This window comes from Solibacillus sp. FSL H8-0538 (genome assembly GCF_038003525.1).
GTDB lineage: Bacteria > Bacillota > Bacilli > Bacillales_A > Planococcaceae > JBBOPI01.
On sequence record NZ_JBBOPI010000001.1, the window covers coordinates 1,672,129 to 1,787,471 of the forward strand.

Sequence of the window (115,343 nt, forward strand, 5' to 3'; positions counted from 1 at the left end):
ATTTTATTTCCTTTAGGAATGATGGCCGGGATTAGCTATTTCGTTGATTCTCAAGACTATTTGCCGTTCCTTCTAACTGGGATAATAAGTATGAGTATTTTGTTTTGGAGTATGCAAGGTTTAGCTTTTCAAATTTATCGTCAAAAAAGTAAAGGTGTTTATCAGCTATTAAAAATTACACCGATGAAATTAACTGAATTCATCGCGATTATGATGATTGTTAGAACGCTCGTCGCCTTTGTAATTAACATACTACTTTTAGTAGGAGGATTCTATTTCTTTAATATTAACTTTACGGCTATGTCCGTCATTCAATGTGCAGGGATTATACTTGCGTCATCTCTATGTTTCTCAGCAATCGGCTTCTTCATAAGCAACGTTGCGAAAAATGAAGGTCAAATTAATGCATTTAGTAATATTTTATTTCTACCAATGATTTTCTGCACTGAAGCATTTTATTCTCTCCAATCGGTACCTAACTGGATCAATGCTATTGGAAAGTGCCTCCCATTTCATTACGTTATAACATCATTTCGAGCAGCTATTGGGGTCCAAGATGGTTCAGTATTAATAGCTATTACAATTATTTTAGGCTTTACAATATTGTTTTTTATACTTACTTTATTTACCTCGGTAAACAAAAATCCATTTATTCACAGAGAAAAGTTGCTTTCGAAAAATAACATATGATACAGTAAATAAATAGTCAAACTTATATGTTCAAAGTTGAGGTAAGCACATGACAAGATTAATGGTACTAGGGCTATTGCGTTTAAAACCAATGTCTGGATATGAAATTCAACAAATTCTTCATACGAATCAAAGTGATCAATGGGCGGGTATTCTCCCTGGTTCGATTTATCATGCACTAAAGAAAATGAATACGGAAGGCTTAGTTAAAATTGCTTCAATTGAGTCAACAGGTAATCGTTCAAAGGCCATCTATGAAATAACAGAGAATGGTGATAAAGAGTACTATACATTACTTCTTGAATCTTTTTCTACATCTTCAATTATGCTGCCAACAAGTTTATATACGGGGCTTTCGATGCTTAGCTTGCCAAATCCTGACTTAAAGAAAAAAGATATTTTGAACAATGTTGTTCTTCAAAGAGAAAATTTAGAAAAGCAATTTGCTAATTTAGTAATAGGTTTGGAAGAAAAACAAAAGCATTTAAAGCAAAACAATCCATTTTATAACTTAACGTATAAAAATATTAAGCAACAGTTCACTTTGCAAATGGATTGCTTAAAAGAATTAGAAGAGCTCTTAAATAACGAATTATAATATGCAGTAGGGGGATTTATAATTTAATCCTTCTACTGCATTTTGTTTTATTTTAAATTTATTTACGCCGAACATACAAATTTTGGGTGTTCATTCGTCTAATATAGTAAGAGAGGTGAAGGCAATGGACTTTAATGAGCTATATGAAGCGCATTTTCAAAGGATTTATCAATATATCTATTACATGGTGTCGGATGCAGGCTTGGCTGAGGACTTAACACAGGAAACATTTTTACGGGTGTATAAGGGGAAGTTTAGGCAAGAGGCGGCGATGTCTACATATATTCGGCAAATTGCACGGAATTTAGTGTATGATCATTATCGCAAAAAAGCACTCATTAAATGGTTGCCGTTTCAGAAAAAGCATGAGGGAAAGGCCGAACATTTTGTGCCACATGATTGGATTCTTCAATCTGAGGATCGTCGTCTACTGTATGAAGCGCTGCAATCGTTAAAAACAGAACATCGCGAGGTCCTAATTTACCGGAAAATTGAAGAGCTTTCGTTAGAGGAGACATGTGAAATTTTAGGCTGGTCCGCCATGAAAGTAGCGAACACACAGCGCAGTGCAATGAAGGCATTAGAAAGAATACTGGGAGGTGACGAGTATGGATTTACACAATCGTTTAAAGGATCTAAATAATTTGCCAGAAGAGAAGGCGTTAAAGGCGCGTATTTATGAAGGCATTCACCAACCACAGAAGAAGCCCGGATTTACGATGTGGAAGGAAGCTTGCTTATTGATTGCAGTCGCGGTCATTGCGTTATTTTTAGTCATTGTGCCAGAAAGTGTGCCGAATAACCAGACAGCGAGCGGTCCTTCTGTTCAAGAAATATATCGTTATTTTGGTGGGGAAGAGGGCGAGTTTTCAGCGCGGAGTTCCAGTCTCTATACTTCTATCGATAAAGTAGAGGATCAAATCGTTTATCATTTCTTTAATAATTTGCCGCAGTACGTGCAAGAGGCGGATGGTAAACTTGGACCGTATATTACGGATGTAATTGTCATGCGAGATGGTAAAGAGGAGCGCTACCAAGTGTCAGACGAGGGTATGTTACATGTGGATACGGGGAAATTTTATAGTAGTGATTCTGACATGTATGAAGAAGTCTTTTCTCGACTGTATTCTTCATCGGGAAGCTCTTGGGGTAGTATTTTGCTACCAATCGTTGTAATTGGAGTCGGTCTATATTCTTCAATTTTTTATAAGCGTCGCAAGCTAGAACAAGTCAATCCGTTTAAAGGGAATTGGTGGCTATATATATTCATGATTGTGTTCCTTATTATTATTGTATGGGGAATCTTCGATGATCCTTTGTATAAGCCACTGCTCGTTATTTTTGCATTACTTTACGGTGCGGCCATATGGATTGCCACAAAGCGGAGTGTACAGTCCTACGTTGCTTATAAATTTGAAGCGGTGAAGGTCATTATTATAACGATAACGCTTGTGATTTTCCTTCTGTTTTTATAATGAAGCAGTAGCGTGCAATCAAACTAATATAACAAAATGTAGGAAGAATGAATGGATTGAATTTAATAAATTTGCAACAAAATCAAATAACCTTCCAAACAAATTTAAGTATTTTTTATTTCTTTCTAATTCTTTTGCGAACGCACTAGAACGTAAATAACGCGTGGTAAAATGCCAAAAAAATGAGGGGAATCTTGAATATTTTTGAATTCTCCCTCGTTTTAGATTGTAGACAAGCTAGATGAAATTGGCGATTTCCTGGATGTTTTTAAACTCCCCGGAGATTTTTTTAACAGAAATTAATTCGCATACGATGCTTTCTGACCACTGACAAATTTTATCATACCGATCCCTTTTGCTAAGAAGTAGCTCGTACCATCAAAAGTAGTAGTCACGACAAAAAAATGTGAATTAGAAGGTTGCTACAATTTTTATTTTTGGGAAAATATAAAACAGGTTTCATAATGATGAATGAGATCGACAATTAACATTTAACACGATTACCTTCATTCATTCGTAAAATATTAGAAAATGTGGTATTATTTTAAAAATGTATTTTAAATACATCTTTAAAATTTAGTAAGGGGTGTCATGCTATGCTAACAATTTTTCACAATAAAAAAGAAGAGATCGAGCTTTTTAAATTTAAAATTGATGAATTGAACAAGACGCTGGATGAGAAAGATCATGCGTTCCAAATATTTTTAAATAATTTACATAAAGAACTGATTTCAACAATTGAACAACACGATAAAGTAAACAATCAGCATACTGTACTTGGCAAAATGGTTACGCAAATATTACAAGAGTTTCAACATGTAGAGAAAAGTACGATTGCCTCTAACGATATTTCGCAAAATATGTTATCAGAAGGTCAAATACTTATTGAAGCTACTACGCAAGTTGCGGACGCTGCACTGGACAACCAAGCTTCTGTGTCAAAACTACAGAGTATTATTAATGACCTTGGTGACCAATCAAATGAAACATCACAAAATATGCATGTTTTAAATGAAGGTTCAAAACAAATTGAATCCATTGTTAAAGTTATTCATGATATTTCTAATCAAACGAACTTACTGGCATTGAATGCATCAATTGAAGCGGCAAGAGCAGGGGAACATGGAAAAGGATTTGCTGTCGTTGCAGAAGAAGTACGAAAACTTGCAGAAAATACGAAGACGAGTACAGAGCATATTTCCCGATTAACTACCCAAACACAAGAACAAATTCATAAAGTGTATGATAATATTCAGCACAATCAAACACTAGTTGATAATGGAATTATTGTTGGAAATTTAACAAGCAAAAAAATTGCCTACTTATTATCATTGAGCAAAAATATACAACAAGAAGTAAACCATCTACTCATCAACATTAACAATCAAAAAGTTTCTAGTGAGGATGTCATACACAAATTTACCGCGACAACAAAACTATTCGACGAAACAAATACCATTTTAATGAGTCATATTGAAGAATCTGACTTGGTTACAGAAAAATTACTTGAAGCCGTTGATAAAGTAAAACAATATCCTTTTGGCTAGTAGCTGTATTTTATCTATGAATAGCGTCTCAACTGACTAAAAAGCTTATTGATTATTGAAACCTCCTCTTAATAGTTCGTGGAGGTTTTTTCACGTTTTTTCTTGTAATGATCAGAATGCTAAAGTCCGTAGAAATAGAAAATCCCCGTAAAAAGCTCACGAGGATTTTAATAGCTAGTTTATTTTGTACCAAGTTGTAATGCTGGACCGAAAAATTCGTAATGAATTTGGCTATTAGGAATATTTAACTCACGTAATTCGTTCACTGCTGCTTCCATAAATGGCGTTGGACCACAAATATATACTTGTGTATCGGCAAATACCAATGAACGTAACACCTCAGCGTTTACATATACATTTTGATCAGAGAAAAGTACTTTATGATTCGGGTTTTTATCTTTTTTGAATGAAGATAATAATTTATTAAATCCTTTAGGTGGATTTAACTCGTCCATTTTTTTAGCAATTGCTTCACGGAATGCGAGTACTTTTTCATTACGTGCGCATTGAATAAATGTTACGTTTTCTTTATTTTTTATTGATTGCAGCATTGTGTTAAGTGGTGTAACACCAATACCACCGCTAATGAATAATACTGGCGCTGTTGTTGGTTCATAAGTAAACACACCCGCTGGCGCACTGACTTCGATTAATGTACCTTCTGCTGCATCATGTAAGAAGTTTGATACGGCACCATTTACTACGCTTCCATTTTCGCGTTTCACTGAAATACGGAATTCGTTTGAATTACTTGGTTGAGATAATGTGTATTGACGGTTTAATAAGTATTCAGATTCTGGTGATGAAACGCGAACGGATACATATTGACCAGGTTTGTAGGTTGGTAAATTACTACCATCTACTGGTGTTAAGTAAAATGAAGTAACTAAGTCACTTTCTACTACTTTACGTGAGATTTTAAATGATTTAAATGAGCGCCATCCACCATTTGACTCTGTTGCTTTATATAAATCTTCTTCTACTTGGATGAAGATATCCGCAATGACTCCGTAAGCTTTGCCCCATGCATCAAGAATTTCATCTGTTGCTGCATCGCCTAATACTTCTTTAATTGCTGCTAATAAGTATTGACCTACAATTGGATAGTGCTCAGGTAAAATACCTAGGCTACGGTGTTTGTGTGCAATTTGTACCACAACTGGTACGATTGGTTCTAAGTTGTCAATATGTTTAGCTGCTGCGTATACAGTATTTGCTAAGGCGTTTTGTTGACGTCCTTGTTCTTGGTTTGTGTGGTTAAAAATATTTAATAAGGATGGATTATCTTTGAATAAATTGCTGTAAAAAGTTTTAGTAATTGCTAAGCCATGAACCTCTAATACTGGTACTGTTGATTTAATAACGTCAATTGTATGTTGATCTAACATGCTGAACACGTCCTTTCAAAACACAATATACGCCTCAGAACAATTAAAAGCAATATTAAAAATACATCTTTAATAATTTGGACATAAATATGTATTTTATATACATCTTTTCTAATTGCTATTTAAAAGGTGTATTTGATACACTACTACTATCTAGTTTATACCAATTTTTTCTAAAATAATCGATGGGAGAGTGATGTAAATGAAAGGGGTTATCCAAAACAAGCGTGTAGAAATCACACAGGATGAAGCGTACCAATTTCTTAAAACAGCGAAAGTTGCTCACGTCGCAACAGTTAGTGCAGATGGCTATCCATATGTAATCCCGTTTGTTTACGTTTATGAAGGGGAAGAAAAATTGTATCTTCATATTGGAAATATTCGTGAAAGTCATTTTTGGGAGAATATTAAGCAAAATCCAAAAGTGAGTATTGAAATAAGCGAAATGGGCGATTTACTGCCTGGGAAAAAATATGCCTGTCAATCAGCTCTTGTTTATACAAGTGTTGTTCTATTCGGAACAATTACGCGAATTGAAGGAGATGCGAGGAAAGAATGGTTCTTCGATCGTTTGCTTGAAAAATACGGAAATCCTGATTGGAAATTCGAACGAGAAGGATACCCGGTTCTTCCAAAGATTGAGTTATTCGAAGTCCAAATCGAAAATATTACTGGAAAATTAAATGACGGCATGATGCACTAAAAATAAGTGGCTGCTTTTCTGAAATTACTACGAAAATAGAACGAAGGAACAACTTTGCAACTGACACAAGTTTCACCCCTAATTAACGATAAATAAAAATCGATTGATAAATTATTGACAGGGACTAATGTAGAAATTCTAGGTATTCATTTAAATGCACAAGAGACGGTTCTAGAGCATATCACACCATTTGAAGCAGTGGTAATTTGTCGTAAAGGGACAGTTAAATTCTAGGTAGAAGGGGTAGAACAACTAGTAAATGAACAGTCGATTTTAGTCATGGAACCTAGTGAAGCACATAGCTTAGAAGCAGTGACAGATTGTGAATTGGTGTTGTAGAAAAACTCGAATCTGCTTCACCAACTATTAAAGCACTCTGATCAAAAATCAGAGTGCTTTAATAAATTTGTTGAACTTCCGAATAAGTCACTAGAACTTCCAGACAAACAGAGCAGATCTTAGCTCCTATTTTTTATACAAATTCACCCAACCACTAGCTTAACTCTCACTTGATAAAACCAATTCTTCCTTCTTCAAAGCCAAGTAAATCATCATAAGCAAGATCAATCCTGCACCAAACCACTGAAACGTCCCGAACGGCTCTTTTAGCCAAATAACGGTTGCCAAAACAGCTGTTAGCGGCTCAATATTGCCGAGCAGACTTGCTTCTTTAGCAGTTAATGTTTGCAGGCTCTCGATATAAAACCAAAAAGATAGCATTGTCCCGAAAATGACGACAATAACTAAATAGAAAACCGTCATTCCGGTCCAGGTACTTACATCCACATCCCACGGTGCGTGGAAGAAGCTCATCGTAATCCCTGCAACAACCATTGCCCAACCGACAATTACGAGCGAGTCGTAAAGTTTCAAGAGTGGTATTGCATAAATTGTGTAAAACGCGAGCGTCACACCGGATAGGAGACCCCAAATAATGGAGGGCATTGGAACAGCAAGTGCGGATAGCGAGCCATTTGTTAGTAAGAAAAAACTTCCGCTTAGTGCGAGTATGACAGTTACCGCATCTCGCGGTGTAAAGCGTGATTGACCACGAAGTACAACATAAATAATAATCATGACAGGAGCTAAGTATTGCAGTAATGTAGCAACCGCAGCATTTCCAGTCTCAATTGATGCCATATATGTGTATTGAACTGCCAGCATCCCTACCAATGCGAAAATAATTAAACGAGTAGCAGTGAATTTATGCTTCCAAACGTCTAATATTTGTTCCTTATCTTTAAATAAAAACTGTGCCAGTAGCAGCAGTATCCCAGCAATTAATAGGCGAACGGATACGAGCCAACCAACTTCAATCCCTTCATTTTGGAAGAGTTGCTGCGAAACGGTACCGCCAATGCCCCAAAAGAAGCAGCCGGAAATAACAAGTAATAAACCTTTGAAACGATCATTTTTCATATTAGCCCTCTTAAAATATTGTGATAGTATTATTGTAACGAAAGAAACTGTTAAAAACTACCGAATTTTTGCTTAAAAATATAACAATATTGAGGTGAGGTCATGCAAATATATGAAATTTCTCTAACCCCGTCACTCCAAGAGGCGAGGAAACATGGTAGTCCTGAATTCCCACTTGCTTGTTACCGGACGGATGTGCGCAAAAATATTCATGGTCATATCCCACTTCATTGGCATGAGGAAATTCAGTTTATGCTTGTCGTAGAAGGTGAGGTGGCGCTGCAAATTAATGGTCGGCCATGTTTGCTAAAAGAAGGGGACGGGCTTTTTATTAATTCTGGCGCGCTTCATATTACAAGAGCCGTCGAACATAACCGGAGTGTGTATATTTGTATAAATGTTGGCAAGGAATTACTCGCACCCGCACCGTTACAGCTGAAATTTGTAATACCGCTCATTCATTCGGCCACTGCGTATGTCCACTGGGAGAAGTCCGCGGAGCATATGGTGCAATTACAAAGGATTACACAAATCTATACATTGTACGAACAGTGTACAGAGTTACATATGCTCGAAATTGCACAACTTGTTCAGCAGTGCTGGCAGTATGTCGTGCACAGTGAACAGCCGGCTGAAAAAGTGTTACACATACAACCAAATGATCGCATGAAGGCCATGCTCTTGTTTATTCAAGCGCATGCGCACGAAAAAATATTGCTCGAGGAGATTGCGCAGGCAGGCCATATAAGTCGTGCGGAATGCTGTCGTTACTTTAGAAAATGGCTACAGCAAACACCGATTCAGTACGTTACGGCTTATCGTCTAGACCAAAGTATTCGACTGCTCCAGCATAGTGAGTTGTCCGTCACGGAAATCGCACTACAAGTTGGCTTTGGTAGCACGAGTTATTTTATTGAAAAATTTGCGGCTCAGTACGAACAAACCCCGCATCAATTTCGGAAAAATCTTGTTGACCATATTAAGTAAAGCAACTAGAGGCGGGATCGGAGTAGACAGGAATTAACAACTCAAATGCAAAAATAGCTGTTCGCTAAGTGAATTACTCACGTGAGAAGCGGCTTTTTTTGTCGGGAAATTTAATAATGCGATTTCTATTTTGCTTTTCAAAACAATTTTTTGGGATTTTTTAAGAATATTTTTCTCTTTTTACCAAAATAGTGTAACCTTTTTGGGCTTCATACGACTAATTAACGATTTCAACTAGAGAGGAATGGTTTTATGAAGATGTCAAAAATCGCACCATTAGCAATGACAGCACTTTTAATGGGTGGCACTGCTGCTTTTGCAGAAGGCCCAGCAACAATCGTAGCTACAAAAGAAAAGGAAGTACAACCGGTTTTTATTAAAGTAACAGGTACGGTTGAAAATGTAGAAGTGCGTGACAACATCACTTACTATGAAATGAAACAAGAAAACAATCCGCATTTCTTAGTCGTAACGGATGAAACGCTCGTTTTTGACAATACAGGGAAAAAGGTTGAGCTGAAAAAAGGGGATGAAGTAACATCCTATATGTATGCGAATAAACCTATGATCCTCATCTATCCGCCAAGATATAATCCAGAAGTGGTCATAGTACAAACAGATGCAGTGGGTACTGCTGCTGTAGGAACATTTGATGAGGAACTACTAGATGCCTCGTTATCTCTGAAACTTAATCTTTGGGACAAGACTGAGCTTGTAAATGTAGCAGGAGAAACAGTGACAGCGGGAGATCTTGCGGGGAACAATGCAGTTGTTTTCTACACAATTACAACAATGAGTATTCCAGCGCAAACAACACCTTCAAAAGTAGTGCTGCTTCCTCAAGAGCAAAGTGCATCAACAACAGATGAACCGATGATTGACAAAATTATTGGTACAGATTTTAAAGATGTGAATGGTACTAAAATGGTTCCGCTACGTGTAATCGCAGAGGAACTTGGCTATAAAGTCACGACAACAGGGAAAGGTGCAATCCTATCAAAAGGAGCGCTATCTTATACAATTACGCGCGGGGAAAAAACATACGGCTATAATAAAGCACTAGGCCAGTTCGTAGAGGCACCAGCATTATTAGAGACAAATAAAACCTATGTACCGTACGAATTCGCTTTACAACTACTAGAAAACAAATAACATCGAAAGACTTGAGTCCGGTATTGTACGGGGCTCAAGCCTTTTATTTTTGTTAAGGAAATTTTAAAAATACAGAGTTGAGTTCGATTCTGAACCCGGACACTTGCTATATATTGTGAAATTTTAAGGGGAATGATTCGAAGAAATTTGTAGTGATGGCGAGAGTGTGTGCTTCCCCTGGGTTGGCAGGATGACGGTAAGTGAGCTAGCATGGAGAAATTGAATAAATCGGATAATAAACACACATGATATTTAACGAGTATGGATATTCCGTCAAGCGTAACGCTTTGTTACATAGTATTGATGAAAAAATAGGTATTAACAGTAAAAGGAGTGATCCTGATGGCTATTTGTCCTTTATGTAATTCGCTAAAAGAAGTAGAAATCTATTGCCCTAAATGTAGTACACGATTAAATGATTCAGGCAAGGTATCCGATTATTTAGACCCATATGGACATTATAATGACGAAGAAACAGTAAAAATGGGAGATGGCTATCCCTTTACAGCGAAAGATCAAATTTGTCCTCATTTAATGATTTGTAATCAGTGCGGTCATGATGAGGTGAAATTTGTGCAAGAAGAATAGCGGACGAATATGGCTAGTTACTATTCTATAAGGAAAGTAGCGTTAATCCGCATATGATTAGCGCTTTTTATTTGTAGAAAAGAAAGCATAACTTTCTTATCTACATAAGTAAGGACATCATCTCGCCCCATATTGGGCGAGATGTGTCTTTCTAATATTAATTACGATAGGTATGGAATAAATAAAACCCGTCTCCTAAGAAAGAGACGGACTAAATAACGTTAAATTTCAGATACTTCTTGCTTCGTTGGAACCAATGCTTTTGCCAAATGAATGAAACTACTAACAACAGCAATCCAAAATAGCACAATAGCAGCACCATTCCACATTGCTCCGTTGTAAAACAGTATTTCACGCACACCATCAAACAGAAAGCGCATAGGAAGCCAAGGATAAATCCAATCTCTATAAAAATCAGGAAGCATTTCCGGTGCTAACTGAAGTAAAGGCAATCCAAAGAACATTAATAAAACGAATACAGTAATTGATGCAATCCCAATCCATGATAGGAAGGCAGAGATTAATAAGATAAAGCTTATGCAAGCAATGGCTAAGAATATGGCTATTGTAACAAAGCTTGTATATTCATAATCTAGTATGAACGTTGTATACCATGTTAAGCTAAATCCAGCTACAAAACCGAGAGCAATGGCAACTAGTATTTGTACAAGTTTAAATTTTAATTTTTCAGCTAGTGTTGTGAAAACTCGGTTTTTACCTGCAAGCCATAACATAACAGCACTAGCAATACTAGCTATCCATAATGGCTGGAATAATGATAATGGTGCATTGCCTAATGTACCTGTTTCATGCAGCATTGTTGTCGTGCTTTTAATCGGAGCTGCATAAATGCGTGCTTGTTCAACTGTTAATGGTACCTTATTTTGCTCCATCGTCGATAATAGTTGGTTACTGATCACATGATTCATTTGCGTAACTATACTAGATAAAGTTTGACTGACAACAGTTGCAACAGTTGAATTTTTTCCTTGATTAATAGTTACCTGTAATTCAGGAGAAGATGGTGTTGTTGTCTGTAAAGATAAATACTTCTCTGTAAAATCTGCAGGAATGACAATTGCCCCGTATAAATTTTGGTTTGCCATCTCCTTTTTCATCTCTTGTTGACTATTTAATATAATCCATTTAATCATTGGCTCATCGCCGGCTTGCATTGCTTTTGAATTTTCCTGAACAGTTTTAACAAATGAGTTGCTCATTTCTCCATTATCCTCGATTACAAAGGCTATTGGGAGGTTTTTAACTGATTGGTGAGCACCTGGAATTTGAGTGGAAACAAAAATAAATAATAAGACAAGTACAGCAACAAAAGGAATCATTAAAAATTTATTCTTTTTCATTCTATTTCCCCCTTATTAAAATTTGACATCGTGTTGATTTTTGATTCGTTTTTATTATATGTTATAAGAAAAATAGCTTCGATAATCAATATCTTTAATAATGTTGAATTTTCAACAAATTAAAATCGAATGTTCAGTTTTTAACGTAAAGGGGGAATTGAGTGTTGGAAAAAGGCAAATATGAGAGAAAAACAATGCATACAAAAAAAGAGATTAAGGAAGCTTTTACGGAATTATTAGATGAAAAAGGCTTTACTGCCATTACAATTCGGGATATTACAACGCGAGCTAATTTAAATCGAGGTACGTTTTATCTACATTATTTGGATAAATATGATTTACTCGAGAAATGTGAAGAAGAAATATTTCAAAAGCTGCAGGAAATGGCTAAAAATATGAATCCATCAAATTTGACACAGTTATACATAACTGGCCGGCCACATCCATTTATAGTAAATATATTTGAATATTTCAAAGAGAACGCGTCATTTTTAAGAGCTGTATTAGGACCGAATGGGGATCCAGCTTTTGAAGAGAAAGTAAGAAAAGTTCTCATTGAGACTATATTTAAAAATGCATCTAACATCGTACATTTATCTAACCTTACGATACCAATAGAAGTGGTAACTCAATTTATTTCTTCTGCACAAATTGGTGTAGTGCGATATTGGTTAAATTCAAACATGCAACAAACGCCAGAGGAAATCGCAACGATGATGTTTCAAATGTTGACAAAGGGTCCATTTGCAGCGAGTGGGTTGAAAAAGCATTTAATAAACGATGAGGGAAATGTTTAGGAAATCATAATAAAGTTGCAACAACCAAATTAAGATTACAAATTAAAATACGTGATAAAATAGGGAATAGTGAAGAAAACTGAACGGAATTAAAATATATAGTGCAAAAATAAAAAGGAGGGAGCGGGATACATGAATATCAAAGTCAACCATAAAATCATCAAAGAAATGTGTGGTACCGTCTCCTTCAAAAGAGGAGACTCTTTTTTTCGGGCAAATAAAGTAACATTTGAACAGTATGAATCTGATATTTGCGTCGCTACGGTTAACGGAACTGAAGACTTCCATGTCACAATTAAAAAAGATATGGTAGGGCGTATTCAGACGACTTGTAGCTGTTCTGCACTTCTAGATTTCAGTAAGTGTTGCCAACATGTTGCGGCTGTATTAATCGCAGTTTATGAACGCCAACGACTAGACGATTTTCCATCTGAACAATCCAAACAATCGAATGATCGAGAACTATCAGAAGACTTCATGGCACTCTTCCAGGACAGACCGACTCGAACAAGCAGACATCAACTTCATTTTGAAAAAAGACAGGTATTGGATGTTCACTTTACGCTTAAACCGTTTTCAATTGGGGAAGGGCAGTACTTACTTGGAGTAGAAGTAGACATTGATCAAATTAAGCTATCAAATATTCGAGAATTTTTACAAAGTGTAAAGATGGGGAGAGCTAGTAAATTATCTTCTTCATTTTACTTTGATCCGAATTTGCATTGCTTTGTTAACGAAGTAGACGCGATCCTTCATCAACTTATCCGAGTTGCCAGTGATGAGAAGGCATTTATAGAAGCTTTACCACAAGACACTAACTACCCAGTCAGAAATGAAGTATTACTCATTCAACCATCTGCTTGGGGAGTGCTCATGCCTTTACTTGCACAAGTTCCATTCATAACGCTTGCACAGGATAGACATGTATATCAGACCTTACGCATTGTAGAGGGAGCGCCACCTTTACAGTTTACATTAGAAGATATCGAAAACAATTATCAATTGACGATTAAGGGTTTTGAACGAATGCTGCTTTTAAATGCTTATAATTCCGTGTTATGTGACGGAAAAGTATTTCAGTTAGAAGGACAGGACTGTGAACGATTATTTGAACTAAAACAAATGCTTGTCTCGCCAAGTACGAATCTCGTGCCCATTCCAGCTGGGAAAATTGATTTTTTCCTAAAAAACGTAGTACCAGGTTTGAGAAAAATAGGCGATGTTAAGCTGTCTAAAAGATTAACTGAGGAAATGTTGAAAACACCACTTGTAGTCAAGCTTTACTTGGATCGTTTGAAAAATAGACTGCTTGCAGGTCTAGAGTTCCATTATGAACATGTTGTGATTCAACCATTGGAAAGTCGAGATCCGAAAGCAGGCCAGGTGATTATAAGGGATATTGAGAAAGAAGAGGAAATCCTTGAGCTTATGGAGGAGAGCGGATTTACGATAACAGAAGGCGGTTATTTTATGCAAAATGAAGAATTGGAGTATGACTTTTTAACTTATGTCGTTCCTAAGATTCAACAAGTTGCACAAATATATGCGACTACATCTGTTCGAAATCGCATCGTAAGAAATAATGCATTTCCTAAAATTAGAGTGAAGGTTCAAAAAGAACGTACGAATTGGTTGGAATTTAAATTTGAGATGGACGGTATTGCAGATAAACAAATTAAGGGAATTTTAGAAGCACTGGAAGTAAAGCAGAAATATTATCGCCTTCCGAATGGGTCACTGCTATCGTTGGAAACAAAGGAAATGGAAGAAATTCGCCATTTTCTACATGCGGGGCCAGTTCAAGATGATCATTTTGAAGCGACATTAAATATGCCCATCCTGCAAAGCCTGAAATTTCTTGATTTGATTGATGATAGTCTATTGTTTACCCCAGAGGAATCGTTTCGTCAGTTTCTAGATCAATTACTCCATCCCGAGCAGTTGGATTTTGAAGTACCACAAACTTTAGATGGCATATTAAGAGACTACCAAAAGCAAGGATTTAAGTGGTTGAAAGCATTAGCAAGTTACGGATTTGGTGGTGTTTTAGCCGATGATATGGGACTAGGGAAGACAGTGCAAAGTATTACGTTCATTGTTTCGGAACTATCAAACATTCGAGCTAGGAAGCAGCCAGTTCTCATTGTTTGCCCCTCGTCTGTAACCTATAACTGGTTACATGAAATGATGACATTTGCTCCTGAACTTCAAGCAATTGTAATAGATGGGGATAAAGCGGAGCGAAAAGAGCTACATCAGGATCTCCAAAATATAGACGTCATCATTACCTCTTATCCGTTACTTCGCCGTGATATTACGTGGTACGAAAACCAAACATTTCATACGGTTTTCTTTGATGAGGCACAGGCGTTTAAAAATCCAGTGACCCAAACGGCACGGGCTGTTAAAAAGATCAAAGCAGATACCCGTTTTGGACTTACAGGAACACCTGTAGAAAATAGTGTGGAAGAGCTTTGGTCCATATATCATGTTGTTTTCCCGCAACTATTCCAAGGATTACAGGAATACAGCCATTTAACAAGAAAAGCAATTGCTCGCAGGGTTCGTCCATTTTTACTCCGTCGAATAAAAGAAGATGTGCTTTCCGAGTTACCTGATAAAAACGAAACACTTGAATCATCAGAATTACTACCTGAACAAAAACAACTTTATACAGCTTACTTAGCGAAGCTTCGCCATGATACATTTAAGCATCTCGACAAAAAGACCTTTCGGAAAAATCGTATTCGAATTTTAGCGGGCTTGACGAGATTGCGCCAAATTTGTTGCCATCCTGCTTTGTTTGTTGAAGGCTACAAGGGTAGTTCAGCAAAATTTGAGCAGTTGCTCCTGATACTAGAGGAATCAAGACTCTCTGGCAGAAGAGTGTTGATTTTTTCTCAATTCACGAAAATGCTTGATCTAATTGGGCGAGCGATTACAATGCGAGGGCAAACGTATTTCTATCTGGATGGACAAACCCCTTCAGAGGAACGAGTAGATCTATGCAATCGATTTAATGAAGGCGAGCGAGAGGTGTTTTTGATTTCATTAAAAGCAGGTGGAACAGGGCTAAACTTAACAGGTGCAGACACGGTCATCTTATACGATCTTTGGTGGAATCCGGCGGTCGAGGAACAAGCGGCAGGTCGTGCACATCGAATGGGTCAGAAAAACGTTGTACAGATTATTAAGCTCATTTCTCGTGGGACTATAGAGGAGAAAATGAATGAGCTCCAAGAAAAAAAGAGAGATCTCATTGCAGACATTATCCAATCTGAAGATAAAGTTTCGACTACTTTATCGGAAGAAGATATACGTGAAATATTGATGATTTAAAGAATGCATATGTACGATATTTTGAGGGTTGTCCTCTAAAAGTAAAGAACAGATAGCGAATAAAATACCTAATCATTTATTCAAAAACACCCGGATAAGCGCACAAAGCAACGGGTATCTTCATGTGAAAAGCAATGTGAGAATGAAATTTACTCATATTGCTTTTTTTATTGAAGCAGATAGATAATACTCTATAATAATACGGCTTTTTTTTTGTATAACCAATTGTTTAGTTTGTTAGGTAATGGGTTGGAGAGTTACTATGAAGAAGGGGTAGAGTGTTTTTGTTTACATAGACAGAAGGCTCATCATTGTAATAAACTATTAAATATAAATAATAGAATCTGATTGTATTGAACGATCCTTGAAATAATTTGATTCAGGGAGAAAAGAAACTGACTAAAAGGGGTAATCAAAAATTATGAAATTAAATGATTGGTTAAACAATGAAATTCCGAATATTGCAAATTCCCTAAACGAAATTAATCAGCAGCATTTTGATATAGAAAATTCGATTGGCTTTTCAGGGAAAGATACGATTTACAAAATTCTTCATCAATTCCAAGCTATTTTATTTCCTGGTATATATGAAGGCAAGCCGATAGATGATACGCGTTTGAATGTTGAAACGAGCAATGACTTACGCGCTTCTGCGTTAGATTTACGAGACATTATTGAAAAGGTGTTAATTTATCATCAAAATACATCGGATTGTGGCTGTGATGCAGAAGCGTGCCGCGAACAAGCAGATGGCATGGTCATGGCGCTCATTAATCTGTTCCCAACGATTCGTAAAATCATTCAAACAGATATTCAAGCAGCGTATGATGGGGACCCAGCAGCACTTTCAAACGAAGAAATTTTACTAAGCTACCCGTCAATTATAGCAGTATGCATTCATAGAATTGCCCATGAACTCTATAAATTGGATGTGAAAATTATTCCGCGAATTATGTCAGAATATGCGCATCAAATGACAGGCATTGACATTCACCCAGGTGCGTCTATTGGCGAGTCGTTCTTCATCGACCACGGTACGGGCGTAGTAATCGGTGAGACATGTACAATCGGAAAAAACGTAAAAATCTATCAAGGAGTGACATTAGGTGCGTTAAGCTTCCCGTTGGATGAAAATGGGAAACCGATTAAAGGTATTAAACGTCACCCTGATATTGAGGACAATGTAGTCATTTATGCCGGCGCGACCATTTTAGGCGGAAAAACGAAAATTGGGCACGATACCGTACTCGGTAGTAATATCTGGCTAACAGAATCAGTACCACCGTATTCACGCGTCTACAATTCACCACCATCGCCGAAAATTAGTAATAGCCAGCAAAAAAATATGGATTTTCAAATATAAATGACAAACAGCTCGTCTCTATTGTGGAGACGGGTTTTTATTATGTAAATTTCATTGGGGAAAAAGCATGTTCCTGTCATGGTAGAGAAATGTTGGAATTGGAGGAAGTTCGTAATTCGTGAAGTAATTAAAAAGGCTTGGTTTTCAAGTAGTGGGATTATTATTTTTTTGACATCACAGAACATTTGGCCTATATGTTTTTTGTCGTATTTTGTTAAAATATACAAGGTACAGTAAAAGAAAGGGCATGAATACAATGAATCAAAAAATTATTGGCTTCTTTGCCGCTCTCCTGCTAATGTTCACACTCGCAACGGAGCCCGCTTCGGCTAGTGTTACATTTGCAGATGTATCGGCAAAGGACGACACGTACAAAGAAATACAGTACTTAATTAGCCTCGGAGCTATTAAAGGTTACACAGAAAATGGCAAAACATATTACAAACCAAATGCAACGGTCACAAGAGGACAGGCAGCAAAAATGGTCGTTATCTCCTCTGGTAACACACCTTTAAAAGTCAGCACATCTTCATTTACAGATGTAGCGATAAATACCGAATTATCAACGTATGTTGAACGTGCAGTGCAGCTTGGGTTTTTTAAAAAAACATCAAACAAGTTTTCACCGAACACACCGTTATCTCGTGAGGAAATGAGTTATGTAATCACGAAAGCATTTAACTTAAATCCAAGCAAATACAGCAATGCTAAAATGGTTTTCCCGGATGTCTCAAATTCTAATACATATGCCTCTTACATTAAGGCAATTTATTATAACGGCATTACAAAAGGCAACAATGGCAATTTTATGCCGAAAAGTTCAGTAACCCGTGCACAGTTTGCTTCATTCGTAGCGCGTGGGAAAAGTGATACATATCGTCTACCTCTTCCACCAGTTGAAGAAGAAATAGATGAAACGCAAATAATTGGTATCGGGACTGTGACGACAAATGGCTTAAATATACGTTCAACGCCAGATGCATCGAGCAGTAGTAATATTGTTAGTCAAGTAAACAAAGGTGAGAAATTATCTGTTTATGCCGTTGAAGGAAACTGGCTAAAAATTTCGTATCAAGGTGCCTATGCGTATGTCAGTAAATCCTATGTCCAGTTTTCAGATGAGAACGATAATCCAACAACAACAGGGATACTTGCACGCGTAACCGTGGACAACTTAACAATCCGTTCAACAGCAAGTGGTTCTTCTTCATCGCTTGGCTCCTTAAAAATAGGTGCGTCAATTAAAGTGCAGTCCATTTCCGGCTACTGGGTAAAAATGAGCTATAACGGTATTTCTGGTTATGTGCATAAGTCCTATATTAAGCTATTAAATCAAGGTGGCAGCGTTGTAAAAAACCGTGTCATTATTCTTGATCCAGGACACGGGGGGAAAGACCCAGGAGCGATGAGTGAAAGTGCGACTGAAAAAAGTATTACGTTAAAAGTCTCGACGTTGGTAAAGAAAAAACTTGAAGCGGCAGGTGCAACCGTTCATATGACACGTACGGGTGATACGTATCCGACACTTGAGGAGCGCGTAGCTTTTACGAAAAATAATTACGGTGAGATTAATGTCAGTGTCCATGTGAATTCTGCGACATCTTCATCTGCCTCTGGTACAGAGACATATTATAATGTATCGATAGGTGACCAATACTTAGAAGATAAGGATTTAGCCACATTTATTAATACTGAAATCGTGAAAAATGCTTCGATGAAAAACCGTGGCGTAAAAACAGCAAATTATTATGTTATAAAAAATATGATGATTCCTTCAGTTCTTATAGAGCTTGGCTTTATTTCAAACTCAGAGGATCGCAACAAAATGACAGCGGATAAGTACGTGGAAATCTTCGCACAGTCGATCTATAATGGAATAGTAGATTATTATTCAAAACAATAATAGTAACACGAGAAATCATCACGGTTTCTCGTGTTTTTTTTTCGCAAGTAAAGCTGGTCTACAATTTTAAAAAATCATTTTTCCGAATGACATGTAATACGCAGGGGGCCTTTACTTGGTGCTCTAATTTTTTTAGTTCAAGCGGGAACTCATCCTCAACATGTAACGATATGTAAGGGAGCTTTTCTTGAGCTTTTCTTGAGCGAATATTGATATGATTAGCACCGGCGAACACATAGTACATGCCCAGTTCTGTAAAGGCTGTATGTAAAATTTTCACCTTTGCCAGTTCATTATAGCCTAGCCCCCAATAGTTATGACCGATCCATGTCCCGATATGACAAGTTTTATGTGTGTAATTAATGTCCTTCAAAGTAATGACCCCAATTAACTGACCTTCCTCATTTAATATGACACGTGAATAGGACTTTCCTTGCCTTTCTTGAACAATAATAAATTTAATGTAGCTAATTGTTCCTTCTAGTGAGGCTTGTTCATCAGTTAGGGCAATCGCGTCTTTTACTTGAGGGGCAGATGATAGCTGTGACATTCTCTCCGCATATTTTAAGTCGTGTGGAACTAACATAACATGTACCATATGAATCCTCCTTTTTTTCCTTGTAGTTAATTATGCTGTTATAACTAATATAATACATTTAATTCTCAAATATTTACAAATTACATCGACATACGATAGAGAGAAGAGTACTAAAGACGTTTCAGGATAAAGGTTGGATCGCTGTGTTAGACGGTAATGCCCGAAAAAATGAATACCTAACTACGAAGCAAAGTAAAGAAGTAGTCAAATACAAAATTAATGGATTCCACGAGCTTTATGAAAATGGGTGGAATAAATCTTTAAATATTTGGAAATTTTGAAACCTTTTTGGTAAAGCATTCGTAGAAAGAGAGGGTATAGAAATGAAAAAATACTATTTATTATTGGGGTCTTTACCAAAACATGTGCTTTACTTTAAAAGAAAGTGTACTACTTTATAGGCACATGGAACGGAAGGCGGCGACTCCTGCGGGAAGAGCGTGAGCCTTGAGACCCCGCACGAAGCGTTTAGGAACGAAGGCTAAGAACGCCACGTCCTGTGGCAACGCCTTCGTGACCAACATCGTGTTGGCCCGAGGAGGCTCAAGCCACGCCCGCGGAAAGCGTCCGCCTGGAGTGGAATGTGCTGTCAAGTACAGATTTTGGTGTAGAGCCTATTATTGCAGAGATGAAATAAGAGAAATGGATTAATGCTAGGGCAGTAATTTTGAACATAAGCCTCTACTTTGATGATGAATCAGTAAAATTGAAAGGTGTTATTTCAATATTGATTGTCATAGCATGTATATTGCTTGGCTTCATGTTAGTACGCTATCAAAAACGTGGAAAGCGCTAAAACAATAACTTCATATTTTCGGAAATTAGGAGGCAAACGATGACATTAACATTACAAAAAGTAACAAAGCGTTATAAAGATTTTACCGCGGTTCAAGATTTGAATTTCACGATTGATAAGGGTGAAATATTCGGACTCATTGGCCAAAATGGCGCGGGTAAAACGACGACATTCCGCATGATTTTAGATTTGCAGGAAACGACGAGCGGAACAATTACATGGGACGGCATGCCAGTGAATAAGTTAAATCGTGATTTGCTCGGCTATTTACCGGAGGAGCGTGGGATCTTTCCACAAATGAAGGTAGAAGAGCAACTAATTTTTTTCGGCGAATTACGTGGTATGAAGCATGACGTACTAAAACGCGAAATTGATTTTTGGATTGAACGCTTTGACCTAGAGGAAAAGCGCCAACAAAAAGCGGAAACATTATCAAAAGGAAATCAACAAAAAGTTCAGCTTATTGCTAGCTTCCTGCACCTTCCGCAATTTCTTATTTTAGATGAGCCATTTAGCGGGTTGGACCCGGTGAATATGGAATTACTAAAAAATGCGATATTACTATTAAAAGAGCAGGGCATGACAATTTTATTCTCCAGTCACCAAATGGACAATGTGGAGGAGCTTTGTGATCATCTATGTTTATTAAAACGAGGTGTATCTTTATTTTCGGGGTCACTCCTTGATCTAAAAAAACAATACGGTAAAATAAAGCTCACGTTGCGAACTCATTTACCTCTTGAAGTGTTAGAACGCTTGGAAGGGGTGAAGCAAGTGCGTGAGGAGCGCGACCAGTTCGTGTTAACGCTACAAGACGAATCCTACGCACGCAAAATTTTCGAGCGAGTTAGTAATGGCGAGTATATTGAAAAATTTAGCCTTGATTATTTGTCGCTGGATGAAATTTTCAAGGATCAGGTAGGTGGTAGCCATGTCTAAATTTATGATTTTAGTTAAACAATTATATAAACAGAAAATCCGTTCAAAACCTTTCCTATTAATGCTAGGATTATATATTGTAATTATTAGTGCAATTGTTTTCTGGTCAGATATTAAGGAAGTTTTTGTAAATAGTGAACAAACTGAAATTGCGCTTATTAACAAAACAGACTATGACATGCAGTCGGTTTTTGTTTCGGGTGATGAAACGAAATGGGTGTTTTTAGAGGCTGCGGACGAGGAACTGGATCAGAAGCTAGAGGACGGCTCGTATTTAGCGGCCATTACCCTAACGGAAGCCGGCCCGAAGCTTGCGGCTGACATTCAATCGTATGACCCGCTACAGCTAAATGATCAGCAAATGCTGTATCAAGAAATTAATAATGCTGGACAATTTTATGCGATGGGGAAACTGGATTTAACTGATGAACAGGCATCAACTTTACTCGATTCGGAGCCTATCGTAACGACAATGACATTAAATACTGAAGCGAAAGATGGCAAAACAACCGATGAAAAACAAGCGGGAATTTTAATTTCATACGGTGTTGGATTTTTAATTTATCTCTTTATTAATACGTTTTTATCCATGATTACGACGGATGTAGCCTCTGAAAAAGGCTCGCGTGCACTAGAAATGCTTCTTGTTAGTGTAAAGCCAGAAACGCATTTCCGTTCGAAGCTTGTCGGTGTATTATTATTAGCAATTACGCAGTTTACCGTGTTGCTTGGCTTCCTTTTTGTCTTACTAAGATTCACGAAAGGCGGAGAGAAGTGGGAAATGGTGTCAGAAGTTTTCACGACCATTTCGCTTTCTTATTTTTCTTATGTCTTAGCTTTCTTGTTCGGTACATTGTTCTTGTTTTTAATAATTGGGGCATTTTTTGGCTCCCTTGTATCAAAGGTAGAGGAAGCATCGCAAGTAATGATGCCAGCAATCTTAATTACGATTGTCGGCTTCTATGTGTTGGTTACGGGTATGTCCAATCCGGATACGATGCTTATTAAAGTATTCTCCTATATCCCATTTACGTCCGGTATGGTCATGCCACTGCGTATTGGTGCGACGGATATTAGTCCCTTGGAGCCGCTGGTATCATTAGCTATTTTGGTTGCGACAGTACTCATACTATATAAACTGAGCTTATCGTTTTATAAACGAAGTGTGCTAACGTATTCATCTGGCGGCATTATTAGTAAAATCAAAACAGTTTTCAAAGTAACGACTTAAACGGCGAACCGCTAATTTCTATAATTAGCGGTTCGTTTTTTGACTATTTGAGCTTAGCCCACTGAATGTACTTCATTCAATTTTATGGATAAATTTCTATATTTTATTCACTCGATTCCTAAAGTTTGCTAAAATAGGCAGACGTGAATAGAAAAGAAGGTGAACAAATGAAGGTGTTTATTAAACTTGCTTGGTTTTTTAACGAGCGAAAACGTGAATATTTTTTTGGGCTAACAATGCTGACAATGGTTGCCATGCTACAACTTATTCCCCCTAAAATAATTGGCTATACAATTGATGAAATTGGAGCGGGTACATTAACGAAGGGCTCGCTCTTAAAATGGCTCGGTGTAATTGCCGGAGTAGCAATACTGATGTATATTTTACGTTATTTTTGGCGCCAAATGATTTTCGGCTCGTCAAACTATTTAGCACGTGCACTACGTGAAAAATTATTCCGCCATTTTACAAAAATGTCACCTTCCTTTTATCAGCAGCGCCGTGTGGGGGATTTAATGGCGCACGCTACGAATGATGTGAATGCCGTACAGCAAACTGCAGGGTTCGGGGTGCTAACATTATTTGACTCCATTACGACGGGAAGTTTCGTCATGCTCGCAATGGCCATTACCATTGACTGGCGCCTGACACTTATTGCCCTTATTCCGATGCCGATTATGGCACTAATCACGAGTTATTATGGCAAGCTACTGCACCAGCGCTTCGGTCGTGCCCAGGCGGCATTTTCGGATTTAAACGATAAAACGCAGGAAAGCATTACCGGCATGAAAGTCATTAAAACTTTCGGTCAGCAGCAAGATGATGTGGAGGATTTCACAAAGCTTTCTAATCAAGTCGTTGAAAAAAATATGCATGTGGCGAAAGTAGATTCATTATTTGATCCAACGATTAGCTTAGTTATTGGGGTAAGTTTCCTTCTTAGTATGGCATTTGGTGCGAAGTTTATTGTGGAAGGTGCGATGACGATTGGTGATTTAGTTGCCTTTAATACATTTTTGGGACTGCTCATATGGCCAATGCTCGCAATTGGGATGCTCTTTAATATTGTGGAGCGCGGCTCGGCATCCTATGACCGCATAGAAGCCTTGCTCAATGTACCTCTTGAAATTGACGACAAGTTTGGCGCGCTTAATGAACGTCCGGAAGGTGATTTACATGTCAATATCCGTGAATTCAAATTCCCAGGAGATGACAAGGTGGCATTACAAAATGTAGCGTTTCAATTAAAACGTGGCGAGACGCTCGGCATTGTAGGGAAAACAGGTGCTGGAAAAACAGCTATTTTGAAATTATTACTACGTGAGTTTGAAGGCTATGATGGAAAAATTACGTACGGTGGGAAAGCAATTGATCATTTCCAAAAGCTACGTCTACGGGAGGCAATTGGCTATGTACCACAAGACCACTTCCTATTCTCGGCTTCGATTTATTCGAATATTGCTTTTACGAATCCTAGTGCTACGCGAGAGCAAGTGGAGCAAGCTGCTAAATTAGCGCAGATTAATGACGATATTTGTAGATTTACAAATGGGTATCAAACAATTGTAGGCGAACGTGGTGTGTCATTATCGGGTGGACAAAAGCAGAGAATTTCTATTGCGCGTGCACTCATGATGAAGCCCGAGTTGCTTATATTAGATGATTCCTTGTCTGCTGTTGATGCAAAAACGGAGGAAGCCATTTTGCAGTCGTTAAAGGATGCACGCCGTGATGCGACAACGATTATTACGTCACATCGCCTGAGTGCCATTCAGCATGCACACATCATTTTAGTGCTACAGGAAGGAACGATTGTAGAAAAGGGCTCGCATGAGGAGCTTATGGCCTTGCGTGGTCGTTATTATGAAATGTATGAATTGCAGCAATTGGAGCAGCTGGTTGAAAAGGGAGGCGAGACAAATGAGTAAGCAACCCACCTTTTCACAACAACAGCAACGACAAGTACTAAAGCGTCTATTTATGTATTTAGTCCCGCATAAAAGGGCAGTTATCGTTGCACTTTTTCTACTCGTGTTAACCGTCACGGGAGATGTGCTCGGTCCGTATTTAATTAAACTATTTATAGATGATCATTTAGCAGTCGGTAATTTTGACCAGGAGCCAATCATTTTTCTTGCAGTGACGTATATGACAATTCAAGTGCTAAATGTTGTCATTAGCTATTTCCAACAGCTAAAGTTCCAGGAAATCGCACTGAAAATCATTCAGCAGCTACGCATAGATGTATTTTCAAAAATTCATCAGCTTGGCATGCGTTATTTTGATAAAGTACCTGCGGGATCAATCGTCTCACGTGCAACGAATGATACAGAGGCGATTAAGGATATGTTTGTTAGTGTATTAATTAGCTTTGTACAGGCGGCATTCCTAATTCTTGGGGTATATGTGGCGATGTTTTTGCTAAATCCGGTGCTTGCGATGTTTGCGCTCGCATTGCTACCAATTATCATTTACATCATTTATTTATACCGAAAGCTAAGCTCCACTGTTTATATGGAAATGCGTGAGAAATTAAGTGAGCTTAATGCGAAGCTTGCGGAATCTTTATCTGGTATGAGTATTATTCAAGTATTCCGCCAAGAAAAACGTTTTAATGATGAGTTTGATGAGATTAACGAGCAGCATTATAGGGCAATGATGAATAATACGAAGCTTAATAGTTTACTACTACGTCCTGTAATTGATCTAGTATACTTTACTGCTATTATTTTATTACTATTCTATTTTGGGCAAACGTCACTAGAGGCTGCAGTTGAAGTCGGTGTTGTCTATGCATTTATTACGTATATAAACCGCTTCTTTGAGCCAATTAATCAAATGATGGAAAGTCTTGCGCTATTCCAGCAGGCGACTGTTGCGGCTTCTCGCGTATTTGCGCTACTTGATGAGGAAGAGTTAGAGCCAGAGCAGGCGAACCATTCGCTGGAAATTAACGAGGGGCGTATTGAATTTAAAGACGTGTCGTTTAGTTATGACGGAGAAAAGGACGTGCTGAAAAATATTTCGTTTGCCGTGAACCCAGGGGAGACGGTTGCACTTGTTGGGCATACGGGAAGCGGGAAAAGCTCGATTATTAACTTACTTATGCGTTTTTACGAGTTTAAACACGGTGATATTTTCATAGACGCGGAGTCGATTAAAGCTTATAGCCAAACGGAGCTCCGCCGAAAGCTAGGACTCGTGCTACAGGATCCGTTTTTATTCTACGGTACGATTGCATCCAATATTCGTTTAAACAATCAGGAGTTAACGGATGTGGATGTGCGTGAGGCGGCTAAGTTTGTGCAAGCGGACGACTTTATTAATACGTTGCCAGATCAGTATGCGCACAAGGTTTCCGAACGCGGCTCTACGTTTTCTAGTGGCCAGCGCCAGCTTATTGCATTTGCGCGGACTATAGCGACAAATCCTAAAGTGCTCGTTTTAGACGAGGCAACGGCTGCAATTGATACAGAAACGGAAGTGGCGATTCAAGGTTCGCTTGAGAAAATGAGAAAAGGGCGTACCACGATTGCGATAGCTCACCGACTCTCAACAATTCAGGACGCAGAGCTAATTTTAGTACTACACCAGGGGGAAATTATAGAGCGTGGTACACATCAGGCGCTACTTGCACAAAAAGGGCTATATCATAAAATGTATTTACTACAAAATGGTATTGTTGAAGAATGAAATTGGTCTCGCACAATAGCGAGGCCTTTTTTTTGGCACTTCCATGTGAAAATGATGTTCTTTTGCAATAATAAACATGATAAACGACGATAAAATTATATTTAAATAAAATTGTATAATATTACCATTATAATTATAATAGAGTTAGGTTCAAATTTTTTACATATCAACAAAGGGGGCTTGGAAATGGATTCATTCGTAGCAACAAATAGTTTGCAGGTAAATGTTGGGTTGATCGTTCTTATTTTCACAGTGTTTACGCTACTACAGCACCTTATTTTCGGTTTAATTTACAGCAAGCTTGTTGATGGGCTCGGCATGGAAGGAAAGAAACTTTGGGCTTGGCTTCCTGGGCTTAACCTATTGCTATTTTATGTACTCGTAAAAGAGGATAAAGGCTCACAGAATGCAAAAACATTATTGATAGTCGCGTCTCTATTTCTAGCTATTTTACCGGCTGTGCCACTTATTTATTTATATCAGGGAAATGTGGAGTCGGGCATTATTTTCGGAGCAGTCAATATGATTATTTTACAAGTGTTCTTCTACGGTTACGGGGTAACAAGATTTAACCGGGTCTTTGATCGCCGTTTTGGAAGTTATAATTAGTATTTTAGGGATGTGCTATGGCATGTCCCTTTTTCATTTACCGAATTTAGGCTTATAATAAATTGACTAATTTTTTGTTCAGAAAGGGAGAATTATGGATTATTATAATTTATTTGTCGCTCTAGAGAATAGTAGGGACAATGAACAAGCAATGAAAATGAGTGCGTATATGCGTGACCAATTTTCATTTTTGGGAACACCATCACCAAAGCGTAAAGCGATATACAAGGATTTTTTCAAAGAGGCAAAAAAAGAACCACTAGTAGATTGGTCATTTGTCCATGATTGTTGGAAGCAAGAATATAGAGAATATCAATATGTAGCGACAGATTATTTATTGCTTAAGAAAAAGTGTTTAACCGTTTCAGATGTTGCTAAAATTAAGGAATTAGTTATTTCTAAATCATGGTGGGATACGGTTGACGGACTGGACGGGGTTGTTGGAGAAATTGCATTGTCTTATCCAGAAGTAAACGAAATGATGTTAGCATGGAGCACAGACGAGAACTTTTGGGTGAGAAGGATGGCGATTGACCATCAGCTTTCACGAAAAGCAAAAACGAACACAGACTTACTAGAAGCGATTATTAAAAACAATTTAGGGCAAACAGAATTTTTCATCAACAAAGCAATTGGCTGGAGTTTACGAGATTATAGTAAAACCAATCCACAATGGGTGACGGATTTTATAGAAAGATACCGCGAAAAACTTGCTCCTTTAAGTATTAGAGAGGCGAGTAAATATCTATAGTATTAAACAATTAATCTCGTAAAAAGGCTACGTCAAAAGTGAATTTTTCCTTTTGACGTAGCCTTATTTATTAGATAGGAAGTATAACTTTTTGATAATGTCTAGGCATTCGCGCCGCACGCTCGAGGTCGCTTCGATTCCTCTGGCGAAAGTGGTGGAGCGTTTACTTTCGCTTCGGGCTCTCCAGTGCTTGTCGCGTGCAAACGGGCGCGAATGCGCTTTTCTTATCGATTATTCGAATGATGCCCCGGATTGGCAATGGCGCCAATTGTACTCACCCAACGATTTGTGTAGTTGAAAAAGCCAACGACATACGCGGCTTCAAGAATTTCGTGATCATTAAAACCCGCTTCACGGAGTAAATCGACTTCCTTTGTAGAAAGCTCATCAGGTTTTTTCGTTGCGCGGAACGCATACTCACAAAGAGCGAGCTGCTTTAATGATAGTTTTGCCGAGCGGTAATTGTATGTCAGGCGATCCACCCAAACGGGGTCTTTTGTCAGACCACGTAGTACATCACTATGCGTCGTTAAGCAGTAGTTGCACATATTTGTAGAAGAGACGACTAAACCAATCATTTCTTTATCAATGATTGATAAATAAGTATGTTCCTCGTTGAAAAGTGAATTTTTAAAGTCTAAAAAACCTTTATGCTCATGTGGGTTGAGTGGCAGCACATGTAGGAGTGCATTGGAAAAACCTTGCTTAGCTTCTTGTTCGGCAATCATTGTATCAAGCGTAGCCTGGAATTCCACAGGCACTTCATCGCGGTTAGGTGGTTGTAAATACGATAATGCTTGTTTCGAAGCGGTCATTTATAAGTTCCTCCCTTTATTTTTTGTGTTAATTAGTTTTGGGGTATTTTAACAAACTGTCTTTATATTGTTATTTGCGTGTTACATAAGTTATGCGTATTTTGGCTAATAAATGCACCAGTAGCGGTTAAATGAGTAACGGAAAGATCGGAAAAAAGAAAGAAGCAGATGAAATCATACCGGATTTCGCCTGCTTATTTTTAGATGTGAAAATTACAATGTGCCGCCCGAGCCACCATCAATATTGAGTGCTGTACCTGTAATGTAAGAAGCAGCTTCAGATGCTAAGAAGACAATTGCATTAGCGGCTTCTTCTGTTTCACCTATACGACCTAGTGGAATGTTTCTGCCGATTTCTTTAGAATATGTTTCCCATGGTTCGTTTGGCATCGCTGTTTGCCAGCGTGCTTCAATTTGACTGCTTCGGATTAGGCCGATGCATACTGCGTTCACGCGGATATTATATTTGCCTAAATCATTGCTCATCGCTTTTGTAAGTGCAAGCCCTGCAGAGCGGCTAACTGTTGTCGGCAAACTTCCTGCAGGTGGTGTTTTCGCAAGTACAGCTGATAAGTTCACAATCGCGCCTCCACCTTGTGCTTTTAAATGAGGGAGGGCCTGTTTCGAACAGTTAATGGCACCGAATAGTTTTAAATCTAAATCCGATTGCCAAAGTGCGCTATCCACGTCTTCGAACGAATTAGCTGAAGATGTTCCCGCATTATTAATGACAATATTTAATTTTCCGTAATGCGCTACTGTCTCCTCTACGATACGTCTGCATTCGTCCTCTTTTGATACGTCCGCTGCAAGTGTTAGTACTTCAACACCTGTTTGTTCTTTAATAAACACTTTTGCTACAGCTAAGCTTTCCTCACCACGCGCTGCAATGGCAACTTGAGCGCCTTCTTTTACAAATTGTATGGCTGTATATAAGCCGATTCCTTTACTTGCACCTGTAATAAGTGCCACTTTTTGTTGTAATCCTAAATCCATTATTAAGACCTCTTTTTCAAATAGAATAGCTTTATTATAAAGCATAATTAGAGAATTAGTTTGAATTTTTAGAAAAAAATACCGGTCGTCTTTTGTGTGTGGAAATTTGCTTGCTAACTACAACTGGGAGCGAAGTTTCTGAAATCGAAGTATTTTGACAAGTTGTGTATTTACAAGTAAAATTTCGACCTCTATAATTGGTGTAACTTTATACAGCAGGCGTCCAAATATGCCGAGGTGTATTTGGTCTTTACGCAAACTTACTAAGAGGTGGATTCATGAACGAAGAGAAAAAAGGGATACTAAATGCTGTAGGAGCATACGTCATTTGGGGTATCTTCCCGTTGTATTGGAAAATGCTTGAGCATGTAAACAGCATGGAAGTCCTACTGGGCCGTGTTATTTGGTCGTTTGTCTTTACGACAATATTCATTGTACTCATAGGGCAACGCAAAAATTTAATAGCTGATTTAAAATTTTTATGGAGCAATAAATTGCAGTTTTGGTCACTAGCCGGGGCATCTGTAGTTATTACAATGAATTGGTATGTTTATATTTGGGCTGTAATGAATAATCATGTACTGCAGTCAAGCTTAGGCTACTATATTAATCCGTTAATTTCCGTATTATTTGGAATGATGTTTTTTAAAGAAAAGCTATCGCGTGCGACGATTGTATCGGTGTGTATTGCAGCATTCGGTGTAGCTGTACTCACATTTAGTTCTGGCTCGATCCCGTGGGTGGCATTACTACTCGCGCTATCGTTCGCGGTTTATGGCGTATTGAAAAAGAAAATTCAGCTTGATGCAACGAGAGGCTTAGCAATTGAAACATTATTTATTCTTCCTTTTGCACTAAGCTACTATATGTATATACTGACAAAAGGCAATATGTCCTTTCTTCATGTCAGTACAAAAACGGACATGCTCTTAATAGTAAGTGGTATTGTTACAGCAATTCCGCTTGTGTTGTTCGCGAAAGGGGCACAGCGTATTCCGTTATATTTAATGGGCTTTATCCAGTATTTATCGCCAACAATCGTGTTATTCCTAGGCATCTTACTATATAAAGAGCCATTTACACAGGTTGAGTTTATTGCATTTAGCTTCATTTGGATGGCGTTAGTTATTTTCTCCGTATCAAAAGTAGTAGAAACAAGAAGGCGTCATCATATTGCGTCAGTTCAGCATTAGAAATTGGTAAGTTGTACTAGTACAACTTACTTTTTTTTGGCTGTTTGAAGGGATTATCGACATTATAGAGAATATTATACATAGAACGACAAAGGGGGAAACTGAATGTTTGTTACAATCGGGGGAAATCGGTTTGATTTTAGTAAAATTGATGTTGACGTTCAAGAGTCAGGGATTGAAAATGCATTCGCAAAATTTGATAAAATGACACTTGCACAACTTATTACGCAAAAGAAGTACGAGCATTTAAAAATTGATACCGAAACTTTGCACCCGCAGCTACTCGACAAAGCTGCTGGACAAGCTGTACAAATAATGAAGGACATGGGAGATCCATATTACAAACAGTTTTTGAATAACTATGGGGATATGAAGTATTCGAAATTTGTGGTAAGAGGGAATGAAGAGCTTCTTCAGAAAAATGGTGTTTACATTATCATTGTAGGAAATGAACTTGTATTTTCGGGTGTTTGTGCAAGGTCTTTCCGCGAGCGCTTTAATCAGCACATCGGCAATATTTCTGCAAAAGGCTGTTTTAGGGATGGGACAGCTACGCACTGCCATATTAATGCGCAAATTACGAAAAAAATCGATACATGTAAAGTGTATTTTTCTATTTGTCCAATGAATGATAAGAAAGAGATGAATCGCTTAAAAAATGCGATTATTAAGCGGTTTGAGCCGGAATGGAATTTACGTACAAGTAAAGATAAGATGGAATATTTGAGCAACTATTAAACTCTCTTTCAATTAGGCTATGTAAATAACATTGTTGTTTTTGATAAAAACAAAGATTAGTAGCTAATAAAATAACAGTAGCGTTTAACAGCGCCTTCAATTTAATAAAACGATGCGATTTAGGCTTTTTGTTGTTGGTAAAACCTGTCGTATCTTTAGTGGTGTCTCAAAGCTTGATGAGACACCTACTTTTTATTTGAAAAGGTTTTAATTCACCTATTACGGGAATAATCTGAGGTAATACGTAAGTAGGTGAATTGAATGAGAGCAGCGTTTAAATATTACGGACAAATACATCGTGAATATTTGTGGTTACATGCCATTTTTACGACCGTTCTTGCTGTTACATCTGTGTTTTGGTTTATTTTGCCGTTTTTTATTTTTAACTATGGCTATTACACTCCAATCTTTCCATTGCAGCTGTTTTTCGTGTTGGTATTATTTGTATTTCCATCACTTTTTGTTACACTTCATTGCTGGTTTATTAGCTTTCGGGCCGCAAAAAAATGGTTGGAGCAGCACCCACATGAAAGTTTGTGGAAGTGGTTTCTTTGCTTTCAGTCTATGGCGTTTTTTGTCGTCATTATTTTTACATCCATTATCTACACGCTACTACTCATAATTGACTATATTCGATAATGGTTTGTATGCGTGTTTTCGCTACAATATGTAGAGTTCATCTAATTTACGCACTTCACATTTATTACACAGCTTCGCCACGAAATGTTCACAGATGAATTCTGCACATTGTTACCCGAAATTTGGTACGATGGAAACATTAATGTGAAGGAGCGAACAGACATCATGACTAATGATATTAATGTCTTCTTAGCGTTTGGTGCAGGCTTTTTAAGCTTTATCTCGCCTTGTACACTACCGCTATTTCCAGCGTTCCTGTCGTATATTACAGGAATGACGTTAGATGAACTTAAAACAGAAAAGGGAATGTTACAAAAGCGAGCTATTATACATACGTTATGTTTCCTTCTAGGTTTTTCGATTATCTTTATTGCGATTGGCTTTAGCACGTCGCTTGCAAAAGATTTTTTCATACAATACCAAGACCTGCTACGCCAAGTTGGTGCGATTTTAATTGTAGTATTTGGTTTAATGATCGTCGGGTTATTACAAATCGACTTCTTAATGAAGGATCGTAAATTCCAATTTAAAAATCGTCCAAGCGGGTATTTCGGGTCTGTATTGATTGGGATCGCATTTGCAGCAGGTTGGACACCTTGTACAGGGCCAATTTTAATGTCGATTATTGCCTTAGGTGGAACAAATCCAGATTCTGCGATGTTGTATATGTTTGCTTACTTCCTTGGCTTTGCGATTCCGTTCTTTGTGCTGTCCTTCTTTGTTTCCAGAATGGGTTGGATTCGTAGAAACAGCCAAAAAATCGTCAAAATTGGCGGTTATATTATGATTGGTGTCGGTGTTTTATTATTCTTTGACGGTTTAGATTATATTATTCGTTTACTTTCCCCGATTTTTGGTGGATTTACGGGCTTCTAGTAGTTACACTAAATCTATTGCATGCTATAATTTGTGGATAGTGAAGGAGTTTTGTTATGCCAACAGTATTAGTCGTTGATGACGCGCTTTTTATGCGTGTTGCGATAGGAAATATGTTTAAAGAGTGGGGATTTAATGTTGTTGCAGAGGCTGCCAATGGGCGTGAAGCGATAGCTCTATATAAAGAGCATCAACCAGATATCGTTACGATGGATTTAACAATGCCAGTTATGTCAGGCTTAGATGCGGTAAAGAAAATTATTCCCGAATATCCGGCAGCGAAAATCGTAATGATTACAGCCCTAGGACAACAACGTATTATTGTTGATGCGATTGAAAGCGGTGCAAAAGACTTTATTACAAAGCCTTTTCAGCCCTATAAGCTGAAGGAAGTAGTGTATAATGTTTTAGGTATTGAAGTAGAGTAGTCAACGAAGAGGAGGGGTTCGATGTTTGACGCAATACCTTCTCAGTATTTATTAATTGGCTCGACAGTGATGGCCATTGTCATGGGTTCATTTGTCATGGTAATGCGTATGCGTTCGCAAAAAAAGCCTGTTAGTGCAAAGAAGATTATCATTCCTCCTGTGGCGATGTCAACGGGAGCACTGATGTTTATTTTTGAAGAGTTTCGTGTTGCACCGATGCAAATTTTGGAGGCAACCGCTTTAGGTTTATTGTTCTCAACCTTATTAATTGCTACTTCTAAATTTGAGATTCGTGAAAATGATATTTATATGAAAGCCTCAAAAGCATTTCCATTTATTTTAGTTGGCTTGCTTGTGTTTCGTATTATTTTAAAATTAGTATTCTCAAATAGTTTAGATGTTGGTGAACTGGGTGGTATGTTCTGGATTTTAGCATTCTCCATGCTTGGCCCGTGGCGTATTGCAATGCTCATCCAATATCAAAAAATTAAAAAAGCCCATTTAACGAGTTAAAAAAGAAAAGGAATTAGACAAAATATCTAATTCCTTTTCTCTTTTTTATTGTCAAGGAAATTATATAATTTCTCCATAATGTAGCTGTTAAAAATGGATAGATCATTCTCAAATTAGTAGGGGAGGGATAATAAGGTTTATTGTAAAATAACAAGTGAACCGTTTCTTATTACCGATAAAAAAAAGAGAGACTCCATTTTTAATAGAATCTCTCCAAATATAAACTAGTTTAGTCAAACAAATGCTCATATGGTGTTACATCGATTTGCATTTGCTCTAGCTTTTTACGTAAAAATTTATGATCGCGCTTCGGAGTTGCTTGAATATAGCCACGAATAATTAAGTCATTATCAATTGCTGTTGCATGTTCTTCCAAGGCAATTTCGCCAATTTTCCCCGCGATTTTCTCCTTCGCTACTTGACGAAAAAGCTCCGGAACAGGACTCACAAGCTCGCCCAATAATGACTTGGCATCCTCGCCCCACAGATGAATCGTTTTATCTAAATAAATGTTCTGCCAGTCCAAATCCGACTTACCGTCACTTTTCGGAAGGGATTTTAAAAACTTGCGGAACATGAAAAATCCACCAATGCCCATTAATACAACTAAAACTACTACCCAAAATAAAATAAACCATAAAAACCAACCTTCTAAGTCCACTACATTCACCTCTTTACTCTCTCTCTGTCTTATTATAAAAGGTTTTCGAATTTATTTCATTAGGAATGTCCCTTTTTGGTGGCACAAGTTTTGCAGCTAGTCATAAAAGTAAGTGTCGTTAAGGACTGGTAGACGAGTAATAAATTGTGAAGAGTATGTTTCACAAATTTGTCAGAAAGCTTTCATAAAACATGCTATTGTATTCATCCGTTCAATTCGATAAGATGAAGGGAACGTTGTAAAGAGTGGGAGAGAGAAAAATGAGAAAAAAATCTGTGGGGCTCATTGTGCTTATGCTAATGGCCATTGTACTAAGTGCGTGTAGCAATTATCAATTTAAGCCTACTACTTCATATGAAATTCAAGATTTTACGGTTACAGATCATCGTGGTGAGGAAGTTTCCCTGGAGAGTTTAAAGGGCAAACCTTGGCTGGCGATGTTTATTTTCACAAATTGTACAACAATCTGCTCACCGATGACGTACAATATGACGGAAATTCAAAAGGAACTAATCGACCGTGATGTTGAGGACTACAATATTGTTGCGTTCTCAGTTGACCCAGCAAACGATACGCCTGAAGTGTTAACAGAGTATTTAAGCCGCTATACAGTGCCAGATGAGTCAAAATGGCATTTACTAACGGGCTATGACCAAAAATTTATTGAGCAATTCTCTGTTAAATCATTCAAATCCCTTGTCAGAGCGATCGAAGGGGACGACCAAGTGATGCATGCCAATACATTTTTTTTAGTAGATGAGCAAGGCGTCGCTGTGAAAAACTACACAGGCTATTCTCAAACAGATGACGGCGTACCATTTGATACAATTGCTGTTGATATGGAATCATTAATTGAAGAACGTTTAGGTAAATAATATGTAAAGAGCACTCCGGACTGGGGTGCTCTTTTATTTTTGATACGAAAGAATAACTTTCCCGTCCATATAAGTAAAGACATCAACTCGCCCTATTTTGAGCGAGCTGATTCTTTCTTGTGGATGTCCTTAATTAATATTCTGAATTGTGGAACTAATTTTACTTTGAATCGTATAGATTATATGGTGTTTGTTAAAAACCGAATGCTCAAGATAAAAAAGGTCAGATTAAAAAATTCTATTAATATTTGGCTTTTATAAATTTGATTTTGTATTTTTTAAACTCGATTTGTCTCATTTGTCGAAATGGACATACAACTTATTAGAAATTAAGTGCCAATGACACTTATTTGCGGATAAGTTGTATCTTAAAGTCTCTATTTTAGCTTTTCAGAGGGAAATAAAGTAGTACTTTCCCGTCCACATAAGTAACAATATTAACTCGTCCTATTTTTTGTGGGTTGTGTCTTGCTAAACAAAAAATATTCGTCATTAATAAAAAATCTATTAAAAATAAAGGTACTAGTTTTTAAGGGGGATTGTTGAATCGAGAAGTTAAGGGTTCAAACTTTTTAGAAATTAAGTAACGATGAATTTAATACTGATCTATATACTTTTTCAGATGAAGATTAATGAACCTAGGATCATAATATTAAATGGGCAGTAAAATGCCGGGGAGGGAGATTTGAAATGAAATTTGTTCATAGCTTATATGCGAGTATGGTGTTAATCATAGTTATAAATTTAATTAGTGAAACGATTTTGGATGGTGAATACTCTGGGATTGCACTGTGGATTTCATTAGTGATTTTTACATTAGGCACTGCCTTTTATATTAATGCGAAATATTATCTTTCTGGTAAGACATAACATGGCGCGTGATAGTTGAGAAAGAAAAGGGAAATAGTAAAAAAATCTAGGCAGCTTTATACTGTAGATGCGCCTTAACGGATGAGGGGTGAGAATTTTGTTTGACTGGATTATTGAAATAAAAGAACCACAATTCTCTTTAAATGATGAAGATGGGCAATTAAAAATTGAAAGAATCGAGTCGGCAACTGCTTTAAATAAAATGAGTGTAGTTTGCCAATTTTTTGCTTCAATAGATGCGATTACTGGAAATGACGGTCTAACAAGTTTCCCAACGCCAACTGAAGATTCACTTACTACGATTATGAATGAAATCGCACCTCATTACGAAGATGTAAAGAAGATTTTTATCAATGGCGAACTGAAAGAAATTAATGTTAGATGCCTGTAAAAAGACTCTAAAGAAATGGTGGCGGAGATTCTTTTAGACCGTGTTTATCCTGTTATTCCTGATATCTATCGCTCAAAAAATATAAATTTAGCGACTGAACCAAGAGAATTGAAATATTATTTAGTAAATCAAGATTTGGTTAATCCATTACATATAGAAGGGACAGAGGAGATACGACAATTTTTTGAAAGTTCCTTTTTTGCTGACAATGGGTCAATCTTACTCCAACCAACAGGATGGAAGTTAGAAGATGAATTACAAAATTCAATAACAATTCGTACTTTTATAACATTCGCAAAACAAATCATCTTATTTGTTGACGATAAAGATAAAAATGTTGTTTTACTAGGTATTTATGGATAAATCAAAAGGATTGCCGATGTTAGTTTATGTTACTTATTAAATGACAAAAAAGAAACGAGGAGGCCACTGATGAACGCATTGCAGCTTATAACGGACTACCGAGATCAAGATCATTACAGAACGAGTTTTTTCCAACTAGCAAAGGAAACATTTGGACTGCAATTTGAGGAATGGTATGAAAAAGGCTATTGGGGAGACCGCTATAAATGTTTTTCCGTTGTAGATCAAAACAAAATCGTCGCAAATGTAAGTGTAACGGAGCTGGATTTAGTCATTGAAGGGAAGCAATATACTGCACTTCAAATCGGCACAGTGATGACGAATCCTCAGTATCAAGGACGAGGTTTATCCAAGCAGTTGATGAATGAAGTGCTCGCTACTTACGCGGAAACAATTGATATTTATTATTTATTTGCCAATAAATCCGTGCTTTCGTTTTATCCGAAGTTTGGCTTTACAACAGTTTCGCAAAGTGCTTATTCGTTAGCTACAAGTTCAATTGAGCGAAAGCCGTTAGAACAAAGACAGCTGCATATAGATAATGTAGCAGACCGTTTATTAATCGAACAAACGATCAAAAATCGTCATATGCGGCAAACGTTTTCGACGAAGTATGCGGATGATTTGACGTTATTTCATTGCCTCGTCAACTATCGTCAAAATATGTATTTTATTGAGGCATTGCAAACGATAGTTTTTTACCGTATCGAAGGGGAAACAATAGTTATTTATGATGTCATTCATGAGCAGCCATTGCCGTTACAAACGGTTTTAGCTGCAATCATGCCAGAAGAAGTTAAAACCATTTCAATTTGCTTCACACCAGATGATGAATCAAAATACGAGAAATCACCGTTTTATGATGAAGGTGCGTTATTCGTGAAATGCAAAGAGGGTATACACTATCCAGCAAATGTTCTATACCCTTATACATCGCTTGCATAAAAAAAGGAGATGTCTCGAAAGTTTTGAGACATCTCCTTTTAAGTATACCAACTTAATTGGATTTCTTTTAAATCGAAAGTGAAATATTTATAAATTCTTAAAAATAAATGAACGATTAGCCAATGCCGGCAGTCTAATCAATAAAGGGGGGGCATGAATGGTAGAACTCGATTTAGCAAAGCGGGCGATTCAAGGGAATGAAGAGGCGCTATTAGCATTATTAGCTTTTTATGAAGATGCTTATTATCGTACAGCATTTGCCTATATGAAAAATGAACACGATGCAATTGAAGCAATACAAGAAATGACGTATCGCTGTTTGAAAAAAATACATACCGTAAAAGAGCCAGCCTTTATACAAACATGGCTTATGCGTGTTCTACTAAATGTGTGCCATAATATGCGCAAAAAACAGGTAAACATAGAGTTAAAAGAATCAGTTGAAATAGAGTGCACGACTATTCCGCAGCTTGAAATAGCAGACATCATTGCCGAACTGCCACGAGCGCAACAAGAACTCATTTATTTAAAGTTTTTTAAGGACTTAAAAAATAGTGAAATCGCACAAATACAGCAAATACCTGAGGGAACAGTGAAGTCAAGACTACACACTACATTACGGAAGCTACGTGGACTAATGGGCGAAAGGGGTGGCATGTAAATGGAAAAGGAATTATTTGAACAACTAGAACAACTACCTGTACCAAAACAAGCACTTCATGAGGCGCGAATAAAAGCACTCCAGCAAAAACGATTAGAAGAAAAAAAACGTCATCGCAAGATTAAAACCGTAGCCCTTATAGCTATTATGCTCGCGTTATTTGTAACATCTGTTCGCATGTCACCTACAGTTGCTAGCGCGATTGCAAAAATCCCAGGTTTAGCCCCGCTTGTCGATATGATTGCCTATGATAAAGGGGTAGAAGATATTTTACAAAATGACTATTACGAAAAGCTTGGAGTCACTGTGACGGAAAATAACATTACAATTATCATTGACCATGTCATAGCCGACGAATCCGGCATGATTATAGCTTATACAGTCGAGGCACCTTTTGATATATCGAATTTAGAAACAAGGCAAATCGAAATTTTTCAACACGGAGAGCCAGTAGAAGCGAGTTATACGTATAGCTGGTTTTCCACAGAGCCAACAAATCGCGTAGAAGATAAGATTGAAGTAAGGGCATGGAAGGAAATGGATTACACACATTCTGATTTTGAAGTGCGTTTTCATTTTAGCGAGGAGGAAGTCATTGTCGTTCCATTTACTGTTACGCAGGAAATTGTGAAAACGAAAGATTATGTTGTAAATGAAGAAATCGAAATAGACGGGCAAAAATTAACGGTTAAGTCTGTTCATATTTCACCGCTTCGTGTCGAAGTGAGGGTGGCATTTGCCCCGAATAATCCGAAGCGTATTTTAACAATTGGTTCGCTACAGCTACTCGATGAAAACGGTGAGGAATGGAGCCGCATCACGAATGGTATAAGTGGTTTTGGCTCTGAAATTGAAGGAGAGATGTCGTACTTTTTACAAAGTAATTATTTTAGGGAGCCAAAAGCATTAACGTTAGTCATTAGTGAAGTGGAAGCTCTCGAAAAAGGGCAGGATTATATTGAAGTTGATTTTGAAAAAGGCAAAGTGCTCTACATGCCAGACTTACCGAATTTAAAAGTAACGGCAGTTCGAGCGGATGAAGTAGATATTACGTATTTACCGGATACCCCAAATTTTCACCGCCAAGTGCTTGGTGAAGGAATCGATGCAAACGGTAATAAGGTGGAAGGGAACGGTGGGAATTTCTCTGGAGGTGACGGTTATTTTGAAACGAATTCGAAATATGACGTGCAAAGTATTAAGAATCCAGTAAAGTTATATATCAATAGTTTCCCGAACTTTTTAAAGGGGTCAGCGCAAGTAAACATTCAGTTAGATGAATAGGCGAATCTGAAAAGTAAAAGCAATAGTTGAATAAAGGATTTATAACAAAAGACTTGCTCAAATCTGAACAAGTCTTTTGTCTTTCAAATTATGCACCATATTGTTCAAAAAAAGCGCTTAATGCACCAAGCCACTGCTGTTTCGCACGCTTCGAAACGGGAACACTCTGCTCCAGATCAAAGCCATGATAGCAGCCAGCATATAAATGAAACTCTACTGGTACATTTGCGGCAGTAAGGTGAGTTACATAACTAAGTGTCTCATCACGAAATAAATCGAGCGTTCCGACATACGTATACGTCGGTGGCAACTGATGGAAATCCGTAGCAAGCAGTGACGAAGCATACGAAGAAACCGGCTCCATCCCATTTAAATAATATGCCCAACTCGCCACATTTTTCTCTCGGTTCCATACAAAAGGGGAAGTAATCGCGTGAGATGAAGGGGAATCATTCCGATAATCAAGCATGGGATAAAGCGGTGATTGAAATAAAATCGGTGGCCCCCCGTGATCGCGTGTATACAAACTTACTGCTGCACATAATCCTCCTCCAGCACTCGCCCCACCAATGGCAATTAGTTTTTCGTCAATATCAATTTTTCCCGCCTGTTCATAGGCCCAGCACAATGTATCGTAGCAATCATGCATAGCTGCCGGAAAAGGATGCTCTGGTGCCAGACGATATTGTGGCAAAATGACTGAACATCCCGTTTCAAGAACAACATCCGTTAAAAAGGGCAAGCTCGCATCTGGACAACCAAGCACCATCCCGCCCCCGTGATAAAAAATGAAGCAACGTTTGCTGTGCTTTACGACAGGTCGCATAATGACTAAGCGCAGTGCATCATTATGAGGCGTCTTAATGAATTGTTCTTCCACCTGCACGGATGTTGGCAATGAAAGCTCAGAATAGTGAACAAGCTGCCGATTTTTTACAAGCGTTTCGATAGAAGGTGACGGCGTAACATCATCAAATACTTTTACTAAATCTGGATGTAATGCCTGCAAAAAATTCATTCTGTCGCGGCACCTCCTTTTTTTCGTTCAATTCGATTAAAGGCACGGATACTAAGTGCTGTCATTACGTACGCAAAAATACTTCCAGCAAATAAAGGAATCGCTCCCGGGAAGACATTATATACCCCGTACATGCACACCAAGATAACCCCCATAGCAAATAATTCTAGTGGCGATTTCATTCCAATAAAAAATGCCTGTTTAAAATATTGAAGAAATTTTAAATTGAAATGTACATATACCGGAAAGAAAAATGCTATCACAACAGCTGCTGCAATTAAGAGAAACACAAAAACAGGGAATAGCCATTCCAATGGACCACCCACTTGAATAACGAAATAAAAATCTACATACAAAATCAATAAAAACAATACAATTACGGCCGCAAAACGGTTCGCTTTTAAAAATTCAGACTTGTAACTTTGCCAGAATACACGTGAGATTTTAATGTCTTCTCTCAAATGAATTTTGCGAATAACGGTAAACATCGCTGTCGTCGCTGGAAATAAACCGAAAACTCCTAGCCCAACCAATGTGAAAAATAGCCATAAAAAATTTATGTAAATGAGCTGTACCATTTTCGTCGTTAGTTGGTTAAAACCTTCCCAATAATTCACCCGCAACACCACCTTCTTCATTCCATTATAACAATACCAATGAAATATTTTCTTACTATTCTAATTAAAGACAGTTAATAGACTTGAGTAACAATTTGAATTATTATAAGCTGAAAGAACAATAGTTGCAATATTTAGTTAATTTACAACTATTTTACAACTTCTTGATTACAGTCAAGAAGGGGCAATGGGCAGAAAAATGAGCACGTCAATCATTTCATGAAAGGGGTTCGAAAAATGAAGAAAATTAGCTGGTTTATGTTAGTTTTATTAATTAGTGTCATGATGGCAGCGTGTAGCGAAACGGATGATACGACAACTCAAGTTGACAAACCTTCAACAGAAACAACAGATGAGGGGACTGCTGAAGAATCTGGAAGTGAATTATCGGGCGAAATTACTGTGTGGGCACATCCATTTACACAAAATGCTGAAACTGAAAAAGCCATGTGGGATGAAATAATTAAAAATTACGAGGCTGAAACAGGGGTAAAAGTTACGTTTGAGCAAATTCCTTGGGCAAACCGTGACCAAAAAATCTTAACAGCATTAGTTGCAAATAATGGTCCGGACGTATTCTATGTAATTCCTGACCAAATGCCACAATATGCAAACGAAGGAATGCTTCTGGAGCTAAATCAATACGTTGATACTGCCGATCTAGAAGATTTCGTTGATACCGCTTTAGTGTCAACAACTTGGAGAGATAAATTATACGGATTACCAATTTTACAGGAAGCTTACACAATGATTTATAACGTAGATGTCATCAATGCGATTGGTGAGAGTGTAGATAACTTGCCAAAAACATGGGAAGATTTCACAGCTTGGTCTGCTAAAGCAAAAGAAAAGGGCTACACAGCATTTAGCTTTGCAGGTGGCGGTTCAATGAACGGAACATTATATCCATTCATCTGGCAAGCAGGCGGGCAAGTTGTAACAGAGTCAAACGAAGTATTAATTAATAACGAAGCGGGTGTAGAAGCATTTACGTACATTAATGAGATGTACAAAAATGGTTATATTCCACAAGATGCAATTACAGCGCTTGATCATGATGCTTTATGGGATAGTGGTAAAATGCTAGCCGTGTTAGGTTCTGGTATTTCAGTGAGCCGTATGCTAGATGCAGGCCAATTCGAATTCGTATTATCTGAACCATTAAAAAATAAAGAGCAATTAACGTATGGAACAACAGGTATGTTCGTTTCACCAATTAACACAGATAACCCAGCAGGAGCGGCAGAGTTTATCAAATTTGTAACAAATACAGATAGCCAACGTGCGTTCAATGGGCTAACGCAATACGTACCAACACGTGAGTCTGCGAAAGACATTTTCAAAGACCAGCCGTATTTAGCGCAAATCGCTAGCTACACACAATATGCCCTACCTGGTGTTATTCACCCAGAAGGTCGTAACATCATGCCATTAATTCAAGCTGAAATGCAATCAATGCTTGAAGGTAACCAAACGCCACAAGAAGCAGCGGATAAAGCTGCAGAAGCAATTAAGGGCAAGGTTCAATAACAACTGCAAAGAGAGTTTGGTCAATTAGATCAGACTCTCTCTCTATTATCCCGTGATGAAAGGGTGATTAATCTGAGTAACACACTTGCTACAGGCAAAAAGAAATTGCCTTTATCCGAGCGTATGAAGCGTGAATTTAATAAAAACTTTTTAGTATATGTCGTATTAATACCTGTTCTAATTCATTTTATTGTGTTTCAAGTATATCCATTTGTATTAAGCTTTTATTTAACGTTTATGGACTGGAAGATTATTGGGGATCCGGAATTTGTCGGACTGAAACATTGGAAGTATTTTTTCGAGGATAAAGTTGCGTGGAAAGCAATATGGAATACAGTTAAGTTTTCCATCTATTATATAGTGCCGACGATGGCTTTAGGTCTTATTCTTGCCTTAATTATTAATTCGGGCATTAAGTTTGCAGTATTTTTTAAAGGGCTTTTCTTCTTACCGGTTGTGACGTCATTCGTCATTATTGCAGGGATTTGGGGCTGGGTATTCCGTGGTACAGAAGACGGATTAATTAATTATCTTATTGGTTTTGTTGGAATTAATCCGCAACTGTTTTTATCGAGCTCTAGCCAAGCATTACTTGTACTTGCGGGGCTTAGTATTTTCAAGGTAGCGGGTAGTACGATGATTTACTACTATGCGGGACTGCAGTCAGTTGATAAACAGCTTTATGAGGCAGCACGTATTGACGGGGCTTCTTCTTGGAAGATTTTCTGGAAGGTGACGTTCCCGTTACTAAAACCAATTCACTTTTATGTAGCGATTACAACGACGATCGGTTCATTCCAAATTTTCGATTCTGCGTACCTTTTAACAGCCGGTGGACCGAATTACGCCACTACAACAATCGTGTACTACCTATATTATACAGGCTTTACCGGGTTGAATTTAAGCTATGCAGCTGTTTTATCGTATATTTTATTCTTTATTATTTTGGCGATTTCCCTTGTTCAGCGTAAATATATTGGACAAGAGTCAAACCATTACTAGTCGCTGCTTGCGAGGAAGGAGCTCAACTATAGTGAAAAAAATCATCTCGTATTCAGCTTTGATTATTTTAAGTTTTTGCTTCGTCTTACCCTTTACCATTATGATTTTAGGTTCGTTAAAAGTCGTGGAATATGCACAAATCGATCCGTTATTTTGGATTCCAACCGATCCATCGATTCAAAACTTCGTGAAAATCTTTAATAATGGTATTTTCGTACGTTGGATTTTTAACTCTGTCGTCATCACAGTCATTCCGGTTATTACTCAAATGCTCATTTGTGCAGTACTCGGCTATATTTTTGCGAAAAAGCAGTTTCTCGGCAAAGAGGTTATTTTCTGGACATTTATGGCGGTCATTATGGTTCCGCAACAATTATTAATTATTCCAAAATACATTATGTTTGTGGATTTTGGTTGGATTAATACCTACTGGGCGCTTATTGTTCCAGAACTTTGGGGCATTATGGGAGTATTTTTAGTACGTCAGTTTTTACAAGGCATTCCAAATGATCTAGAGGAAGCAGCTTATATTGACGGAGCGAATGATGTACAAATCTTCTTTAAAATCATGTTGCCACTATCTTTCCCAGTTATTGCGACAGTCGGTACATTTTCATTCATTTCGAACTGGAATGATTTGTTCCAGCCGTTAATTTATTTAACGAATGAAAAAATGTACCCGGTAACGCTTGGGTTAGCATCGATGCTCGGCAAGGAGGGGAACTTCGGATTAGAAATGGCCGGTTCCGCAATTTCGTTCGTACCAACATTCTTAATTTTCTTGTTCTTCCAACGTTATTTTACAGAAGGAATTCAAATGTCAGGTATTAAATAAAGAGGTGACAGAAAATTGCTGAAAATTGGAATTATCGGTGTTGATACATCGGACGCATCAGTCATCAATAGAAATAGAAGAAACGCTCGAAATAATCAAGTTCATGGAAGCGATTCAGACAAGTAAAAAACAAGGACGAGCAGTCGCACTTTAATGCGTACTGAACTCCTCCTCACAAAAATTCAAATGAAAAATCCGGCGTGGGCGTCCTTTATAGGAAACTTTTTCTTCGCCCACAATTGTTACAAGACCCGCATCTGTCCATTTCAGGAGAATGCGATTGGCACTTCGTAGTGTAATGTTTAAAGTAGTGGCGAGCTCTTGTGCAGTGTAATCCATTTTATTATGCTTCGCAATCCGTGCCATTAGCTTAGACATATAAGATGCGGACATACCGGCTTTTTCAGCCCGGTGCAAAATGTCGCGATCGGTGACAACGAGCTGGTAACACTCATAATTCGTCTGCATCGCTAAATCAACGGGACCAATGACACTTTGATCTTCACGCACAATATAGCATACATCATCGTTCAGCTCCATCGATTGGTGAAGTGCTTGGATTGCGTGCCCACCAGATTCGGCAGCAGTTCGCCCGAAGCCCACGCCCAGGCTTGTTGTAAGGTGGAAGTTTTCTTTTAGTATTTTTAACAGTGGGATAAATTTATAGCCCCTTGTTTCGCGCTCAAAAATACCACGTGTCGTCATAAAAGCATACTGATTGTTCACTAAATGGATACCATGCCCATCAAGCGACTGTACGTATTGCGCAAAAGCTTGTTCAATTTTTTGCTTTAGTAAATGTGGGGAAGAAGACTTTGCCATAATGTCCTCGATATTATGGCAGTGTAGTAAGCCGTACACAATTTGCGTTTCTTTATTGCGCCGAGAAGTGGTGGACAGCAATGACCGTTCAAATGCGACCGACATATCTTGCTTTGTTGGTGTGACCAGTTCAAAAGGGATAGCACGTGCAACAAGATGGGTTGCCACTTGTGGAATACACGTAATGATGGCAGCACCGTCATAATAGTTGATAGTGTGAAATTCAATAATATCCTCAATCGGCGGCACGGATTTGTTTAACTCGAACAATTGAAGTTCGCAACTATGCTCGAGCTCATTTAATAGTTTGTTTAAATACTTTTCTTCAATTGTATCGACAGACAGTTTAGCGGGTTTTAATGTTTGGCAAACAAGAAAAAGTGATCGATACAAACCTGTTGTCAGCCCCGGCATATGATGAACTGGAATTGTAAACGTACAATGCTGTTGTGCTTGTAAGTAACTGAACGAATCCGTAAACATCATCACTTCAACATGGGTCATTAACGTTTCAATGGCTTCAATGAAATTGTGTTGTTTATCTATTATATGGAAAAACGGTTTGAAATTGGGGAAAGCAAGGATAACTTCTTTTAGTTGTTGCACTACAGATGTGGTCGTAATTATTGCGATATGAATTTCTGGGATGTTTTGATTTAGTTGCTTGCTCATATGAAACCTCCTACAACCGAAAATACGTTAAATCTACTATTATAGTAAACTAGTTATCGAGATAATGTCAAAATATTCAATAAATGTTTGTAAATACAATTCGAGGAGTGGTCGCAATGAATCGCGTGGCGCAATTAGAACAATTCATGACAAAGCCGTCATCAGCATTAATAGAAGATCTAAAACAGATTGACGGTGATATTTTAATATTAGGCATTGGCGGGAAAATGGGGCCGACACTCGCAAAGATGACAAAGCGTGCCATTGATGAAGCAGGGCTACAGAAGCGTGTAATTGGTGTATCGCGTTTTTCAGCTGGTGCATTGCAGCAAGAACTAGAGGATGCCGGTATTGAAACGATCGCAGCAGATTTATTAAATGAAGACCAACTACAGGGGCTACCCGATGTGAAAAACGTTATTTTCATGGCGGGAAATAAATTTGGAACGACGGGTAATGAACATTTCACATGGGCAATGAATGCGTATTTACCTGGCCGTGTTGCAGAGAAATATAAAAATTCGCGTATTGTCGCCTTTTCATCGGGCAATATTTATCCCTTTTCAGAAGTGACAAAGGGCAATTGCTCAGAGGATATCGTGCCTAGTCCGATTGGGGAGTATGCACAGTCTTGCTTAGGGCGTGAGCGCGTGCTTACGAATTTTTCGATTCGCAATCATACACCGCTTGTTTTATTCCGCCTAAATTATGCAATTGATATGCGCTACGGTGTATTACTTGAAGTGGCAAAGGCGGTACACGAAGAACGTGCGATTGATTTAACGACAGGTAGTGTGAACGTTATTTGGCAAGGAGATGCGAATGAATATGCACTGCGCTCACTGCTACTTTGTTCGTCACCACCGAAAATTTTAAATGTGACAGGACCGGAAACGATTTCGGTGCGCTGGTTAGCAAAAGAATTCGGCAACCGCTTCGATAAGCAGCCCGTTTTTGAAGGGAATGAGCAAACAACCGCACTACTCAATACAGCGTCACAGGCACATCAATTATTTGGCTATCCGTCTGTCACATTGCAAGAAATGATTGATCGAACAGTATCTTGGATTCGTGAAGGTGGCGAAACATACAATAAGCCAACCCATTTCCAAGAACGAAAAGGGGCGTTTTAATGTTGCAGCCAACAGTGAAGAAAAGCTTGTTTGACGGCGCATTTATCCCTGCGCACCCATTAGCATTAAACGAGGACCGTACATTAGATGAATTAAGTCAGCGTGCATTAACGCGCTATTATATTGAGGCGGGTGTTGGCGGACTTGCAGTAGGTGTCCATACGACGCAGTTTGAAATTCGCAATCCGCAGTTCAATTTATATGAGCGTGTTCTTACGCTTGCTATGGAAGAAATGAAACGTGCACATGTTGGCGAGGACTTTATAAAAATTGGCGGTGTTTGTGGGCCAACAGAGCAAGCAGTGAAGGAAGCGCAGTTTTTAAAGGACACTGGATATAATCTAGCCCTTTTAAGTATGGGTGGTTTAGATTATTCAGAGGCGCAGCTACTTGAGCGTACGCGTGTAGTAGCTGCCGTTATTCCGGTCGTAGGATTTTACTTACAAACATCCGTCGGCGGTCGCAAGCTATCTTATGAATTTTGGTGTGAGCTAGCTGATATCGAAAATGTTTACGCCATTAAAGTAGCGCCGTTTAATCGTTACCAAACATTCGATGTTGTGCGTGCTGTTTGTCAATCTAGTCGCAATGAGGAAATCGCTATCTATACAGGCAATGATGATAATATTGTCGCGGATTTATTATCCACGTATAAAGTACGTGTTGGTGATAAAACCGTGCACAAGCAAATTATTGGCGGATTACTCGGACACTGGTCTGTTTGGGTGAAAACGGCTGTAGCGTACTTTGAAGATATAAAGCGCGTGCGGAATGGTCGGCTCATCCCGACAGAATTATTAACACGAGGGCTTGAAATTACCGATGCGAATGCGGCATTTTTTGATCCCCAGCATGATTTTAAAGGGAGTATTGCGGGCATTAACGAAGTACTCGCACGTCAAGGGCTGCTTCAGGGCAATTGGTGCTTAATGGATCATGAAAAACTTAGTCCAAATCAAGCAGAGGAAATTACGCGTGTGTATGAAAGCTATCCACATCTTCATGATGATGTATTCGTTGCAGCGAATTTAGGGAAATGGAAGTCGGGTGATCAGTTATGAAATCGTTAATGGCGATTGATGGTATGGCGCAAGTTGTGGAGCTGGAAGTACCTGAATTACTTCCACAACATGTGCGTGTAAAAACACATTTTACGGCTGTTTCACCAGGAACAGAACGCTTACTAATTGGTAGCAGTGCAAGTGGTGACCGCCGATTAGGCTATAGTGCAGTGGGTGAAATTATTGAGCTCGGAGAAGGTGTTAACAACTACTCGGTAGGAGATATCGTGGCGTGCTACGGTGCACCTTATGTGAGCCATTCAAGTGAATTAGTTGTACCAAAAACGCTCATTTCCAAAGTGCCTTCGCATGTTCCAACAATTCATGCGTCGTTTGCAGCGCATGGGGCCATTGCTATACATGCAATTCGCAAGGCACATTTGCAGTTCGGCGAAACCGTCATCATTGTTGGCTTAGGTGTACTTGGCCAAATGATTGCGAAAATTTGTAGTGCGGCAGCGTATGAAGTGATTGCCTATGAGCCTATAGAAGCGCGCGCCAACATGATTAACGGCGAAGGCTCGATTCATGCATTTTCATCTTTATCAAAGATGGCGCATTTTTTAGATCAGATGACAGAGGGACATGGTGCAGATGCTGTACTCCTTTGTACAGGTGGGAAGCATTCTGAAACAACGGCGCAAAGTTTAGATTGGGTTCGTAAGCAGGGGAAAATCGTGATTGTTGGAGACGTGGAGCCTGTTTTTCCGCGTGAGAAAATGTTCGGGAAAGAAGCCGCAATCCTTATTTCACGTGCAGGGGGGCCTGGTCGTTATGACCCACTTTATGAAAAAATGGCGGTGGATTACCCATATGGCTATGTACGCTGGACGGAAGGACGGAATGTGAAGGAGTTTATCCGTTTACTTGCACAAAATCGCATCGATATCACGCCGTTTATTAAAAGTATTGTGGATATTAAGGATGCGGCAACGATTTATGATGACTTGCTAAAACAACCTGAGGAATTGACGAAAATTATTCGTTTTTAGCTAAAGGAGAGAACAGTGATGTTAAAAGTAGGGGTAATTGGTGGGGGCTCGATTTCGGAATTTCATATTAAACCATATTTGGCAAATGATCAGGTGCAACTTATTGCGTTATGCGACCGAAACGAGGTACGTCTAGCAAAAATGGGCGAGGAGTACGGGGTGACGAATTTATATACAGCGTACAAGGATCTTCTTGCTAATCCGGACGTGGATGCCGTCAGTATTTGTACGTGGAATAATACGCATGCAGAGATTGCGATTCAGGCGCTCAATGCGGGCAAGCATGTGTTACTTGAGAAGCCACTTAGCATGACAGTTGAGGAAGCGCTTGCGGTGGAACAAGCAGTACAGCGTTCAGGCAAGCTATTACAAGTTGGCTATGTACGTCGCCATGCATCGAATATTCACGTGCTTAAGAAGTTTATTGATGCGGGAGATCTGGGCGAGATTTATTACGCAAAAGCGTCATGTCTCCGTCGCTTGGGAAATCCTGGAGGTTGGTTTAGTGATATCGCAAAATCAGGCGGTGGTCCATTAATGGATTTAGGCGTCCATATGATTGATATTTGCTGGTATTTGATGGGCAAGCCAAAGCCGGTTTCTGTTAGTGGCAATACATATACAAGACTTGGCAATCGCAAGCACATCGAAAAGTTATCCTTTTATAAGGCAGCAGATTATGATGCACAGCACAATGACGTAGAAGATTTAGCGAATGCGTTAATACGTTTTGACAATGGGGCTTCATTATTTGTTGACGTAAGTTTTACATTACAAGCTAAGCAAGATGAGGTTAGTGTGAAACTATACGGTGAAAAAGGAGGTGCCGAAGTGGAACCAGCGCTTGCAATTGTTGGCGAAAAGCATAATACAGTCATCAATATGACGCCGCAAATTGATGACTTAGCTTTTGATTTTGCCGGTGCCTTTGCGAATGAAATTAATCATTTTGTAGCGTGTTGCTTAACAGGTAAAGAAAGCCTAGCACCGGTTGCAGACGGTGTGGCGGTCATGAAAATGTTATGTGCAGTATACGAATCCGCTAATACAGGTAAGGAAATTATCTTATAAAAGGGGTGTCATGGATGCCGAAATTCGTGATCGCAAACATCGATAAAGTAAATAGCGCACAAACATTTCAACCTCATCGGATTGGTGTTGATGAGACGCCAATTGATCCTAATGCAGAGTTAACCTATGTTGCTCAGGTTTTTTTTTCAGCGGGGGATGAATTGGACTTATATGTGCCTGCTGAAATACTTAACGAAGCACGAGCGAAATACGTGTATTTTGATTTAGCGCTATATCCGTTTTTTGCCGGAGTGAAGAATGCTGTGGGAGATCAGGAAAAGAGCGGAGTTGTACGATTCCGTCGCACAGGTTTGGAAAGTAAATTAGTCGGGGACATTTATGTACTTTCGAAATTATTCGGAAAGCCGAGTCAAACACATGTAAAGATACGTGAGATTGAACGAAAAGCACATATCATCGTGTTATTAAAATTTGGGCAATCGATTATGGCACATATCGAATTCACGACAGGTGGTAATGAACGTCTGGAGTTCGAATACAGCAGTCCGCAACAAATTATTGAATTTGATAGTGATGAGATGCGACCAGTGCTACCAACAACAAAAACGAAGCTACCGCTAATGTATACCGTTGATGCAATAACAGAAACAGCTGTGGAAATTACGGACGAGCTAAAGCAAGAATTACAAGCAATTGAACAGTTACTGGGAGGTGTGGTTATATGAACATTGGCATTATGAGTTTTGCACATATTCACGCGACAAGTTATGCAACTGCGATTCGCCGCATCCCAGGGGTGACATTAACAGCTATTTATGATACAGACGTGGAACGGGGAAAAGAGGCGGCTGCTCAGTTTGGTGCGACGTTTTACAATAGTGAAGCTTCCTTTTTACAAACAGATATTGAGGCGGTAGTAATTTGTAGTGAAAATGTGCTACATAAACAGATGGCCGTTGCCGCTGCGAACGCAAAAAAGCATATTTTATGTGAAAAGCCGATTGCGACAACGCTAGCAGATGCGGAAGAAATGATTCGTAGTTGTGAGATAAACGGGGTTATGCTACAAATTGCCTACCCGGTTCGTTATAGCCAGCCGATCATCGAGCTAAAAAAAGCGATAGATAATAGGGAGCTCGGTGAAATTGTTGCCATTCGTACAACAAATCGTGGGCAAAATCCAGGCGGGTGGTTTATTGATGCTAACTTATCTGGAGGTGGTGCAGTCCTTGATCATACCGTGCATATGGTTGATATTATGCGTTGGTATTTAAGTGATGAAGTTGTTGAAGTGACAGCATTTGCAGATCGCTACTTTACGGATATTCATACAGATGATGCGGGAATTATGACACTACAATTTGGGGGTGGGGTGATTGCCTCACATGATGCGAGCTGGTCTCGTTTCCCGCAATTTCCTACTTGGGGCGACGTCATGATTGAAGTAATCGGCACGAAGGACACCCGGAAAGTGGATGTGTTTAAGGAGCAGTTCCGTTTGTATGGCAAAGAAGAGCGTTCGCTAACCCATATGTACTGCGGCAATGATACGGATTTTGATTTAATTATCGATTTTCTAAAAAGCGTGCAGCAAAATAAAGCACCGGCAATTACTGGTTATGATGGCTTGAAATCTTTAGAAGTTGCTTTAGCTGCCTACGAATCTAGCAAAAAGAAACAACCAATACCTTTATAAACGACAGGGTACTCCAATTGAGTGCCCTTTTCATTTCAAGTGAGGGGGGATAAATGATATGAAAACGATTTATTATACTTCGCGCGATCCAGTAGTGGTGTTTGCGGTCAACGAATTGGCAAGTCAGCTGCAACAAGAACGTATTGTGCCACTTGAGCAATGGGGAAAGGTGCAGGAAACAGAACATACAGAAATCTTTTTACTAACGATGAAGGAGTATGTAGCATATTTTGCAGGAGAGCCAATCACGCTTTCAGTTGATGAATATACAATTATTCAAGAAAATCATCGCTATTATATTACCGGCAATACACCGCGCGCGCTACTATACGGGGTGTACGGTTTTTGGCAACATGTGTTAGGGGTTGTGGCACTTTATTATGATGAGCTAGCTATAAAAGTAGGCGACAATACACTTGAAGTAGCTACTCGACGTGTCATTACACAAAAACCTAAATTTCGACGCCGCGGCAACGTACTTGAAACATTAAATGATGTCGAATTTTTACAACATTTAGTTGATTGGGGTGTGAAAAATGGTCATAACGAGTATTTCTTTACCTTTTTCCTATGGGACGAGGTCAAAGATGTTCTGGAGCCGGAACTTGCAAAGCGCGGCGTCAACGTTACATTAGGTGGCCATAGCTTGCGTTATTTGCTTGCGAAACTGGAGAACGAGCAGCGTTTAAGCAGTCAGGCAATTGACGGAGCAGTTGGCGATTTAGTTGGGGAAAAAACTGCGTTTACACAACAGTTTACTATCGAAAATGGTCAATTTTTTACACCGAATAATCCACTGCAACAGCGTGTCATTAAAGATATTGTGGCCATTTGTCAGGATGCACCAATGATCACGCGCATTTCACTTTGGCCGGAAGATATCGGCATTGATGCAGAGCAAAGTGAGCAGTTTTTAACGCAGTATATTGCGTTTACGGATCAGTTGAAACTTGCACTCTTAGATAAGGGATTGTCTGTTGAGGTAGAGCATATCGTCTATAATGCAGGATTGGCGTGGCATATGTTAGAGCGGGCAGACCACAAGCCGTCAGAGCAATCCGATATATTATTTGCCTATTGGGGTCGTGATTATAGTAGGGGTCTTGCGGATAGCGGGAACGCTGGACAACGAGCATTATCAGCGCTGCAACACTGGAAAGCGTCATCTACTAAAGAGGTAACAATTTTTGAATATTACAGCGATCATTTTATGTTGAGTGAATTATTCCCGCCACTGCATAATCGTATTGCACAAGATATCGCACAGTACGAACAGCTACAATGTGAGGGGATTTTAAACTTAATCGTGCCTTTGCATAAACAAACGGCAGCGGAACCACATATGTCGTCTTACAATTATCAATGGAATCAGCACTGGAATAATGCGTTTTATTCGCGCCTGGCATGGGGAGAGGACTTTGCTGTCATTGAGCAGCAAATGTTCGCGCAATTTAACGACGCTGTACGCTATAAACAATTACTAGATACGTTAGAGACGGAGCTAGCGCGTCATACGAACTGGAATTTCCCGCTATTTCCGTCGCGTGTTGTGGATGTTAAAAAGATTGATAGTAGTGAGTATGCAGCAATCATCTCACAGCAACTTCACCGTGCACATGAAGTAGTGAAGGATTTTACAGAAGAACCCCTTCATCCACAAACGGTTCAGGAAAAGATGGATTCCTACTTCTTTATAATGCAAAGGCTGACGAAGCTTTATGCAGAGGCCTGGGCACAAAAGGTAGGTGAAGCGAGTGTTTGAGTCGCTTTATTATTACAAGAAAAGTAAAGCAGTGAATCCGAGGACGGTGCAAGCTGATGCTGTAGTTTATGGTGCTACACCAGCAGGCATTACAGCGGCATTGCAACTGAAAAGCCGGGGATACGCCGTCATTATCGCAGAGTTTAGCCGACATATTGGCGGGATAAGTGCGAGCGGACTTGGTGCAACGGATTTAGGCGCAGAGCCAGCTGTAGGTGGATACGCAAGGCAGTTTTACAAAGAGGTGGCGGGACATTACGGCGTAGAAAAGCAGTTTACTTTTGAACCGCATGTTGCGCAGCGCATTTTCACAAAGTGGTTAACCGAAGCCGATATTCCGGTCTACACCGAGCAACATTTACAACAGGTATATACTAATAGTGGCGTTATTACAGCTATTTCTATGGAAGACGGCACACGTTTCGAAGCGAAAGTATGGTTAGATTGTAGCTATGAAGGCGATTTAATGGCGATGGCGGGCGTTTCGTACAAAGTAGGGCGCGAAGCTAATTCGACGTATAAAGAAATATATAACGGCATTCAGTTTGGTGCCCCACATCATAAGTTTGAAAAGTGGATTGATCCGTATGTAATTGAAGGAGATACGAGCAGTGGTTTACTTCATGGCATTACAGAAGATAGCTCGCAGCAGCTCGGCTTTCAAGGGCAAGGTGATCACCGCATTCAAGCGTATAATTTCCGTATTTGTTTAACGACTGTACCAAATAAGCTAGCATTTCCGAAGCCGCCAAATTACGATGCAACAAAATATGAATTGCTTCTGCGATATATCCAGTCTGGAGTGTGGGATGCATTGAAGCTCCATACGCCATTACCGAATGACAAAACAGATTTAAATAATTACGGAGCGTTTTCAACGGATTACATCGGCATGAATTATGACTGGCCGGACGGAAGCTACCGTCGCCGTGAAGAAATTTTCCAAGCACATTTATCATATGTAATGGGGCTGTTGTACTTTTTAACGAATGATAACCGTGTCCCCCTATTTATTCGCCAACAAGTGAGTAAATACGGGTTACCACTGGATGAATTTAAAGATACGCATCACTGGCCACATCAACTGTATATACGTGAAGCACGTCGCATGATTTCCGATGTTATCATGACGGATCACTACCCATTACAGCAGAAATTTGTTCACGATTCTATTGGGTTAGCTTCATTTCATATGGATTCCCATAATTGCCGCCGCATGGTAGTAGATGGACGTGTGGTAAATGAAGGGGATGTACAAGTAGCAGTAAGTCCATTTGCCATTTCTTATCAAGCGATTCGTCCGAAACGGGAAGAATGCGAAAACTTACTTGTCCCAGTTTGCCTTTCTGCTTCTCATATTGCGTACGGTTCGATTCGCATGGAGCCTGTCTTTATGATTATTGGGCAATCAGCGGGTATGGCGGCAGCACTTGCACTAGACAATAACTGTGCGGTTCAACAAGTTTCGTATGCCCGTTTGCGCGCACTGCTCGAACAGGCAGGGCAAGTGCTTGACTGGGACACGTCCATACAAGATGACCCACTAGCCCGTATGAAAGAAACGTTTGGCAAAGTATAAGGGGGAATGAAGAATATGCAATTTCAACCATGGTCTATTGATTATATTGATGGGCTTGTTACGTTATGGAATGCGGAATTAGATACAGAATTTCCAATGCGCAAGGAATTATTTCTACAAAATAGTTTTTACGACGTCAATGTTTTTGAAGAAGGTAGCTTTATTGCGCTAGATGACAATGGCCAAGTAATCGGGTTTGTTGTGAGTAAAACGTGGCAAGAGAAAATGGACGTCGCAATGGACAAAAGACGCGGCTGGATTCAAACGCTACTTGTATGTAGTGATGCCCGTCACAATGGGCTTGGGACAATGCTTTTAAAAAAGGCAGAGCAGGCGCTAACTAATGTAGGTATTAAAGAAATTCAACTAGGCGGTGATCCATTTCATTATTTATGCGGGATTCCGCTAAATCAGCTGGAAACAATAAAGCTAGCAGAAAAGCATGGCTATGTGAAGCGAATTGATACGTATGACTTAGTGAATGAGCTTGCAAAAGACTATGTAATGCCCGCGCATCCGAATGTTGAATACGTACTATTGAAACAAGAAGAAGCACCGCAGTTAATTGCCTTTTTACAGCGCTGTTTCCCTGGCCGCTGGGAGTACGAGGCGATGAAATATTTTGAAATGGGTGGTACGGGCCGAGAATTCGTTGTGCTGAAAAAAGAAGGGGAAATTATTGGGTTTTGTCGAATTAATGACGACCAATCCCCGATGATTGCCCAAAATATGTACTGGCGCCAGCTAATTGATGGGGAAGTAGGTGGTATTGGTCCGCTCGGGGTTGATCAAAACGAGCAAAAGCAAGGATACGGCCTTGGAATTGTGCAAGCAGGCATGGCGTATTTACAGCAGCGTAGCGTGGAGACAATCATTATTGACTGGACGTTTTTAGTCGAGTTTTATGAAAAGCTCGACTTTAATGTGTGGAAATCATACGGCATTTATTTAAAAACGATGGCTGAAGTAGGTGACTAAATTGGGCTATATTTTAGTAGCGGATATTGGCGGTACAAAGCTTGCAACCGCCATTTTTGAACATGGAAAACCTTTACGGATGATTGCACAACAAGAGCAGCCAAGTAGCCAGGAGGAACAAGCGCTATTTGATCAGCTAATAAATGGGTTTGAGCAGCTATATACAGCCAATCACGTTCAAAAGGAGAAAATTGAAGTCGTTTCGGTTGGATTGCCAGGTGTGTTAAACCTTGCTAAGGGGGTTGTTTTGTATCAAAATAATTTACCATGGTCCGGTTTTCCGTTAGTCGAGCGCCTGTTAGAAAGGTTTCCGAATTCAAAGATCATCATGGATAATGATGTTTATATGGCGGCGTCTGGGGAGTATCAGGCACGTGAATTCACGACCGAAACATTTGTGTATGTCACGTTGAGTACAGGGATTGCCTGTTGTACGATTGCGAATGGCCAATTTTTACGTGGTGTTGGGATGGCTGGGGAAATTGGTTTCAGCTTAACAGATACTTCTCTGATGCTAGAACAATACGTAGCTGGTCCGGCATTAGAAGCCCGTATTAATAAGCAAACAGGCAAACAGGAGCCATTAAGTACCATTATGGAAAAGTATTATCGTAATGATGAAATTGTTTTACCGATTATAGCGGAAGCAGTCGATCATATAGCCCGTCAGCTCCATAACGTGCTCATCTTACTAGATCCACATGTCATTGTACTAGGCGGCGGCGTTTTTAATCATCATCCAAAACTTGTTCAGGTTGTACAACGAAAACTTGGGGATTATTTAACAACACCACTACTACATGGCAAAGAAAACCGCGTTGAAGCAAGTATTTTTAAAGGAAATGCGGGGTTAATTGGAGCGGCAAGTAGGGGAATATAAACGGAAAATTAAGCATCTTCAAACAGGTGGAAAGCGTAACCGCCACTGGTGAAAGATGCTTTTTATTATTGAATGAATTACTATACAGGGCACGGTGCGGTTGAAATAAGTTTTCAATACTAATCTTTACTTACATAATCACAATGATATTTAACACAATCTTTAATTAAATTGAAAAAGGTGAGTCCAAATAGCTCTCACCTTTCATGTACAGTTTTTATTTATTTTTGTTGGATTGTTGATCTTTGTCATGATTGGTTTTATTATCTTTGTTTTTTGCTTTAGCATCCCATTCAGCGGAAAATTCTTCGTTTAAATTGTCATTGGGGTTATTGTTATTGCTATTGGTATCGTCAAGGTCTTTGCTTTGGTAGAGATTAAAAGGGTTATGAGTTCTTACATTCATTGTCTTTTTGTTGTTTTTATTACCCATGGATGTTCACCTCCTAGTGTTTAATGTGCTCACAATAGAAGATTTTATTCTTAATGAACAATTCATCTTTTATTACCAAAATGTGTTTAATTGTCAGTTTGGATAGTTTGCATTTAGTCTCAAATTGGAGCGGGTGTCGAGCGTACAGTTACAAACAGGACGGAATCCAAATCTTTTTGATTAGTATTTATTTAATTAATGAAACGTATATATCTCTATAGAAACGCAGATCGTAGTATTTAAAGAATCCCAAGTTTAAGAGTAAAGGTGTGCTAAATGAAGGTTGACAAAATATGGACAAAGGATTTTTTCGTTATTTGGATCATTCATTTCATTATTACCGTTATTTTTTATTTGCTTCTAGTAACAATCGGTCAATACGCGATTATCCATTATGAAGTTTCGATAAGTGTAGCTGGGCTTGTGTCGGGGATTTTTGTAATTGGCAGTTTAGTTGGGAGGCTCATTGCAGGTCGTTTACTTACATTAATGAGTAGTAAGAAAGTGATGATAATCGGGCTTGTTTTTTTATGTGTGACCACTGCTTTATATTTTATCCAGGTAGCTCTTTTCAGTTTAATGATCATTCGTTTTTGGCAAGGTTTTGCGATGGGGATTACAGGGACAGCAGCAGGTACGCTTGTTTTTGAAACGTTACCTTCTCATCGCAAAGGGGAAGGCATTGGTTATTTTTCATTAGGGGGTATTATTGGGACTGCTATTGGACCGTTTCTAGGAATTTTCCTTACTCAACTTTCGACAGATTTCAACCTAATTTTTAAAGTGAATGTGCTACTCGCATTGATTTGTTTAGGATCATGTTTATTACTAGGGAAAAGTAGAAGTAATAGACCAATCGTTTCTGCTAGTAAACGATTTCGACTGTCTAATTATGTGGAGCTAAATGTTATACCAATGGCTTGTATTGCCTTATTAATTGGCTTTAGTTTTTCAGGTGTTATGTCTTTTTTGACGTTATATACTGAATCTATTAATCTTGTCGTAGCAGGCAGTTATTTCTTTTTGGTGTATGCCCTAGCAGTTATTTTAACAAGGCCATATATAGGGAAGTTATTTGACAGAGCTGGTGCAAGCATTGTCATTTATCCTAGCTTAGTTATTTTTGCGTTCGGGATGTTTTTATTTAGTACAGCACAGTCTTCTTTTATCTTTTTATTGTCTGCTGCTTGTATCGGAGTTGGATTTGGTAATTTTAATTCAGTCTCGCAGGCCTTTGTTATTATGCAAACGCCGCATGCTAGAATAGGTGTTGCCACTTCGACGTATTTAATATTGTGTGATTTGGGGATGGGGGCCGGTCCTTTTTTACTAGGGTTTTTAGAGCCGCTAATTGGATATAGAGGTATTTTTTCGAATATGGTAGTTGTTATACTAATATGTGTTGTCCTGTATTATCTACTGTATAGTAGGCAGGGTAATTTTGGAAAGAAAAAGATGCGAGCTTGAGGATGCACGGATTTAAGACCAACTGTAAAAAAAGTTGGTCTTTTTGTCTGTAGTAAGTCTAGGGAGTCACCTTTTCATAATGCTGCTTTGTTTAAATTTTGTTCTCGGCGTTGTAGTTCTTTCCTTATTTCACTTGTCCAAATACCGTCTTCAAGTTGATTGGCGATTTCGATTAATATTTCAATATCCTCAAAAGAGTACTTTCTTATTCCTGTTTTAGATCTTTCTGGGAACAATAGTTTACGTGTTTCATAATAGCGTATTTGTCTTTCGGATAGTCCTGTTAATTCACTAACGATTCCAATCGTAATTACCTTTTTATCCTTATATGAATAATCACTTCGAGTCATCTTCAAATCACCCAACTTTCCGATAAATCTGATAATGTATTCTTTTCATATATTTTACATTTAATATATTTGTGATGCAACAATATTATGGAATAGTATGTTAATATTCCTTACAAAGAAATCGGTGTAATTCGACATTTATCGACTGGAATAATGTCGAAATAAAAAGTGTGTGAGAACATCTGACAACATTGCTGATTATTTTTAGATTCAAAATTATACTAATTAAATCTAGTTGCTAAACTAGAAAGAGAAAAAATAGGGGGTATACTATGAGACTAAAAAAATCTTTTTCCTTACTTTCAGCTGGCTTACTAAGTATGGGGATATTGGCGGCTTGTTCTTCTGATTCAAGTGGAACTTCAAGCTCAGGAGGTTCGAATGGTAGTGGAGCAACAGAGGATACAAAGGTAATTAAAATTGCTGGACAATTACCATTATCAGGTGGTGTGTCAGTTACTGGCGAATCTTTACGACTTGGTGCGCAATTGAAGTTAGATGAAGAAATTGAGAAGTTCAAAGAGTTAGGCTATACACTCCAATTTGAAACATATGATGATCAATCGGATCCTAAAAAAGGTGTATCCAATGCGAACATAATTGGCGCAGATGAATCAATCTTAGCCATTGTCGGTCATTACAACTCAGGTGTTGCGATTCCATCTTCTGAAGTATATGACAAATACAACCTTGCGATGTTGACGCCAGGTGCCACGGCGACTGATGTAACCGATCGTGGATTGAAAACTGTTAACCGAATTGTCGGTCGTGATGATGCCCAAGGACCTGCTGCTGCGAAATATGCTATAGAAACTTTAGGGGCTAAGAAAATCTTTATTATTCAGGATAAAACAGCATTTGGTACGGGTGTTGCAGAGGCATTCAAAGGTGCTGCGGAACAATTAGGTGCTGAAATTTTAGCATTTGAAGGAATTACAGTTGGAGAGAAAGATTTTAACGGGGTAATAAACCAAGTGCTTTCTAAAAAACCTGATTTAATTTATTTCGGTGGGTTATATTCTGAAGCTGGAATTATTTTAAAACAAGCACGTGAAAAAGGGATTACTATACCGTTTATGGGGGCAGACGCACTAGATTCTTCTGGTTTAGTAGATATTGCGGGTGATGCCGTCGTAAATACATTTATTACATCAGTTGCCGGTTCGACTGCATCATCAGAATCTGGTCTAAAATTTGTTGAAAAGTATGAATCTACTTACAACAAAAAGGTAGAAGCGTTCTCAGTATATGGGTATGACACAATGGGTGTTATTTTAAATGCCGTTGAACAAGCTATTGAAGAAAATGATGGCGGACTTCCTACAAGAGAACAGGTAGCTGAAAAAATTCGTGCAACAAAGGATTACCAAGGTGCACTTGCAAATGTTACGTTTGATGAAAAAGGGGACAACGTAAACGCGAAAATTTATTTATTTAAATTTGATGAGCCTGTGTATCCAGGTGTGTTAGAAGGGGAAGTTAGTTTCTAATTAATAATCCTCAAAGGTGTTGGGAGGCTGTCTTATCTCAACACCTTTATTTTTACTAGATAGAAAGTATAGGATTTCTTTCGATTTTGAGAACTACGCATTATTTCTATCAGATGAGTCAGGAGGGGTATTATGTTTCTAGAAATGGTACAAAGTCTACCTCAAGTACTAATTGACGGACTGACATTGGGTGCTGTGTATGCTGTTGTAGCCCTTGGTTATACGATGGTATATGGTATTTTACAGTTAATAAATTTTGCGCATGGGGAAATTTTTATGTCAGGTGCCTTTATTGGTACGGCGTTATTTATTTTAATAATGGGCATGAGCTGGGCATCGGCAATTCCTCAGATTATCGTTCTGATTTTAGTACTAGTTGTGACAGCGTGTATAACAGGTGTTCTTGGAATGGGAATTGAGCGAGTTGCGTACCGCCCACTTCGAAGTGCGCCGAGGTTAATTCCTCTGATTACAGCAATTGGTATTTCGTTTGTTTTACAAGATGTTGTTCGTTTTATTGCTGAATTATCATATGGAAATTATATTGTGACAGGTCCATCAATGTTTAGAGATCAAATCACATTTAAAGCATCTTCTATTTCAAGTGTATTTAATGATGCTAGTTTTAAGACTTCATTTTTAATTGTACTTGTGATTGCCGTTATCTTAATGCTTTCTCTTGATTACTTTGTAAACAAAACAAAATGGGGAACTGCGATGCGAGCAGTCGCTTTAGATCGGGACACAGCGGCATTGATGTCTATTAATGTAAATAAAGTAATTTCTATTACGTTCTTTATTGGTTCCGCTTTAGGTGGAGCGACAGGTGTATTATTTGCGGTTCAATACGGAACAATTGACCCATTTATCGGCTTTATTTTAGGGATGAAAGCATTTATTGCGGCTGTTTTAGGCGGTATTGGAAACATTCGCGGTGCGATGTTTGGTGGTCTGTTATTGGGGGTTCTAGAAATGTTTGCTTCTTCTAACTTATCCCTATTAACAGGTGGTGTATTTGGGGCTGAATATAAAGATGTTTTCGCCTTCTCGATATTAATATTAGTACTTATTTTCAAGCCAGAAGGTTTATTAGGTAAACCTGTGGCCGAGAAAGTGTAGGTGGCTGTTATGAAGGGGAAATGGACATTATTTTTACAGCAAAAATGGTCACAATTAATATTATTTACTTTATTTATTGTCGTGACATCATCCGCTTTGTATTTTTCTAAAAAATCGGTAATTGCATTTTTATTATTATTATCTTCGTTATTGATCCTTCATTATATGAATTTAAAAAACTTAACGAAATGGATAATGGCTGCAGCATTACTGTTTATCTTGATTCCATTCGCGTCTAGTGGTGGTCCAGCTTTCCACTCCTATATGGAAGTTGCAACGATGGTTGGTATCTATGTATCGATGGCATTGGGACTGAATATCGTTGTCGGGATGGCAGGGTTGCTTGATTTAGGATTTGTTGCTTTCTTCGCAGTTGGCGCTTATTCATATAGTATTTTTGCAACATCCCAAGCTTCAAATTTCATGCCTTTTGGAACCTACCCTCTCGGTGGAGAAAGTTTTTGGATGTTCTTAATCATCGGTGGTATCGTTGCTGCCATAGCCGGCGTGTTGATTGGTATTCCCGTACTTCGAGTAAAAGGGGATTATTTAGCGATTGTAACATTAGGATTCGGTGAGATTATTCGGATTTTATTTAACAATGCGGATAGACCAGTCAATTTTACAGGAGGTGCAATGGGGATTTCATCTATTGCTCCACCGAAAATTTTTGGATTTGAACTTGTTTTTCCGAATCATTTTTATTTTGTGACGCTCGTTATTTTATTATTTACTCTTTTTGCGGTCAATCGATTAGAGCAGTCGAAGTTAGGGCGTTCATGGAAGGCTGTTCGTGAAAATGAAATTGCCGCGCAAGCAATGGGGATTCCACTCGTTAAAACGAAGTTAATGGCCTTTGCGCTAGGTGCTTCTTTCTCGGGTGTAATGGGCGTAGTATTCGCTGCGAAACAAGCATTCATTGACCCAACAAGTTTCACATTAATGGAGTCGTTTACGATTTTGGTTATGGTTGTACTTGGGGGGATGGGAAGTGTACCTGGAGTAATTCTAGGTGCAGCTGTAGTTACGATATTAAACTTGCAAGTACTCACAGAATTAACGAACTGGGTAAATCAGTTGACGAATACCGGTATCATCTCCATTCCTCAAGCATTGTCTCCATCAAAAATGCAAAAATTCATTTTCGGAGCTATACTTGTAGCGTTTGCGTTGTATCGACCTAAGGGGTTAATTCCCGCGAAAAATAAAATCTTTGATGCAAGTAAATTGAAAAGTGAAACACCTCAAAAGAACTCAGTAAGGACTGATTAGAAAAAATCCAATGGTAAGGGTGATGGATATGCCGATTTTAGAGGTAACTAATTTAACGAAAAAATTCGGAGGCCTGACAGCCAATCAAGATGTTACGATGAGTGTTGAAGAAGGCTCTATTACGGCCGTTATTGGACCCAATGGAGCTGGTAAAACGACATTCTTTAATATGATTACAGGTGTTTATCAGCCAACATCTGGTGACATTAAATTAGAGGGAAAGTCAGTGGTCGGACTAAAACCTGACGAAGTATCCAAAAAAGGCATTGCTAGGACATTTCAAAACATACGACTATTTGGGGAGATGTCAGTTCTTGAAAATGTACTTGTAGGGATGCATACACATTTAAAAACGAATTTACTAGGTATTCTATTAAATTTTCCGGGTACGAAAAAAGAAGAATTAGAAGCTGAAAAGGAAGCGTATCGTTTATTGGAGTATTTCGACCTTGCGCATTTATTGAATGAAAAGGCATGTAATTTAAGTTATGGTGCACAACGTAAACTCGAAATTGCACGTGCACTCGCTACAGAGCCGAAATTAATATTATTAGATGAGCCTGCTGCTGGGATGAATCCTAAAGAAACAGTTGAATTAACCACAATCATTAAGCAAATGGGCAAAGAATTTAATGTATCGATTTTGTTAATTGAGCATGATATGAAATTAGTAATGGAAATATCTGAGCATATTATTGTGCTAGATCATGGAGAAAAAATTGCAGAAGGAAACCCAGAAGCGATCAGAACGAATCCGAAAGTAATTGAAGCCTATTTAGGTTCAGGTGCTGTTCAAGCTCAAAGTTCTGCTCAATTGGTCTAAGGGAGTGAATAATAGATGTCGATACTACAAGTGAATAATATAGAAACGTTCTATGGTGGAATACAAGCATTAAGAGGAATCAGTATTAATGTAAACCAAGGCGAGATTGTTACTTTAATAGGGAGTAACGGTGCGGGGAAATCCACAACTTTGAAATCTATTAGTGGTTTGGCAAAAGTCAAATCGGGCTCTATTCTGTATAAAGATAAGGCCATAACAAATAAACCAGCTCATACAACAACATTGTTAGGAATGGCACATGTCCCAGAAGGAAGAAAGATTTTTTCTACCTTGACTGTAAAAGAGAATTTATTAATGGGTGCTTTTTCTGTTAATAAAAAGAATTTAATTGACCAGCGTATGGAAATGGTTTTCGAATATTTTCCTATACTTAAGAGTCGGATTGATCAAAAGGGAGGAACAATGAGCGGCGGTGAACAACAAATGCTCGCCATTGGACGTGCTTTAATGATGAATCCGGAACTATTAATGCTTGACGAACCATCAATGGGATTAGCTCCAATCATTGTTGAACAAATTTTCGACATTATTACGAAGTTAAATAAGGACGGAATGACGATACTATTAGTTGAGCAAAATGCGTACCAAGCATTAAGTATTGCACATAGGGGTTACGTTATTCAAAATGGTGAGATCGTCTTAAGTGGAAAAGGTTCAGATCTCATCGAAAATAGTGAAATAAGAGATGCGTATTTGGCGTAGTTACTACGAAGATCAATTGTAAAAGGTGAGGGTACTGAAAAAGTCGATAAAGTAGTAAAGCCAGTTCTTGAACGATGTATCGTTCAAGAACTGGCTTTTTACTTCGATGTCGGTACCCGGTGCACATGCTATAAGTAAACAGTATATAGACGAGTATTCATAAAGGCGATCTATTGCGGTTCTTCATTAACGATTAATTGAAATACATCTTTGCGATTATAATGTCCCACTACATCAAAATCGAAATGTCCACGTGTGATGTCGTCTAAATTCAACGTGGCATATAGAATGTCTTCTTTTCCAAATACAGGCTCTACTAAAAATTCGCCAAGTGGATTGACAATGCAACTGCCGCCGCGCGTAATTTCAAAAGGCATTTTTTGCATGTCTTCTGTTTCCAATAAATCTTCCTCGTACATTTCTTTCGTACTATACTGGTTGCACGATAATACAAAGCAACGACCTTCAATTGCAATATGGCGCATAGTAGAAAACCAGGTTTCGCGTGCATCAGCAGTTGGTGCGATATAAATTTGAATGCCTTTTTCATACATAGCAGCACGTGCTAGTGGCATATAGTTTTCCCAACAAATGAGAGAACCGATTTTGCCATAAGGTGTGTCAAAAACAGGGAGTGTACTGCCATCCCCTTCACCCCAAATAAGTCGCTCACTACCTGTTGGTTTTAATTTGCGATGCTTACCAAGCAATGTGCCATCTGGTCCAAAGAAAATAGCGGTACAATACAATGTGCCACCACTTGTTTCTTGATCTCGTTCAATGACACCAATGACTGTATAGGCCCCTGCTTTTTTCACTGCTTTTCCTAATTGATCGGTTTCTGGACCTGGAACTAAAATGGAATTCTTTGCGTAACGTAAAAAATCATTGCGACCTTCAGGAGAGCGACTCCCTACCACTGCTCCAAAGCTCATTCCGCGTGGATATGCTGGGATAAAACTTTCAGGAAAAACAATAATATTTGCCCCTTGCTCCCCGGCTTCTTGGATTAAAGAGATTGCTTTCTCGATACATTTTTCTTTATTCATCACGATTGAACCTGCCTGAACTACAGCAACTTTGCATATTGACAACTAAATCCCTCCTTTTCATAAAATTGTAAGTTTAATCATTTATAATGTAAAATATATGATAGCCATATTGAATATGCCAAAAAGGAATAATGGGGGAATACGATGAATTTAAGAGAGTTAGAAGTAATTAAAATAATTGTCGAATGTGGAAGCTTTTCAATGGCAAGTGAGCAGCTATTTATCGCACAACCAGCATTATCGAAAACAATTCAAAGGCTGGAGAAAAAAATTGGCGCAACTCTTTTTGAGCGATCAAATCGGATCGTTCGAATAACTAATGAAGGTCAACTTGTCTATGAAAAAGCGGTCACAATGTTACAACAAATGAAGGAGTTAAAAATCGAGCTTAAAGATATGAATGAACATGTTAAAGGGCATCTAAAAGTCGGCCTTCCTCAAATTATTGGTACCTTTTTCTTTCCACAAGTGGCGAAAGCTTTCTCTTTGAGTTTAAGGAAGTTACTCTTGAAATCGTCGAAGAAGGTGGTTTGCGTGTCGAAAAACTCGTTGAAAAGGGTGAAGTCGATGTAGCTTTTGTCGTAATACCTACACAAAGTAAGGAACTAGAGGAACAGTTGATTTTTGAAGCGCCGTTTGTTGCGTGCTTGCCCAAAAAACACTTCTTAAAAGATGAACACCAAATTACATTAGCACAGCTACAACATGACGAATGGATTTTATTTGATGCTACATTTGCCTTGCGCCAGATCGTTATTGATAGCTGTCGTAGGGAGAACTTTGTACCGAATATTGCATATAGTACGACGCAGTGGGACTTGCTAATGGCATTAGTTCGTGATGAGCTAGGAGTTGCTATTGTACCAAGACCGCTAACTGAAATGTATATACAGCATCTAAGTGTAAAAGAGATTGGTAGTCAGTATATCCCTTGGAAAATTGGCTTAGTTGTAAAGAAAAACAGTTATAAAACTAATACATTACAAGCTTTTTTGAAAATCGTGTCCGAGGTTTTTCAACCAAATATGGAAATAAAAAATACTGATAGGATTCAATATTTTATATAATTAAACAATTAAGGTAATCGCAAAAAATATAGCACTTCATATTCCCCTCAAAAAAAGACTTAGTTCTACTAATTACAGTAGATCCAAGTCTATTGTTCTTTTATCGAATCCGTTTTTCCGTTTCAGGATCAAAGAAATGCGCTTTCGTTAAATCAAACACTAATTGAATATTGTCACCTGGTTTTGCAGTAGAGTCCGCATTGATTTTTGCAACGAAGGATTGGTCATCGAGTGCAGTGTAAATCATAATTTCTGCACCTGTTAATTCGGCAACTTGCACCTTTACATCGACAACTGCCTGTGGAAACAGCGTAAATGCTTCTGCGTCATTTGAGATATTTTCCGGACGGATGCCGAAAATAATCTCTTTCCCGATGTAGTTTTGCTCCTTAAGCAGCGGCAATTTCGCAGGAGGGATTTGAATTTTAGATGAGCCGATTTCAATCGATTCACCTTGGACAATCCCCTTAAAGAAGTTCATGGCAGGGGACCCGATAAAGCCACCAACAAATACATTTTCAGGGAAATCATAAACTTCGCGGGGTGAACCAATTTGTTGAATATAGCCATCTTTCATGACAACAAGGCGTGTTGCCATTGTCATCGCTTCTGTTTGGTCATGCGTCACATAGAGCGTTGTTGTTTTTAATCGTTGATGTAGTTTCGTAATTTCAGAACGCATTTGGACACGTAATTTCGCATCTAAGTTAGATAGAGGCTCGTCCATTAAAAAAAGCTTTGCGTCACGGACAATTGCACGGCCTAAAGCTACACGCTGACGTTGCCCACCAGATAATGATTTTGGCTTTTTCGTCAGTAAATCTTGTAATCCTAAAATGTCTGCTGCGTTCCGAACGCGCTGGTCAATTGCATCTTTTGACAGTTTGCGAAGCTTTAAACCGAATGCCATATTATCATAGACGTTCATATGGGGGTATAAGGCATAGTTTTGAAAAACCATCGCAATATCACGGTCTTTCGGTTGCACATCATTGACACGTATTCCTTCGATCCGGAGTTCGCCTTGAGATATATCTTCGAGGCCTGCAACCATACGCAGTGTAGTAGACTTTCCGCAACCCGAAGGCCCAACAAGAACGATAAATTCCTCCGGTGCTACTTCTAAATGAAAATCCGTTACGGCAACATAACCGTCTGGATACGTTTTATATAAATGGTCAAATTCTAGCATATTCACTTTTACCATCTCCCTTTTAAAAGAGCGTACCATAACTAGTAATTGGGAAAAATGGGCATATTGCATAAAACTTAAGCTTCATCATTGTGCAAATTACTTTGATAGCGAGCTCGCCATATAAACAGCGAGTGCTCCATCAAATTGGCGAATATTAATGCCTGTTAGCTCTTGAAATTTTGCAAGGCGGTATAGCAGTGTATTGCGATGTAAATGAAGTGCTTTAGCAGTTGTACTCGCATTCAAGCCTTGCTCAAAAAATGTTCGAACGGTATGTAATAATGTATCATCCTCCTGAATTTTTTGTAGAATTTCTGACTGTAATAGTTCTTTTGTATCGTCGGTCATTTGAGAGGTTAAATGCGACGCAAGTAAAAATTCCATTGTCACAAGTCGTTTAGCAGTAGAAACGATATTCGCTTCACGATACCAGCGATGCTCGCGTGCAAAACGCTGTGCAAATGTTGCATCACAAGTATGAAATTTGCCGATATAAAGCGTGGCATGGATAAAAAAATCACCCTCTAGGACTAATAGGAAAGCCTCTAACTCTTGGTCGCTTATTTGTGCGCTGTCACGTTCAATAAGTACATTAAAGCTAGGAGATAATGACACAAAGGTAAGTGCATTTTCAAAGAAAGCCGCTGTCGCTTGTTGCAGTTCCGCTACATTGACTGGCTGCTGTGTAAAAATTTGGAGGACGCGGATTTGTTCTGTGATGGCAATAGGCGCCGCTTTCTCACCTAACAAAAATGCTTCCCAAGGCGAATAGTTCTTTTTCGATTGCACGTCCCAAACAGACGATAAAAGCTGGAAATCTCGTTCAGTCACTTCTTGTTTCGATATGGTAATCCATACATGTTGTGCGGCATTGAAAAAGATATAGCAAGCTTCATGTTCAGTCGGAAAGTTTGGAAATATACGTAAGGATGGAAATAGGGATTGCAATGCATACATATTTATTCACAACCTAACTTAGAAATAGTTTACAATTATTTGTAAATTCACTATAACAAAAAATGGAGTGGAGGGCACATCGATGTCAACCTTATTGCTAAAAAATATCGTTGTAGGTAATGCATTTCAGGCAGCGTTGCGACAAGATGTATATATAGAAGACGGGAAAATCAGTGAATGTGGGCATCAATTACAACGATTAGCGCATATGGAAATTGACTTTTCGGATAAAGAACTGCTAGCTGTGCCAGGCTTTATTGATATTCATATACATGGAGCGAACGGACATGATGTCATGGATTCGACGCAAGAAGCACTACACGGAATGGCGAAGGTGTTACCGCAGGAAGGAACGACAAGCTTTCTTGCCACGACGATGACACACTCACCTAATGCAATTGGTGAAGCGCTAAAAGCAGTAGCAAAATTCGAACAAGAAATCGGTGAGGCAAGTTTACTCGGTGTGCACCTAGAGGGACCATTTGTGTCACCAAAAAGAGCAGGCGCCCAGCCAATTGAACATATTCAGCTACCGTCCATTCAATTAATGGAGGCGTGGCAACACCAAAGTGGCAATAAAATCCTTGTTACAACAATAGCGCCGGAACAAGAGGGAGGCTTAGAATTTACTAAGCACTTTTCAAAGCAGGGAGTCATTATCTCGCTCGGGCACACGGATGCGACTTATGAACAAATGAACGTGGCAATTAAAGCGGGCGCCAAGCAAGTCACTCATTTATATAATCAAATGAGCCCTCTCCATCACCGCGACGTACATGCAATTGGTGCTGCTCTCATTGAAGATGCTCTGACAACAGAACTTATTGTCGACCGCATTCATTCAAGCGAGCAGGCCGTACAGTTGGCTTATCGCTGTAAGGGGGCAAGTCGCATCATCCTTATTACAGATGCGATCCGCGCAAAAGGATTACTGGCTGGGGATTATGAATTAGTTGGACAAAAGGTGATTGTTAAGGATAATGCTGCACGGCTGGAAACAGGGGTACTTGCAGGAAGTATTGTCACAATGGAACAGGCTGCGAAAAATATGCGGACAATTACGAACTGTAGCGAGCAAGAGTTAATTCAAATGACCTCGTATAATGCCGCAAAGCAATTAAACTTTGCATCAAAGGGCGTACTTGCGCAGGGCTATGATGCGGACATGACGATTGTAAATGAAGCATGGGATGTGGTAATGACAATCTGTGGCGGCGTCATTGCTTATAACCGGATGCCTTAACTAGGTTATTTCTACGTTTACTTTCTCATACCTTGAATTGGAGGTGTGCGATTGATAAAAGGGAAACTAATCAGTTTAACAGTTGTCCTGTTATTACTAACGACAGTTTTTATATATGTGCAGGGTGTAGAAAAAGCTAGTGTACCTCAAATCTCTCAAGAGCAACAAAGAGAAATAGATGATTTTCTATCACTTCTTCAAGAAGAAGACGGTTTCTTTGACCAAGTCGGGGAAGAGTTGAAAAAAGTAGGCTACAACAACTTTCAAACTGTTGGAATGATCTATTCGAAAGAGGATATTCGAATTCAAATGATTATTCCACGTACCGAAGAAGTGACGGAACAAAAACAAGAGGAAGTAAATCAGATTTATCACGAGATGATTAGCAAATTCAATTTGGATCCGAACACTTTTAAAGTTGAAGTGAGTCATCCCGAGAAATGAAATTGTTAAAATATGCTATTATCCGTAAATTATATTAAATATATATCGTTCGTGATATGATTGTGCCATTGTCAAAGTAGAAGAGGTATTGAAAGAATGAAGAGTAAGATTGTACTAGTATTAATGGCACTTTTTGTATCAAATATTGTAGCGACAACTGCGCATGCACAGAAGTTTGCTGATATACAAGGCTATGCAACAGATACACAAGCGCAAGTATTCAATTTAGCTGCGCGTAATATTATTAAAGGAACGTCTGCCACAACCTTTTCACCGAACGCCAATATCACGCGTGGTCAAGTAGTGAAGATGATGGGGCGTTATGTAGAAGCAAGTGGTCTCATGCAAGTACCGACAAACTGGGAACAGGGCGACCGATTTAATGACGTGCTAAGAGAAACACCAGATCGTGAGCTCCGTAAATACTCTGCGCTATTACATGATATGGGTGTATTCGAAGGGCAACGTGGCAAATTAAAGCCAAATGAACTGATGACGCGTGAAAATATGGCGCTCGTACTGGAACGACTTGTATCCAGCTTACGTGAATATTCACTGATTGATTACGCATACGATTTACCTGCTAATGTAACGGACTTAACCAATGCGAAGGTAGAGGCACGTCCTTTTATTGAGGCGCTTAATGCACTGCAAATCTCAACAGTGCCGGAGTTTAAGCCAAAAGATACGGTTAAGCGCGTTCATTTTGCATCCTTTTTAATGAAAACGATCGAGCTCATTGAACTTGATCGTCAAGTGCTGTACTTCGAACGTACCGCGGAGGAGCTTGGATTTTCACGGATCGAGACTGTTAAAACGATAGAAGGTTCACGATATACCGTTACGTTTGATGAGCAAGCATTGTCTTTATATACGAAATTCAATGGTGATGAACAAATTAAAGAAGACATTTTAATTACTGGAACGGATTTATTTGGACGACCTCATGAATCATCAATGAGGCTAGTGAATACGTTCCTTAATAATAGAGAACTAAGTATCATCCCTGAGTATCGTCCGGGTGAGCATGGTTCACTATCGGTTACGCTCTTCCTCATGCATGCCTATACAGAGGAAGTGTGGACGAATACGAAAACCGGACAGCAGTTTAGCTATTCAACGCCGTATTATGATGATAACGGTGTGTTCATTAATTTTAATCAGCGTAGCACCCCGATTTTTGAGCATACGTTTACTGGCTATGTTATGAAGCGTGTGGACGGCAAAATTGTGCGCACACCGAAATCGGAGACATACCGCTATTATTATGACTATGAAGGCGTTATGATTACTGATAATACGGCCACGAATTATATAAATGATAGTCGCTACAGTGTGACCAGTGATGGAGACGTCACATTTAACGGTGAAATTATGACGGACCGAGAATTTTATTATTTACCAACTGTTCGACCAGTTGCATTACACTGGAATAATGTATTCGGAGGCTTCACATATCCGGAAGATGCGACACTTGAGGAGATTTTGGCGTTCCATGCAACGGACGGCAAGAAATCAAGCATCCCAACTACATTTATGCATCCTACCGTCATCATTATGGATCAGGACAAAAATATTTATGCGGAAATGGATTTACGTGACGTGACATTCGGTACATTTACTGAAATGAAATAAATGCTGTTGCTAATCTGTTTTTTGTTAATACTTTTCGTGTTGAGACCTTCGTATGAAGACGAATTTAGTTAAATGAGGTATACTAAGATGAGTGCAAGTGCGATTGTAGCACGCCTACTGGAGGCAATATGTATACAATTAGTGAAAAAAACGAACGAGTGACGATTCTTTTGCACGAAATTTACGGCGTTAATAAGTATATACATCATTTTGCGAATCGACTTTCACAAGATGGTATGGATGTCGTCTGTCCAGACTTATTAGGGGGCAATGTTTTTAGTTATGAACAACAAGCAGAGGCGTATCAATATTTTATGACAGAAGTTGGCTTTGAACGAGCGGCAGCTGAAATGAAAGACCTCATACAGTCTTTGCAAACACAATATAAAGAAGTGTATCTAGTCGGCTTTAGCATTGGGGCTACAGTTGCTTGGCTGTGTAGTGAACAAGAGGGGATTAGTGGTATTGTCGGGTACTCCGGCACGCGTATTCGTGACTACTTAGACATTACACCCGAGTGTCGTACGTTACTCCTTTTCGCGCGCTACGAGGCTTCGGTTAACGTCGATTCAATGATACCCGCGCTTACCCGCAAGCAAGTAGAAGTTGTGCGAATCGCTGGAAGTCACGGCTTCGCGGATGTATACGCACCAACGTATACGATGCACTCAAGCAACCGAGCATACGCATTGGTTACTGAATTTTTCGCAAAAAAAAGTAGAAAAATTATTAGCTGATGGTTGACGAAGTTACCGATTTTCCCGGGAATATTTGCATAATCTTTAAAGGTATGTTTTCCATTATTATATGGGGAAATGCCTTTTTTTAGTTAGGTTCGAATTAAAAGGATACTTGGTATTATTAAAATAAGTACAAATATTTTAAAGTGTAACTTGGAGCAAGGCGTTTAGCATCCTCTTAGGAATAATGGTAAGTCTAATCAAAGCAGAATTAGTTTCGAACAAGTTTGTGTTTTTGCCGCCAGAGAATTTAGAACATCTATTGCGATAAAAGGTTAAAATGAAGGTGATCCTATGTCAAATACAAGTGAAATTAAATTAAAGATGTTACTCAGGGAAAACAAAATAAAACAAGCAAGAATACAACTTATTGAAAAATTATTGAAATGCCATAACACAGATCTTTCGGATAAAGAATTTGCTGATTACCGAGTATGTGAGAAAGAATTTCAGACGATATATGAAAAAATAGAAGTAGAAGACATAAAATGTTTTAAGTTTCCTTATAGTGAAGAAACACTTAATGTGACGATTGATTTCCTATTTGATTACTACAAAAAATACGAGAAAGAAAAGATTTTACTTTACCCAGAAACAAGTAGATTTCCTATTAGTGATTGCAATCACCTTTATCTTGAGTATCCAATTGCATTCACTATGCCTTTGATTGAATGTAAGAGCATTATTATCAAGTTGATGTCTGAAAAGAATGATGATGTAATTGTTATTTCTGAAAAAATCAATATCGGTTTTATTATTTGGGAAGATGAACATTCAGAAGTGACAATTGAATATTGGGGGAGTTAACCTTAATTTGGATAACAGAGGTAAGTGTTTGTTGAACAACGAGAAAGAATTCTTAATAACAGGATTTCCCTAAACTTTTTTGAGTATATCAACCTGAGCATTGAACTAGGGCACTGAAAAAGTTGATTTCTACTGAAAATTCTAATATGTATATGCTAAATAGTGATAGGTCATTGGTGCTCTGGCACTCGCTTTCCGCGGGCGGTGGCGAGCCTCCTCGGGCCAACACGATGTTGGTCACAAAGGCGTTGCCACAGGACGTGGCGTTCTTAGCCTTCGTTCCTAAAAGCTCCTGCGGGGTCTCATCTGTACTGCTTTTCCCGCAGGAGTCTCGCGCCGCCGCACCAATGCTTTCTGAATAAAATAAAGCAGAAGCATAAAATTACTATGAAAAAATACTGTTTCGGGGTTTTTCAGTGCCCTCGCATTGAACAGAGCCTTTATTTGAAAGCAGGCAATCCTAAAAATGAGGTGTAGTGATGAGAAGGGTAAAAATGTTTATCGCAATGAGTTTGGATGGTTTTATCGCGACGGAAGACGAGCAATTGGATTGGCTTTATTCAGTAGAAGGTGAAGGGGATAATGGCTACGGCAAATTTATGGAACAGGTAGATTGTGTGCTAATTGGTCGTAAAACATATGATTGGATTAGGCGAGAATCACCAAACGAATTCCCATACAAAGATCAAACGTGCTACGTGTTTAGCCGTACCCCCCAGGAGCAAACGCAACATGTAACATTTATCCAAGAAGACATAGGATCCTTTATTAAACCACTAAAGACTGAATTAGGTCGTACCATTTGGGTAGTAGGTGGTGGTGAAATACTGCGTGCTTGTCTTGAAGCGAATGTAATCGATGAAATCATTGTCACAATAGCACCTGTAATTTTAGGGAAAGGTGTACCGCTCTTTGTAGGACTTGCCCAACAAAAATCGCTTACTTTAATTGGTACACAACAGTTTAATCAATTTATTGAATTGCATTATAAAGTTAATGTTGCGGAGAGTTGTTGATTTACATATTTTGAGTCCAACTCAAATGATGCCTACTAAATCACAAATGATTTAGCAGGCTATTTTTGTTTTACATGCGCCGTTCGACTGAATTAAACTGTTGCAACCTCAGCGGCAGCTTTTAATGCCTGCGCAAAGTCTTCTAGTAAATCATCTTCATTTTCAAGCCCAACAGAGAAGCGAAGTAGCCCGTCTGTAATGCCACGTTTTGCGCGTTCTTCTGGCTCCATTGCCGCATGACTCATTTTGGCAGGGTAGCTTAAGATTGATTCCACACCACCGAGACTTACCGCAAATACTGGAATTTTCATCGCAGAAACAAACGCTTTTGCAACCGAATAGCTTGGAAGACTAAAGGATAGCACGGCACCATTTGATGTTGATTGTGACGCGTGAATGTCGTGTCCTGGGTGACTTGCAAGGCCAGGATAGTATACTTTTTCAACAAGTGGATGTACTTCAAGGAATTTAGCAATACGTTCTGCTACTCGTGTTTCCTCGTTAAAGCGAACTGCCGTCGTTTTCATGTTTTGGATCAGTGTATAGGAATCTTGTACACCGAGTACCGAGCCAAATGAGTTTTGGACGAAGTAAATTCGGTCGCCAAGCTCGGCATCCTTCGTTACAACAAGACCCGCTACAATATCAGAGTGACCTGATAAAAACTTCGTCGCTGAATGAATGACCACATCTACACCTAATTCGAGTGGGCGCTGATGCAGTGGTGTCATGAATGTATTATCAAGGAATGTTAGGGCGCCAGTTTCACGTGCAATTTCAACAATTGCGCGTATATCAGTAATACCTAATGTTGGATTTGACGGTGTTTCCATGTAGATTAATTTTGTTTCAGGCCGAACAGCCGCACGTACTGCATCTACATCTGTAAAATCGACAAATGTATGTGTAATGCCAAAGCGCGGTAGAACTTTTGTGACAAAACGGTACGAACCACCGTACACATCTTCGGTAATAACAATATGGTCGCCAGCAGATAAAATCATAAAGCAAGCAGACACTGCAGCCATTCCAGTTGCAAACGCGAATCCACGCTCGCCGCCTTCAAGTTCAGCGATTGCTTTTTCAAGTGCTGCACGTGTTGGGTTACCTGAACGTGCATAATCATACTCACCGAACTCATCGATTGATTCTTGGTGGAATGTGGACGATAAATACATTGGCACGTTGACCGCACCTTTTTTATCGGCATAGCCTTCACGAATTGCGCCGTGAATTAGCGCTGTTTCTATGCGTTCTGACATGCGAATTCACCTCGTAAGCTTTCAAATACTTGTTGTAAATCTGCAATAATATCATCGGCTTCTTCAATACCGACAGAGAAGCGAAGTAGGCGATCACATACACCGCGCGCCACACGTTCCTCATACGGCATATCCGCATGTGTTTGTGTCGCAGGGTAGGTAATGAAGCTCTCAACCCCACCAAGACTTTCAGCAAACGTAATTAGTTTCATATTTTGTAGGAAAGGGTTGACCATTTCAGGTTCTTGTATACGGAATGATAGCATACCGCCTTTACCTGTATACAGGACGTTTTTCACAAGTGGCTCGCTCTCTAAATAAGCCGCTACCTTTTTCGCATTTGCATCATGCTGTTTTAAGCGAAGGTGCAGTGTTTTCAAGCCCCGAATAATTAACCAAGAATCCATTGGCGCAAGTACTAAGCCCATACCGTTATGAGCAAATGCTAGTTTTTCTACTAGCTCAGCACCTTTTGCAACAACAAGCCCTGCGAGTACGTCATTATGTCCGCCGATGTATTTTGTTGCGCTATGTAATACGATGTCTGCTCCAAGCTCAATTGGGCGTTGGAAGTATGGAGTATAAAATGTATTGTCAACAATTAATAGTAGGTTATGCGCTTTTGCTAGCTCCGCATAAGCAACTAAATCGATTTCCTGCATTAACGGGTTTGTAGGTGTTTCGATAAATAATGCTTTCGTATTGTCGTTAATAAGCGCTGCTACTTCATCAACTGATGTAAATGTGTTGTAAACGGGGTTAATATTGTACGTTTCTGCGAATGTTTTAAACAGGCGGTAAGTCCCGCCGTATAGATCATCAGGCACGATTAATTCGTCATTTGGTTTAAATAAAGAAAGCACTAATTGAACAGCTGCCATACCTGAACTACAGGCAAAACCAGCATCGCCGCCTTCAAGCTCGGCAATCCCGTTTTCTAAAATATCACGCGTCGGGTTTTTGGTACGTGTGTAGTCATAGCCAGTTGATTGGCCAATTCCTGCATGCTTGTAAGCTGTTGACATATAAATCGGTGGGTTGACTGCACCTGTTTTGGCATCGCTTAAATTACCTAGTTGTACTAATTTCGTTTCAATTTTACGATCTGACATGAAATCACTCTTTCTTTGTTAATTTACGAAACATTAAGAATGTATCGATTATTTACTCAATTTAACACTTTCTTATGCTTGCTACAATACGAGATTACATTGTTTTGTGAAAAGTATGTAAATACGATAGGAAAAGTAGCCAAATAAAAAAATGCCGACTTTTTTAGTCGACGAAAGGGTTAGGCTTGCTCTTTTTTTAGTAAATCACGGATTTCTTTTAGTAATTCTTCTTTTGTATCAATTACAGTTACAGGTTTTTCCGCGACAACCTCTTCCTTCTTTCGGTTTAGCTTGCTCAAAAGTCGAAGTGCCATGAAGATTGCAAAGGCGATAATAAGGAAGTCAATAATCGATTGAATAAATGCCCCAAATTGGACTTTCGCGTCGCCTACTTTCCAAATGAAGTTATCATTGAAATCAATACCACCAGTTAATACACCGATCAATGGTGTAATTATATTTTCTACTAATGAAGTAACGATTTTTCCGAATGCACCACCGATTACAACAGCGATTGCAAGATCCATTACATTTCCGCGCATCGCGAATTCTTTAAAATCTTTCCACATAGGGGATATAGCTCCTTTAATGTAAATATTGTTAATATTCTATTTTAGTTGTTAATAAAAATATTTTCAACTATGAAAATGGTACACAACAACGATATAATATAATGATTAGAAAATAAGATAGGTGGCATGTATGGCAAATAACAAGAAGAAGAAACCACTCATTTCGCCTAGTATGAAGCTGTTTTTAATTGTATTACTCATTCCAGTTTCGATTACAGTCTATTTTTTGGCATATTTAGCGTGGGATGATTTACGGAAGCTCTCCATCTTTGAAGGGTTTGGCGAGCGTTCAGTTTACGAGCAAATTCAAGAAAATTTCGATTTAGCAATTCCTCTCGAATATATTCCAATCTATGTGGCAGCGGAAGAAAAATATCAAGTTCCTTGGACACTACTTGCTGCACATCATCGTATTGAAACACGTTTTTCAACGACGAGAACGCTTATTTCTCCAGTAGGTGCAGAAGGACATATGCAGTTTATGCCATGTACGTTTGTTGGTTGGAAACATCCGTCCTGCAAAGGTCTTGGCGAAGGAGAAATTGCTGATGGAGAAAAAATGAATCCAGCTATGATAAAAAAATACGGTGGCTACGGGATCGATGCGAATGGGGACGGGAAGGCCGATCCATTTAATATTGAGGATGCCGTATATTCTGCGGCTAATTTTCTATCCAAAGCCGGTGTTGCGAAGGGCGAGCTAAAAAAAGCAATCTTCCAATACAATCATAGTGATGAATATGTAGAAGATGTTTTGCACTACTATAAGATGTATCGAGATTACGATAATCAATTAAAACAAATTGCCCTAGAACAATAACGAAAAATAAAAACAGAGTGCGACAAATATACAGTCACACTCTGTTGAAAGTAAAGTTACGTTGCTTTGCGCATTGCTTTTAAAATAAAACTTACGATAAAAATTAAGACAACGGCCCCAATTAATGCAGGGAATACATAAAAGTCTGAAACTTTCCAACCCCAATTGCCGAGTAAAGTACTACCAATCCAAGAACCGATAATCCCCGCAACAATATTACCAATAACGCCTCCAGGAATATCCTTGCCTAAAATGACACCGGCTAGCCAACCGAGCACTCCTCCAATAATTAGGAACCAAATAAAACTCATTATGTGGTCATCTCCTTTTAATGTAGATATGATAGCTGATCATAATTATTACCGTATCCTCCTACTTTCAAACATATTCTTTACACATTAAGTGTAAAAAATACTGATTAAATCACATTTGCCCCAAGCGACCCTTTAAAATGACCTAGTGCCCAGTCATGTCCTTGCGCGTTAAAGCTTGCCACAGCGTCCGCATGTACTGTAATGGAATAGCCGCTGTTATAAGCGTCTACTGCAGTATGCAGCACGCAAATATCCGTACACACGCCGACTAAATGAACATCCATAATACGACGTTCTGCTAATAGAATACCCAATTTGGTACCAGCAAATGCACTATAACGAGTTTTATCTAAAAAAATGCAGACGTCCTTATTCTTTTCGTAAGCCGTCTTTACTTTGCCATATAAATCGCGTCCAGCTGTTCTATATAGATTATGCGGAGGGAATAATTTTGTTTCAGGGTGAAGCGTATCTCCCTCATAATGGACATCATTTGCAAAGACAACCAGATCGCCACTCGCAATAAATTCCTCGATTATTGATACGATTTTTCCTTCTAATGCTTGACCAGGTTCGCCACAAGTTAATTTCCCGTCTGGTGCAACAAAATCCACCGTATAGTCAATTACAAGTAATGCTCGTTTCATAAAAAAGCCCCCTAACTATGAGTTTGCTTTATTATGACATTATCTAAGCAGAAGTGGCAGAAAAAAAGTTCACAAAAGTTTCGAAAACTTTTGCAAAAAGGTATTGATTTGTAGTATAGTAATAAAAAATAATCTATGGGGTGATGTTTATGGATCTAGCTGTCATGAGAAAATTAAATCGTCAAGGATTAGCATTCGCCGCGTTACACACTATTATCTTTTTAAATTTGGCTGTTGAACTATTATTAATATAGTAATTATACTTTCTCAAAGTCTAGCAAAATACTGCTAGACTTTTTTTGTGGATAAAATAGTATAGCTTTTCCATCCACATAAATTAGGACATCAACTAGCCCTATTTTGGACGAGTTGTTTGTTCCTAATTTTCCGGATTTAGTTAAAAAGAAAGAAATACGGGGGAATTGAACACAAATAATGCGGAAAATATCCAATCATTTTATCCACAAGCACAAAAATTTAATGCAGTTTGGAAGCAATACGATCCGGAAGATGTATTTTTAATGACTTAAAACAAGAAAATATTCTTAGTAATTTAAAGGTTTTAACGGTTTCGGAGCAATAATAAAAGAAAAAATTAGAATAATTAAAAATATACAAAATTATAAAAAAACTAAACCAAAACAGCAAAAAACATGCAAGATAAAGAGTGAAAGCGGTTTCAAAATGGTTGATTTTTTTGAATTGTATAAATAATTCTAAAAATAGTGTTGACGGTTCGCCTTGATTCGTACTATGATAACAACAATTTAGTACACACGTTGCATACTTCAAACGTCTTTATGACAATCTAGTTTTTGAAAGTACAACGACCGTATTTAAAGGAATTCCTGCTTTCACAGAAGTTCCATAAAAAAGTGATGCCGTTCAAGTGGGCGGAACATCACACGTAGCGCAGTAATAGTTAAACAATAGATATTTACGCTAAAATAGCATTAAATATGGAACAAGCATTACGTGAGGGGCGTTTAGTAAATGAGAAGCGATATGATTAAGCTTGGGGTAGACCGTGCTCCACACCGTAGCCTTCTTTATGCTACAGGGAAAGTGAAGGCAAGAGATTTAGAGAAGCCATTCATCGGTGTATGTAACTCGTATATTGATATTATTCCAGGACATGTCCACTTACGCGAGTTTGCGGAAGTTGTCAAGGAAGCTATTATTGAAGCAGGCGGTATTCCATTTGAGTTCAATACAATTGGTGTTGATGATGGAATTGCAATGGGTCACATTGGCATGCGTTATTCATTGCCATCACGTGAAATTATTGCAGACTCAGCTGAAACAGTTATTAACGCGCACTGGTTCGACGGTGTATTTTACATCCCGAACTGCGATAAAATTACACCAGGGATGCTGATGGCAGCTGTACGTACAAACGTACCATCTGTTTTCGTATCAGGTGGCCCGATGGAAGCAGGTACATCTGCAAACGGTAAGCAATTATCATTAACAAGTGTATTTGAAGGCGTCGGCGCACATAAAGCAGGGAACATGACAGCTGAGGAGCTACTTGATATTGAGAACAATGCATGTCCAACATGTGGTTCTTGCTCAGGCATGTTCACAGCGAACTCGATGAACTGCTTAATGGAGATGTTAGGTGTTGCACTACCAGGTAACGGCACAATTGTCGCAACGAGTGATGAGCGTCACCAACTAATTAAAGAGGCAGCAAAACATTTAGTTCGTATGATTAAAGAAGATGTTAAACCGCGCGATATTATTACAAAAGAAGCGATTGATGACGCATTTGCACTAGATATGGCTATGGGTGGATCGACAAATACTGTACTCCACACATTAGCAATCGCAAACGAGGCAGAAATTGATTATAAAATCGAAGACATTAATAAAGTCGCTGAACGCGTTCCGTATTTAGCGAAAATTATGCCAGCTTCTGACATATCTATGGATGATATTTGCAAAGCAGGCGGTGTCCAAGCGATTATTAATGAATTAACGAAAATTCCTGGTGCTATCCATCCTGACCGTCCAACTATTTCGGGCGTGACGATGCGTGAGCTTGTGAAAGATTATCACATTACTGATGACAAAATCATTCGTACGAAAGATAATCCATATTCTCCTGTTGGTGGTTTGTCTGTATTATTTGGCAACATCGCACCGGAAGGCTCTGTTATTAAAGTTGGTGCTGTTGATCCTTCGATTAAACAGTTTATCGGCGAAGCAATTGTGTTTGAATCACAAGAGGAAGCACAAGAAGCGATTGATCAAGGCATTGTACGCGAAGGCCATGTGGTTGTTATTCGCTACGAAGGGCCAAAAGGTGGTCCAGGAATGCCAGAAATGCTTGCTCCGACTTCAGCAATTCAAGGTCGCGGGTTAGGAACGAAAGTCGCACTTATTACAGACGGACGTTTCTCTGGTGCATCTCGAGGAATTTCAATTGGTCATATTTCACCTGAAGCAGCAGAAGGCGGTCCAATCGCTTTGATTGAAAACGGTGATACAATTGCGATCGATTTACCAAACCGTACGATTAATCTAGAAGTATCTGAAGAGTTACTTGCAGAACGTCGCACAAAATTACCTGTTTTTGAACCGAAAATTAAACGCGGTTGGTTAGCCCGTTACTCAGCATTAGTAACGAATGCTTCTCAAGGCGGCGTTATGAAAATCTAATTTATTTTACTTGAATAATATAAATCGTTGATGAGGTTAAAGGTACTAGAGCATTGTATTTACCAGAGAGTCGGTATTGCTGGAAGCCGATGATACAACTAGTACCGACATCCCCTCGGAGTGAGCTATTAAACGCATTCTTTGCTATTAGATAGTTCCGGGCATAGTCGAAGTGCTCGTTATTAATGAATAGTGTATTACGCTTTGTTGCACGCTAAATTTTCTGTGTATTTGGAATTTAGCGAAAGTGAAATAATTTCCACTATTCGCGAGGTAGCTTTTAGCTATGAACAAGGGTGGTACCATGAAAAGTCTTTTTCATCCCTACGCAAGGTTTATTTTGCGTGCGGAGAAAAGGGCTTTTTGTTTTCTAGTTATTCTTGAATAGGGAGGAGAACACAATATGAGTGCAAATGTTTCAGTAAATGAACAACTTGATGTAAGTTCAGAAGCACAAGAAGTGAAGAAGCCGCGAGATGGTGCTGATATTTTAATTCAGTCATTACATGATCAAGGCGTTGATATAATTTTCGGCTATCCGGGCGGAGCGGTATTACAAATTTATGATGCAATGTATCGCAACCCAATTCGTCACATTTTAACTCGTCACGAACAAGGTGCGATTCACGCTGCTGAAGGTTACGCACGTGTAACAAACAAACCAGGCGTTGTTATTGCCACATCTGGACCAGGCGCAACGAACCTTGTCACAGGTATTGCTGATGCGATGATAGACTCGATTCCCCTTGTTATTTTCACAGGGCAGGTTGCGACGTCAGTAATCGGTACGGATGCATTCCAAGAGGCGGACATTATGGGGATTACAACACCTATTACTAAGCACAACTACCAAGTGCAAGACGTGAAAGATATCCCACGTATCATTAATGAAGCGTTCCATATTGCGAATACAGGTCGTAAAGGTCCAGTATTAATTGACTTCCCGAAAAACGTGTCTCAATCAATATTTAATGAAAATATTCCAACGACACCGGAAGAAATTTACTTACCAGGCTATCAACCCAATTCTAAACCGAACTACTTACAAATTCAAAAAGCAATTCAAGCTATTTCGTTAGCGAAGAAGCCGTTAGTATTAGCAGGTGCAGGTGTGTTATTTGCCGATGCGCGTGGAGAATTGACTGAATTTGTCGAAAAGTACAAATTACCTGTCATTAACACATTGCTTGGACTTGGTAGCATTCACGGCGAACACGAGCAGTTTTACGGTATGGCGGGAATGCACGGTACAGTAACAGCGAATAATGCGATTACAAAAGCAGACTTACTTATTAATATCGGTGCACGCTTTGATGACCGTTTAACAGGGAGCTTAGCTACCTTTGCCCCGAATGCAACAATCGTGCACATCGATATTGATCCTGCGGAAATCGGTAAAAATGTACCTACTGATATCCCAATCGTCGCAGATGCTAAAGAAGCATTAAAAGCACTACTGAAAAAAGAATTTGACGCACCGGATACAACAGCTTGGTTGGAGTATTTAAATGAAAGTAAAAAAGAGTATCCGTTATGGTACGAAGCTGATGGTGTTGAAACATTACCACAGCAAGCACTTGAACTCATTCATAAAATTACGAACGGTGATGCAATTGTTACAACCGACGTAGGCCAACACCAAATGTGGACTGCGCAGTATTACCGCTTAAACAACGACCATGGCTGGGTAACGTCAGGTGGTCTTGGGACAATGGGCTTCGGCTTTCCAGCTGCAATTGGCGCACAATTTGCGAAACCAGACAAGAAAGTTATCTCGATTGTTGGGGACGCAGGATTCCAAATGACAAACCAAGAATTGGCGTTATTAAAAGAATTCAATTTACCAGTAAAAGTTGTGATTTTAAACAATCAGTGCTTGGGAATGGTTCGCCAATGGCAAGAAACATTCTATGACGAACGCTATTCATCATCACTTATTCCAGTACAACCGGATTTCGTAAAACTAGCAGATGCATATGGGGTTAAAGGATACCGCATTAATACTTTAGCAGAAGCGGAGGCAATTCTCACAGAAGCAATTAACTCAGATGAGCCAGTTGTCATTGATTGCCGCGTGAAGCAGCTAGAAAACGTTTATCCAATGGTTGCACCAGGAAAAGGACTACACGAAATGATCGGGGTGAAGAAGGGGTGAAACGTGTCATTACAGTAACAGTTATTAATCAAAGCGGTGTACTTAACCGTGTAACAGGGCTTTTAATGAAGCGCCAATTCAATATTGAATCAATTACAGTTGGCCATACTGAACAGCCAAACTTCTCAAAAATGACATTCGTCGTACATGTAGAAGATGAAAGTAAAATTGAACAGTTGATCAAACAACTATCAAAACAAATCGACGTGCTAAAAGTAAATGATATTTCGGATAAATCAATTGTGCTCCGTGAGTTAGCATTAGTGAAAGTTATTTCACCACCAAATGTTCGACTTGAAATGAATGCAATTATCGAACCGTTCCGTCCACAAGTGATTGACACAGCGAAAAATGTTGTAACGTATCAAGTGGTAGGTCATCCGGAAAAAATTGATGCCTTTATCGAACTAATTCGTCCATATGGCATAAAAGAATTAACGCGTACTGGTGCTACTGCATCGGTGCGTGAAGCACAAAAAACAGAAGGTCCGCAGCTATCTATTTTGAAATAACAAAATAGTTTGCATATAAAGCTGAGTGATCGTATACCGGTCATTCGCTCAAAAAATAAAACAAAACAAATGGAGGCTTTACAAATGGCTACAATGTATTATGAAAATCAAATCAACGAAGAAGTACTAAAAGGGAAAAAAATCGCAATTATCGGTTACGGCTCTCAAGGGCACGCACACGCTCTTAACTTAAAAGAATCAGGTTTTGACGTAGTAGTAGGTATCCGTCCAGGTAAATCATATGACGCGGCAAAAGAAGATGGCTTAGATGTGAAAACAGTAGCAGAAGCAGCGGCTGAAGCAGATGTAATTCAAATTTTACTTCCGGATGAGCGTCAAAAAGCAGTTTACGAAGCGGAAATCGCACCACATTTAATAGCAGGTAAAGCTTTAATGTTCGCACACGGTTTCAACGTGCATTTCGGACAAATCGTACCTCCAGCAGACGTTGACGTATTCTTAGTAGCTCCAAAAGGCCCAGGACATTTAGTACGTCGTCAATTCACTGAAGGCGCTGGCGTACCAGGATTATTCGCAATCCACCAAGACGCTACAGGCCAAGCTCGTGATTTAGCTCTTGCATACGGTAAAGGAATTGGTTCAGCTCGTGGTGGGTTACTTGAAACGACATTCGCTGAAGAAACAGTAACGGATCTATTCGGTGAGCAAGCAGTACTTTGCGGTGGCGCAACTGAACTTGTTAAAGCAGGTTTCGAAACATTAGTTGAAGCAGGTTACCAACCAGAACTAGCTTACTTCGAAACACTACACGAACTAAAACTTATCGTTGACCTAATGTTCGAAGGCGGTATGGCAACAATGCGCTACTCAATCTCAGATACAGCTGAGTGGGGGGACTATGTATCAGGTCCACGTTTAATCGACGCTTCAGTAAAAGCGCGTATGAAAGACGTATTAACTGATATCCAAGACGGTACATTTGCAAAACGTTGGATCGAAGAAAATGAAACTGGTCGTCCAGAATATACAAAATTCAAAGAAGCTGGTGCAAACCACCAAATTGAAGAAGTTGGAGCAAAACTTCGTGCAATGATGCCTTTCATTAACCAAGGTAAACAAAAGGTTACAGTTAAGTAATGCGCAAGATTGATATTTTTGATACAACCCTTCGTGACGGAGAACAATCAGCAGGAATTAACTTAAACACGGCGGAAAAAATAGAAATCGCAAAACAGTTAGAGCGCCTAGGTGTCACAATTATTGAAGCGGGATTCCCCGCTTCATCACCTGGTGATTTTGAAGCAGTTAATCGTATTGCAGGAACAGTGAAAAACTCGATCGTAACAGGTCTTGCGCGCTGTATCCAAAAAGATATTGATACAACGTGGGAAGCGATTAAAGTCGCAGAACAACCACATATTCATATTTTCCTAGCAACAAGCCCAATCCATATGGAGTACAAATTAAAAAAATCTCCAGAACAAGTAATGGAACAAGCCGTAGAAGCAGTAAAATATGCGAAGAAGTTTTTCCCACTAGTACAATGGTCGGCTGAAGACGGGTTCCGATCGGATCGTGAATTTTTAGCGGAAATTATCGGAGAAGTTATTGCTGCTGGTGCAACAACGATTAATATTCCAGACACAGTAGGCTATGCATCACCAAATGAATACGGTGAGCTATTCAAATACTTACGTGAAAATGCGCGTGGTGCAGACACAGTGAAATTTTCAGCACACTGCCATGACGATTTAGGAATGGCGGTAGCAAACTCAATTGCGGCGATCCAAAACGGTGCAGACCAAGTGGAATGTACAATTAACGGGATCGGTGAGCGTGCGGGGAATGCAGCGCTAGAAGAAATTGGTGTGGCCATGCATATTCGTAAAGACCTTTACCAAGTAGAGACAGGTCTGAACTTAAAAGAAATTAAACGTTCATCACAACTGGTAAGCCGCCTAACAGGTGTTGTGATCCAGCCAAACAAAGCGGTTGTTGGGAAAAATGCCTTTGCTCATGAATCAGGCATCCACCAAGACGGTGTGCTAAAAAATCCTGAAACATACGAAATCATCTCACCAGCATTAATTGGAGAAGATGATATACCATTAGTATTAGGTAAACACTCAGGCCGCGCAGCTTTCCGTGACCGTGCGGAAACAATGGGCTACGAGCTATCAGATGAAAAATTAAACAAGGCGTTCCAAGAATTTAAACGCTTAGCAGACCGTAAAAAAGAAGTAACCGAAGAAGATTTAGTTACAATTTTAACGGAACAACAAGTATCAGTTGAAGATGTAGCACTATTTGAACTAAAAAGTGTGCAAGTGCAGTACGGAACGGAAAATATTCCAACCGCAACAGCATCTGTCATTACTCCTGAAGGCGAAACGAAAACGCTCGCTTCAACAGGTTCAGGTTCAGTAGAGGCCATTTTCAACACTCTTGAACAATTAGTCAACGGCACAGTAAATATTTTAGATTACCGTGTAAAATCAGTTGGCAAAGGCCGTGATGCATTAGGAGAAGCTGTTATTAACCTAAGCTACAACGGCTACACATCAACTGGTCGTGACGCAGCACTAGACGTACTTGAGGCATCTGCAAAAGCATATTTAAACGCAATCAATCGCCAACTTATTCAAGAAAGCATCCGCGCACAACAGCCGGTGCTAGTATAACAATGAGCGCCATCAGACAACTTGTTTGATGGCGTTTCACTAAAATAGCGCAAAATGGTACGTCCATACACGTGAGAAGGAAAGGTGTTTTCAAATGGAAAAGAAAATTACAGTACTGCCTGGCGACGGGATTGGTCCTGAAGTTATCGCTTCAGCAGTAAAAGTATTACAAGTAATCGGCAAACGATTTAACCATACATTCCACTTAGGCTACGCTACAATCGGTGGAGCGGCAATCGACCAACATAATAACCCACTACCAGAAGAAACGATTGCAATGTGTGAAGAAAGTGACGCAGTACTACTCGGTGCGGTAGGCGGTCCTAAATGGGACAATAACCCACCAGAATTACGTCCGGAAAAAGGTTTATTAAAAATCCGTAAACACTTTGATTTATTCGCAAACCTTCGTCCAGTTAAAGCGTTCCCAAGCTTACTTGCATCTTCTCCATTAAAGCGTGAAGTCGCAGAAAACGTTGATTTAATGATCGTACGTGAACTAACAGGGGGCCTTTACTTCGGAGAGCCACGCATGAAAACAGAAACAAGTGCTATTGATACATGTGTGTATTCACGCGAGGAAATCGAACGCATCGTGGACAATGCTTATGAACTAGCAAGACTGCGTCGCGGAAAGTTATGTTCAGTAGACAAAGCTAACGTACTAGATACGTCAAGATTATGGCGAGAAATCGTGGAAGAAAAGAAAAAGCAGTACCCAGATGTAGAAACTGAGCATAACTTAGTGGATTCTGTGGCAATGAAATTAATTACAAACCCAGGCCATTACGATGTTGTTGTAACGGAAAATTTATTTGGCGACATTTTAAGTGATGAAGCTTCTGTCATTACGGGCTCACTTGGTGTATTACCTTCTGCATCAATTCGCGGCGATAGCTTCGGTCTTTATGAGCCAGTTCATGGTTCAGCACCTGAACTTGCAGGTCAAGGTGTAGCAAATCCTGCAGCAACGATTCTTTCAGTGGCGATGATGCTTCAGTATTCATTTGGCTTGAAAGAAGAAGCAGCTGAAATCGAACGCGCGGTTAACGCAGTATTCGAAGATGGTTACTTCACTGCGGACCTTGCTCAACAAGGCGGTCGTATTTTATCAACAGACGAATGGACAGACAAAGTCATTAACGAAATTGATACAAGCTTCGTATCAGACAGCATTATGATTTCATATATTTAAGGGATTGGTGAAGAACATGGGGAAAAACATAATTGAAAAAATTTGGGATACACACGTTGTATATGAGGAACCAGGTAAACCTGATTTACTGTATATTGACCTTCATTTAATTCATGAAGTAACGAGCCCACAAGCGTTTGAAGGTTTGCGCATTAACAATCGTAAAGTGCGTCGTCCGGATCTTTGCTTTGCGACAATGGATCATAACGTACCAACAAAAAATTTACCTACAATTAATGACCCAATCGCACGCAATCAAATCGAAACACTTGCAAAAAATGCGCAAGAATTTGGCATTGAACTGGCAGATATCGGCCACCCAGACCAAGGGATTGTACACGTTATCGGTCCAGAGCTTGGGCTAACACAACCTGGTAAAACAATCGTTTGTGGTGACTCGCATACATCAACACATGGTGCATTCGGTGCGATTGCATTCGGTATCGGTACATCTGAAGTTGAGCACGTAATGAGTACACAAACACTATGGCAAAACAAACCGAAAACAATGGAAATCCGCGTAGAAGGTGAGCTTCCAGTAGGCGTTGCTGCAAAAGATATTATTCTAGCGATCATTTCTAAATTCGGTATTGGTGTAGGAACGGGTCATATTGTGGAATTCACTGGAGAAGCGATCCACAAACTATCAATGGAAGAACGTATGACAATTTGTAATATGTCAATTGAAGCTGGCGCTAAAGCAGGCCTTGTGTCACCAGATGACATTACAGTGGAATACATCCGAGGTCGTCGTTATGCACCAAAAGACGAAACATTCGAAGAGGCAGCAGCTTACTGGTTAAGCCTTGCTTCTGACACAGATGCTACGTATGACGAAGTACGTATCATTAATGCAGAAGAAATTGAGCCAATCGTAACATGGGGTACAAACCCATCAATGGGCTCTGGTGTTTCACAAAATGTCCCAACGCAGAATGACTACACAGATGAGTCAGATAAAGCGGCACTTCGCCAAGCGCTGGAGTACATGGGGTTAGAAGAAGGCCAACCGCTAACTTCAATTGACGTACAGCACGTATTTATCGGCTCATGTACAAATTCACGTCTATCGGATTTACGTGCAGCTGCACAAGTAATCCAAGGTCGTAAAGTAAATGAAAACGTAACAGCCATCGTTGTACCAGGTTCATTTACAACAAAACAACAAGCGGAAGCGGAAGGTTTAAATAAAATCTTTCTTGAAGCAGGCTTTGAATGGCGCGAGTCTGGCTGTTCAATGTGCCTAGCGATGAATGATGACGTAGTACCAGCTGGGGAACGTTGTGCATCAACATCTAACCGTAACTTCGAAGGTCGTCAAGGCACAGGCGCACGCACGCACTTAGTGTCGCCTCAAATGGCAGCAGCTGCAGCAATTGCTGGCCACTTCGTTGATGTTCGTGAATTTGTTAAGGAAACAGTTTAAGAGGTGAAATAAAATGGAACCAATTAATATCATAAACAGTGTTATCACACCACTTGATCGTAAAAATGTGGATACAGATCAAATCATTTCAAAGGAATTCTTAAAACGCATTGAGCGCACAGGATTCGGCCAATTTTTATTTTACCACTGGCGTTTTGACGCAGAAGGCAATGAAATTTCAGACTTCGTGCTAAACAAACCAGAATTTAAAGGCTCTAAAATTATTGTAGCACAGGACAACTTCGGCTGTGGTTCATCACGTGAGCACGCACCTTGGGCAATTTTAGACTACGGCTTTAACGTAGTCATCGCTCCAAGTTTCGCCGATATTTTCCACAATAATTGCTACAAAAACGGCATCCTGCCAATTAAATTAACTGAAGCAGAGTGTGACGAGATTTTATCAAAAGGCTTAACAAACCCGTACAACGTGGAAGTAAGCCTAGAAGCACAAACGGTAACAGGGGAAGACGGAGCAGTATACAACTTCTCAATCGATCCGTACTATAAAGAAACACTAATCAATGGTTGGGATGAAATTGCCCTAACGATTCAATATGAAGAGTATATTGCGGCGTACGAAGCAAAGCGCGTTGCTTACTAATTAAATAAACCGAAATGAGCCCGACTTTGATGGATTACTTCAAAGTCGGGTTCGCTGTTTTATTAACCGATTAACTCATGCTTTACTACTTCATAAGCCTGACAAATATGCTCGAAATGAGTAGGGTCATGGCGTTTAATTAGATTTACGGCAATATCGAATAAATTAGATTCATTTCTAATAGCTAAATCAGCCATCAAATAAGTCCGGATTTGTTCGACAAAATACTTGATTTCAAAACTCATTATATAATCGCTCCTTAGTATTACTTTTGCTAGCAATCATACAAACTTGTTGTCTAATAACAATGAGGCCAACACGATGTTGGTCACAAAGGCGTTGCCACAGGACGTGGCGTACTTAGCCTTTGTACCTTTGTTACCCCTAAGCGGCTCATCGAACGCCCCCTGGAAAGCGTCCAGCCAGAACGGAAATCAACCCCAAGTTACGGTGCTTAAACCAATATATTCTAATTGCACTAATATAAAGCACTTATAATATACTTTACACGCAGTTCATTTTTCTTATGCACTCGAAACTATTTTTTCTTGCTTCAAGGGTGGCAATGAAAATCCTATCTTATAGATAATAAAAATAATAAATTTTTGAGAATGTTTATGAACTAGATTTTTCTTGGTAGATAAGAAAGGACAGCATCTCGCCCTATTTTGGGCGAAATGTTTCGTTCTAATATAGTGATTGCTGTATGGATTAAAATCCGTTGTACCAATGGATTTACAATATATTGATGATTGCTCAGAAGATGGTGGATGTAATGTTTGTCATCATAATGTAATTTGAAAGTAGGTAGAAAGACCAGTATACTATTTTTAGAGATACTCGTAATTTAACTAGAATACTTTTACATCTGAGAGGAGTTGATTGTGCGTGAATACTCGCACATCATTACATCATAAGATTGCATTAACATTATTATTAGCTTGCGGAGGAGTGTATGTAACGAGCGGACAAGCTTTTGCAGATACAGCAACCGAGCTTACTGAAAAAAAGGCAACAGTGGATGCCAAAACTGAACAATTAAACATGGAGGTCGAAACACTTCAAACAGAACTCCAAAAGGAAATGGAGCAATTTGAAGCAACGACAAAGGCAATCGCAAAAACAGACGCTGAAATCCTAGAGATTGAGAAGCGTATTAAAGACCGAACTACGATAATATCAGATCGTTTAACAGCCTATCAAATACAAGATTCAAATTTATCTTTATACATAGATGCTATTTTTGGTTCTAGTAGTATAACAGATTTATTTAGCCGTGTGACTACAGTTAAAACTATACTCGAAGCGGATCAAGCTTTAATTGATGAACAAAATGACGACTATTTGCAACTGCAGGAAACAAAACAACAATTACAAGACACGAAAGAACAGCAACAGCAACGTTTCCAACGCATGCAGGAGAAGGAAACTGAGCTTCAAATTGTTATTTCGGAAAATAAAGCGAAGTCACTTCGTTTAAAAGAACAAATTGCAGACGTCACAGAGCGTGAGCGTTTACAAGAAGAACGTATTGCAGCTGAAAACGAAGCACAGTCACTGCGCAATTTACAGGGCAGCATCAAAAAAAATGAGGCAACAAACGAGGATTCAAATGTGACTACGAAAGCACCAAGCATGACGCAAGGTGTAACAGCAGCCATAAGTGAAGCGAAGAAATATATAGGTATGCCATATAAATGGGGCGGTAGTACACCAAGTACAAGCTTTGACTGTTCGGGCCTTGTACAGTGGTCATTTGCGCAAGCAGGCATTTCAGTGCCACGTACTTCAGGCGAACAATATTTAGCGACGACAAAAATAAGTCGCAGTGATGCTAAGGCAGGGGATCTCGTATTCTTTAGCTACGGCTCAGGTATTGCACATGTTGGTATTTATCTCGGCGATGGAAAAATGATCGATGCACAAAACTCAGGTGTTGTCATTGAATCACTAGACTGGTGGGAAAAATATCTTGTAGGCTTTGGCCGTGTGAATTAAAAATAGTTTAGTAGAAAAATAGCAGGGCGATTAGATTGAACTCGCTCCTGCTATTTTTTTTAATTACGAGGAATTAAATGAGCAATTCAATGCAGTAGTTATGTAGTTATAGACAATTTCCGTAATCTATTATTGTGCATAACATCTTCATTCTATGTATATACTGAGTGTATACAATTGTGTAAGGGAGTGTTATTCTTGAATCAAGAAGATGGAAAGGGGTGGATATTTATGACAACTGCAACAGTTCGAAAGTGGGGCAATAGTCTAGCTGTCCGTATTCCTCAGGATGTTTCTGAGAAAGTAAAGTTTACTGATGGAGTTGAAATTGAGATGTACGTAAATGAGGACCAAGAAATCCTGCTCCGTCCAATATATCCGGCTGCTGATGATCAAGAAGACCTTCGTAAACATTTTCTGTCGATTCGTGCGAAATGCAAGCAAGGTATGCCTACTCACGAGGAGATTAAAGATGAACCTATGGGGGATGAGATAATCTAATGGGGATTACAGGGAATGTTGAGCGAGGTAGCGTAATATGGTTGAACATGTATCCAACAAAAGGGCATGAACAAAACGGTTGGCGTGCTGCAATCGTTCTTTCAGACGGACTAATTGATCCGAATAATACAAACTTTGCTATGATTGTTCCTGTTACGACACAAATAAAGGAATATCCTTTTGAGGTAAAGGTTCCTAAGGGTATTAACACGGCCCATCCAAGAGTCCCATTTACAGAACTGAGTGGAGTCGTCCTTACCGATCAAGCCAAGTCACTTGACCTTAATGCGAGAAATGCTGTGGTCATTGGTAAAGTAGGCCCGAGATCGAGCTTTTACCAAAAAGTAGTTACCAATGTCCGCTCTATTCTTGCATAAAGATGCTATCTATTGAATTCTACATTTTTTTCCAACCCGTTTTAGCAAATCACTACTTATCCGGCAATACGGGAGACATTATGCTATTATTCAATGTTAAAACAAAAACAGCATATGAAACCATTTCTGATTTCACATGCTATTTAATGAATTAATAAGGTGAAGTGCACCCTTTATTTCACCACAAGTGCAGGACAATTAACGTGCTTCATCACTTTATGTGACACACTGCCAAGCACCATTTCTTGCAAGCTGTTAAGACCGCGGCTTCCGACTACAACTAAATCGACTGCTTTGTCATTGGCAAACTTAATGATCTCTGGACCTGGATTGCCTCGTAAAATTTCAAGTTTGTAAGCAACGGCAGCTTCTCTAAAAATAGCTTCAATGTTCGCTAATTTTTGACGACGCTCTACATACAGGCTTTCGGCAGAGGACGCATGCAGATTTTCTGTTTTTGCTTTTTCAAAATCAGCCACATACACAATGGTTACGTGTGAATCCTTTGCTAACTTCGCAATTTTTGAGGCTTCTGTTGCGGCCCGCAGTGCGTTGTTTGAGCCGTCCGCTGCAAGTAAAATATGTTGATATATTGCTCTCACTCCTTATAGAGGTAAGGATTTCCCCGTTATTTTTGCTATGAGTGTTGCGCTCGATCCGTCAAAACTGCAGAAATGAACCGTATTGCCGTTTGCTTCGAGTAAATCATTTATTTTTAATAATGCCCCAACCGCTGAATCATCCCAGATACGGCTATCTGAGAAATCAATCGTTACTTCTTGCTCAGTTAATCCTTTATTCTTGAAATAATTCATAAATCCTTCTGTTGAAGCGAAAAATAACTGGCCTTTCACCGTAAACATATCACTATCTTCGATAATATCCACGCGTGAAATTTCAGCAACAAAGAACATCGCACTCACAAGCACACCTGCAACAACACCGACTGCTAAATTATGTGTATAAATTACAACACCCACTGTTAATAGCATAACGAATACATCTTTTTTCGGTGCTGTGATCGCATATTTAAATGTGCTCCAGTCAAACTGTGTTATACACACAACGACCATCACACCAGCAAGCACTGGCATTGGAATTTGCACGACATAATCGCCAAGTACTAATATTAAAAAAATTAAAAATGCGCCTGCAACAAACGTAGAAAGTCGACCACGTGCACCTGACTTCACATTAATAACAGATTGGCCAATCATTGCACAGCCTGCCATCCCACCGAAGAATCCGTTTATGACATTGGCAATCCCTTGTCCACGCGCTTCTTTATTTTTATCACTATCAGAATCCGTCATATCATCTAAAATCGACGCCGTTAACAGTGATTCCATTAACCCAACAATCGCTAGGGCAATCGAATACGGAAAAATAATGGATAACGTCTCTAAGTTAAATGGCACGTCCGGAATAAAGAATGAAGGCAAGCTTTGTGTAATCGATCCCATATCGCCAACCGTATTTAAATCAAACCCCGCATACACAGCCACCACCGATAAAATAACAACTGCAATGAGTGGCGCAGGTATGCCTTTAATAACATAAGGGATTCCGTAAACAAATGCGATTGTTGCCAGTAAAAAGATCCATGTCATAAGGCTTCCGCCGAAGAAGTGCGGCGTTTGCGCCATAAATACTAAAATTGCTAATGAATTCACAAAGCCAATCATGACGGCATTCGGAATGAATTTCATCAAGCGGGCAATTTTGAAAACACCAAATAATACTTGAATAATTCCCGTTAAAATTGTTGCGGCTAGTAAATATTGTAGCCCGTGATCTTTTACAAGCGACACGATAACAAGTGCCATTGCACCCGTTGCAGCTGAAATCATAGCAGGGCGACCACCGACAAAGCTAATCGTCACCGCAATAACAAACGACGCATACAACCCTACCATGGGGTCAACGCCAGCTAAAATAGAAAAAGCAATTGCCTCTGGAATAAGTGCGAGTGCGACAACAAGTCCAGCTAAAATATCGCCTCGAACATTTCCAAACCATTGCTCACGTAAACTTTGCATGGAAAAACTCCTTCTTCTACAAAAAATCTTCAATTATCATATCATCTTTCATTAGCATTGAAAACAAACTTACAAGAACTGAGCATTAGTTCGACAGCAAACTCAACATTTAAATAAAATTACTGCATCTAGTGCAGTGCGACATGTACTAGTACCTATTTGTTACAAAACATTATAAGGAAGTATGCTCAATTTATAAATAGGCTTACATTTCCATATTCAAGGAGATGGATAAACTATTATAATAGTAAATAATGACAGAAATAAAAGGGGTTTGGACGAATGACTGAGAAAATCAATGAACAGGTTAGTACAATACAACCGCCCGCATCAAATCCATTACTGCAATTAATCGAGCGTGTAAAGCCGTTGAGTGTTATGTTAGCGCAAAATTCATATGTTAGAGATACAACACGTCGTTTAACCCGCATTATTGAAGATGCACAAAATCAAACGATGTTATTAATTTTAGGGAAAGAACGCGTCGGAAAAACGACGATGATTAATGGTCTGCTTGGGCGTGAGCTACTTTCTGCAAGTAACACGAACCCGACAAGTGCCAATACATTTATTCGCTACGGTGAGGAAGAATGCATTAAAGCAGTATTTTTAGATGGTATGATTGCAACATTTGATATTGCCAAAGTGGAGCTTCTAACAACGTCTGATAACTTTAGTGCCCAAATCATTCGAGAGCACCTGGACTATTTAGAGGTGTATATAAAGCATGACTTACTGAAGGAAGTAACAATTGTAGATTCAACTGCACTTGAAGTAGGGGCAGACAATTCCGCTTATTTTTCACAGGCTCTAATTAACCGCGTAGATGAAATTTTTTGGGTGCTTCGTAGTGGATCTATTGCGACAGAGGCGGAGCTGAACTTTTTACATAAATTAAATGTGCGTGGCATTAAGCCCCATTTCATCGTTAATGCGATTGACTGCTTTGAAGGTAGTGTGACGACCTTTATTGAATCAGAGAAAAGTCGATACGGTTCACAAATTGAGGACATGCTAGGTGTTTCCGCGTTACAGGCAATTGAGGCGAGAAAAAGTAATAATACACAGTTGTTAATTGATTCGCATTATACAGAATTGACCCAGCTAATTCACCGAATTGTAAATAATCAATCTAAAAAGACACGTCATATTACGGAGCGTTTCATGAATTGGCTTGAGCGACTACGCAAGGAAATCGAGTTGATTCCTGCACGTGAGCCGTATTTATCGGCTTATGAAAGCATTGAGCAGTATAGCGCGGATACGAATTTTGAGTTTTCACGTCAGCAACGGGATATGGCCATTATTTCGGCATATGAGGATGAATATCGCCATGTAAGTGAAGTGTTCAAGCCTGTCCAAACATTATACCAGCTACTCCAAGTACTAGCAGGCGAGTTGTATTTACGTGATTTAGAAGTAGAGCGCTTCGAGGAGCGTGCCATTCGCTATCAGCAAGCCGTTCGTGAATACCGCAAGCTACATAGCGAATATGAACATGAATATGCGCGCTATGAGAAGCAGCATAAAAAGCTTCACGGTAAAGGTTTGAAAGCCACCGTCGAAGTAGATGAGGAAAATGACTATGTAAAGGACCGCATCGCAAGTCTCAACAACCAACAGGCCATTTGTGCTGAAAAGTTGGAGTTCATTCAAAAATACGAAAAGCAAATGTTAGAAGATTTATATGCCATCCAAAATCATTTAAACGATTTAGCGATGAAACGAATGAAAACAATTTTAATGCAAGTAGGCGAACTAAACGTCCAACGCAAGCGTGAGCGCATCATTCTAAAATCAAATGCCAATAAGTTAGCGGAATTTAATTGCATCATTGAGGCGCAAGGTTTTGTACGTGATGCATTGAAACCGTATTTACTAAGTAATTCGCTGCCATTAACAGATTCGGAGAAGACTCATGTACGCAATACGATTGACTGTATTTGTGCAGTAGACTTAACACATGAAGGCTTGTATACACGTTTAACATTCAATGATCTTGATCTAACAGCACAGCTTGATTTTGAAACGAGTTACAAGCTGTCCGGACTAAGCTTAACCGAGGCTGATGTTGTTTCGGATTTACCTGAATTACCTGCAATCATTGAAATTGAAGAAATTGCTTAATCGTACAAAATGAACAAGGTGGCATGTGCATCTTGCATTTGCTATTGGGAGAGGGGGTAGACATTGTTAGACAACCTACTATTATTTATCTTTTCCATTCTTGTAACTTAAGCTTCCTAGAAATTAATATATGAAACGTAATACCGGTCTGAACCAAGCCCCGAATAGCGGACACTTTAAATAAAGTGGAGCTATTCGGGTTTTTTTCTTTTTGTTAAAATAGAAATTTTTTTTTTGGATTAAAAAAATTACAAAACTTATTTCAAAAACCGTTCCTAATTATTTCTTTCACGCATATATTTTTCCTAAGGGCAACAAATCGGAGTGAATGAAAATTAGTAGAGATTGTGCACGTTTCAACTTCTATAATTATTAATTTGAAGATAAAACAGTGAGAAAGAGGGAAAGTAGTGAAACGTTTTTTAGCTATTATTGGATTGTCGTTTTTATTAGCTGCATGTGGAGATGACAACGAAGCAAGTAAAAAAAATAAAGAGGGCATCATTGTTGCAACAACAGGTCAACTTGCAGATGCGGTGAAAGTGATTGGTGGTGACCATTTAACGGTGATGAATTTAATGGGGCCAGGGGTAGACCCACACTTGTATAAAGCGACGCAAAGTGATTTATCAAAACTAGATAACGCAGAGCTTATTATTTACAATGGGTTGCATTTAGAAGGGAAGATGCTCGATATTTTTGAACAAATGGCAGAAGAAAAAACGGTATTAGCAGTGGGTGAGACTTTAGATCAAGGTGAATTATTAGGTAATCAACAAGATGTGACGTTACATGATCCCCATATTTGGTTCGATATTGAAATATGGAAAACCGTTGTGGAAAGTATTGGCGATACGTTGGTGAAAGAATATCCGGAATACAAAGAGGATTTTGAAACGAATGAAGCTGCTTATTTAACAGAATTAGAGGAATTGCAAGTATATGTCAAAGGACGTGTGCTAGAAATCCCTGAAAAACAACGAATTTTAGTAACTGCGCATGACGCATTTAATTATTTTGGAAAGAGTCAAGGATTTGATGTCCGTGGTTTACAAGGGTTAAGTACAGATACTGAATACGGGGTTAAAGATGTTCAAAATATGGTGGATTATTTAGTCACAAATCAGATTAAAGCCATTTTCGTAGAGTCAAGTGTTTCTGACAAAGCGATGAATGCCGTTATTGAAGGGGCAAAACAAAAAGGGCATGAAATACGTATTGGCGGTAAGTTGTTCTCCGATGCGATGGGCGCGGATGGAACAGATGAAGGAACTTATATAGGGATGTATAAATATAACGTAGACACGATTGTGGATGCGTTAAAGTAGGTGGAGCAGATGAACGCATTAACAGTGAATAGTTTATCAGTCGCGTATGACAAGAAGACGGTGTTGGAAAATGTCAATGTGGCGGTCCCGATCAAGCATTTAACAGCGATTATCGGGCCTAATGGAGCTGGGAAATCTACCTTTTTAAAGGCCGTCCTCAATCAGCTACACAATAAGGTAGGATCTGTCGAAATTTTAGGACACTCTTTTCAACCAAAAAGCCTAGTTGTCGGGTATGTGCCTCAACGAAATGCCGTCGATTGGGATTTTCCAACAAATGCATTAGATATTGTTTTAATGGGACGTTACGGGCATAGTGGATTATTTAAACGACCTTCAAAACAAGATAAGGTCATTGCACAACAAGCGCTCGCAAGTGTAGGGATGCAAGATTATGCCAATCGCTCTATCGGTCAACTTTCTGGAGGCCAACAGCAACGTGTATTTTTAGCCCGTGCACTTGCTCAAAATGCAGATGTATATTTCCTAGATGAACCGTTTGCAGGGGTAGATGCAGCAACCGAAAAAACGATTATTGATATTCTAAAAAATTTAAAAGCACAAGGGAAAAGTATTTTCGTTGTTCATCATGATTTACAAACGGTAAAAGAATACTTTGACTACACGATATTATTAAATAAAACAATCATCGCAGCAGGTCAGACTGAGGATGTATTTACTCCTGATTATTTACAACAAACATACGGCGGGAAATTATTTATGATGAAGGATTTGTAAGGGGGAAAAGGCATGATAAGTGGGAACTTGCTTTGGGTACTAATTGGCACCATGCTACTTGGTGTAGCTGCAGGGATTACGGGCACTTTTTCCTTTTTGCAGAAACAAAGCCTAGTGGGCGATGCAGCAGCACATGCTGCATTGCCAGGCATCGCGCTTGCCTTTTTATTCACAGGACAAAAGGAATTACCGATTTTAATGATTGGAGCAGCAATTACTTCCGCACTGGCTGTTTATTGTATTCAGTGGATAACGAGCTACTCAAAATTAAAAGCAGACGCAGCCATTGGAATCGTCTTAGCCGTCTTTTTTGGTGTAGGAATCGTATTTTTAACGATTGTGAATCGTAGCCCACTCGGTAATCAAAGTGGCTTAAATGATTTCATTTTTGGCAAAGCAGCAACCATGACAAAGAACGACTTAATGTGGCTTTTTTTAAGTGCCACCATTATTATCGCTGTCAGTCTTTTATGTTATAAGGAATGGAAGCTCCTCATTTTTGACCCTGTTTATGCGAAAGGAATTGGTCTACCGATTGAAGCATTAAAAGCGATTTTAACGGCTCTAATCGTCATGACAATTGTGACCGGCATCCAGGCTGTTGGCGTCATATTAATGTCCGCATTATTGATTATTCCTGCAGCAAGTGCAAAACTATGGTCAAAAAAACTCACTACAATGCTTATTGTTAGCGGTGCGATTGGTGGCTTGTCTGGAATTGCCGGTACCTTTATAAGTTCATTGCGGACGGGGCTATCGACGGGACCAATCATTGTGCTTGTTGCGGCAGGTATGTTCTTTATTTCTTATTTAGTGAGCCCACAAGCAGGTCAAATTAGCAAGTACCGAAGAAAAGTGCAGTTTAGAAGGTTAGGTGATCGTCCATGATGGAGTTTTGGGTTGTCTTAACTGGCATATTAGTGGGGATCACATGTGGCATTGCGGGTGTGTTTTTAATTTTACGTAAAATGTCAATGATTGCAGATGCCATTAGTCATACCGTTTTATTTGGTATTGTGATGGCGTATATTGTGACACATACGCTGAACGGTTTTTGGATGCTTATCGGAGCAGCTTGTGCCGGTATTTTAACGGCCTATTTAGTTCAATTACTCCAATCCTCAGGTATTCAAGAAGATGCAGCAATTGGTGTCGTATTCACCTCGCTATTTGCAGTAGGTGTACTATTAATTACGTTATTTGCGGGAGATGTACATCTGGACGTTGAACACGTTTTAATGGGAGAAATTGCGTTTGTACCCTGGGATAGGTGGACTTTTTTATCACTTACGATGCCAAAAGCGGTTTGGATGCTACTCATTGTGTTATTCATAAATGTCACATTTCTCATATTGTTTTATAAAGAAATGAAACTGTCCACGTTCGATCCAATGTATGCCGCAACAATTGGCCTGCCGATTGTACTATTGCATTACGGGTTTATGACGACAGTTTCTTTTACAACCGTAGCAGCCTTTGATAGCGTCGGCGCCATACTCGTTGTAGCTATGTTGATTGGGCCAGCTGCAACAGCCTATATAATTAGCCAAACGATTAAGCAAATGTTTATATGGAGTGTCAGCTTTGGCGTCGCATCCGCTGTTATTGGGTATTATGCAGCAAAATTTTTAAACACATCGATTGCTGGGATGATGGCAGCAACAGTTGGCGTACTATTTATTGCCATCATTGTTTTCAAAAAAATGATGGATAACTCCAAAAAGAAACATTTACAGGCTGAATAATCTAACGGGTATAGAAAATGAGAAGGAGGAGGGTTATGGAAAAGTTTGTGCTGATCGGGATTGTCATGGGTATACCTGTATTTACGTATGCGACATCGCTAAACGGCATACTAGCTATTACAAAAGCATATTGCAAAAATAAAGAAGGGACTTAATGGAGTAGTTACTTGGAAAACTTATTCGCTTTTTTCAAAAGGGATAAAAATTGTATAGCGAATAAAAAAGTAGCTTGTCATAGGCTACTTTTTTAGTGAATTCTCTTTAAAAGAGAATCCCCCAAAAATTAAATTAAGACAGTAGTAGACAGCCACTGTCTTTCTTATGAGACATTTGTCCTTTACAGCTGTGCAGCTACTATTCTACAATGATCCTACCATTTAGTGGGAGGTAAGGATAAGTGAGGAAGATTTCCGACGAAGGATTACGAGCGGCTTATATTAAACAATTTAATCTACCTGCACTTTTGCCGATCGATGTATTAAATATGCCGTTATATGAGTTCAATCAAGAAGAAATCCTTTGCCAGCAAGGGGAGCCGTTACACTATGTGTTTTTACTTGTGAAGGGAAAAGTGAGGATTTATTCGACATCTTCGGAGGGGAAACGGCTTATTGTTGCCTTTAATGCTCCATTAGAATTATTTGGAGATATTGAACTTGTACAAAATATGGATTTGTTAAATACAGTAGAAGCAGTAGGAACGGTTCATGCATTTGCACTTTCCATCCCGCTGCTGCGACAACGAATGCAAGAAAATATCGGGCTGTTGCAATATTTACTGAACGTCGTGACGAGAAAATTTTGTACAAAATCGACTACGCTTAGCTTTCATTTACTCAATGAAGTGGATGTGCGTTTTGCCAGCTATTTACTGTCTATCACGCATGATGAGTATAGAAGGATGCAGACAGATACGATTGCGAAAAGTGAGCTAAAAGAAATTGCTGAATTTATTGGGACAAGTACGCGCCATCAAAATCGCATTATTAACGATTTTATAGACAAAGGAATTATCGGACGAGTAAAAAATGGCATTGTCATAAAAGATACGACAACGTTAATGAAAAAAGCACAAGGCAATATTTATGAAATGCAGTAAAGGAGGAACTGATTTATGCAAACATTTATTTTTGATTTTGACGGTACACTTGCGGATTCTAAGCAGTGCAGTGTACTCGCTACACAACAAGCATTTCAAGCGATGGATTTAGCTGTACCGACTACAGAATGCATTGAATATTACATGGGTATTCCAATCGAACAATCTTTTAAAGAAATGGCCAGTACATCACTGGATGACGTAGCATTTGAAGCGCTATTAAATGCATTTAGACAAGCGTATAAAGAGTTGGAAAATGACACATTGACTGTATTTCCGTATATCCCTAAAGTGCTCCGAATATTAAAGGAGCATAATAAAAGTCTATATGTTGTATCGAGCAAAAAATCAGATGTGCTACGCCGCAACTTACAAACCTTACATATTGCTCAGTTTTTCGATGATCTTATCGGCTCGGATCAGGTCGAACATTACAAACCCCATCCGGACGGCATTCTTAAGCTTGTCGCACGTCATCAATTCAAGCTCGAGGATGCTGTGATGATTGGGGATGCAATTTTCGATATTCAAATGGGACAAGCAGCGGATTGCAGAACGTGTGCGATCACTTGGGGCAGTCACTCGAAAGAAAATCTTCAAAGCGAAAATCCAACATACCTTATTGAAGATGTGCATGCGCTTTTACAATTATAGGTGATATACAGTGCGCAAAAATTAAAAAGGCATAATGAAAAATCTTACCCAAAAACTACACTAAAAGCAGTAGCTGAAAACAATTTGTTTTTAGTTGCTGCTGTTGTTTTATTAGCTAATTTAACTGTGTGAAAGGATAACATGATGTTGGTAATTGGCATGATTGAATCTTGTTGAAAAATTAACAGTAGCATTAGCCAGCAAAAAGTATAAAATTTGCTGTGAAAAAAGTGATAATCATACTTTTAGCACAGTCTTTTATGCCATTTTCTCATTCAGCTCTTCTTGCTGCAGGGAATCTGGCTTTGCTACTTGATCTAGTACTTTTCGGTTTATGCACATATTTATTACAGGAATAAGAAGTAAACTGCTGCCAATAAATAAATATTCAGCAGGTACGAAATCAAATAATAAACCGTATACAACCATTCCAATCGGCATCAAGCCCATTGCCATCATTTCTAACAAGCCAATAACTCGGCCACGGTACGCTTCGTCTACAGCTGTTTGGAACAGTACGGAAATCGGTGTGTTTGTCATGACGCCAAATGCCCCAAACAGCGTCATCGCTAATGTGTAATAGACGAGGTTTGTCATATACGTCATGGATATAAATAATGGTATGGCGAAAACAGAGATTAGTACAGACAACGTTAATATAGAGCGCTTCGCAAATAACAGGGGATTTTTCACATTTGAACGTGTGGCAAAGTAGATAGAAGCGACCAGCATACCAACCGCACCGGCTCCTTCAATAAACCCAATATGTTGCGGTGCCATTTTTAATGTTTCTAGTAATATAAAATTGCCACCAACACTAATACAACTAAAGAATAAGTTCACCCAAAGTGCCGTTAGTAAAATACTTTTTACAATTGGCTTCGTTTTTACATAGCGCCAGCCTTCCTTCATGCTGTCGATCATTCTTTCTTTCTGTTGCACAGTAGCTTCTTTTTTGAATAAGTTAAAATTCATCGTTGCTTCAAGTGCTGTTGTGATAAGTAGCGCGATAATATTAACAACTAAAAACATAGACATTGAAACAAAGCCAAATAGCATACCACCTACAATAGGTCCACCTATCCCAGCTATAGAATAGGACAATTGGTTAAAGCTCATCGCTTTTTGTATTCGTTCCGTGTCTACTAAATTTGAAACTGATGCGGTGAAGGCAATGCCTGAAAATGTTGCAAACACTGTATAAATGAGCGTCGTACAATAAATCGCAGGAACAGATAAGCCGAACAGATCGGTATACACGAGCAGGCCGCTAATCGAAAGCGCTTCACCAAGCTGTCCAGCGATGACAAGCACTTTTCTTGGAATACGATCACCAATTACGCCTGCAATCGGTGATAAAATCGTGCGTGGTACAATACTAAAAATCATATTTGCTGCAAAGCTAAAAGCAGATCCAGTCATCGATAAAATGTACATACTCATCCCGAACGCATACACATTGGAACCAAGCGTGCCGACCATTTTACTAATTAAAAATGTATACAAATGATACGTAGCTTTTTTGAGTTGCATGGCATCTGTCAAATTGTCCACCCCTAAATGTTTAATTTTATTAAACTTATTATATTCAGAATTCTACATATTAGCAACTAATTTGTTTAATTTTATTAAACTTTTTCTGGGGTTGTTGAATTGTTTCGGTTTTAATAGTTTAATTAGATTAAATTAGTAAGGGAGGCTTTGTATGAACGAATTAGGTGAGCGCATTAAAAAGCTACGCAAGGAACAAAAATTGACCCTTGCACAATTAGCAGGTACAAAGCTTACAAAAGGCATGCTTAGTTTAATTGAAAATGGTAAGGCGCAGCCGTCTATGGAAAGCCTACACTATATAGCCCAGCAACTAGGTGTTGATGTATCCGAGCTTTTACAGGATCGTCATATAGAAGAAGCGCGTGCCATTTTATTACAAGTGGAAGAGCGCTATCAAAAATTAGTGAATGTGTATGAACTCTCTACACATGAGGACCGGATAGAAATTCTACAGTTAATTGAGCCACTCGTGCAAAAATTACAGGGAACACATTATGAAGAAATCCGCTTACTCGACATTTATTTAGTGCTAAAGCGTCTTGAAGATCCTTCATTTCCACTAACCCAAATATATGAGGTGATTCAACAGTATGAAGCAATTCATGCATATAGCCGTGTCGTTAGTAGCTATAGTTATTTATGCTGGACTGCTTTCGCTGAACAAGATTATGAACGGGCACTGGCGTATTTAGAAGAATCTTATGAGCGTGTATTACCAAAATTATTTTTACTTGATAATTTAACGAAGCTCGATTTATTTTATCATCTAACTGTGCTCTATACGGCAGTCGGCAATATAGTAGGCTCCGAACGTTTTTTAAATGAAGCGCTGACCATTGCGAAAGAAAAGAAAATTTATTATCGGATTGATGATTTTTATCGCCTAATTGTCTGTCAGTCAATAAGTGAGCAAAATCAGGTAAAGGCAAAACGATATTTGGATAAATTACTATTACATGCACAGTTTACCGAAGATGAATTAGCAATAGCTAATGCGTTAGCGATTGAACTAGAATATTTAAATCATATAGAAAAAAATTATACCGCCGTAAAAGAAAAAGTTGCACGTTATTTGGCACTGGAAAAGCAAGATAATTATGATGTTACGCAATTTTTAAAATCTGAAGCGGCTTTTGCACACTGGGCACTTAGTGAGTTTGACGAGGCGCTTGCGTTGCTACAGACGATTGAATTTCCTGCCTACTTGAATCATCCAATTGATTTATCGGTTTTGTATGTGATGTATAGTGTCCGGGGGCTTTGTAACCTAGAAAAAGGGGAAATAGAGTTGGCGAAACAGGACATTTTATATGCAGTTGATGGTGTAAAGGATTTTCCACAAACACATTCTACGCGCTTTATTCAAGAAGCATATGAAAAATTAACACCTTAAATGAAATAGCCTATCCGAAATGTATGATTCATCGGATAGGCTATTGTTTATTTCATGAAATGTATTGCTCGTAGTCGATGGTGATGATTTATTATTCAATATAAAAATGTTTTTTACATACAATGTCAATTTAATATTTTTAATCGGGTTGGGAATAATACACCTAAAGATACACTGAGGTGATGAAAATGACCAAAACGATTTCTCTTTTATTGCTTTCGTTTTGTTTAATGATTTCCTGGACGATTTATGTAACTGCAAACGATAAGCCTCGTCCCTATGAAGAAATATATCCTGAAATAGGATACAAAACCGTTGAAGAAGCATCGGATGATTTTGAACAACATTTTAAACAACATCTTATGTTACCGCTTAGAGTTCCACCGATAAGCTTTACACATCATTTTGGTAGGTTTAATGATTTAGATGGCGACATGAATGATTCATTTGAAGTGAAATTTATTAATGATAAGTTATCAGAAAATCACTATATAATTACTGTTCGTCCGACTAAATATAAAATTTCTATTCCAGAGAAATACGTCATAAAAGCCTTTGAATTAAAGAATGGGAATGCAGCAACGTATATGAAAGTCGCAGGTTTCAATGTACTTGTTTTCGAGTGCGGTGATTGGCAGTATATGCTAAATATTGATGAGCGAGTTTCAATAACAGTACCTCTAGAAGTCTTAGTAGACATAGCCGAGTCAATTGATTATTAATTTGAACTGGAGAGATTGTTACTTGCCAGTAGAAATAGAAAACTATTTAGACCCACCATTCGAATATCGTATGTTTTAGGGCGCTTAGTTTTTCACATTATATAAAGCGACGTTATTTTCCCGTTTAAATCAGCCTAATTATTATACAAACCCAAAGTGTACATGATAACCCATTATCGTGATTGTTTGACATTTTTCTTTCATATAGATAGTATTAAAAACGCTTTTATACCAACATTTTAAAGGAGATATCGAATATGAACAGATTATCAGGTAAAGTAGCAATTATTACAGGTGGAGCACGTGGTATGGGAGCTACCCATGTACGTATGTTAGTAGGTGAAGGTGCGAAAGTAGTTTTCACGGATCTTAATGAAGAAGGCGGACTAGCATTAGCACAAGAATTAGGTGAAAATGTAAAATTCGTGAAGCAAGATGTAACTAACGCAGCTGATTGGGAAACTGTTATCAATGAAACTGAAAATACATTTGGTCCTGTGAACATTTTAGTTAACAATGCAGGCATCAGCATGAATAAAACAATTGCAGAAATGACGGAAGCAGAATATCGTAAAATTCTAGAAATCAACCAAGTTTCTGTATTTTTAGGAATGAAAGCTGTTCTACCTTCTATGCAAAAAACAGGAAATGGTTCAATCATTAACATTTCATCTATGAACGGTATCGTAGGTGGTGCGATTGGCTATACAGATACGAAATTCGCTGTTCGAGGAATGTCTAAAGCAGCTGCTCTTCAATTCGGTCCACTAGGTATCCGAGTAAACTCTGTACATCCTGGCGTTATTGAAACACCAATGGTTACAGAAGGAGATGCTGTTGAAGTTATTAAAGAATTTTCAAAACATATTCCAATGAGAAGAATCGCAAAACCTGAGGAAGTTTCAAATCTTGTTTTATTCCTTGCGTCGGATGAATCAAGCTATTCAACAGGTTCTGAATTCATTATCGATGGTGGCTTAACAGCGCAATAATAGTTCAAAAAGCATAAAATTATTAAATAAGTACCCTATAAAGTAGATACTTTCAAAAAGTTTCTACTTTGTAGGGTATTTTATATTTATCTGAAAATATGAAAATTGGTATGTTATATACTGTTGGGATATATAATAAATGTGGAAATTGGCATTGAAAAAAGAATTTCTATAAGTCTATGTTTGCGGAATTGGCAAGTATGTGGTGGGGAACCTATTGAAATCTAAAAAATTGTCCATGCATATGGTGTGTATTTTGTTGTTGTGAAGGAGTTTGGTTTCTTCTGTAATAAAAAAATTTAAAATAAATGTAACGAATAACGTTTTAAATCTATATATAGGTGATACATGAAAATTTGGTGAGAAGGAAGGAGGTTGGTGGAGGATTTAAGTGAAGTCTACAAATCCTATGCAGATGAAGTAAAGCGGTTCCTTATTTGTTTAACGTCAAATGTAGATTTAGCTGAAGAACTGACCCAAGAGACTTTTTATCAGGCGGTAAAGTCTATTCACAGGTACAACGGTGAATACAAGATGTCTGTTTGGTTATGTCAGATTGCAAAACATACATATTATAACTATTTAAAAAAGGTAAAAAATGCTGACCATCTTAGTGTAGAAAATCTGATGCAAAAGGGAGTGGATATTCCATCTTCTAAGGAGCAGCCTGACGTTGAGATGGTTAGACGCAATACGCTTATTTCAATACATAAAGAAATACATCTGTTAAAAGAACCTTACCGCGAAATATTTTTACTAAGAACGTCCATTCAGCTCAGCTTTAAAGAGATTGGTGAAGTATTTGATAAAAGTGAAAACTGGGCGCGGGTATCCTATTACCGTGCCAAATTGAAACTAGCAGAAAGGATTGATGGGAATGAATTGTAATATTATTAAAGATTTATTGCCATCTTATATTGATGAGATTTGTAGTAAAGATACTGTAAAAATGGTTGAAGAGCATTTACAGTATTGTGAAAAATGTAAGGCGTGTTTTAATTCCATGCAGCAGGAAGGGGCTTATGTAGGGCAGTTGCCAGAAGAAGTAGCGAAAGCCATTACACCGTTTAAAAAAATTAATAAAAAGCGCCGCATCCAAGTTATTAAGGCCGTTGTCATCACCTTTTTAACGACCTTTTTTATCACGGTTGTAGCTGATTCAGTTTATCAAAATGTAGGAGTTGTGAATCAATTCTTTTCCCCAATGGATAGAGGCATTGTCGATGTAGGTTCAGCTGATGAGTGGGAAAGAATCACCTTTAGTGACAACAATTTTCTGGAAAAAGATCATCTGATATTCGACAGCATTTTTTGGGAAAAGGAAATAACTAATCACGCGAATAACGAACAGGATGTCATGATAAGGGTAAAAGATGAAAATGGCAATATTATAGTGGACGAATTCCAAATTTTACATGGCACTAGCGTGAAATTGGACAGTTTGAAGAGAAATGAAAAATATTTTATTGAAATAAAAGCGCCACAAGGGAGATTTTTTATTAATGCGACATGAAAAATACTGAAATTTAGATCGTTGTCTAAAGTATAATAGGTAGTCTTTTTAATACATTACCGGGCGTTTTTAAGGGATATTCGTATTTCAAATTTTTAACACTTGGGCAGGAGGTAGCGAAGATGGAGAATAAAAAAGGAATAGTTATTGCTAGCATTATGTTATGCTATTGCGTAATTTCTGTTAGCTATACGCTTTTATTAGATGGAACAATCAATTGGTCTCCATTCTTTTTAGCTATATGTATGGTAGGTGTAATAGGAATTGCTAAATCCAATAATAGATTACTAAAAAAACTTGAATAAGTAAATGTGATAGCGGATTTTTTGATAGTATGGTGCTTTACATGAAGATTCGCATCTCGAATATTAAGTACTTTAGTTAGTAATCTGTGAGGGGTTTTGTGAAAAATATATGGTTAATTGCAATTATATTATGGGATTAAATAGGGTCTTTACCAAAACATGTCCTTTACTTTAAAAGAAAGTGAACTACTTTATAGGCACATGGAACGGAAAGCGACCGCCTGGAGTGGAATGTGCTGTCAAATTCAGATTTTGGTGTAGAGTCATTAAATATATGGATTAGTTTCTAAAGATTTTTTCTCAACTCTAGTGAGAAGTTTATTTGCGTTATTAGGATTTATAGAAGATATAAAGCGAGATGATTCAAGTAATGAACTAATCATATTTCTAATGGCTGGTCCCTTTTTCTCATTGCGATTGTTCAATAGAGCAGTCGCTTCTTCTACTAAGGGGGAAGGTTAGTAAAGAAGTGATTGACGAAATATTTTACAAAAATTTCGAATGTTTGTATTATATAAATAATACACAAATGCGATGAAGAGAAGAGTAAATAAAATCATTTCTTGCCAGAGAGCTCCCACTTGGTGAAAGGGAGTAAGAAAGATTTATTGAAACAAGCCTCTGAGTAGCATATCGGAACCAGTATGGGGGGATGGTATGACGGGAGCTCCCGTTATAGAGCTAAGGTATAAAAATACATTGTACCTGATAAGATTAGTATGGCAACATATTAATAAAATGGGGTGGCACCACGATTAAAAATCTCGTCCCCAAGACTTTAGTTTCTGTAGAGTCTTGGGGAAGGGATTTTTTTATTTATTTCAATCATTATTTAACCTTATTTAAAGTTTTATTTTTAATATTGAAAGGGGGATAAAGTGATGAATTTAAAGAAAGTGATTGTGTCTTGGAAATACCCATCAATTTTATTAGTAGGTATTGGATTTTCAAATATCGGTGAATGGATTTATTTTCTTGCTCTTAATTTAGTCGTTTACGATATAACTGGCTCACCTCTTGCAGTATCTATTTTGTATATAATAAAATCCTTTGCTACTTTATGTACTAATTTTTGGGCAGGAAGTATGATTGATCGTTTGAATAAACGAAAATTAATGGTTTATCTTGATATTTTCAGAGCTATGCTTATTGCTTTATTACCTTTCGTTTCTTCTGTAATCCTGATTTACATAGTTGTATTTATAATAAATATGGCAAGTTCTATATTTGGACCAACATCAATGACATATATTTCAAAATTAATTCCACCCGAACAAAGAAAACAATTCAATTCTATTTATAGTTTAGTTACATCAGGTTCTTTTTTTATTGGTCCAGCAATTGCAGGGTTATTATTTTTAATTGGGACCCCGATTTTAGCAATTTATATAAATGCCATGGCGTTATTTATTTCAGGGATAATTACATTAGTAATGCCTGATATAGAGAAAGAATCAATCAGTTTCTCAAAGAATAACAAATTGACTTTGAAACTAATTAAAAGGGATTGGTCTGTAGTTATTGAGTATAGTCGCCAATATAGTTATATAATGATGATTTATTTTTTATTTAGTTTTGTGATGGTGATTATGGCGAGTGCCGTAGATTCGCTTGAAACAGCATTTGCAAAAGAGGTTCTTTTATTATCAGATAGTGAATATGGGCTTTTGGTTACTATTGCAGGTGCAGGGATTTTGCTTGGAGCATTAGTTAATACATTTATAGTAAAACAAATAGGAATATCGGTGTTAATTGGTTTTGGTACTGTGCTCGTATCTACAGGCTATTTAGTTTATGCTTTTTCAAGTTCATTTTTTGTCGCTGCAATTGGTTTCCTATTCCTAGCTTTTTTTATTGCTTTTGCAAATACTGGTTTTCTAACTTTTTATCAAAACAATATTCCAGTCGAAATAATGGGGAGAATTGGGAGTGTCTATAATCTTATGCAAGCATTGCTTGTAATAATAGCAACTGGCACTATGGGTGTTATGGCGCAGATTTTATCTATTCAGTTTGTTGTCATTATAGGTGTATTAGTTATGATGATGATTTCAATTATTTTAAGTATATTCTGCTTTAACCCTTCAAAAAGTCAACTCTATCTGACCGAATCCATTGGGACTAAGAAAATCTAAATAATATTGAAGAGCAATGTATTGAATCCTTATTGAACTAAAGGTGCTTTTCCACAAAAATCTCAAACCAAATTAAACAACTAGAAAGAGCCTTACTACACATGTTATATGTTGTAGTAAGGCTCTTCTTTTTTCTATTAACTAAATGAGTTTATTATTTCACTGAGCCGCTGACAAACGCAGCATCGTTATAATACATATTTTTCACAAGCACATTTGGTCCTAAGCATTTCACGGCAGGGCAGTGGCAGTTTAAGCTTTTTGCTAAATCGCTCTCTAACCACTTATCAAAAATAGACGGAAGGGAGTCATGTTCAATATTGCCAAGCGCCGGTGCATCACCGAAATCTGTCACAATCACTTCACCAGTGAAAATATTAATGTTTAGGCGTGAGCGGCCGTCGGGATCATTGCGCAGTGTGACGTTTTTCGTCTCACGTAAACGCGCTAGAAGCATTTGATCCGCATCGTTCATGCTGCAAGGGTAGAACGGCAATGTCCCAAAAAGCATCCACGTATCCTCATCACGTATATCAAGTAGGTGATGAATGGCCTCACGCGTTTCTTCAAGCGATAGGGAAGTAAGGGCACTAGCAAAATCGGATGGGTACATTGGGTGAATTTCATGCCGTGCACACTTCATTTCGTGAATGATTTGGTTATGGATCTGTTCAAGGTAAGGCAGTGTTTTTTTGTTGAGCATCGTTTCTGCGGATACCATGACACCGTTTTCTGCCAGCATACGTGAATTATCAATCATGCGTTGGAAGAGGGCAGCACGCTGGTCAAAAGTAGGCTTACGGTCCATCATCGCAAATCCTGTTTCTACAAACTCTTCGATTGTTCCCCAGTTATGTGAAATATGTAGTACGTCCAAATAGGGTGCAATTTCAAGATAACGTGCGCCGTCGATCGTTAAGTTCGAGTTCATTTGTGTACGAACGCCGCGGCTATGTGCATATTTTAAAATCGGTAGTACATAATTTTGTACCGATTTCTTACTCATCATCGGTTCTCCACCAGTAATAGACAATGTTTTTAAGTCTGAAATCTCGTCTAAGCGGCGTAGAATTGTATCGATTGGTAGCGCCTCTGGATCTTTGTTTTGCAATGTATAACCAACTGCACAGTGAGCGCAGCGCATATTACAAAGTGTTGTCGTTGTAAATTCAATATTGGAAAGAGTAAGTTTGCCGTGCTGTTCTACATCTAAATAAGCTTCCCATGGATCAAAGCTAGGTGTAATTTTCGTTAATGTGGTCATAATTTCGTACATCTTCCTTTCTAACGCTTCATTTTCTCATAAATTATTAAACTTGCAAATAGTAAATCAACATAAAAAACTATTACAGCTAACGCGAAAACAGTATTCTAAAATTAATGTTCATCTGCAATGCCAAGAAGTACTATCCCAGCATATCAATTGAGATCACGATATATTGTTGTTTTATGATTCAACACCATAACTTGGGGTTGATTTCCGTTCTGGCTGGACGCTTTCCTGGGGGCGTTCGATGAGCCGCTTCGGGAAATAAAGGAACAAAGGCTAAGTACGCCACGTCCTGTGGCAACGCCTTTGTGACCAACATCGTGTTGGCCACAGTCCAGGGTCTCATCTAGAACGCTAATCCCCTCGGAGTCGCCAGCCGCCACTCCAATCAACAATCATTCTACTCTAATTTTCATCCCCGACTTTTGGTGATGAGCCTATTTAATTACTATTATTATGAAAAAGGTATAAATTTATTTTGTTTTATGTAAAATCCCGATGCTAGCGGGTAAGCTGGCATCGGGACTAAGTTTAATTAACTTCATCCAGCGTCTGCGTAATGAAGCTATTGTTTTCACTATAAAACTTCTCACCGAATGTATTTTCCACTGTCGTTTTGTAAAGGTCTATTTTCGAATGATTCACGGCCTGCACATTGAAGTTAAATTTATCATTACGGATGATGCAATTATTCGTATAGACGGATGATTTGTTTTGTACGTAAATATCGGATTCCGCACCTTCTGTAAGCAACGTCGATTTTAACTCCACTGTTGACTCCAAATCAATCCAAACTTGCGGAAAGAGGTGTTTTGTAATAAAGGAATCTTGAATAAGCGCCTCTGAATTATTTTCGATAATAAAGCCGTTATTATCACCTTCCAGCAACTCGCTATTTTTAAAAATGAGTGAGCTATCATTGACGACAATTTGAGGCATACGATGCTTTGAAATTTGACTATCATGAATATGCAGTGTGGAGTCACGCAGCGCCTTTATGGCATTGCCTGTGCCATTTGAAATTTGACAATTTTTTATGCGCGCTTTTGTACGATCTGCCACTTCTATTTGCACACCCTCACCGTCAGAAATTTTGCTGTCGTTCAAATATAAGGAAGAGTTATCAAGCATGTAAATACTTTTTCCTCGAATGAACTCACATTGATTTAGTGATACGAATGCATTCGTTTTACCTGCGATATGCGGCATGCCGTTATCAAAAAACTTGCATAAATCAACCGTTACGCTCGCATCGTTAACCGCTAAGATGCCGTTGCCTTTATTGTTTATTACTTCACAATTCACAACAGT

General features: G+C 38.8%; 111 protein-coding genes and 1 other annotated feature (2 of these 112 only partly in view). Of the genes, 85 read left to right on the forward strand and 26 right to left on the reverse strand.

What is annotated here, in order from left to right; translation table 11 throughout:
• From MHH87_RS07855 to MHH87_RS07875, 5 genes are all read left to right on the forward strand, one after another.
• Positions 1-690 carry the 3' portion of an ABC transporter permease gene (locus MHH87_RS07855; RefSeq protein ID WP_340748759.1) on the forward strand. Its footprint begins 66 nt before the window's first position, so the window shows 690 of its 756 coding nt (coding positions 67-756); its start codon lies off the left edge, out of view; its stop codon occupies positions 688-690.
• A 49-nt stretch (positions 691-739) separates the two neighbouring features.
• Positions 740-1,288, forward strand: a complete 549-nt coding sequence (locus tag MHH87_RS07860) for a PadR family transcriptional regulator (RefSeq protein WP_340748760.1) — start codon at positions 740-742, stop codon at positions 1,286-1,288.
• 124 nt (positions 1,289-1,412) lie between these two features.
• Entirely contained in the window at positions 1,413-1,931 is a 519-nt protein-coding gene (locus MHH87_RS07865) for an RNA polymerase sigma factor (RefSeq protein WP_340748761.1), read from the forward strand.
• Positions 1,897-2,763: a hypothetical protein gene (locus MHH87_RS07870; RefSeq protein ID WP_340748762.1), complete on the forward strand. Its 867-nt coding sequence runs from the start codon at positions 1,897-1,899 to the stop codon at positions 2,761-2,763. Before MHH87_RS07865 ends, MHH87_RS07870 begins: the two co-directional genes overlap by 35 nt.
• Positions 2,764-3,359: 596 nt before the next feature.
• The gene (locus MHH87_RS07875; RefSeq protein ID WP_340748763.1) at positions 3,360-4,310 is read left to right on the forward strand and encodes a methyl-accepting chemotaxis protein; all 951 of its coding nucleotides are present in this window, start codon (positions 3,360-3,362) and stop codon (positions 4,308-4,310) included.
• A gap of 179 nt (positions 4,311-4,489) precedes the next feature.
• Here the strand turns inward: MHH87_RS07875 and hmpA are convergent, their stop codons facing one another.
• Complete coding sequence (gene hmpA, locus MHH87_RS07880; RefSeq protein WP_340748764.1) at positions 4,490-5,698, reverse strand: NO-inducible flavohemoprotein; 1,209 nt, start codon at positions 5,696-5,698, stop codon at positions 4,490-4,492.
• A gap of 202 nt (positions 5,699-5,900) precedes the next feature.
• Here hmpA and MHH87_RS07885 point away from each other — a divergent pair, with 202 nt between their 5' ends.
• Positions 5,901-6,401 (forward strand): pyridoxamine 5'-phosphate oxidase family protein, encoded by a 501-nt coding sequence (locus MHH87_RS07885; protein WP_340748765.1) that lies wholly within the window; start codon positions 5,901-5,903, stop codon positions 6,399-6,401.
• A 498-nt stretch (positions 6,402-6,899) separates the two neighbouring features.
• On the opposite strand, the gene MHH87_RS07890 is transcribed toward MHH87_RS07885, so the two are convergent.
• Positions 6,900-7,820 carry an EamA family transporter gene (locus MHH87_RS07890; protein WP_340748766.1) on the reverse strand — a complete coding sequence of 307 codons (921 nt, stop codon included), beginning with the start codon at positions 7,818-7,820 and terminating at the stop codon, positions 6,900-6,902.
• 102 nt (positions 7,821-7,922) lie between these two features.
• Between MHH87_RS07890 and MHH87_RS07895 the strand changes: the two genes are divergently transcribed.
• The 3 genes from MHH87_RS07895 (at position 7,923) to MHH87_RS07905 (ending at position 10,547) form a co-directional block, all read left to right on the forward strand.
• Positions 7,923-8,807: a helix-turn-helix transcriptional regulator gene (locus tag MHH87_RS07895; protein WP_340748767.1), complete on the forward strand. Its 885-nt coding sequence runs from the start codon at positions 7,923-7,925 to the stop codon at positions 8,805-8,807.
• A 252-nt stretch (positions 8,808-9,059) separates the two neighbouring features.
• Positions 9,060-9,959, forward strand: a complete 900-nt coding sequence (locus MHH87_RS07900; protein WP_340748768.1) for a stalk domain-containing protein — start codon at positions 9,060-9,062, stop codon at positions 9,957-9,959.
• Positions 9,960-10,301: 342 nt separating this feature from the next.
• Entirely contained in the window at positions 10,302-10,547 is a 246-nt protein-coding gene (locus tag MHH87_RS07905) for a hypothetical protein (protein ID WP_340748769.1), read from the forward strand.
• 221 nt (positions 10,548-10,768) lie between these two features.
• On the opposite strand, the gene MHH87_RS07910 is transcribed toward MHH87_RS07905, so the two are convergent.
• Positions 10,769-11,908 carry a YhgE/Pip domain-containing protein gene (locus tag MHH87_RS07910; RefSeq protein ID WP_340748770.1) on the reverse strand — a complete coding sequence of 380 codons (1,140 nt, stop codon included), beginning with the start codon at positions 11,906-11,908 and terminating at the stop codon, positions 10,769-10,771.
• 164 nt (positions 11,909-12,072) lie between these two features.
• On the opposite strand from MHH87_RS07910, the gene MHH87_RS07915 reads away from it, so the two are divergent.
• The 4 genes from MHH87_RS07915 to MHH87_RS07930 all read left to right on the forward strand — a co-directional run bounded on the left by MHH87_RS07915 (position 12,073) and on the right by MHH87_RS07930 (position 19,310).
• Positions 12,073-12,705 carry a TetR/AcrR family transcriptional regulator gene (locus MHH87_RS07915; protein ID WP_340748771.1) on the forward strand — a complete coding sequence of 211 codons (633 nt, stop codon included), beginning with the start codon at positions 12,073-12,075 and terminating at the stop codon, positions 12,703-12,705.
• A gap of 132 nt (positions 12,706-12,837) precedes the next feature.
• Positions 12,838-16,044, forward strand: a complete 3,207-nt coding sequence (locus tag MHH87_RS07920) for a DEAD/DEAH box helicase (RefSeq protein WP_340748772.1) — start codon at positions 12,838-12,840, stop codon at positions 16,042-16,044.
• Between the two features lie 421 nt (positions 16,045-16,465).
• Positions 16,466-17,407 carry a serine O-acetyltransferase EpsC gene (gene epsC / locus MHH87_RS07925; protein ID WP_340748773.1) on the forward strand — a complete coding sequence of 314 codons (942 nt, stop codon included), beginning with the start codon at positions 16,466-16,468 and terminating at the stop codon, positions 17,405-17,407.
• A gap of 256 nt (positions 17,408-17,663) precedes the next feature.
• Entirely contained in the window at positions 17,664-19,310 is a 1,647-nt protein-coding gene (locus tag MHH87_RS07930; protein WP_340748774.1) for an N-acetylmuramoyl-L-alanine amidase, read from the forward strand.
• 58 nt (positions 19,311-19,368) lie between these two features.
• On the opposite strand, the gene MHH87_RS07935 is transcribed toward MHH87_RS07930, so the two are convergent.
• The gene (locus MHH87_RS07935) at positions 19,369-19,908 is read right to left on the reverse strand and encodes a GNAT family N-acetyltransferase (RefSeq protein WP_340748775.1); all 540 of its coding nucleotides are present in this window, start codon (positions 19,906-19,908) and stop codon (positions 19,369-19,371) included.
• Between the two features lie 835 nt (positions 19,909-20,743).
• Here MHH87_RS07935 and MHH87_RS07940 point away from each other — a divergent pair.
• From MHH87_RS07940 to MHH87_RS07965, 6 genes are all read left to right on the forward strand, one after another.
• Positions 20,744-21,643, forward strand: a complete 900-nt coding sequence (locus tag MHH87_RS07940) for an ABC transporter ATP-binding protein (protein WP_340748776.1) — start codon at positions 20,744-20,746, stop codon at positions 21,641-21,643.
• Positions 21,636-22,874: an ABC transporter permease gene (locus MHH87_RS07945; RefSeq protein WP_340748777.1), complete on the forward strand. Its 1,239-nt coding sequence runs from the start codon at positions 21,636-21,638 to the stop codon at positions 22,872-22,874. The genes MHH87_RS07940 and MHH87_RS07945 overlap by 8 nt, the downstream gene beginning before the upstream one ends.
• 167 nt (positions 22,875-23,041) lie before the next feature.
• Complete coding sequence (locus MHH87_RS07950) at positions 23,042-24,802, forward strand: ABC transporter transmembrane domain-containing protein (protein WP_340748778.1); 1,761 nt, start codon at positions 23,042-23,044, stop codon at positions 24,800-24,802.
• Positions 24,795-26,567, forward strand: a complete 1,773-nt coding sequence (locus MHH87_RS07955) for an ABC transporter ATP-binding protein (protein WP_340748779.1) — start codon at positions 24,795-24,797, stop codon at positions 26,565-26,567. The genes MHH87_RS07950 and MHH87_RS07955 overlap by 8 nt, the downstream gene beginning before the upstream one ends.
• A 186-nt stretch (positions 26,568-26,753) precedes the next feature.
• A complete protein-coding gene (locus tag MHH87_RS07960) occupies positions 26,754-27,176 on the forward strand; it encodes a hypothetical protein (RefSeq protein WP_340748780.1) in 423 nt (140 codons plus the stop codon).
• A gap of 94 nt (positions 27,177-27,270) precedes the next feature.
• Positions 27,271-27,927, forward strand: a complete 657-nt coding sequence (locus MHH87_RS07965; protein ID WP_340748781.1) for a DNA alkylation repair protein — start codon at positions 27,271-27,273, stop codon at positions 27,925-27,927.
• 224 nt (positions 27,928-28,151) lie between these two features.
• Here the strand turns inward: MHH87_RS07965 and MHH87_RS07970 are convergent, their stop codons facing one another.
• Positions 28,152-28,742 carry a peroxidase-related enzyme gene (locus tag MHH87_RS07970; RefSeq protein WP_340748782.1) on the reverse strand — a complete coding sequence of 197 codons (591 nt, stop codon included), beginning with the start codon at positions 28,740-28,742 and terminating at the stop codon, positions 28,152-28,154.
• A gap of 213 nt (positions 28,743-28,955) precedes the next feature.
• Complete coding sequence (locus tag MHH87_RS07975) at positions 28,956-29,738, reverse strand: SDR family NAD(P)-dependent oxidoreductase (protein ID WP_340748783.1); 783 nt, start codon at positions 29,736-29,738, stop codon at positions 28,956-28,958.
• A 278-nt stretch (positions 29,739-30,016) separates the two neighbouring features.
• Between MHH87_RS07975 and rarD the strand changes: the two genes are divergently transcribed.
• The 6 genes from rarD (at position 30,017) to MHH87_RS08005 (ending at position 34,125) form a co-directional block, all read left to right on the forward strand.
• Positions 30,017-30,931 (forward strand): EamA family transporter RarD, encoded by a 915-nt coding sequence (gene rarD / locus MHH87_RS07980; protein WP_340748784.1) that lies wholly within the window; start codon positions 30,017-30,019, stop codon positions 30,929-30,931.
• Between the two features lie 105 nt (positions 30,932-31,036).
• On the forward strand, positions 31,037-31,669 hold the full coding sequence (locus MHH87_RS07985) for a hypothetical protein (protein ID WP_340748785.1): 633 nt from the start codon (positions 31,037-31,039) through the stop codon (positions 31,667-31,669).
• 261 nt (positions 31,670-31,930) lie between these two features.
• Positions 31,931-32,308 carry a hypothetical protein gene (locus MHH87_RS07990; protein ID WP_340748786.1) on the forward strand — a complete coding sequence of 126 codons (378 nt, stop codon included), beginning with the start codon at positions 31,931-31,933 and terminating at the stop codon, positions 32,306-32,308.
• A 165-nt stretch (positions 32,309-32,473) separates the two neighbouring features.
• A complete protein-coding gene (locus MHH87_RS07995) occupies positions 32,474-33,184 on the forward strand; it encodes a cytochrome c biogenesis CcdA family protein (protein ID WP_340748787.1) in 711 nt (236 codons plus the stop codon).
• A gap of 56 nt (positions 33,185-33,240) precedes the next feature.
• Positions 33,241-33,612 (forward strand): response regulator, encoded by a 372-nt coding sequence (locus MHH87_RS08000; RefSeq protein ID WP_340748788.1) that lies wholly within the window; start codon positions 33,241-33,243, stop codon positions 33,610-33,612.
• Positions 33,613-33,633: 21 nt separating this feature from the next.
• On the forward strand, positions 33,634-34,125 hold the full coding sequence (locus tag MHH87_RS08005) for a CcdC family protein (protein WP_340748789.1): 492 nt from the start codon (positions 33,634-33,636) through the stop codon (positions 34,123-34,125).
• A gap of 229 nt (positions 34,126-34,354) precedes the next feature.
• On the opposite strand, the gene MHH87_RS08010 is transcribed toward MHH87_RS08005, so the two are convergent.
• Positions 34,355-34,786 (reverse strand): DUF2621 family protein, encoded by a 432-nt coding sequence (locus MHH87_RS08010; RefSeq protein ID WP_445683084.1) that lies wholly within the window; start codon positions 34,784-34,786, stop codon positions 34,355-34,357.
• Between the two features lie 260 nt (positions 34,787-35,046).
• Between MHH87_RS08010 and MHH87_RS08015 the strand changes: the two genes are divergently transcribed.
• The 7 genes from MHH87_RS08015 (at position 35,047) to MHH87_RS08045 (ending at position 40,175) form a co-directional block, all read left to right on the forward strand.
• Positions 35,047-35,661: an SCO family protein gene (locus MHH87_RS08015; RefSeq protein ID WP_340748791.1), complete on the forward strand. Its 615-nt coding sequence runs from the start codon at positions 35,047-35,049 to the stop codon at positions 35,659-35,661.
• 690 nt (positions 35,662-36,351) lie between these two features.
• A complete protein-coding gene (locus MHH87_RS08020; RefSeq protein ID WP_340748792.1) occupies positions 36,352-36,531 on the forward strand; it encodes a hypothetical protein in 180 nt (59 codons plus the stop codon).
• 97 nt (positions 36,532-36,628) lie between these two features.
• Positions 36,629-36,922, forward strand: coding sequence for a hypothetical protein (locus MHH87_RS08025; RefSeq protein WP_340748793.1), 294 nt, complete (start codon positions 36,629-36,631; stop codon positions 36,920-36,922).
• A gap of 15 nt (positions 36,923-36,937) precedes the next feature.
• On the forward strand, positions 36,938-37,285 hold the full coding sequence (locus MHH87_RS08030; protein ID WP_340748794.1) for a hypothetical protein: 348 nt from the start codon (positions 36,938-36,940) through the stop codon (positions 37,283-37,285).
• Positions 37,286-37,354: 69 nt separating this feature from the next.
• Positions 37,355-38,230: a GNAT family N-acetyltransferase gene (locus tag MHH87_RS08035; RefSeq protein WP_340748795.1), complete on the forward strand. Its 876-nt coding sequence runs from the start codon at positions 37,355-37,357 to the stop codon at positions 38,228-38,230.
• A gap of 157 nt (positions 38,231-38,387) precedes the next feature.
• Positions 38,388-38,891, forward strand: coding sequence for a sigma-70 family RNA polymerase sigma factor (locus MHH87_RS08040; protein ID WP_340748796.1), 504 nt, complete (start codon positions 38,388-38,390; stop codon positions 38,889-38,891).
• Positions 38,892-40,175 carry a DUF4179 domain-containing protein gene (locus MHH87_RS08045; RefSeq protein ID WP_340748797.1) on the forward strand — a complete coding sequence of 428 codons (1,284 nt, stop codon included), beginning with the start codon at positions 38,892-38,894 and terminating at the stop codon, positions 40,173-40,175.
• Positions 40,176-40,263: 88 nt separating this feature from the next.
• Here MHH87_RS08045 and MHH87_RS08050 read toward each other — a convergent pair whose 3' ends face one another.
• Together MHH87_RS08050 and MHH87_RS08055 are read right to left on the reverse strand one after the other, a co-directional pair.
• A complete protein-coding gene (locus tag MHH87_RS08050; RefSeq protein ID WP_340748798.1) occupies positions 40,264-41,193 on the reverse strand; it encodes an alpha/beta hydrolase in 930 nt (309 codons plus the stop codon).
• Positions 41,190-41,810 (reverse strand): YesL family protein, encoded by a 621-nt coding sequence (locus MHH87_RS08055; RefSeq protein ID WP_340748799.1) that lies wholly within the window; start codon positions 41,808-41,810, stop codon positions 41,190-41,192. Before MHH87_RS08055 ends, MHH87_RS08050 begins: the two co-directional genes overlap by 4 nt.
• Positions 41,811-42,047: 237 nt before the next feature.
• Between MHH87_RS08055 and MHH87_RS08060 the strand changes: the two genes are divergently transcribed.
• The 3 genes from MHH87_RS08060 (at position 42,048) to MHH87_RS08070 (ending at position 45,177) form a co-directional block, all read left to right on the forward strand.
• Positions 42,048-43,340, forward strand: coding sequence for a sugar ABC transporter substrate-binding protein (locus MHH87_RS08060; RefSeq protein ID WP_340748800.1), 1,293 nt, complete (start codon positions 42,048-42,050; stop codon positions 43,338-43,340).
• A 123-nt stretch (positions 43,341-43,463) separates the two neighbouring features.
• Positions 43,464-44,342, forward strand: a complete 879-nt coding sequence (locus MHH87_RS08065) for a carbohydrate ABC transporter permease (protein WP_340750931.1) — start codon at positions 43,464-43,466, stop codon at positions 44,340-44,342.
• Between the two features lie 31 nt (positions 44,343-44,373).
• Positions 44,374-45,177 carry a carbohydrate ABC transporter permease gene (locus MHH87_RS08070; protein ID WP_340748801.1) on the forward strand — a complete coding sequence of 268 codons (804 nt, stop codon included), beginning with the start codon at positions 44,374-44,376 and terminating at the stop codon, positions 45,175-45,177.
• 150 nt (positions 45,178-45,327) lie between these two features.
• Here MHH87_RS08070 and MHH87_RS08075 read toward each other — a convergent pair whose 3' ends face one another.
• Positions 45,328-46,671: a hypothetical protein gene (locus MHH87_RS08075; RefSeq protein WP_340748802.1), complete on the reverse strand. Its 1,344-nt coding sequence runs from the start codon at positions 46,669-46,671 to the stop codon at positions 45,328-45,330.
• A 116-nt stretch (positions 46,672-46,787) separates the two neighbouring features.
• Here MHH87_RS08075 and MHH87_RS08080 point away from each other — a divergent pair, with 116 nt between their 5' ends.
• Genes MHH87_RS08080 through MHH87_RS08125 form a run of 10 tightly spaced genes read left to right on the forward strand, consistent with a single transcriptional unit; the run spans position 46,788 to position 57,784 of the window.
• Positions 46,788-47,804, forward strand: coding sequence for an NAD-dependent epimerase/dehydratase family protein (locus tag MHH87_RS08080; RefSeq protein WP_340748803.1), 1,017 nt, complete (start codon positions 46,788-46,790; stop codon positions 47,802-47,804).
• On the forward strand, positions 47,804-48,865 hold the full coding sequence (locus tag MHH87_RS08085) for a dihydrodipicolinate synthase family protein (protein ID WP_340748804.1): 1,062 nt from the start codon (positions 47,804-47,806) through the stop codon (positions 48,863-48,865). Before MHH87_RS08080 ends, MHH87_RS08085 begins: the two co-directional genes overlap by 1 nt.
• Complete coding sequence (locus MHH87_RS08090) at positions 48,862-49,857, forward strand: zinc-dependent alcohol dehydrogenase (RefSeq protein ID WP_340748805.1); 996 nt, start codon at positions 48,862-48,864, stop codon at positions 49,855-49,857. Before MHH87_RS08085 ends, MHH87_RS08090 begins: the two co-directional genes overlap by 4 nt.
• 18 nt (positions 49,858-49,875) lie before the next feature.
• On the forward strand, positions 49,876-50,928 hold the full coding sequence (locus MHH87_RS08095) for a Gfo/Idh/MocA family protein (RefSeq protein WP_340748806.1): 1,053 nt from the start codon (positions 49,876-49,878) through the stop codon (positions 50,926-50,928).
• 14 nt (positions 50,929-50,942) lie between these two features.
• Positions 50,943-51,614 carry a hypothetical protein gene (locus tag MHH87_RS08100; RefSeq protein WP_340748807.1) on the forward strand — a complete coding sequence of 224 codons (672 nt, stop codon included), beginning with the start codon at positions 50,943-50,945 and terminating at the stop codon, positions 51,612-51,614.
• Positions 51,611-52,585, forward strand: a complete 975-nt coding sequence (locus tag MHH87_RS08105; RefSeq protein WP_340748808.1) for a Gfo/Idh/MocA family protein — start codon at positions 51,611-51,613, stop codon at positions 52,583-52,585. Before MHH87_RS08100 ends, MHH87_RS08105 begins: the two co-directional genes overlap by 4 nt.
• Positions 52,586-52,643: 58 nt before the next feature.
• Positions 52,644-54,347, forward strand: a complete 1,704-nt coding sequence (locus tag MHH87_RS08110; protein WP_340748809.1) for a hypothetical protein — start codon at positions 52,644-52,646, stop codon at positions 54,345-54,347.
• Complete coding sequence (locus tag MHH87_RS08115) at positions 54,340-55,926, forward strand: FAD-dependent oxidoreductase (protein WP_340748810.1); 1,587 nt, start codon at positions 54,340-54,342, stop codon at positions 55,924-55,926. Before MHH87_RS08110 ends, MHH87_RS08115 begins: the two co-directional genes overlap by 8 nt.
• A gap of 15 nt (positions 55,927-55,941) precedes the next feature.
• Positions 55,942-56,904: a GNAT family N-acetyltransferase gene (locus MHH87_RS08120; RefSeq protein WP_340748811.1), complete on the forward strand. Its 963-nt coding sequence runs from the start codon at positions 55,942-55,944 to the stop codon at positions 56,902-56,904.
• Between the two features lies 1 nt (position 56,905).
• Positions 56,906-57,784, forward strand: coding sequence for an ROK family protein (locus tag MHH87_RS08125; RefSeq protein ID WP_340748812.1), 879 nt, complete (start codon positions 56,906-56,908; stop codon positions 57,782-57,784).
• Positions 57,785-58,001: 217 nt separating this feature from the next.
• Here the strand turns inward: MHH87_RS08125 and MHH87_RS08130 are convergent, their stop codons facing one another.
• The gene (locus MHH87_RS08130) at positions 58,002-58,217 is read right to left on the reverse strand and encodes a hypothetical protein (RefSeq protein ID WP_340748813.1); all 216 of its coding nucleotides are present in this window, start codon (positions 58,215-58,217) and stop codon (positions 58,002-58,004) included.
• Positions 58,218-58,493: 276 nt separating this feature from the next.
• Between MHH87_RS08130 and MHH87_RS08135 the strand changes: the two genes are divergently transcribed.
• Positions 58,494-59,684: an MFS transporter gene (locus MHH87_RS08135; protein ID WP_340748814.1), complete on the forward strand. Its 1,191-nt coding sequence runs from the start codon at positions 58,494-58,496 to the stop codon at positions 59,682-59,684.
• A 74-nt stretch (positions 59,685-59,758) separates the two neighbouring features.
• Here the strand turns inward: MHH87_RS08135 and MHH87_RS08140 are convergent, their stop codons facing one another.
• Entirely contained in the window at positions 59,759-60,034 is a 276-nt protein-coding gene (locus MHH87_RS08140) for a MerR family transcriptional regulator (protein ID WP_340748815.1), read from the reverse strand.
• Positions 60,035-60,306: 272 nt separating this feature from the next.
• Between MHH87_RS08140 and MHH87_RS08145 the strand changes: the two genes are divergently transcribed.
• The 5 genes from MHH87_RS08145 to MHH87_RS08165 all read left to right on the forward strand — a co-directional run bounded on the left by MHH87_RS08145 (position 60,307) and on the right by MHH87_RS08165 (position 65,461).
• Complete coding sequence (locus tag MHH87_RS08145) at positions 60,307-61,524, forward strand: branched-chain amino acid ABC transporter substrate-binding protein (RefSeq protein ID WP_340748816.1); 1,218 nt, start codon at positions 60,307-60,309, stop codon at positions 61,522-61,524.
• A 132-nt stretch (positions 61,525-61,656) separates the two neighbouring features.
• On the forward strand, positions 61,657-62,643 hold the full coding sequence (locus MHH87_RS08150) for a branched-chain amino acid ABC transporter permease (protein WP_340748817.1): 987 nt from the start codon (positions 61,657-61,659) through the stop codon (positions 62,641-62,643).
• Positions 62,644-62,652: 9 nt separating this feature from the next.
• Positions 62,653-63,915: a branched-chain amino acid ABC transporter permease gene (locus MHH87_RS08155; protein ID WP_340748818.1), complete on the forward strand. Its 1,263-nt coding sequence runs from the start codon at positions 62,653-62,655 to the stop codon at positions 63,913-63,915.
• A 28-nt stretch (positions 63,916-63,943) separates the two neighbouring features.
• The gene (locus MHH87_RS08160; protein WP_340748819.1) at positions 63,944-64,738 is read left to right on the forward strand and encodes an ABC transporter ATP-binding protein; all 795 of its coding nucleotides are present in this window, start codon (positions 63,944-63,946) and stop codon (positions 64,736-64,738) included.
• A 15-nt stretch (positions 64,739-64,753) separates the two neighbouring features.
• Positions 64,754-65,461: an ABC transporter ATP-binding protein gene (locus MHH87_RS08165; RefSeq protein WP_340748820.1), complete on the forward strand. Its 708-nt coding sequence runs from the start codon at positions 64,754-64,756 to the stop codon at positions 65,459-65,461.
• A 170-nt stretch (positions 65,462-65,631) separates the two neighbouring features.
• Here the strand turns inward: MHH87_RS08165 and MHH87_RS08170 are convergent, their stop codons facing one another.
• On the reverse strand, positions 65,632-66,555 hold the full coding sequence (locus MHH87_RS08170) for a carbon-nitrogen hydrolase family protein (RefSeq protein WP_340748821.1): 924 nt from the start codon (positions 66,553-66,555) through the stop codon (positions 65,632-65,634).
• 102 nt (positions 66,556-66,657) lie between these two features.
• On the opposite strand from MHH87_RS08170, the gene MHH87_RS08175 reads away from it, so the two are divergent.
• Positions 66,658-67,086 carry a LysR family transcriptional regulator gene (locus tag MHH87_RS08175; protein WP_340748822.1) on the forward strand — a complete coding sequence of 143 codons (429 nt, stop codon included), beginning with the start codon at positions 66,658-66,660 and terminating at the stop codon, positions 67,084-67,086.
• On the forward strand, positions 67,044-67,580 hold the full coding sequence (locus tag MHH87_RS08180; RefSeq protein ID WP_340748823.1) for a LysR substrate-binding domain-containing protein: 537 nt from the start codon (positions 67,044-67,046) through the stop codon (positions 67,578-67,580). Before MHH87_RS08175 ends, MHH87_RS08180 begins: the two co-directional genes overlap by 43 nt.
• Before the next feature lie 100 nt (positions 67,581-67,680).
• Here MHH87_RS08180 and MHH87_RS08185 read toward each other — a convergent pair whose 3' ends face one another.
• Complete coding sequence (locus MHH87_RS08185; RefSeq protein ID WP_445683085.1) at positions 67,681-68,778, reverse strand: ABC transporter ATP-binding protein; 1,098 nt, start codon at positions 68,776-68,778, stop codon at positions 67,681-67,683.
• Between the two features lie 93 nt (positions 68,779-68,871).
• Complete coding sequence (locus tag MHH87_RS08190; RefSeq protein ID WP_340748824.1) at positions 68,872-69,732, reverse strand: PucR family transcriptional regulator; 861 nt, start codon at positions 69,730-69,732, stop codon at positions 68,872-68,874.
• A gap of 82 nt (positions 69,733-69,814) precedes the next feature.
• Between MHH87_RS08190 and nagA the strand changes: the two genes are divergently transcribed.
• From nagA to MHH87_RS08220, 6 genes are all read left to right on the forward strand, one after another.
• Positions 69,815-70,975 (forward strand): N-acetylglucosamine-6-phosphate deacetylase, encoded by a 1,161-nt coding sequence (nagA, locus tag MHH87_RS08195; RefSeq protein ID WP_340748825.1) that lies wholly within the window; start codon positions 69,815-69,817, stop codon positions 70,973-70,975.
• 51 nt (positions 70,976-71,026) lie between these two features.
• On the forward strand, positions 71,027-71,419 hold the full coding sequence (locus MHH87_RS08200) for a hypothetical protein (RefSeq protein ID WP_340748826.1): 393 nt from the start codon (positions 71,027-71,029) through the stop codon (positions 71,417-71,419).
• Between the two features lie 96 nt (positions 71,420-71,515).
• Positions 71,516-73,054, forward strand: a complete 1,539-nt coding sequence (locus MHH87_RS08205) for an S-layer homology domain-containing protein (RefSeq protein ID WP_340748827.1) — start codon at positions 71,516-71,518, stop codon at positions 73,052-73,054.
• Between the two features lie 128 nt (positions 73,055-73,182).
• A complete protein-coding gene (locus tag MHH87_RS08210; RefSeq protein WP_340748828.1) occupies positions 73,183-73,791 on the forward strand; it encodes a dienelactone hydrolase family protein in 609 nt (202 codons plus the stop codon).
• A 297-nt stretch (positions 73,792-74,088) separates the two neighbouring features.
• Positions 74,089-74,601: a hypothetical protein gene (locus MHH87_RS08215; protein WP_340748829.1), complete on the forward strand. Its 513-nt coding sequence runs from the start codon at positions 74,089-74,091 to the stop codon at positions 74,599-74,601.
• A 479-nt stretch (positions 74,602-75,080) separates the two neighbouring features.
• Positions 75,081-75,617, forward strand: a complete 537-nt coding sequence (locus tag MHH87_RS08220; protein WP_340748830.1) for a dihydrofolate reductase family protein — start codon at positions 75,081-75,083, stop codon at positions 75,615-75,617.
• Between the two features lie 92 nt (positions 75,618-75,709).
• On the opposite strand, the gene MHH87_RS08225 is transcribed toward MHH87_RS08220, so the two are convergent.
• From MHH87_RS08225 to mscL, 3 genes are all read right to left on the reverse strand, one after another.
• Positions 75,710-76,879, reverse strand: a complete 1,170-nt coding sequence (locus MHH87_RS08225; protein WP_340748831.1) for an aminotransferase class I/II-fold pyridoxal phosphate-dependent enzyme — start codon at positions 76,877-76,879, stop codon at positions 75,710-75,712.
• A complete protein-coding gene (locus tag MHH87_RS08230; protein WP_340748832.1) occupies positions 76,864-77,991 on the reverse strand; it encodes a methionine biosynthesis PLP-dependent protein in 1,128 nt (375 codons plus the stop codon). The genes MHH87_RS08225 and MHH87_RS08230 overlap by 16 nt, the downstream gene beginning before the upstream one ends.
• A gap of 179 nt (positions 77,992-78,170) precedes the next feature.
• Complete coding sequence (gene mscL / locus MHH87_RS08235) at positions 78,171-78,560, reverse strand: large conductance mechanosensitive channel protein MscL (protein WP_340748833.1); 390 nt, start codon at positions 78,558-78,560, stop codon at positions 78,171-78,173.
• Positions 78,561-78,693: 133 nt separating this feature from the next.
• Between mscL and MHH87_RS08240 the strand changes: the two genes are divergently transcribed.
• On the forward strand, positions 78,694-79,383 hold the full coding sequence (locus MHH87_RS08240; RefSeq protein ID WP_340748834.1) for a lytic transglycosylase domain-containing protein: 690 nt from the start codon (positions 78,694-78,696) through the stop codon (positions 79,381-79,383).
• Positions 79,384-79,439: 56 nt separating this feature from the next.
• Here the strand turns inward: MHH87_RS08240 and MHH87_RS08245 are convergent, their stop codons facing one another.
• Both MHH87_RS08245 and MHH87_RS08250 read right to left on the reverse strand, forming a co-directional pair.
• On the reverse strand, positions 79,440-79,694 hold the full coding sequence (locus tag MHH87_RS08245; protein ID WP_340748835.1) for a GlsB/YeaQ/YmgE family stress response membrane protein: 255 nt from the start codon (positions 79,692-79,694) through the stop codon (positions 79,440-79,442).
• 107 nt (positions 79,695-79,801) lie between these two features.
• Positions 79,802-80,344, reverse strand: coding sequence for a cysteine hydrolase family protein (locus MHH87_RS08250; RefSeq protein WP_340748836.1), 543 nt, complete (start codon positions 80,342-80,344; stop codon positions 79,802-79,804).
• A 993-nt stretch (positions 80,345-81,337) separates the two neighbouring features.
• Between MHH87_RS08250 and ilvD the strand changes: the two genes are divergently transcribed.
• From ilvD to leuD, 8 genes are all read left to right on the forward strand, one after another.
• Positions 81,338-83,008: a dihydroxy-acid dehydratase gene (gene ilvD, locus MHH87_RS08255; RefSeq protein WP_340748837.1), complete on the forward strand. Its 1,671-nt coding sequence runs from the start codon at positions 81,338-81,340 to the stop codon at positions 83,006-83,008.
• Positions 83,009-83,411: 403 nt separating this feature from the next.
• Entirely contained in the window at positions 83,412-85,163 is a 1,752-nt protein-coding gene (gene ilvB / locus MHH87_RS08260; protein ID WP_340748838.1) for a biosynthetic-type acetolactate synthase large subunit, read from the forward strand.
• Positions 85,160-85,675, forward strand: a complete 516-nt coding sequence (gene ilvN, locus MHH87_RS08265; RefSeq protein ID WP_340748839.1) for an acetolactate synthase small subunit — start codon at positions 85,160-85,162, stop codon at positions 85,673-85,675. The genes ilvB and ilvN overlap by 4 nt, the downstream gene beginning before the upstream one ends.
• Positions 85,676-85,744: 69 nt before the next feature.
• Positions 85,745-86,773 (forward strand): ketol-acid reductoisomerase, encoded by a 1,029-nt coding sequence (gene ilvC / locus MHH87_RS08270; protein ID WP_340748840.1) that lies wholly within the window; start codon positions 85,745-85,747, stop codon positions 86,771-86,773.
• Positions 86,773-88,317, forward strand: coding sequence for a 2-isopropylmalate synthase (locus tag MHH87_RS08275; RefSeq protein WP_340748841.1), 1,545 nt, complete (start codon positions 86,773-86,775; stop codon positions 88,315-88,317). The genes ilvC and MHH87_RS08275 overlap by 1 nt, the downstream gene beginning before the upstream one ends.
• Before the next feature lie 94 nt (positions 88,318-88,411).
• Entirely contained in the window at positions 88,412-89,512 is a 1,101-nt protein-coding gene (gene leuB / locus MHH87_RS08280) for a 3-isopropylmalate dehydrogenase (RefSeq protein WP_340748842.1), read from the forward strand.
• Between the two features lie 16 nt (positions 89,513-89,528).
• The gene (gene leuC, locus MHH87_RS08285) at positions 89,529-90,938 is read left to right on the forward strand and encodes a 3-isopropylmalate dehydratase large subunit (protein ID WP_340748843.1); all 1,410 of its coding nucleotides are present in this window, start codon (positions 89,529-89,531) and stop codon (positions 90,936-90,938) included.
• A gap of 13 nt (positions 90,939-90,951) precedes the next feature.
• Positions 90,952-91,542, forward strand: a complete 591-nt coding sequence (gene leuD, locus MHH87_RS08290) for a 3-isopropylmalate dehydratase small subunit (protein WP_340748844.1) — start codon at positions 90,952-90,954, stop codon at positions 91,540-91,542.
• 62 nt (positions 91,543-91,604) lie between these two features.
• Here leuD and MHH87_RS08295 read toward each other — a convergent pair whose 3' ends face one another.
• Positions 91,605-91,787: a hypothetical protein gene (locus MHH87_RS08295; protein ID WP_340748845.1), complete on the reverse strand. Its 183-nt coding sequence runs from the start codon at positions 91,785-91,787 to the stop codon at positions 91,605-91,607.
• A gap of 643 nt (positions 91,788-92,430) precedes the next feature.
• On the opposite strand from MHH87_RS08295, the gene MHH87_RS08300 reads away from it, so the two are divergent.
• The 3 genes from MHH87_RS08300 (at position 92,431) to MHH87_RS08310 (ending at position 94,418) form a co-directional block, all read left to right on the forward strand.
• Complete coding sequence (locus MHH87_RS08300; RefSeq protein WP_340748846.1) at positions 92,431-93,540, forward strand: C40 family peptidase; 1,110 nt, start codon at positions 92,431-92,433, stop codon at positions 93,538-93,540.
• 198 nt (positions 93,541-93,738) lie between these two features.
• Entirely contained in the window at positions 93,739-94,041 is a 303-nt protein-coding gene (locus MHH87_RS08305) for an AbrB/MazE/SpoVT family DNA-binding domain-containing protein (RefSeq protein ID WP_340748847.1), read from the forward strand.
• Positions 94,041-94,418: a type II toxin-antitoxin system PemK/MazF family toxin gene (locus tag MHH87_RS08310; RefSeq protein WP_340748848.1), complete on the forward strand. Its 378-nt coding sequence runs from the start codon at positions 94,041-94,043 to the stop codon at positions 94,416-94,418. The genes MHH87_RS08305 and MHH87_RS08310 overlap by 1 nt, the downstream gene beginning before the upstream one ends.
• Positions 94,419-94,591: 173 nt before the next feature.
• Here MHH87_RS08310 and MHH87_RS08315 read toward each other — a convergent pair whose 3' ends face one another.
• Both MHH87_RS08315 and MHH87_RS08320 read right to left on the reverse strand, forming a co-directional pair.
• On the reverse strand, positions 94,592-95,011 hold the full coding sequence (locus tag MHH87_RS08315; RefSeq protein ID WP_340750935.1) for a universal stress protein: 420 nt from the start codon (positions 95,009-95,011) through the stop codon (positions 94,592-94,594).
• Positions 95,012-95,023: 12 nt separating this feature from the next.
• A complete protein-coding gene (locus MHH87_RS08320; RefSeq protein WP_340748849.1) occupies positions 95,024-96,457 on the reverse strand; it encodes a SulP family inorganic anion transporter in 1,434 nt (477 codons plus the stop codon).
• Between the two features lie 282 nt (positions 96,458-96,739).
• Between MHH87_RS08320 and MHH87_RS08325 the strand changes: the two genes are divergently transcribed.
• The 7 genes from MHH87_RS08325 (at position 96,740) to MHH87_RS08355 (ending at position 104,148) form a co-directional block, all read left to right on the forward strand.
• Positions 96,740-98,584 (forward strand): dynamin family protein, encoded by a 1,845-nt coding sequence (locus tag MHH87_RS08325; protein ID WP_340748850.1) that lies wholly within the window; start codon positions 96,740-96,742, stop codon positions 98,582-98,584.
• 410 nt (positions 98,585-98,994) lie between these two features.
• Positions 98,995-99,912, forward strand: a complete 918-nt coding sequence (locus tag MHH87_RS08330) for a metal ABC transporter solute-binding protein, Zn/Mn family (RefSeq protein ID WP_340748851.1) — start codon at positions 98,995-98,997, stop codon at positions 99,910-99,912.
• Between the two features lie 9 nt (positions 99,913-99,921).
• Positions 99,922-100,650, forward strand: coding sequence for a metal ABC transporter ATP-binding protein (locus tag MHH87_RS08335; protein WP_340748852.1), 729 nt, complete (start codon positions 99,922-99,924; stop codon positions 100,648-100,650).
• Between the two features lie 12 nt (positions 100,651-100,662).
• A complete protein-coding gene (locus tag MHH87_RS08340) occupies positions 100,663-101,538 on the forward strand; it encodes a metal ABC transporter permease (RefSeq protein WP_340748853.1) in 876 nt (291 codons plus the stop codon).
• Entirely contained in the window at positions 101,535-102,395 is an 861-nt protein-coding gene (locus MHH87_RS08345) for a metal ABC transporter permease (RefSeq protein ID WP_340748854.1), read from the forward strand. The genes MHH87_RS08340 and MHH87_RS08345 overlap by 4 nt, the downstream gene beginning before the upstream one ends.
• A 397-nt stretch (positions 102,396-102,792) precedes the next feature.
• On the forward strand, positions 102,793-103,494 hold the full coding sequence (locus MHH87_RS08350; RefSeq protein WP_340748855.1) for a Crp/Fnr family transcriptional regulator: 702 nt from the start codon (positions 102,793-102,795) through the stop codon (positions 103,492-103,494).
• Between the two features lie 15 nt (positions 103,495-103,509).
• Positions 103,510-104,148 carry an HAD family hydrolase gene (locus MHH87_RS08355; RefSeq protein WP_340748856.1) on the forward strand — a complete coding sequence of 213 codons (639 nt, stop codon included), beginning with the start codon at positions 103,510-103,512 and terminating at the stop codon, positions 104,146-104,148.
• Positions 104,149-104,406: 258 nt separating this feature from the next.
• Here the strand turns inward: MHH87_RS08355 and MHH87_RS08360 are convergent, their stop codons facing one another.
• A complete protein-coding gene (locus MHH87_RS08360; RefSeq protein WP_340748857.1) occupies positions 104,407-105,693 on the reverse strand; it encodes an MFS transporter in 1,287 nt (428 codons plus the stop codon).
• Between the two features lie 160 nt (positions 105,694-105,853).
• Between MHH87_RS08360 and MHH87_RS08365 the strand changes: the two genes are divergently transcribed.
• From MHH87_RS08365 to MHH87_RS08395, 7 genes are all read left to right on the forward strand, one after another.
• A complete protein-coding gene (locus tag MHH87_RS08365) occupies positions 105,854-107,095 on the forward strand; it encodes a helix-turn-helix domain-containing protein (protein ID WP_340748858.1) in 1,242 nt (413 codons plus the stop codon).
• Positions 107,096-107,283: 188 nt separating this feature from the next.
• Positions 107,284-107,817 carry a hypothetical protein gene (locus tag MHH87_RS08370; protein ID WP_340748859.1) on the forward strand — a complete coding sequence of 178 codons (534 nt, stop codon included), beginning with the start codon at positions 107,284-107,286 and terminating at the stop codon, positions 107,815-107,817.
• Between the two features lie 257 nt (positions 107,818-108,074).
• Positions 108,075-108,809 carry a glucose 1-dehydrogenase gene (locus tag MHH87_RS08375; RefSeq protein ID WP_340748860.1) on the forward strand — a complete coding sequence of 245 codons (735 nt, stop codon included), beginning with the start codon at positions 108,075-108,077 and terminating at the stop codon, positions 108,807-108,809.
• Between the two features lie 378 nt (positions 108,810-109,187).
• Entirely contained in the window at positions 109,188-109,697 is a 510-nt protein-coding gene (locus MHH87_RS08380; RefSeq protein ID WP_340750938.1) for an RNA polymerase sigma factor, read from the forward strand.
• The gene (locus MHH87_RS08385; RefSeq protein ID WP_340748861.1) at positions 109,687-110,322 is read left to right on the forward strand and encodes a zf-HC2 domain-containing protein; all 636 of its coding nucleotides are present in this window, start codon (positions 109,687-109,689) and stop codon (positions 110,320-110,322) included. Before MHH87_RS08380 ends, MHH87_RS08385 begins: the two co-directional genes overlap by 11 nt.
• Before the next feature lie 122 nt (positions 110,323-110,444).
• Entirely contained in the window at positions 110,445-110,627 is a 183-nt protein-coding gene (locus MHH87_RS08390; protein ID WP_340748862.1) for a hypothetical protein, read from the forward strand.
• A 525-nt stretch (positions 110,628-111,152) separates the two neighbouring features.
• Positions 111,153-111,402: a binding site (T-box leader), on the forward strand.
• Positions 111,403-111,508: 106 nt separating this feature from the next.
• Positions 111,509-112,762 carry an MFS transporter gene (locus tag MHH87_RS08395; RefSeq protein WP_340748863.1) on the forward strand — a complete coding sequence of 418 codons (1,254 nt, stop codon included), beginning with the start codon at positions 111,509-111,511 and terminating at the stop codon, positions 112,760-112,762.
• A gap of 154 nt (positions 112,763-112,916) precedes the next feature.
• Here MHH87_RS08395 and yfkAB read toward each other — a convergent pair whose 3' ends face one another.
• On the reverse strand, positions 112,917-114,026 hold the full coding sequence (gene yfkAB, locus MHH87_RS08400) for a radical SAM/CxCxxxxC motif protein YfkAB (RefSeq protein ID WP_340748864.1): 1,110 nt from the start codon (positions 114,024-114,026) through the stop codon (positions 112,917-112,919).
• Between the two features lie 537 nt (positions 114,027-114,563).
• Positions 114,564-115,343, reverse strand: the 3' end of a protein-coding gene (locus MHH87_RS08405) for a right-handed parallel beta-helix repeat-containing protein (RefSeq protein WP_340748865.1). Its footprint extends 1,155 nt past the window's final position; 780 of the gene's 1,935 nt are visible here — the last part of the coding sequence; its start codon lies off the right edge, out of view; it ends in the stop codon at positions 114,564-114,566.

Excerpts from the sequence above, each read along its gene's own strand:
- MHH87_RS07860 (WP_340748760.1), top strand. The coding sequence starts at position 740 with ATGACAAGATTAATGGTACTAGGGCTATTGCGTTTAAAACCAATGTCT.
- MHH87_RS07865 (WP_340748761.1), top strand. The coding sequence starts at position 1,413 with ATGGACTTTAATGAGCTATATGAAGCGCATTTTCAAAGGATTTATCAA.
- MHH87_RS07870 (WP_340748762.1), top strand. The coding sequence starts at position 1,897 with ATGGATTTACACAATCGTTTAAAGGATCTAAATAATTTGCCAGAAGAG.
- MHH87_RS07875 (WP_340748763.1), top strand. The coding sequence starts at position 3,360 with ATGCTAACAATTTTTCACAATAAAAAAGAAGAGATCGAGCTTTTTAAA.
- hmpA (WP_340748764.1), bottom strand. The coding sequence starts at position 5,698 with ATGTTAGATCAACATACAATTGACGTTATTAAATCAACAGTACCAGTA.
- MHH87_RS07885 (WP_340748765.1), top strand. The coding sequence starts at position 5,901 with ATGAAAGGGGTTATCCAAAACAAGCGTGTAGAAATCACACAGGATGAA.
- MHH87_RS07890 (WP_340748766.1), bottom strand. The coding sequence starts at position 7,820 with ATGAAAAATGATCGTTTCAAAGGTTTATTACTTGTTATTTCCGGCTGC.
- MHH87_RS07895 (WP_340748767.1), top strand. The coding sequence starts at position 7,923 with ATGCAAATATATGAAATTTCTCTAACCCCGTCACTCCAAGAGGCGAGG.
- MHH87_RS07900 (WP_340748768.1), top strand. The coding sequence starts at position 9,060 with ATGAAGATGTCAAAAATCGCACCATTAGCAATGACAGCACTTTTAATG.
- MHH87_RS07905 (WP_340748769.1), top strand. The coding sequence starts at position 10,302 with ATGGCTATTTGTCCTTTATGTAATTCGCTAAAAGAAGTAGAAATCTAT.
- MHH87_RS07910 (WP_340748770.1), bottom strand. The coding sequence starts at position 11,908 with ATGAAAAAGAATAAATTTTTAATGATTCCTTTTGTTGCTGTACTTGTC.
- MHH87_RS07920 (WP_340748772.1), top strand. The coding sequence starts at position 12,838 with ATGAATATCAAAGTCAACCATAAAATCATCAAAGAAATGTGTGGTACC.
- epsC (WP_340748773.1), top strand. The coding sequence starts at position 16,466 with ATGAAATTAAATGATTGGTTAAACAATGAAATTCCGAATATTGCAAAT.
- MHH87_RS07930 (WP_340748774.1), top strand. The coding sequence starts at position 17,664 with ATGAATCAAAAAATTATTGGCTTCTTTGCCGCTCTCCTGCTAATGTTC.
- MHH87_RS07935 (WP_340748775.1), bottom strand. The coding sequence starts at position 19,908 with ATGGTACATGTTATGTTAGTTCCACACGACTTAAAATATGCGGAGAGA.
- MHH87_RS07940 (WP_340748776.1), top strand. The coding sequence starts at position 20,744 with ATGACATTAACATTACAAAAAGTAACAAAGCGTTATAAAGATTTTACC.
- MHH87_RS07945 (WP_340748777.1), top strand. The coding sequence starts at position 21,636 with ATGTCTAAATTTATGATTTTAGTTAAACAATTATATAAACAGAAAATC.
- MHH87_RS07950 (WP_340748778.1), top strand. The coding sequence starts at position 23,042 with ATGAAGGTGTTTATTAAACTTGCTTGGTTTTTTAACGAGCGAAAACGT.
- MHH87_RS07955 (WP_340748779.1), top strand. The coding sequence starts at position 24,795 with ATGAGTAAGCAACCCACCTTTTCACAACAACAGCAACGACAAGTACTA.
- MHH87_RS07960 (WP_340748780.1), top strand. The coding sequence starts at position 26,754 with ATGGATTCATTCGTAGCAACAAATAGTTTGCAGGTAAATGTTGGGTTG.
- MHH87_RS07965 (WP_340748781.1), top strand. The coding sequence starts at position 27,271 with ATGGATTATTATAATTTATTTGTCGCTCTAGAGAATAGTAGGGACAAT.
- MHH87_RS07970 (WP_340748782.1), bottom strand. The coding sequence starts at position 28,742 with ATGACCGCTTCGAAACAAGCATTATCGTATTTACAACCACCTAACCGC.
- MHH87_RS07975 (WP_340748783.1), bottom strand. The coding sequence starts at position 29,738 with ATGGATTTAGGATTACAACAAAAAGTGGCACTTATTACAGGTGCAAGT.
- rarD (WP_340748784.1), top strand. The coding sequence starts at position 30,017 with ATGAACGAAGAGAAAAAAGGGATACTAAATGCTGTAGGAGCATACGTC.
- MHH87_RS07985 (WP_340748785.1), top strand. The coding sequence starts at position 31,037 with ATGTTTGTTACAATCGGGGGAAATCGGTTTGATTTTAGTAAAATTGAT.
- MHH87_RS07990 (WP_340748786.1), top strand. The coding sequence starts at position 31,931 with ATGAGAGCAGCGTTTAAATATTACGGACAAATACATCGTGAATATTTG.
- MHH87_RS07995 (WP_340748787.1), top strand. The coding sequence starts at position 32,474 with ATGACTAATGATATTAATGTCTTCTTAGCGTTTGGTGCAGGCTTTTTA.
- MHH87_RS08000 (WP_340748788.1), top strand. The coding sequence starts at position 33,241 with ATGCCAACAGTATTAGTCGTTGATGACGCGCTTTTTATGCGTGTTGCG.
- MHH87_RS08005 (WP_340748789.1), top strand. The coding sequence starts at position 33,634 with ATGTTTGACGCAATACCTTCTCAGTATTTATTAATTGGCTCGACAGTG.
- MHH87_RS08015 (WP_340748791.1), top strand. The coding sequence starts at position 35,047 with ATGAGAAAAAAATCTGTGGGGCTCATTGTGCTTATGCTAATGGCCATT.
- MHH87_RS08020 (WP_340748792.1), top strand. The coding sequence starts at position 36,352 with ATGAAATTTGTTCATAGCTTATATGCGAGTATGGTGTTAATCATAGTT.
- MHH87_RS08030 (WP_340748794.1), top strand. The coding sequence starts at position 36,938 with ATGGTGGCGGAGATTCTTTTAGACCGTGTTTATCCTGTTATTCCTGAT.
- MHH87_RS08035 (WP_340748795.1), top strand. The coding sequence starts at position 37,355 with ATGAACGCATTGCAGCTTATAACGGACTACCGAGATCAAGATCATTAC.
- MHH87_RS08040 (WP_340748796.1), top strand. The coding sequence starts at position 38,388 with ATGGTAGAACTCGATTTAGCAAAGCGGGCGATTCAAGGGAATGAAGAG.
- MHH87_RS08045 (WP_340748797.1), top strand. The coding sequence starts at position 38,892 with ATGGAAAAGGAATTATTTGAACAACTAGAACAACTACCTGTACCAAAA.
- MHH87_RS08050 (WP_340748798.1), bottom strand. The coding sequence starts at position 41,193 with ATGAATTTTTTGCAGGCATTACATCCAGATTTAGTAAAAGTATTTGAT.
- MHH87_RS08060 (WP_340748800.1), top strand. The coding sequence starts at position 42,048 with ATGAAGAAAATTAGCTGGTTTATGTTAGTTTTATTAATTAGTGTCATG.
- MHH87_RS08065 (WP_340750931.1), top strand. The coding sequence starts at position 43,464 with ATGAAGCGTGAATTTAATAAAAACTTTTTAGTATATGTCGTATTAATA.
- MHH87_RS08075 (WP_340748802.1), bottom strand. The coding sequence starts at position 46,671 with ATGAGCAAGCAACTAAATCAAAACATCCCAGAAATTCATATCGCAATA.
- MHH87_RS08080 (WP_340748803.1), top strand. The coding sequence starts at position 46,788 with ATGAATCGCGTGGCGCAATTAGAACAATTCATGACAAAGCCGTCATCA.
- MHH87_RS08085 (WP_340748804.1), top strand. The coding sequence starts at position 47,804 with ATGTTGCAGCCAACAGTGAAGAAAAGCTTGTTTGACGGCGCATTTATC.
- MHH87_RS08090 (WP_340748805.1), top strand. The coding sequence starts at position 48,862 with ATGAAATCGTTAATGGCGATTGATGGTATGGCGCAAGTTGTGGAGCTG.
- MHH87_RS08095 (WP_340748806.1), top strand. The coding sequence starts at position 49,876 with ATGTTAAAAGTAGGGGTAATTGGTGGGGGCTCGATTTCGGAATTTCAT.
- MHH87_RS08100 (WP_340748807.1), top strand. The coding sequence starts at position 50,943 with ATGCCGAAATTCGTGATCGCAAACATCGATAAAGTAAATAGCGCACAA.
- MHH87_RS08105 (WP_340748808.1), top strand. The coding sequence starts at position 51,611 with ATGAACATTGGCATTATGAGTTTTGCACATATTCACGCGACAAGTTAT.
- MHH87_RS08110 (WP_340748809.1), top strand. The coding sequence starts at position 52,644 with ATGAAAACGATTTATTATACTTCGCGCGATCCAGTAGTGGTGTTTGCG.
- MHH87_RS08120 (WP_340748811.1), top strand. The coding sequence starts at position 55,942 with ATGCAATTTCAACCATGGTCTATTGATTATATTGATGGGCTTGTTACG.
- MHH87_RS08130 (WP_340748813.1), bottom strand. The coding sequence starts at position 58,217 with ATGGGTAATAAAAACAACAAAAAGACAATGAATGTAAGAACTCATAAC.
- MHH87_RS08135 (WP_340748814.1), top strand. The coding sequence starts at position 58,494 with ATGAAGGTTGACAAAATATGGACAAAGGATTTTTTCGTTATTTGGATC.
- MHH87_RS08140 (WP_340748815.1), bottom strand. The coding sequence starts at position 60,034 with ATGACTCGAAGTGATTATTCATATAAGGATAAAAAGGTAATTACGATT.
- MHH87_RS08145 (WP_340748816.1), top strand. The coding sequence starts at position 60,307 with ATGAGACTAAAAAAATCTTTTTCCTTACTTTCAGCTGGCTTACTAAGT.
- MHH87_RS08150 (WP_340748817.1), top strand. The coding sequence starts at position 61,657 with ATGTTTCTAGAAATGGTACAAAGTCTACCTCAAGTACTAATTGACGGA.
- MHH87_RS08155 (WP_340748818.1), top strand. The coding sequence starts at position 62,653 with ATGAAGGGGAAATGGACATTATTTTTACAGCAAAAATGGTCACAATTA.
- MHH87_RS08160 (WP_340748819.1), top strand. The coding sequence starts at position 63,944 with ATGCCGATTTTAGAGGTAACTAATTTAACGAAAAAATTCGGAGGCCTG.
- MHH87_RS08165 (WP_340748820.1), top strand. The coding sequence starts at position 64,754 with ATGTCGATACTACAAGTGAATAATATAGAAACGTTCTATGGTGGAATA.
- MHH87_RS08175 (WP_340748822.1), top strand. The coding sequence starts at position 66,658 with ATGAATTTAAGAGAGTTAGAAGTAATTAAAATAATTGTCGAATGTGGA.
- MHH87_RS08190 (WP_340748824.1), bottom strand. The coding sequence starts at position 69,732 with ATGTATGCATTGCAATCCCTATTTCCATCCTTACGTATATTTCCAAAC.
- nagA (WP_340748825.1), top strand. The coding sequence starts at position 69,815 with ATGTCAACCTTATTGCTAAAAAATATCGTTGTAGGTAATGCATTTCAG.
- MHH87_RS08205 (WP_340748827.1), top strand. The coding sequence starts at position 71,516 with ATGAAGAGTAAGATTGTACTAGTATTAATGGCACTTTTTGTATCAAAT.
- MHH87_RS08210 (WP_340748828.1), top strand. The coding sequence starts at position 73,183 with ATGTATACAATTAGTGAAAAAAACGAACGAGTGACGATTCTTTTGCAC.
- MHH87_RS08215 (WP_340748829.1), top strand. The coding sequence starts at position 74,089 with ATGTCAAATACAAGTGAAATTAAATTAAAGATGTTACTCAGGGAAAAC.
- MHH87_RS08220 (WP_340748830.1), top strand. The coding sequence starts at position 75,081 with ATGAGAAGGGTAAAAATGTTTATCGCAATGAGTTTGGATGGTTTTATC.
- MHH87_RS08225 (WP_340748831.1), bottom strand. The coding sequence starts at position 76,879 with ATGTCAGAACGCATAGAAACAGCGCTAATTCACGGCGCAATTCGTGAA.
- MHH87_RS08230 (WP_340748832.1), bottom strand. The coding sequence starts at position 77,991 with ATGTCAGATCGTAAAATTGAAACGAAATTAGTACAACTAGGTAATTTA.
- mscL (WP_340748833.1), bottom strand. The coding sequence starts at position 78,560 with ATGTGGAAAGATTTTAAAGAATTCGCGATGCGCGGAAATGTAATGGAT.
- MHH87_RS08240 (WP_340748834.1), top strand. The coding sequence starts at position 78,694 with ATGGCAAATAACAAGAAGAAGAAACCACTCATTTCGCCTAGTATGAAG.
- MHH87_RS08245 (WP_340748835.1), bottom strand. The coding sequence starts at position 79,694 with ATGAGTTTTATTTGGTTCCTAATTATTGGAGGAGTGCTCGGTTGGCTA.
- MHH87_RS08250 (WP_340748836.1), bottom strand. The coding sequence starts at position 80,344 with ATGAAACGAGCATTACTTGTAATTGACTATACGGTGGATTTTGTTGCA.
- ilvD (WP_340748837.1), top strand. The coding sequence starts at position 81,338 with ATGAGAAGCGATATGATTAAGCTTGGGGTAGACCGTGCTCCACACCGT.
- ilvB (WP_340748838.1), top strand. The coding sequence starts at position 83,412 with ATGAGTGCAAATGTTTCAGTAAATGAACAACTTGATGTAAGTTCAGAA.
- ilvC (WP_340748840.1), top strand. The coding sequence starts at position 85,745 with ATGGAGGCTTTACAAATGGCTACAATGTATTATGAAAATCAAATCAAC.
- MHH87_RS08275 (WP_340748841.1), top strand. The coding sequence starts at position 86,773 with ATGCGCAAGATTGATATTTTTGATACAACCCTTCGTGACGGAGAACAA.
- leuB (WP_340748842.1), top strand. The coding sequence starts at position 88,412 with ATGGAAAAGAAAATTACAGTACTGCCTGGCGACGGGATTGGTCCTGAA.
- leuC (WP_340748843.1), top strand. The coding sequence starts at position 89,529 with ATGGGGAAAAACATAATTGAAAAAATTTGGGATACACACGTTGTATAT.
- leuD (WP_340748844.1), top strand. The coding sequence starts at position 90,952 with ATGGAACCAATTAATATCATAAACAGTGTTATCACACCACTTGATCGT.
- MHH87_RS08295 (WP_340748845.1), bottom strand. The coding sequence starts at position 91,787 with ATGAGTTTTGAAATCAAGTATTTTGTCGAACAAATCCGGACTTATTTG.
- MHH87_RS08310 (WP_340748848.1), top strand. The coding sequence starts at position 94,041 with ATGGGGATTACAGGGAATGTTGAGCGAGGTAGCGTAATATGGTTGAAC.
- MHH87_RS08320 (WP_340748849.1), bottom strand. The coding sequence starts at position 96,457 with ATGCAAAGTTTACGTGAGCAATGGTTTGGAAATGTTCGAGGCGATATT.
- MHH87_RS08325 (WP_340748850.1), top strand. The coding sequence starts at position 96,740 with ATGACTGAGAAAATCAATGAACAGGTTAGTACAATACAACCGCCCGCA.
- MHH87_RS08335 (WP_340748852.1), top strand. The coding sequence starts at position 99,922 with ATGAACGCATTAACAGTGAATAGTTTATCAGTCGCGTATGACAAGAAG.
- MHH87_RS08340 (WP_340748853.1), top strand. The coding sequence starts at position 100,663 with ATGATAAGTGGGAACTTGCTTTGGGTACTAATTGGCACCATGCTACTT.
- MHH87_RS08345 (WP_340748854.1), top strand. The coding sequence starts at position 101,535 with ATGATGGAGTTTTGGGTTGTCTTAACTGGCATATTAGTGGGGATCACA.
- MHH87_RS08355 (WP_340748856.1), top strand. The coding sequence starts at position 103,510 with ATGCAAACATTTATTTTTGATTTTGACGGTACACTTGCGGATTCTAAG.
- MHH87_RS08365 (WP_340748858.1), top strand. The coding sequence starts at position 105,854 with ATGAACGAATTAGGTGAGCGCATTAAAAAGCTACGCAAGGAACAAAAA.
- MHH87_RS08370 (WP_340748859.1), top strand. The coding sequence starts at position 107,284 with ATGACCAAAACGATTTCTCTTTTATTGCTTTCGTTTTGTTTAATGATT.
- MHH87_RS08375 (WP_340748860.1), top strand. The coding sequence starts at position 108,075 with ATGAACAGATTATCAGGTAAAGTAGCAATTATTACAGGTGGAGCACGT.
- MHH87_RS08385 (WP_340748861.1), top strand. The coding sequence starts at position 109,687 with ATGAATTGTAATATTATTAAAGATTTATTGCCATCTTATATTGATGAG.
- MHH87_RS08390 (WP_340748862.1), top strand. The coding sequence starts at position 110,445 with ATGGAGAATAAAAAAGGAATAGTTATTGCTAGCATTATGTTATGCTAT.
- MHH87_RS08395 (WP_340748863.1), top strand. The coding sequence starts at position 111,509 with ATGAATTTAAAGAAAGTGATTGTGTCTTGGAAATACCCATCAATTTTA.
- yfkAB (WP_340748864.1), bottom strand. The coding sequence starts at position 114,026 with ATGACCACATTAACGAAAATTACACCTAGCTTTGATCCATGGGAAGCT.